This is a genomic window from Lysinibacillus phoenicis, from assembly GCF_047238325.1.
In the GTDB taxonomy this organism is placed as follows: Bacteria; Bacillota; Bacilli; order Bacillales_A; family Planococcaceae; genus Lysinibacillus; species Lysinibacillus irui.
This window is the reverse complement of the sequence record NZ_JBDFMP010000002.1, coordinates 346,029-461,371: the sequence shown is the minus strand read 5'-3', so window position 1 is coordinate 461,371 and position 115,343 is coordinate 346,029. Positions and strand designations below refer to the sequence as shown.

At 37.3% G+C, this 115,343-nt stretch carries 110 protein-coding genes, 2 pseudogenes, 2 riboswitches and 1 other annotated feature (2 of these 115 cut by a window edge); of the genes and pseudogenes, 41 read left to right on the top strand and 71 right to left on the bottom strand.

Features of this window, described 5'->3' with window-relative positions; genetic code table 11:
- From ABC382_RS03515 to ABC382_RS03500, 4 genes are all read left to right on the top strand, one after another.
- A protein-coding gene (locus tag ABC382_RS03515; protein ID WP_407134603.1) for a glycosyltransferase crosses the window boundary here: on the top strand, positions 1-637 show its 3' portion. It extends 104 nt beyond the left edge of the window; the window shows 637 of its 741 coding nt (coding positions 105-741); its start codon lies off the left edge, out of view; the stop codon is at positions 635-637.
- A gap of 188 nt (positions 638-825) precedes the next feature.
- Complete coding sequence (locus tag ABC382_RS03510; protein ID WP_412926562.1) at positions 826-1,788, top strand: serine hydrolase domain-containing protein; 963 nt, start codon at positions 826-828, stop codon at positions 1,786-1,788.
- Positions 1,789-2,045: 257 nt separating this feature from the next.
- Positions 2,046-3,557, top strand: coding sequence for an MFS transporter (locus ABC382_RS03505; RefSeq protein WP_312506657.1), 1,512 nt, complete (start codon positions 2,046-2,048; stop codon positions 3,555-3,557).
- 157 nt (positions 3,558-3,714) lie between these two features.
- On the top strand, positions 3,715-4,212 hold the full coding sequence (locus tag ABC382_RS03500; RefSeq protein ID WP_312506719.1) for a DinB family protein: 498 nt from the start codon (positions 3,715-3,717) through the stop codon (positions 4,210-4,212).
- A 165-nt stretch (positions 4,213-4,377) separates the two neighbouring features.
- Here ABC382_RS03500 and ABC382_RS03495 read toward each other — a convergent pair whose 3' ends face one another.
- Entirely contained in the window at positions 4,378-5,145 is a 768-nt protein-coding gene (locus ABC382_RS03495; protein WP_322610826.1) for a sulfite exporter TauE/SafE family protein, read from the bottom strand.
- A 105-nt stretch (positions 5,146-5,250) separates the two neighbouring features.
- Between ABC382_RS03495 and ABC382_RS03490 the strand changes: the two genes are divergently transcribed.
- Complete coding sequence (locus tag ABC382_RS03490; RefSeq protein WP_412926561.1) at positions 5,251-6,135, top strand: LysR family transcriptional regulator; 885 nt, start codon at positions 5,251-5,253, stop codon at positions 6,133-6,135.
- A 152-nt stretch (positions 6,136-6,287) separates the two neighbouring features.
- On the opposite strand, the gene ABC382_RS03485 is transcribed toward ABC382_RS03490, so the two are convergent.
- Complete coding sequence (locus tag ABC382_RS03485) at positions 6,288-6,794, bottom strand: helix-turn-helix domain-containing protein (protein WP_341386263.1); 507 nt, start codon at positions 6,792-6,794, stop codon at positions 6,288-6,290.
- Positions 6,795-6,961: 167 nt separating this feature from the next.
- On the opposite strand from ABC382_RS03485, the gene ABC382_RS03480 reads away from it, so the two are divergent.
- The 7 genes from ABC382_RS03480 (at position 6,962) to ABC382_RS03450 (ending at position 12,348) form a co-directional block, all read left to right on the top strand.
- A complete protein-coding gene (locus tag ABC382_RS03480; RefSeq protein ID WP_274793141.1) occupies positions 6,962-8,302 on the top strand; it encodes an MFS transporter in 1,341 nt (446 codons plus the stop codon).
- 30 nt (positions 8,303-8,332) lie between these two features.
- On the top strand, positions 8,333-9,316 hold the full coding sequence (locus tag ABC382_RS03475) for an ornithine cyclodeaminase family protein (RefSeq protein ID WP_322611024.1): 984 nt from the start codon (positions 8,333-8,335) through the stop codon (positions 9,314-9,316).
- Positions 9,317-9,403: 87 nt separating this feature from the next.
- Positions 9,404-9,895 carry a DinB family protein gene (locus tag ABC382_RS03470; protein WP_322610823.1) on the top strand — a complete coding sequence of 164 codons (492 nt, stop codon included), beginning with the start codon at positions 9,404-9,406 and terminating at the stop codon, positions 9,893-9,895.
- A 157-nt stretch (positions 9,896-10,052) separates the two neighbouring features.
- Complete coding sequence (locus ABC382_RS03465; RefSeq protein WP_322610822.1) at positions 10,053-10,526, top strand: DUF3291 domain-containing protein; 474 nt, start codon at positions 10,053-10,055, stop codon at positions 10,524-10,526.
- Between the two features lie 124 nt (positions 10,527-10,650).
- Positions 10,651-10,941, top strand: coding sequence for a hypothetical protein (locus tag ABC382_RS03460; protein ID WP_322610821.1), 291 nt, complete (start codon positions 10,651-10,653; stop codon positions 10,939-10,941).
- A gap of 4 nt (positions 10,942-10,945) precedes the next feature.
- Entirely contained in the window at positions 10,946-11,464 is a 519-nt protein-coding gene (locus ABC382_RS03455) for a hypothetical protein (protein WP_322610820.1), read from the top strand.
- Between the two features lie 128 nt (positions 11,465-11,592).
- On the top strand, positions 11,593-12,348 hold the full coding sequence (locus ABC382_RS03450; RefSeq protein WP_322610819.1) for a class I SAM-dependent methyltransferase: 756 nt from the start codon (positions 11,593-11,595) through the stop codon (positions 12,346-12,348).
- Positions 12,349-12,418: 70 nt separating this feature from the next.
- Here ABC382_RS03450 and ABC382_RS03445 read toward each other — a convergent pair whose 3' ends face one another.
- On the bottom strand, positions 12,419-12,568 hold the full coding sequence (locus tag ABC382_RS03445) for a hypothetical protein (RefSeq protein WP_197278953.1): 150 nt from the start codon (positions 12,566-12,568) through the stop codon (positions 12,419-12,421).
- Positions 12,569-12,707: 139 nt separating this feature from the next.
- Between ABC382_RS03445 and ABC382_RS03440 the strand changes: the two genes are divergently transcribed.
- The 6 genes from ABC382_RS03440 to ABC382_RS03415 all read left to right on the top strand — a co-directional run bounded on the left by ABC382_RS03440 (position 12,708) and on the right by ABC382_RS03415 (position 18,162).
- Entirely contained in the window at positions 12,708-13,337 is a 630-nt protein-coding gene (locus tag ABC382_RS03440; RefSeq protein WP_322610818.1) for a DUF3885 domain-containing protein, read from the top strand.
- A gap of 164 nt (positions 13,338-13,501) precedes the next feature.
- Positions 13,502-14,017 (top strand): hypothetical protein, encoded by a 516-nt coding sequence (locus ABC382_RS03435; RefSeq protein ID WP_322610817.1) that lies wholly within the window; start codon positions 13,502-13,504, stop codon positions 14,015-14,017.
- Positions 14,018-14,444: 427 nt separating this feature from the next.
- On the top strand, positions 14,445-14,945 hold the full coding sequence (locus ABC382_RS03430; RefSeq protein WP_274793152.1) for a sigma-70 family RNA polymerase sigma factor: 501 nt from the start codon (positions 14,445-14,447) through the stop codon (positions 14,943-14,945).
- On the top strand, positions 14,942-16,198 hold the full coding sequence (locus ABC382_RS03425; protein ID WP_322605152.1) for a DUF4179 domain-containing protein: 1,257 nt from the start codon (positions 14,942-14,944) through the stop codon (positions 16,196-16,198). The genes ABC382_RS03430 and ABC382_RS03425 overlap by 4 nt, the downstream gene beginning before the upstream one ends.
- A gap of 268 nt (positions 16,199-16,466) precedes the next feature.
- Complete coding sequence (locus tag ABC382_RS03420; RefSeq protein WP_312506667.1) at positions 16,467-17,009, top strand: RNA polymerase sigma factor; 543 nt, start codon at positions 16,467-16,469, stop codon at positions 17,007-17,009.
- Positions 16,999-18,162 carry a zf-HC2 domain-containing protein gene (locus tag ABC382_RS03415; RefSeq protein WP_322610816.1) on the top strand — a complete coding sequence of 388 codons (1,164 nt, stop codon included), beginning with the start codon at positions 16,999-17,001 and terminating at the stop codon, positions 18,160-18,162. The genes ABC382_RS03420 and ABC382_RS03415 overlap by 11 nt, the downstream gene beginning before the upstream one ends.
- A gap of 68 nt (positions 18,163-18,230) precedes the next feature.
- On the opposite strand, the gene ABC382_RS03410 is transcribed toward ABC382_RS03415, so the two are convergent.
- The 8 genes and pseudogenes from ABC382_RS03410 to ABC382_RS03375 all read right to left on the bottom strand — a co-directional run bounded on the left by ABC382_RS03410 (position 18,231) and on the right by ABC382_RS03375 (position 25,772).
- Positions 18,231-18,722 (bottom strand): PaaI family thioesterase, encoded by a 492-nt coding sequence (locus ABC382_RS03410; RefSeq protein WP_322610815.1) that lies wholly within the window; start codon positions 18,720-18,722, stop codon positions 18,231-18,233.
- A gap of 1,377 nt (positions 18,723-20,099) precedes the next feature.
- Complete coding sequence (locus ABC382_RS03405) at positions 20,100-21,956, bottom strand: alpha/beta fold hydrolase (protein WP_322610814.1); 1,857 nt, start codon at positions 21,954-21,956, stop codon at positions 20,100-20,102.
- A gap of 57 nt (positions 21,957-22,013) precedes the next feature.
- Positions 22,014-22,580 carry a TetR/AcrR family transcriptional regulator gene (locus tag ABC382_RS03400; RefSeq protein WP_322605160.1) on the bottom strand — a complete coding sequence of 189 codons (567 nt, stop codon included), beginning with the start codon at positions 22,578-22,580 and terminating at the stop codon, positions 22,014-22,016.
- 89 nt (positions 22,581-22,669) lie between these two features.
- A pseudogene (locus ABC382_RS03395) lies at positions 22,670-22,893 on the bottom strand (flavoprotein); the annotation flags it as partial.
- Between the two features lie 83 nt (positions 22,894-22,976).
- Positions 22,977-23,366, bottom strand: a complete 390-nt coding sequence (locus tag ABC382_RS03390) for a YxeA family protein (protein WP_312506680.1) — start codon at positions 23,364-23,366, stop codon at positions 22,977-22,979.
- Entirely contained in the window at positions 23,359-24,093 is a 735-nt protein-coding gene (locus ABC382_RS03385) for an ABC transporter permease (protein ID WP_322610813.1), read from the bottom strand. The genes ABC382_RS03390 and ABC382_RS03385 overlap by 8 nt, the downstream gene beginning before the upstream one ends.
- Before the next feature lie 12 nt (positions 24,094-24,105).
- Positions 24,106-24,861 carry an ABC transporter permease gene (locus ABC382_RS03380; RefSeq protein WP_312506678.1) on the bottom strand — a complete coding sequence of 252 codons (756 nt, stop codon included), beginning with the start codon at positions 24,859-24,861 and terminating at the stop codon, positions 24,106-24,108.
- A complete protein-coding gene (locus ABC382_RS03375; RefSeq protein ID WP_312506677.1) occupies positions 24,861-25,772 on the bottom strand; it encodes an ABC transporter ATP-binding protein in 912 nt (303 codons plus the stop codon). The genes ABC382_RS03380 and ABC382_RS03375 overlap by 1 nt, the downstream gene beginning before the upstream one ends.
- Positions 25,773-25,936: 164 nt before the next feature.
- Here ABC382_RS03375 and ABC382_RS03370 point away from each other — a divergent pair, with 164 nt between their 5' ends.
- The 3 genes from ABC382_RS03370 (at position 25,937) to ABC382_RS03360 (ending at position 28,996) form a co-directional block, all read left to right on the top strand.
- The gene (locus tag ABC382_RS03370) at positions 25,937-26,650 is read left to right on the top strand and encodes a response regulator transcription factor (RefSeq protein WP_312506676.1); all 714 of its coding nucleotides are present in this window, start codon (positions 25,937-25,939) and stop codon (positions 26,648-26,650) included.
- Entirely contained in the window at positions 26,650-28,041 is a 1,392-nt protein-coding gene (locus ABC382_RS03365) for a sensor histidine kinase (RefSeq protein WP_312506675.1), read from the top strand. The genes ABC382_RS03370 and ABC382_RS03365 overlap by 1 nt, the downstream gene beginning before the upstream one ends.
- Before the next feature lie 679 nt (positions 28,042-28,720).
- Positions 28,721-28,996, top strand: coding sequence for a YqhV family protein (locus ABC382_RS03360; RefSeq protein ID WP_274793165.1), 276 nt, complete (start codon positions 28,721-28,723; stop codon positions 28,994-28,996).
- 650 nt (positions 28,997-29,646) lie between these two features.
- Here the strand turns inward: ABC382_RS03360 and ABC382_RS03355 are convergent.
- From ABC382_RS03355 to ABC382_RS03330, 6 genes are all read right to left on the bottom strand, one after another.
- Entirely contained in the window at positions 29,647-29,952 is a 306-nt protein-coding gene (locus tag ABC382_RS03355) for a monooxygenase (protein ID WP_274793164.1), read from the bottom strand.
- A gap of 298 nt (positions 29,953-30,250) precedes the next feature.
- Entirely contained in the window at positions 30,251-30,574 is a 324-nt protein-coding gene (locus ABC382_RS03350) for a hypothetical protein (RefSeq protein ID WP_322610811.1), read from the bottom strand.
- A 426-nt stretch (positions 30,575-31,000) separates the two neighbouring features.
- Positions 31,001-31,819 carry an SPL family radical SAM protein gene (locus ABC382_RS03345; RefSeq protein WP_322610810.1) on the bottom strand — a complete coding sequence of 273 codons (819 nt, stop codon included), beginning with the start codon at positions 31,817-31,819 and terminating at the stop codon, positions 31,001-31,003.
- Positions 31,820-31,841: 22 nt separating this feature from the next.
- Complete coding sequence (adaB, locus tag ABC382_RS03340; RefSeq protein ID WP_322610809.1) at positions 31,842-32,375, bottom strand: methylated-DNA--[protein]-cysteine S-methyltransferase; 534 nt, start codon at positions 32,373-32,375, stop codon at positions 31,842-31,844.
- A complete protein-coding gene (locus tag ABC382_RS03335) occupies positions 32,359-32,982 on the bottom strand; it encodes a bifunctional transcriptional activator/DNA repair enzyme AdaA (RefSeq protein ID WP_322610808.1) in 624 nt (207 codons plus the stop codon). Before ABC382_RS03335 ends, adaB begins: the two co-directional genes overlap by 17 nt.
- Before the next feature lie 85 nt (positions 32,983-33,067).
- A complete protein-coding gene (locus tag ABC382_RS03330; protein ID WP_412926560.1) occupies positions 33,068-33,781 on the bottom strand; it encodes a 2OG-Fe(II) oxygenase in 714 nt (237 codons plus the stop codon).
- A 159-nt stretch (positions 33,782-33,940) separates the two neighbouring features.
- Here ABC382_RS03330 and ABC382_RS03325 point away from each other — a divergent pair, with 159 nt between their 5' ends.
- Positions 33,941-34,852, top strand: a complete 912-nt coding sequence (locus ABC382_RS03325; protein WP_322610806.1) for a DNA-3-methyladenine glycosylase family protein — start codon at positions 33,941-33,943, stop codon at positions 34,850-34,852.
- 80 nt (positions 34,853-34,932) lie between these two features.
- Here ABC382_RS03325 and ABC382_RS03320 read toward each other — a convergent pair whose 3' ends face one another.
- The 15 genes from ABC382_RS03320 to ABC382_RS03250 all read right to left on the bottom strand — a co-directional run bounded on the left by ABC382_RS03320 (position 34,933) and on the right by ABC382_RS03250 (position 50,608).
- Positions 34,933-35,418 (bottom strand): GyrI-like domain-containing protein, encoded by a 486-nt coding sequence (locus tag ABC382_RS03320; RefSeq protein WP_322610805.1) that lies wholly within the window; start codon positions 35,416-35,418, stop codon positions 34,933-34,935.
- A gap of 369 nt (positions 35,419-35,787) precedes the next feature.
- A complete protein-coding gene (locus ABC382_RS03315; RefSeq protein WP_322610804.1) occupies positions 35,788-38,040 on the bottom strand; it encodes a poly(ethylene terephthalate) hydrolase family protein in 2,253 nt (750 codons plus the stop codon).
- A gap of 122 nt (positions 38,041-38,162) precedes the next feature.
- On the bottom strand, positions 38,163-39,320 hold the full coding sequence (locus tag ABC382_RS03310; RefSeq protein ID WP_322610803.1) for a sensor histidine kinase: 1,158 nt from the start codon (positions 39,318-39,320) through the stop codon (positions 38,163-38,165).
- Entirely contained in the window at positions 39,317-40,030 is a 714-nt protein-coding gene (locus ABC382_RS03305; protein WP_322610802.1) for a response regulator transcription factor, read from the bottom strand. The genes ABC382_RS03310 and ABC382_RS03305 overlap by 4 nt, the downstream gene beginning before the upstream one ends.
- Before the next feature lie 583 nt (positions 40,031-40,613).
- Positions 40,614-41,087, bottom strand: coding sequence for a flavin reductase family protein (locus ABC382_RS03300; RefSeq protein WP_412927250.1), 474 nt, complete (start codon positions 41,085-41,087; stop codon positions 40,614-40,616).
- Positions 41,088-41,168: 81 nt separating this feature from the next.
- The gene (locus ABC382_RS03295; RefSeq protein WP_322610801.1) at positions 41,169-42,497 is read right to left on the bottom strand and encodes an MFS transporter; all 1,329 of its coding nucleotides are present in this window, start codon (positions 42,495-42,497) and stop codon (positions 41,169-41,171) included.
- Between the two features lie 52 nt (positions 42,498-42,549).
- The gene (locus ABC382_RS03290; protein ID WP_322610800.1) at positions 42,550-43,416 is read right to left on the bottom strand and encodes an FAD synthetase family protein; all 867 of its coding nucleotides are present in this window, start codon (positions 43,414-43,416) and stop codon (positions 42,550-42,552) included.
- 139 nt (positions 43,417-43,555) lie between these two features.
- Positions 43,556-44,272 carry a cupin domain-containing protein gene (locus tag ABC382_RS03285; RefSeq protein WP_322605167.1) on the bottom strand — a complete coding sequence of 239 codons (717 nt, stop codon included), beginning with the start codon at positions 44,270-44,272 and terminating at the stop codon, positions 43,556-43,558.
- 1 nt (position 44,273) lies between these two features.
- Positions 44,274-44,948 (bottom strand): DUF2848 family protein, encoded by a 675-nt coding sequence (locus ABC382_RS03280; RefSeq protein ID WP_274797329.1) that lies wholly within the window; start codon positions 44,946-44,948, stop codon positions 44,274-44,276.
- Entirely contained in the window at positions 44,948-45,739 is a 792-nt protein-coding gene (locus tag ABC382_RS03275) for a carbon-nitrogen family hydrolase (protein WP_322610799.1), read from the bottom strand. The genes ABC382_RS03280 and ABC382_RS03275 overlap by 1 nt, the downstream gene beginning before the upstream one ends.
- A gap of 28 nt (positions 45,740-45,767) precedes the next feature.
- Positions 45,768-47,234 carry a 4-hydroxyphenylacetate 3-hydroxylase family protein gene (locus tag ABC382_RS03270; RefSeq protein ID WP_274793179.1) on the bottom strand — a complete coding sequence of 489 codons (1,467 nt, stop codon included), beginning with the start codon at positions 47,232-47,234 and terminating at the stop codon, positions 45,768-45,770.
- Between the two features lie 272 nt (positions 47,235-47,506).
- Positions 47,507-48,178, bottom strand: a complete 672-nt coding sequence (locus ABC382_RS03265) for a GntR family transcriptional regulator (protein ID WP_274793180.1) — start codon at positions 48,176-48,178, stop codon at positions 47,507-47,509.
- Positions 48,179-48,453: 275 nt separating this feature from the next.
- On the bottom strand, positions 48,454-49,452 hold the full coding sequence (locus ABC382_RS03260) for an NADP-dependent oxidoreductase (RefSeq protein WP_322610796.1): 999 nt from the start codon (positions 49,450-49,452) through the stop codon (positions 48,454-48,456).
- Positions 49,453-49,478: 26 nt separating this feature from the next.
- Complete coding sequence (locus tag ABC382_RS03255) at positions 49,479-49,814, bottom strand: ArsR/SmtB family transcription factor (RefSeq protein WP_312506689.1); 336 nt, start codon at positions 49,812-49,814, stop codon at positions 49,479-49,481.
- A gap of 197 nt (positions 49,815-50,011) precedes the next feature.
- Positions 50,012-50,608 carry an SCO family protein gene (locus ABC382_RS03250; RefSeq protein ID WP_274793183.1) on the bottom strand — a complete coding sequence of 199 codons (597 nt, stop codon included), beginning with the start codon at positions 50,606-50,608 and terminating at the stop codon, positions 50,012-50,014.
- Between the two features lie 585 nt (positions 50,609-51,193).
- Here ABC382_RS03250 and ABC382_RS03245 point away from each other — a divergent pair.
- The 5 genes from ABC382_RS03245 to ABC382_RS03225 all read left to right on the top strand — a co-directional run bounded on the left by ABC382_RS03245 (position 51,194) and on the right by ABC382_RS03225 (position 55,728).
- Positions 51,194-51,532: a DUF485 domain-containing protein gene (locus tag ABC382_RS03245; RefSeq protein ID WP_322610795.1), complete on the top strand. Its 339-nt coding sequence runs from the start codon at positions 51,194-51,196 to the stop codon at positions 51,530-51,532.
- Positions 51,529-53,082: a solute symporter family protein gene (locus ABC382_RS03240; protein ID WP_274793185.1), complete on the top strand. Its 1,554-nt coding sequence runs from the start codon at positions 51,529-51,531 to the stop codon at positions 53,080-53,082. The genes ABC382_RS03245 and ABC382_RS03240 overlap by 4 nt, the downstream gene beginning before the upstream one ends.
- Before the next feature lie 482 nt (positions 53,083-53,564).
- Positions 53,565-53,903 (top strand): DUF485 domain-containing protein, encoded by a 339-nt coding sequence (locus tag ABC382_RS03235; RefSeq protein WP_274793186.1) that lies wholly within the window; start codon positions 53,565-53,567, stop codon positions 53,901-53,903.
- 8 nt (positions 53,904-53,911) lie between these two features.
- Positions 53,912-55,456, top strand: a complete 1,545-nt coding sequence (locus tag ABC382_RS03230) for a solute symporter family protein (protein WP_274797330.1) — start codon at positions 53,912-53,914, stop codon at positions 55,454-55,456.
- Between the two features lie 95 nt (positions 55,457-55,551).
- Positions 55,552-55,728: a hypothetical protein gene (locus ABC382_RS03225; protein WP_274793187.1), complete on the top strand. Its 177-nt coding sequence runs from the start codon at positions 55,552-55,554 to the stop codon at positions 55,726-55,728.
- Between the two features lie 47 nt (positions 55,729-55,775).
- On the opposite strand, the gene ABC382_RS03220 is transcribed toward ABC382_RS03225, so the two are convergent.
- From ABC382_RS03220 to parE, 7 genes are all read right to left on the bottom strand, one after another.
- On the bottom strand, positions 55,776-56,525 hold the full coding sequence (locus ABC382_RS03220) for a TatD family hydrolase (protein ID WP_341386287.1): 750 nt from the start codon (positions 56,523-56,525) through the stop codon (positions 55,776-55,778).
- Complete coding sequence (locus ABC382_RS03215) at positions 56,515-57,264, bottom strand: ABC transporter ATP-binding protein (RefSeq protein ID WP_407134684.1); 750 nt, start codon at positions 57,262-57,264, stop codon at positions 56,515-56,517. Before ABC382_RS03215 ends, ABC382_RS03220 begins: the two co-directional genes overlap by 11 nt.
- A complete protein-coding gene (locus ABC382_RS03210) occupies positions 57,239-58,012 on the bottom strand; it encodes an ABC transporter permease (RefSeq protein WP_274793190.1) in 774 nt (257 codons plus the stop codon). The genes ABC382_RS03215 and ABC382_RS03210 overlap by 26 nt, the downstream gene beginning before the upstream one ends.
- Entirely contained in the window at positions 58,012-58,302 is a 291-nt protein-coding gene (locus ABC382_RS03205; protein ID WP_274793191.1) for a thiamine-binding protein, read from the bottom strand. The genes ABC382_RS03210 and ABC382_RS03205 overlap by 1 nt, the downstream gene beginning before the upstream one ends.
- The gene (locus tag ABC382_RS03200; RefSeq protein WP_274793192.1) at positions 58,303-59,298 is read right to left on the bottom strand and encodes an ABC transporter substrate-binding protein; all 996 of its coding nucleotides are present in this window, start codon (positions 59,296-59,298) and stop codon (positions 58,303-58,305) included.
- 157 nt (positions 59,299-59,455) lie between these two features.
- A riboswitch (TPP riboswitch) is annotated at positions 59,456-59,566 on the bottom strand.
- Between the two features lie 128 nt (positions 59,567-59,694).
- Positions 59,695-62,124, bottom strand: a complete 2,430-nt coding sequence (gene parC / locus ABC382_RS03195) for a DNA topoisomerase IV subunit A (protein WP_322605173.1) — start codon at positions 62,122-62,124, stop codon at positions 59,695-59,697.
- Entirely contained in the window at positions 62,121-64,097 is a 1,977-nt protein-coding gene (gene parE, locus ABC382_RS03190) for a DNA topoisomerase IV subunit B (protein ID WP_274793194.1), read from the bottom strand. The genes parC and parE overlap by 4 nt, the downstream gene beginning before the upstream one ends.
- 548 nt (positions 64,098-64,645) lie before the next feature.
- Here parE and plsY point away from each other — a divergent pair.
- The 6 genes from plsY to ABC382_RS03160 all read left to right on the top strand — a co-directional run bounded on the left by plsY (position 64,646) and on the right by ABC382_RS03160 (position 69,958).
- A complete protein-coding gene (plsY, locus tag ABC382_RS03185; protein WP_274793195.1) occupies positions 64,646-65,248 on the top strand; it encodes a glycerol-3-phosphate 1-O-acyltransferase PlsY in 603 nt (200 codons plus the stop codon).
- 19 nt (positions 65,249-65,267) lie between these two features.
- Positions 65,268-65,558 (top strand): HesB/YadR/YfhF family protein, encoded by a 291-nt coding sequence (locus ABC382_RS03180; RefSeq protein WP_322610788.1) that lies wholly within the window; start codon positions 65,268-65,270, stop codon positions 65,556-65,558.
- 213 nt (positions 65,559-65,771) lie between these two features.
- Positions 65,772-67,313 (top strand): spore germination protein, encoded by a 1,542-nt coding sequence (locus tag ABC382_RS03175; protein WP_274793197.1) that lies wholly within the window; start codon positions 65,772-65,774, stop codon positions 67,311-67,313.
- A gap of 29 nt (positions 67,314-67,342) precedes the next feature.
- A complete protein-coding gene (locus ABC382_RS03170; RefSeq protein WP_322605175.1) occupies positions 67,343-68,542 on the top strand; it encodes a Ger(x)C family spore germination protein in 1,200 nt (399 codons plus the stop codon).
- A gap of 4 nt (positions 68,543-68,546) precedes the next feature.
- Positions 68,547-68,780, top strand: coding sequence for a hypothetical protein (locus tag ABC382_RS03165; RefSeq protein ID WP_274793199.1), 234 nt, complete (start codon positions 68,547-68,549; stop codon positions 68,778-68,780).
- Between the two features lie 29 nt (positions 68,781-68,809).
- Positions 68,810-69,958, top strand: a complete 1,149-nt coding sequence (locus ABC382_RS03160) for a GerAB/ArcD/ProY family transporter (protein ID WP_322610787.1) — start codon at positions 68,810-68,812, stop codon at positions 69,956-69,958.
- Between the two features lie 40 nt (positions 69,959-69,998).
- Here ABC382_RS03160 and metA read toward each other — a convergent pair whose 3' ends face one another.
- Complete coding sequence (gene metA, locus ABC382_RS03155; protein WP_322610786.1) at positions 69,999-70,934, bottom strand: homoserine O-acetyltransferase MetA; 936 nt, start codon at positions 70,932-70,934, stop codon at positions 69,999-70,001.
- Positions 70,935-71,032: 98 nt separating this feature from the next.
- A riboswitch (SAM riboswitch) is annotated at positions 71,033-71,142 on the bottom strand.
- A gap of 204 nt (positions 71,143-71,346) precedes the next feature.
- Here metA and ABC382_RS03150 point away from each other — a divergent pair.
- Entirely contained in the window at positions 71,347-71,718 is a 372-nt protein-coding gene (locus ABC382_RS03150; RefSeq protein WP_274797331.1) for a nucleotide excision repair endonuclease, read from the top strand.
- Positions 71,719-71,771: 53 nt separating this feature from the next.
- Here the strand turns inward: ABC382_RS03150 and ABC382_RS03145 are convergent, their stop codons facing one another.
- On the bottom strand, positions 71,772-72,116 hold the full coding sequence (locus ABC382_RS03145; RefSeq protein WP_322605179.1) for a hypothetical protein: 345 nt from the start codon (positions 72,114-72,116) through the stop codon (positions 71,772-71,774).
- Positions 72,117-72,176: 60 nt separating this feature from the next.
- Complete coding sequence (locus tag ABC382_RS03140; RefSeq protein ID WP_322610785.1) at positions 72,177-72,959, bottom strand: TrmB family transcriptional regulator; 783 nt, start codon at positions 72,957-72,959, stop codon at positions 72,177-72,179.
- A 127-nt stretch (positions 72,960-73,086) separates the two neighbouring features.
- Between ABC382_RS03140 and ABC382_RS03135 the strand changes: the two genes are divergently transcribed.
- Entirely contained in the window at positions 73,087-73,857 is a 771-nt protein-coding gene (locus ABC382_RS03135; protein ID WP_274793204.1) for a TSUP family transporter, read from the top strand.
- A 42-nt stretch (positions 73,858-73,899) separates the two neighbouring features.
- Here ABC382_RS03135 and panF read toward each other — a convergent pair whose 3' ends face one another.
- From panF to ABC382_RS03075, 12 genes and pseudogenes are all read right to left on the bottom strand, one after another.
- Positions 73,900-75,345: a sodium/pantothenate symporter gene (gene panF / locus ABC382_RS03130; RefSeq protein WP_274793205.1), complete on the bottom strand. Its 1,446-nt coding sequence runs from the start codon at positions 75,343-75,345 to the stop codon at positions 73,900-73,902.
- Complete coding sequence (locus ABC382_RS03125) at positions 75,345-75,608, bottom strand: YhdT family protein (protein ID WP_274793206.1); 264 nt, start codon at positions 75,606-75,608, stop codon at positions 75,345-75,347. The genes panF and ABC382_RS03125 overlap by 1 nt, the downstream gene beginning before the upstream one ends.
- Before the next feature lie 168 nt (positions 75,609-75,776).
- Positions 75,777-76,331 (bottom strand): short-chain dehydrogenase, encoded by a 555-nt coding sequence (locus tag ABC382_RS03120; protein WP_322610784.1) that lies wholly within the window; start codon positions 76,329-76,331, stop codon positions 75,777-75,779.
- Positions 76,332-76,394: 63 nt separating this feature from the next.
- Positions 76,395-77,870 (bottom strand): class I adenylate-forming enzyme family protein, encoded by a 1,476-nt coding sequence (locus tag ABC382_RS03115; RefSeq protein ID WP_322610783.1) that lies wholly within the window; start codon positions 77,868-77,870, stop codon positions 76,395-76,397.
- A 15-nt stretch (positions 77,871-77,885) separates the two neighbouring features.
- The gene (gene fabG, locus ABC382_RS03110; protein WP_322610782.1) at positions 77,886-78,617 is read right to left on the bottom strand and encodes a 3-oxoacyl-ACP reductase FabG; all 732 of its coding nucleotides are present in this window, start codon (positions 78,615-78,617) and stop codon (positions 77,886-77,888) included.
- 6 nt (positions 78,618-78,623) lie between these two features.
- Positions 78,624-79,511: pseudogene (phaZ, locus tag ABC382_RS03105) on the bottom strand (intracellular short-chain-length polyhydroxyalkanoate depolymerase); the annotation flags it as partial.
- Between the two features lie 12 nt (positions 79,512-79,523).
- A complete protein-coding gene (locus ABC382_RS03100) occupies positions 79,524-80,528 on the bottom strand; it encodes a 3-oxoacyl-ACP synthase (RefSeq protein ID WP_322610780.1) in 1,005 nt (334 codons plus the stop codon).
- Positions 80,525-81,541, bottom strand: coding sequence for a branched-chain amino acid ABC transporter permease (locus ABC382_RS03095; protein ID WP_322610779.1), 1,017 nt, complete (start codon positions 81,539-81,541; stop codon positions 80,525-80,527). Before ABC382_RS03095 ends, ABC382_RS03100 begins: the two co-directional genes overlap by 4 nt.
- Complete coding sequence (locus ABC382_RS03090) at positions 81,538-82,410, bottom strand: branched-chain amino acid ABC transporter permease (protein WP_412926558.1); 873 nt, start codon at positions 82,408-82,410, stop codon at positions 81,538-81,540. Before ABC382_RS03090 ends, ABC382_RS03095 begins: the two co-directional genes overlap by 4 nt.
- A gap of 15 nt (positions 82,411-82,425) precedes the next feature.
- Positions 82,426-83,133, bottom strand: coding sequence for an ABC transporter ATP-binding protein (locus tag ABC382_RS03085; RefSeq protein ID WP_322610778.1), 708 nt, complete (start codon positions 83,131-83,133; stop codon positions 82,426-82,428).
- Positions 83,108-83,884 carry an ABC transporter ATP-binding protein gene (locus ABC382_RS03080; RefSeq protein WP_322610777.1) on the bottom strand — a complete coding sequence of 259 codons (777 nt, stop codon included), beginning with the start codon at positions 83,882-83,884 and terminating at the stop codon, positions 83,108-83,110. Before ABC382_RS03080 ends, ABC382_RS03085 begins: the two co-directional genes overlap by 26 nt.
- A 63-nt stretch (positions 83,885-83,947) precedes the next feature.
- Positions 83,948-85,186 carry a substrate-binding domain-containing protein gene (locus ABC382_RS03075; RefSeq protein ID WP_322605192.1) on the bottom strand — a complete coding sequence of 413 codons (1,239 nt, stop codon included), beginning with the start codon at positions 85,184-85,186 and terminating at the stop codon, positions 83,948-83,950.
- Positions 85,187-85,527: 341 nt separating this feature from the next.
- Between ABC382_RS03075 and ABC382_RS03070 the strand changes: the two genes are divergently transcribed.
- Complete coding sequence (locus ABC382_RS03070; RefSeq protein ID WP_322610776.1) at positions 85,528-86,448, top strand: MBL fold metallo-hydrolase; 921 nt, start codon at positions 85,528-85,530, stop codon at positions 86,446-86,448.
- A 62-nt stretch (positions 86,449-86,510) separates the two neighbouring features.
- On the opposite strand, the gene ABC382_RS03065 is transcribed toward ABC382_RS03070, so the two are convergent.
- The 4 genes from ABC382_RS03065 to ABC382_RS03050 form a co-directional block, all read right to left on the bottom strand.
- Positions 86,511-86,924, bottom strand: a complete 414-nt coding sequence (locus ABC382_RS03065) for a GNAT family N-acetyltransferase (protein WP_322610775.1) — start codon at positions 86,922-86,924, stop codon at positions 86,511-86,513.
- A gap of 75 nt (positions 86,925-86,999) precedes the next feature.
- A complete protein-coding gene (locus ABC382_RS03060) occupies positions 87,000-87,818 on the bottom strand; it encodes an alpha/beta fold hydrolase (protein WP_322610774.1) in 819 nt (272 codons plus the stop codon).
- A gap of 820 nt (positions 87,819-88,638) precedes the next feature.
- On the bottom strand, positions 88,639-91,827 hold the full coding sequence (locus ABC382_RS03055) for a winged helix-turn-helix domain-containing protein (RefSeq protein ID WP_322610773.1): 3,189 nt from the start codon (positions 91,825-91,827) through the stop codon (positions 88,639-88,641).
- A 157-nt stretch (positions 91,828-91,984) separates the two neighbouring features.
- Positions 91,985-92,965 carry a diaminopimelate dehydrogenase gene (locus ABC382_RS03050; protein ID WP_322610772.1) on the bottom strand — a complete coding sequence of 327 codons (981 nt, stop codon included), beginning with the start codon at positions 92,963-92,965 and terminating at the stop codon, positions 91,985-91,987.
- A 283-nt stretch (positions 92,966-93,248) separates the two neighbouring features.
- Between ABC382_RS03050 and ABC382_RS03045 the strand changes: the two genes are divergently transcribed.
- Positions 93,249-93,554: a hypothetical protein gene (locus ABC382_RS03045; protein WP_322610771.1), complete on the top strand. Its 306-nt coding sequence runs from the start codon at positions 93,249-93,251 to the stop codon at positions 93,552-93,554.
- 182 nt (positions 93,555-93,736) lie between these two features.
- On the opposite strand, the gene yeiL is transcribed toward ABC382_RS03045, so the two are convergent.
- Entirely contained in the window at positions 93,737-94,399 is a 663-nt protein-coding gene (gene yeiL, locus ABC382_RS03040) for a transcriptional regulator YeiL (protein ID WP_322606490.1), read from the bottom strand.
- A 97-nt stretch (positions 94,400-94,496) separates the two neighbouring features.
- Here yeiL and ABC382_RS03035 point away from each other — a divergent pair, with 97 nt between their 5' ends.
- Complete coding sequence (locus tag ABC382_RS03035; protein ID WP_274793224.1) at positions 94,497-95,648, top strand: MFS transporter; 1,152 nt, start codon at positions 94,497-94,499, stop codon at positions 95,646-95,648.
- A gap of 35 nt (positions 95,649-95,683) precedes the next feature.
- Here ABC382_RS03035 and ABC382_RS03030 read toward each other — a convergent pair whose 3' ends face one another.
- A complete protein-coding gene (locus ABC382_RS03030) occupies positions 95,684-96,868 on the bottom strand; it encodes an oxalate decarboxylase family bicupin (protein WP_322610770.1) in 1,185 nt (394 codons plus the stop codon).
- Between the two features lie 561 nt (positions 96,869-97,429).
- Positions 97,430-98,863 (bottom strand): aminotransferase-like domain-containing protein, encoded by a 1,434-nt coding sequence (locus ABC382_RS03025; RefSeq protein WP_322610768.1) that lies wholly within the window; start codon positions 98,861-98,863, stop codon positions 97,430-97,432.
- Between the two features lie 110 nt (positions 98,864-98,973).
- Between ABC382_RS03025 and ABC382_RS03020 the strand changes: the two genes are divergently transcribed.
- Positions 98,974-99,576: a LysE/ArgO family amino acid transporter gene (locus tag ABC382_RS03020; protein WP_322610767.1), complete on the top strand. Its 603-nt coding sequence runs from the start codon at positions 98,974-98,976 to the stop codon at positions 99,574-99,576.
- A 41-nt stretch (positions 99,577-99,617) separates the two neighbouring features.
- On the opposite strand, the gene ileS is transcribed toward ABC382_RS03020, so the two are convergent.
- The 6 genes from ileS to ABC382_RS02990 all read right to left on the bottom strand — a co-directional run bounded on the left by ileS (position 99,618) and on the right by ABC382_RS02990 (position 106,095).
- On the bottom strand, positions 99,618-102,710 hold the full coding sequence (gene ileS / locus ABC382_RS03015) for an isoleucine--tRNA ligase (RefSeq protein WP_322610766.1): 3,093 nt from the start codon (positions 102,708-102,710) through the stop codon (positions 99,618-99,620).
- Between the two features lie 60 nt (positions 102,711-102,770).
- Positions 102,771-103,009, bottom strand: a binding site (T-box leader).
- Positions 103,010-103,067: 58 nt separating this feature from the next.
- Entirely contained in the window at positions 103,068-103,289 is a 222-nt protein-coding gene (locus ABC382_RS03010; RefSeq protein WP_322610765.1) for a hypothetical protein, read from the bottom strand.
- Between the two features lie 78 nt (positions 103,290-103,367).
- Positions 103,368-104,015 carry a hypothetical protein gene (locus ABC382_RS03005; RefSeq protein ID WP_322610764.1) on the bottom strand — a complete coding sequence of 216 codons (648 nt, stop codon included), beginning with the start codon at positions 104,013-104,015 and terminating at the stop codon, positions 103,368-103,370.
- A 104-nt stretch (positions 104,016-104,119) separates the two neighbouring features.
- Positions 104,120-105,079, bottom strand: coding sequence for a DUF3221 domain-containing protein (locus tag ABC382_RS03000; protein WP_322610763.1), 960 nt, complete (start codon positions 105,077-105,079; stop codon positions 104,120-104,122).
- Positions 105,072-105,590 (bottom strand): sigma-70 family RNA polymerase sigma factor, encoded by a 519-nt coding sequence (locus ABC382_RS02995; RefSeq protein ID WP_274793232.1) that lies wholly within the window; start codon positions 105,588-105,590, stop codon positions 105,072-105,074. The genes ABC382_RS03000 and ABC382_RS02995 overlap by 8 nt, the downstream gene beginning before the upstream one ends.
- 61 nt (positions 105,591-105,651) lie before the next feature.
- A complete protein-coding gene (locus ABC382_RS02990) occupies positions 105,652-106,095 on the bottom strand; it encodes an Lrp/AsnC family transcriptional regulator (RefSeq protein ID WP_274793233.1) in 444 nt (147 codons plus the stop codon).
- Between the two features lie 141 nt (positions 106,096-106,236).
- Between ABC382_RS02990 and ABC382_RS02985 the strand changes: the two genes are divergently transcribed.
- Positions 106,237-106,821: a DJ-1/PfpI family protein gene (locus ABC382_RS02985; protein WP_274793234.1), complete on the top strand. Its 585-nt coding sequence runs from the start codon at positions 106,237-106,239 to the stop codon at positions 106,819-106,821.
- Positions 106,822-106,870: 49 nt separating this feature from the next.
- Here the strand turns inward: ABC382_RS02985 and ABC382_RS02980 are convergent, their stop codons facing one another.
- The 4 genes from ABC382_RS02980 to ABC382_RS02965 all read right to left on the bottom strand — a co-directional run bounded on the left by ABC382_RS02980 (position 106,871) and on the right by ABC382_RS02965 (position 113,984).
- Complete coding sequence (locus ABC382_RS02980; RefSeq protein WP_322610762.1) at positions 106,871-108,361, bottom strand: S-layer homology domain-containing protein; 1,491 nt, start codon at positions 108,359-108,361, stop codon at positions 106,871-106,873.
- Between the two features lie 173 nt (positions 108,362-108,534).
- Positions 108,535-111,240 carry an aconitate hydratase AcnA gene (gene acnA / locus ABC382_RS02975; protein WP_274793236.1) on the bottom strand — a complete coding sequence of 902 codons (2,706 nt, stop codon included), beginning with the start codon at positions 111,238-111,240 and terminating at the stop codon, positions 108,535-108,537.
- A 523-nt stretch (positions 111,241-111,763) separates the two neighbouring features.
- Positions 111,764-112,585: a DUF2785 domain-containing protein gene (locus ABC382_RS02970; protein ID WP_322610702.1), complete on the bottom strand. Its 822-nt coding sequence runs from the start codon at positions 112,583-112,585 to the stop codon at positions 111,764-111,766.
- Between the two features lie 859 nt (positions 112,586-113,444).
- Positions 113,445-113,984 carry a hypothetical protein gene (locus ABC382_RS02965; protein ID WP_322610701.1) on the bottom strand — a complete coding sequence of 180 codons (540 nt, stop codon included), beginning with the start codon at positions 113,982-113,984 and terminating at the stop codon, positions 113,445-113,447.
- An 844-nt stretch (positions 113,985-114,828) separates the two neighbouring features.
- On the opposite strand from ABC382_RS02965, the gene ABC382_RS02960 reads away from it, so the two are divergent.
- Positions 114,829-115,343, top strand: the 5' end (the start) of a protein-coding gene (locus tag ABC382_RS02960; RefSeq protein WP_322606502.1) for a hypothetical protein. It continues 610 nt past the right edge of the window; the window shows 515 of its 1,125 coding nt (coding positions 1-515); the start codon lies at positions 114,829-114,831; its stop codon lies off the right edge, out of view.

The following is a 115,343-nucleotide window of genomic DNA, read 5'->3' as shown; positions in this document are numbered from 1 at the left end:
TAAATTATATAAAAATCAAGTTGAAATCATTGTTGTGTTAAATCGATGTACAGACCGAACGGAAGAAATTGCAAAATCGTATGATTGTATCATTGTAAAGAATAATGATAAAAACCTTTCGAAAATTAGAAACGCAGGTGTTGAAATAGCTAGCGGTGAAATAATCGTAACAATTGATGCAGATACCCAGATGAATGAACATGTGTTGTCTAAGGCACAGGAGAACTTAATTTCAGGGAAATACATTGGCGGCGGGGTTACAGGGAAATTTGAAAGAATGTCTTTAGGAATTTTTGTTTCCACTTTGTTATTAATTGGACCACTATTGTTTAAATATGGAGCCATTTCTGTGGGAATCTTTTGGTGCTATAAAAAGGATTTTCAATCAATCAACGGATTTAATGAAAATATGCTAATGGCAGAAGATGCAGATTTCGCTAAACGATTAAAAGTGTGGGGAAAAAAGAACGGGAAGAAATATGGGACAATTCAAAACGGGATGCTCACTTCTACAAGAAAGTTTGATAAACATGGAGACTGGGTTTTACTGAAACGGCCGAAAATGATCCTAGCCTATCTTAAAGGAACAGACCAGAAATATGCGGATGAAGCCTATTATGAAAATCAAGATAGATAAAAATAAAAGCGGTAATGACTTCATTAAGAAAAGAATTCATTTTGTCTTTCCAAAATTAAATCGAATAAAGAAAAGCATTGAAAAACATTTTATAGTAAATTATTCTAATTACATCAATATTGATCAATCATTTTGAAAGGAATGAATTGATATCTTTGACGTCAATGTATCAATACCAAAAGATAAAAATGAATAATAATCCTATTTCTAACTTTGAGGCTACCATAAAAAAGGAATATGCCAATATAGCAGGTATTGCGATTAGAAAAGATGGTCATCTGATTTATGAGACATATTTTGATGGATACACTAAAGATGATGTATTGCATATAGCCTCTGTAACAAAAAGTATTATATCTATTCTTATTGGAGTGGCGATAGACAAAGGATATATTAACAATGTAGAGCAAAAGGTTTTAGAATTTTTTCCAGATTATACAGTAAAGCGTGGCGAAAAAACAATTCAAAAAGTCACGATAAAAGACTTGCTGACTATGACTGCACCGTATAAATACAAGTCAGAGCCCTATACAAAAGTTTACTCAAGTGATGACTGGGTAAAAGCTACATTAGATTTACTTGGAGGCAGAGGACATATTGGGGAGTTTAAATACTCAACCGTTGGCGCACATATTTTATCGGGTGTTCTTACAAATGCTACTGGTCAATCTGTCAAGGACTTCGCTATAGAGAGCTTATTTAAACCTCTCGACATTACAGCTCCTCAACATACGTTTTTACGAAATAAAGAAGAACATTTCGCTTTTCTTAAAGATCAATATGTAACGGGTTGGGTAGTGGATCCTTCAGGTGTAAACACTGCTGGTTGGGGGCTTACTTTAACGCCACGCGATATGGCGAAAATAGGTCAGTTGTATTTAAATAGTGGTGTATGGGGCAACTCGCAAATCCTTTCTTCCAAATGGATAGAGGACAGCACAAAGGAAAAAAGTCGATTCGGAGAGTTGTCATATGGATACATGTGGTGGATAGTTGATGATGATTGCTATGCAGCACTTGGTGACGGAGGAAATGTCATTTTCAACAACCCCAATAAAAAAATGGTCGTTACGATTGCGTCTCGCTTTATACCACGTGCCAAAGATCGAATTGAATTGATTAGAAAGCATATTTTGCCATTGTTTGGTTAGAGTCAAGGGATGGCGAAGGATATAAGAAAAATAAGATATAGAGATCCATTTTTTATTAGCCATCTGAATTTGATCAGATGGCTTTATTTATTTCCCTATTGGTCGCAATAATTCTTAAAACTTGAATCATTGAAGAGACTCAAGTTGATCATTGACTAAGCTTAACTTCCGGTAATTATTGAAAAGACAGATAAATAATAAATTATATTTTGGTTAGTTTAAGATTAGATCAATTAATCAACAAGGAGGGTTTTCGATTGGCTTCTAACAAAAATGATAATAGCCCAAAATTACAAAGAAAATCGAAACCAAAGTTGAAAAAAGAAGAAATTACCGTTGTTGACTCAAAATCTGCACGTAAAGCTGTTGTCGCGACGGCTGTTGGTAATGGAATGGAATGGTTTGATTTTGGGATATACTCTTATCTTGCAGCTACAATTGGACAAGTATTTTTCCCTGAAGTAAGTGGCCCTATGCAATTAGTTTATTCTTTTGCGACATTTGCTGTTGCCTTTATTGCTCGACCTATTGGTGGCATTTTCTTTGGTATGCTTGGGGACCGCCTAGGCCGTAAAAAAGTTTTAGCTATAACCTTAATCATGATGGCTCTAGCCACATTAAGTATTGGCTTGATCCCTAGCTATGCGTCTATTGGCTCTACTGCCACGATTATTTTACTCATTGCTCGCTTAATTCAAGGATTTTCGTCTGGTGGAGAATATTCAGGTGCTATGACGTTTATTGCTGAGTCTACTCCAGATAAGAAAAGAGGATTTATGTCAAGTGGTCTTGAGGTCGGCACCTTAGTTGGCTATATCGCAGGCGCAAGTCTTGTTACGTTACTTACGTTTATGTTAGGGGAGGAAACGATGCTAGCATGGGGTTGGCGAATTCCGTTTCTTTTATCTGCCCCTATTGGTTTAATCGGCTTTTATTTACGGAATAATTTAGAAGAAACGCCTGTTTTTGAAGCAATGCAGGAAAAAAAATCTGACGATGAAGATCATATATCTGTTAAGCACATTTTACAGTTCCACTGGAGAGCAATCCTTATAGGTATGTTTGTTGTATTCTTTTATATCGTTGTAAACTATACGATTTTATCTTATATGCCTTCACACTTAACCGTTGTACTTGGTTATGGAGAAGCAGAAGGACTTTTATTAATTGTTATTGCCATGATTATTATGATTCCGATTGTTTTGTTAATGGGGTATTTTAGTGACCGGATTGGAGCAAAAAAGATCATTCAAGGCGGTTTAATTGGTTTGATTATTTTAAGTATCCCTTCGTTTAACTTAATTGGTAGTAATAACACATTACTTGTCTTTCTAGGATTAATGATTCTTGCGGTATTTTCCTCCTCTTTCCAAGGAACCATGCCTGCATTATTGCCCTCACTATTTTTTACCAAAGTTCGGAATGGGGCATTAGCCATTACATTTAATATTTCTGCCTCCTTATTTGGAGGTACGACACCTTTACTTGTATCATGGTTAATTAGTAAAACACAGAATGAAATGGTACCAGCCTACTATCTAATATTTGCATCTGTTATCGGTATTATTGTTGTAACCATCTTCGTAAAAGAAACTTCAGGAAAAGCTCTTCGAGGTTCACCGCCAGCAGTTGCAGAGAAAGCTGAAATCAAAGAGATTTTAGAAGAACCTGAGGAAGCATTATGGTGGCATGACGAGAGGAAAGAGATTGAAGAACGTATTGAAGATCGTTTGGACATAAAAATAAATGAAGAAGAAAAAAATAATTGACTTTAAAGATAAAAACCATCATAACCAACATTCTAAAAGATTCCGTGTAGTGTTAAAGCATGGAATCTTTTTATTTTATATATCCTCCAAGTAAAATGCGCAATTGCCTCTTGAATGGAATTTATAGTATGCTTAACCAAAAAGGAGGAGATACATGATGGTTAGACAATTGATCATTGGTGACGCTATGTATGAACTAGCTACAACGCGTCGAATTTTAGAGCGTTTGCCCGATGAGCATATGGCATGGAGGCCTCATGATAAATCGATGACGCTCGGCGGACTGGCCACCCACTTAATCAACCTGCTGAACTGGCAAGTGGCAATTTTTCAGCACACCGAGTTTGATCTCTCAACGGTGCCGCTTCGTCGAGAGGCATTAGAAAGTCGCTCTGACATTCTAGATGAGTTTGATGCAAACGTCGGCAAAATAGACAAGCTACTAGCTGATAGTGACGAGAAAACGCTCGGTGAAGAATGGACTCTACGCCATGGCGAGCAAATCATCCGCCGTGAACCACGAGCGCTTGCCTTCCGTACCTTCGGCTTAAGCCATATGATCCATCACCGTGCGCAGCTGGGGGTATACTTACGACTTCTCAATATTCCAGTGCCAGGTATGTACGGCCCTTCTGCAGATGAGGAAGCTCAATAATCTAAAAACCTAAAGTGTGAGGACGTATATAAGGTAACTTGGACAAGTATCACGAGTAAACAAAAAATGTTCTAAAAATAAAGCTGTTTTAACTATCTTATTTTCTAGATCAGGTGCTCATTATAAGTGAGCATCTGTTTTTATACTGAATTGCTTACATGTTAGTTATTTTATTAAATCCGTTACAATCTGAACAATTAGCAAAAAAAAGATAATTGGTAATATAAGGTGAACCCACTTTATTTTAATATAAGGAATAATCTTTAAACCTAAGAAAGAGCCAACAATTGAGCCCATTGAAACAGGAATCGCTATGCCCCAATTAACAATGCCAGTAAAGTAATAAAAGAGAAAGGCACCTGTACAGCTTGAAAACGAGATAATTCTTGTTAATTCAACTGCTTTTACATAGTTATATTGTTTTTTCAAGAAATAGGTTATATTCATAAGAGCTGAGCCTGGTCCAAAACCACCGTCATAGATTGAAATCGCAAACGGAATGAGTTTATTAGTCACTTGTTCCTGTGTTTCTTTAATTTCTTTAACAATGAATGTACTACTGCGAATAACAATAATAAATCCCAAAATTAAGCTTATACAAGCTATCACATTCATAATTTGCTCCGATAATAGAACGGCTAAAAACGCACCAAACACTCCTCCTAAACTCGAAAAAAATAATAAAGACCTGTATTGTTTTAAAGATACCTGTCCTTTTATGACAAACGTAACGACATTGGATAGAGCTGAAATTCCTGTCGCAAATTTATTAACAGCAATCGTGGTATGAATTGGAATGCCAATAAGTAACATCGAAGGCATTAAAATAAAGCCAGCAGCACCAAAAAGAACGCCAATTATTGCCGCAAGTAACCCAATTGTAAATAAAATAAAACCCTTTGCTGATACCCATTCTTGTAATAAAATTTCCACTTATATCACCTCTATCCTTAAATTACTGTTAAACTATATATAAAACAAATATATAATAATTGTTTATTCATAAATTTTATTTATGAATAAGGAAGGGTGATTAAAATGAATTTGCATGCATTAAGAATATTTACGAATGTGGCAAAGCTTGGTGGAATTACTGCAGCAGCGAATAGTATGCTACTTAGTCAACCTGCTGTTACGATTCAAATTCGGAAATTAGAGAATGAAATTGGAACAAAATTAATTGAAGGCAAAGGACGGGGGATTCAGTTAACTCCAGAGGGGAGGTTTTTATACGAACAGGGAATGCGTTTATTTTATTTAGAAGGACAAATCGATGAAAAACTCGCTAAATTTTTAGCAAAGGAAGACAAAATACATATAGCTTCTTCTTACATTCCAACTAATTATATACTGCCGCCTTTTATAGCACAGTATAAGCTTGCGAATCCTCACATTGAATGTATTGTATCGTTAGGTAATGTAAAATCTGTTGAGGAACAGGTTCTGAATTATGAGGTAGATATTGGTTTTGTCGTTCAAAGCAATATTGGTCATAATGATCTTCAATTTGAAAAGATTTTAGATATCCCGTTCTGGTTTATTGTCCACCCATCACATTCTTTAGCAAATCAAACCGTTGCCATTTCCGAACTATCGATCGAAGACTTTATTTATCGGGAGCGTGGTAGCTCGACATTAGATTTACTGGAGTCAGTATTTTACAAGTTTAATGCGCCATTACCTAAGTTTGGACTTCAAATGCAGGGCTTGCATGAATCGATTAAAGTTGTGGAAGCAGGATACGGTATGACTTTAGCACCCTCCTATAGTGTGATAGACAATATAACAAATGGAAAACTGGCTCGAGTATTTGTTGAGCAGATAAATATCCAACAAAGTTTATTTATCTGTACACGCAAATCAGAAATAGCAGAGCATCCATTTATTAAATATTTAAAAGCTCATTTAGACAGGTTAAAGTAATCAACAATATAGAACTAGCATTTAGGGCATGCTAACTTCTCGATTATTGATTACTTCAGTTTAACAGTTCATAGGTGAGAGGAACTAGCTATTATTAATGGTTTAGAGCCATGCTACACATTACATGTAGCATGGCTCTTTATAAGTCATTTTTATTGTGAAGAAACAAGTAGGAACTTGACAGGTTTCTCTTGATAGTTGTACCAGTAATGCGTTTTTCTAGCATCAAACATTTTAGACTCGTTTTCTTGCAAAACAAATTTTTGCTCCTCAATAATAATGGTCAGTTCTCCTTCTACAACATAGATAAATTCATAACCGTCATGGGAAAGAGCGTTTCCTTCATTTTCTCCAGCCTTTAATGTCACAAGCATGGGGAGATAGGAAGCATCTATATTCCCATCTGATAAGTCTAAATAATGGAATTGGGAACGTATTTCATGTAATTCTTCATTGTTAGTAGGGAAAAAAATACTTGGATTTACACCTAAAGCATCTGCAATTTTCTTCAATGAGTCTAATGTTACATTAGATTTTCCTCTTTCCACCTGTGATAAGAAGCTAATAGAAACTCCTGTTTGAGTGGCAAGCATTTTTAATGTATATTGTCTTTCTTTGCGTATTCTTTTCAATGTCTCTCCTAGAAAATCTGATGTCATCATATCAAACCCCTTTATTGATTATACTATTTTATTCTATATACGTTTTAATAGAAAGCATAATAAAAAAGTAATTTCTATTATTGACAGAGAATTCGGGTAATTGTAAAGTAATAACAAGAATAAATTGAAGTACCACTTCAATTTCAAACAAAGGGGGAAAATAGATGGATGGAAAACAAATGAGAAAGATTTGGATTGCTAGTTTGGTAGGGAGTTCCATTGAATGGTTCGATTATTTTTTGTATGGCACAGTTGCGGCACTCGTTTTTAATCAAGTTTTTTTTGTTAATGATGATCCTACAGTTGGTTTGTTACTTGCTTACGCATCCTTTGCTTTATCGTTCTTTATTAGACCGTTTGGTGGAGTTATTTTCAGTCATATTGGAGATAAGATTGGCCGTAAAAAAACACTCGTATTAACGCTGAGTTTGATGGGGATTGCTACCTTTGGGATGGGATTACTTCCTACATATCAAGCTATTGGCATTTGGGCTCCCATATTATTGATTACTTTACGATTAGTACAAGGATTAGGTATTGGTGGAGAATGGGGAGGAGCTCTTTTACTTGCTGTCGAATATGCTCCAAAGGAAAAGAGAGGATTATATGGAGCTATACCACAAATGGGTGTAACGATTGGTATGGTGTTAGGAACTGTTGCATTGTCTATAATGACTTTACTTCCTGAAGGATCCTTTATGTCATGGGGATGGCGTATACCATTTTTAATAAGTGCATTTTTAGTTTTATTTGGTTTATGGATTCGTAAAGGGATTGATGAGACACCATCATTTAAAAAGGTGCAAGAATCAGGTGACATTCCTAAACTACCTATTATAGAAACATTGAAAAACTATTGGCGTGAAGTCTTAATTGCAATTGGAGCGAAGGTTGTTGAAACAGCACCTTTCTATATTTTTGGAACATTTGTTGTATCCTATGCAACATCAAATTTAGGTTTCTCAAGAACTGTCACTCTAAATGCCGTCATGATTGCCACAATCATTACGACCATTTTAATTCCTATAATGGGAAGCTTGTCTGATAAATATGGACGCAAGAAGTTATACATTATTGGAACGGTTGGCATGATACTCTTTGCATTCCCTTATTTTTGGATGTTACAGCAACAATCCGCGATATTACTTGTAGTAGCCACAATCATCGGTCTAGGCATTATTTGGTCGCCAATTACGGCCGTGCTAGGGACAATGTTTTCAGAAATTTTCGACGCAAAAATTCGTTACACAGGGATTACACTTGGTTACCAAATTGGTGCAGCTGTAGCAGGGGGAACGGCTCCTTTAGTAGCAACAGCTCTATTAGTTCAATTTGATAATTCCTATATACCAATTGCTTTATATATTATTTTTACAGCAATCGTATCACTAATTGCCATTTGGGCTGTTAAAGATCGTAGTCAAGAGAATTTAGACAACGACATTCAAAAAGAATCGAAATTAAGTGATACGAAAAAAATCCCAGTTGGGACTATGAAGTCGTGATGACAGACGATTTAATGGAGGATATGGATGATGTTGATACTAAACGAAGAACAGATTATGAAGAGCTACAATATGAAAAATGCGATAGAGGATGTTAGGAAAGTATTAAAAGCAAAAGAAGAAAATAAAATTGCCGACGTGCATCGAACTGTCATAGATTTTCCAGATCATGATGCATCGGCACTCTATATGCCAAGTGCAGACTTAGTGAGTGAAGTTGCCGCTGTAAAAGTAGTGACCATTTTTCCTAAAAATTCTCCAAAGGGGACGCCCACAACGCAAGGAGTTTTATTACTTACAGATGCAGAGAATGGTTCCCATGTGGCTATGATGAATGCCTCTTATCTAACTCGACTAAGAACTGGAGCTTTAAGTGGGATTGCTACAGATTATTTATCAAAAAAGGATGCGACAATTCTAACAGTAATTGGAACAGGTGGGATGGCTTTTGAGCAAGTATTAGGCGTACTAGCTGTAAGATCTATCACTAAAATTCTACTTGTTAATAAAACAACCTCTAAAGCACATCGTTTTGGTGAGAAATTAAAAGAATATGGAGTGAAAATCCCTTTTGAGGTCATAGATGAAGTATCAGTGGCAGTCAAGCAAGCAGATATTATTTGCTGTGCTACAAGATCAACAAGTGCCGTTTTAGATGGAGAATATTTAAAGCCAGGAACTCATATTAATGGTATAGGATCCTATTTACCAACTATGCGTGAAATAGATGAGACCACTATTTTGAAAGCAAATAAAATTGTAGTAGATGATCATAATGGCGTAAAAAATGAAGCTGGTGAATTTATTCATGCAGCAGAAAAAGGTATTTGGTCTTTCGACAAGATATATTGTGACCTTGGTAAACTTGTCACAGAGACTAAGAATGGTAGAGAGAACGAAGAGGAGATTACCATTTTTAAATCGGTAGGTGCAGCTTACTATGATTTAGCAGTCGCGAAAGGCGTATATCAAAAAGCAAAGGAACTAGGAATTGGCATAGAAATTGATATGTAATACTAATGACAATATGAACATTAGCAGAAGAAATAAAAGGGCTGTTTTATTTACAAAGGAGACAGGATCAAATAGGAGGAATTGAAAATGGTTGCCAAAACATTGCTGTTACGACAATGGACAAGCTGTTTAGATGAAGAAGACTGGTTTCCACCACTTGAAAAAGTGCTAGAGGATATTACTTTAGAACAGGCCATTTGGAAGCCTGCTGAAGGGGCAACGAATTCCATTTGGGAAATAGTTTGTCATCTACTTTTCTATAAAAAGAGATTTCTCGCGAGGATTCTTGGTGATAAAGCAAATGAACCACAGGCAGAAAATAATGACGCTACCTTTCAATTACCAACTGTGACGTGGCAAAATTGGGAGGAAACCAAACAGGAATATTTGTATTTCCATCGGGAACTAGAAAAAATACTGGCAAAACCAGAATATGAAGCATTGTACAGAGAAATCCCTGAAGATCAATCATTAGTAATTGAACTAAAGAGTTTAGTAATGCACGACGCCTATCATATTGGGCAAATTGTATTTTTAAGTAAAATGCAAGGAGTTTGGCCAGAGAAGCGTAGCTTTTAAAAAATCTTATATAAAAAATGGGAACATCCAAATCGGTTGTTCCCATTTTTTATAGTTGAAACAGCAATAATATGAGACTTATGAGTTAGTAAAAAAAGGGATTTACAGACCTTTACTTGAATATATCTATAGAAAGACGATAGATGGAGGGCTATTTATGGCATTCGTTGCGATCTATACTATTGGAAGGCTAAATCATCCTTATGACCACCCTTGCTCTCGAGAATTTTTTCAAGTAGGCAATGAAGTATACCGACAGGCAACAAAATCAGGCCTGATAGAGTCATTTTCACCTGAAGGAGTCGCTATCCCTGAAGAAACCGTGGAGGGAAAAGGTTCTCCCATACTTACGCTAACCGTATGGAGAAATCCTCAATCCTTATATCACTTCACCTATTCAGGACAGCATAAACAAGCGTTACAAGACAAAAGTAAATGGATCGAGCCTTATCCAGAAAAACACCTTTCCTATGTAGTTTGGTGGACAGAAAAGGTGGATGATGTCTCTTGGATTGAGGCATTTAAGAGATACAACTATTACATCCAGCATGGTTCTACTGCGTTTGCCTTTGATTTTAAGCAACCCTTTGATGAAAAGGGAGATAGGTTCTCTTTAATGGAGGAATTTTAGGCTGGGTAAACATTTTAAAAACCTGTTTTTAATCATTCTTTGGCTAAGCATGATTTCGGATGTATTAATTTTCTAAATACGTTCATAATGGAAGGACGATATATAGTGAAAAGAGGACAGATGATTGAAAAAAATAATACTTTTTACCTTACTGTCACTTCCATTCGTTAACTTTTGTTTGATATCTGTGTACGCGAATGAAAACGAGAACAATGACCTAATTAAAATTGTTCAGGCATTTAAGCCTTTAAACTCTGTACTAATAAGTCCCGAAAAACCTTTCTCTACTTACCCAATCCAACTTTATGATTTTAATAAAGATGGGCAAAAAGAGATCATTTTTACTTTTGAAATAAAAGCAATTGAACAACAAGGACAACGGAATTTGGAGAAAAGTATGGGAAACCAAAGTTAAGGGAGTGGCTTTAAATTTTTCGGGATTGGTAGATATTACTGGTGATGGAACAAAAGAATATTTATTTGGTGTTACAAATGGTGCGGCCATAGGAAGTGAACTCGGAATTTTCAAATGGGCTGGAGAATCATTTGAGAAGATTACTAATATTCCTTATCATAAAATGGACATCATACATGTAGATCAAAAGGTTGGTATAGCAATTTGGCAAATGTATATAGGAGATAGTTATTTAGTGAATGTCCTAAATTGGAATGGTGAAAAGCTAGTTAATGATGAAGCTTTATTCAACCATTATTACCCGAAAATTGAAACGTTTTATCAAAATAAAATCACAAAAATGGACGCCTGGTTTTACTGGTATTGTCTTGCAGATGCCCAAATTAAAGCAAATAAATTAGAAGATGCCTCTACATCTATTCAAAAGGGGATATCACTTGCTAAAAAACTATCCATGTCAGAAGCAGTTCAAGATTTTATTAATTTAACTGAATGCTTAAAAGCAAAAGAAAATAAACAATAGCAACTTCTCAATCAAATCCTTGCTACATGCAAGAAGTGTAGGAGTGGAGGCTTTATTATCAATAAGTGGTATTTGGAATTAACTATTTTTCTCCTATTCCAAAATATCGACAGGAAGAAGGTAGTACGATGAAAACAACAGAAAATTTTACAGATAAGGCTGATATATATGCGAAATATCGCCCTAGTTACCCAAAAGAATATATAGATTATTTGATTGCAGTAAATGAACTAAATGAGGATCGAATTGTTGCCGATATTGGCTCAGGTACAGGTATATTTAGCAGTCTACTACTTGAAAGAGGTCTACATGTTATTGGAGTTGAGCCGAATGATGATATGAGAATGAAGGCAGAGCAATCATTAAAAAAATATCCTCGTTTCAAATCCATAAAAGCAACTGCTGAACATACTACTTTAACAGGAAATAGTGTGGATTTAGTAACTGTTGCGCAGGCTTTTCATTGGTTTGATAAAAAAGCATTTAAAATAGAATGTCAACGAATAGGAAAACAAAAGTCAAAAGTTGCTCTTGTGTGGAATAGCAGGGATTTAACTAATCCAATTATTAAAGAGAATGCCGCAATTTGCCAAAAGACTTGTTCAAATTTCAACGGATTTAGTGGTGGAATGGAAGAAACACCAGAGGTATTTACTAGCTTTTTTAAGGATGGACAATATGAGTTTAAAAAATATGAAAATGAATTGCTTTTTGATTATGAAGGTTTCTTAGGAAGGAATTTATCAGCGTCCTATGCTCCGAAAAAAAACGACGGGGAATATCAAACTTTTGTTTTTCTTCTAACAGAGTTATTTGAAAAATACAGTAAGAATGGTAAAATTGTTCTCCCAAACATTACACGAAGCTATCTAGGCAATGTCTAGACATCAAAAGAGTTGATCCAAAAGGAAACCCCCAATACTCATTTTAAGTGAATATTGGGGGAAAGTATCACTAACGTTTATTTTCATTTTGAATGCGGCTAAAGTCTACTTCCTCAGCGAACTCTTCTCTGTTCGCACGCTCTCTGTTAGCATTTTGATTTTGATTCTGCTGTTTTTTGTTATCTTGAGTCTTATTATTTTTATGTTTGTTATTACCCATTATCATCTCACCTCCACTATTAGTGTGAGTGGAAGATGATTTTTTATCCGCAAAACTTACAATTTAAATTATAGCTGAAGAATACTTTCCGCTATTTCCATCTAACTTGTAAAATTAAAGAAATAGGTGAGGACCAACTATGCTATTAAATGATTATATGAATGAACATTTTCCTCAATTAATACTTAGACCACCTTTGTTTTATAACGGGGAAATCGGCATACGGTTCGATCTAGGATCAGACAACTATTATGAAGAAAATAATTATATGCAGGAGGTTTATCAAAGGGCCATCACGCTGTTTGAATCACTTCATTTCCAAGATGAGGAAATTTTCATTGTCGTAGATGTGAATGATTTTGGAGATAGCAAAACCTATAAGCACAAAGCGAGGATTTATTCTCCATATATCCGTAGTCGATCACTCATATATACATTGAAGCATACAGAAATGCCTTATATTTTCCCTGAAGATAATGAGGAGGGAAAATGCAAAACAAATAGGTTTACTCTACAATGTAAAGTATCTGATGTGAAGTACATTCCTTTGTTAAAAGCACTATGTAATCAGGATTTAGGAATCCAACCAAATATTATTCATATGATTTATTTTATTAATATCAAAAGGAAAACCATCTTTCACATTTACGATGATCGAGGATGTGATTTGCTTGCTACGTCGTCTGAATCAATACGTGACATTTATTTTACATACAATGATTGGATATTGGATTACGACAGAGACGAAATAGATAAAGTGTTTAAATAATTCCTTATTGAAATATTCAAAGCAACACATAAAATTGGCGTAATATCTCTTTAGAGGCAAAAAATGTATACCGATAATGTAATAAGGATATAAGATGTAGGAAGTTGCAGAAAGATGATGTTATTAATAAAGTGAAATTTACAATATATTTTTTGAGGTGAAAAATGGACTCTTTCGAATTAAACAAATCCAAATACATTGTCGCTGATATCAAAGACATTTTATATCATAAGCTTAATTTTGTTAAACCGTTATCTCACGATGAGATCAAACAATTAAACCTCGTTAATCCACCTGTATATGATAGTGAGAAATATTTCTTAAAGGAACAATGGTTATATCGTATGGATATTGGAGAATGGGAAGATGTGGAGATTATTATTCAAGGGAGCAATGAAAACCCTGATAGGGCTTTAATCGAACTAGCAGAAAAGATTTTCGAGGAACTCCATCTACATATAAGCCGTTCATTAAACTATCTACAGAAATTTTTTCCTACTCAAGAAATGAAGCATTACTATCTATCCACAATAAGTTTTGGAAAGATGGTGAATGTTGACGATTATCTATTTACAGGGTTTAGTTTAGCTTTTATTTATGATGGTCCTTTTGAGTTTCAGTATAAAGTGAAATGTAAAGAGGATGGATGGCCTATTGGTTTTGAAGGTGGGCCACTCTAATCATCAAAAACCATTTAACTTATTATTTTAATGATTTATAAGTTGTATTAAAAAGAGAAGTTATACTTAAAGAAAAGAGTTGCCTAGGCAGCTCTTTTTAATCTTTTATTAGGTATGTATGTTATTTACTTTAATGTCCTTTGATAGTCTCATATATACCAAAATTAGTAGCATTATGTTTCAAACTATTTTCTCTATTATTATTAGGACAACTATTATCGATACTTAGAAAACCCTTCACTGATTGGCCGAACATATCCATGAAAGACAGGATTATTAGAAATAAGTTCATTCCTGGGTCAATTCCGAACCAAGTAATCTGTGAAAATATCAGTTGCCACACAATGAAGTTCTCTAAAAAATAAATTCAAAATTTTTGAACGAATTGAAGAATTGCTCAGTCTAATGAAGGAAGGAGGCGAGAAGGATGAAATTTGAAATAGAACAACGTGCTATACAAGGTGATCATGAAGCGATACTTACGCTTATTGAAATGGATGAAGATATTTTATATCGCATGGCCATTACATATATGAAAAATGAGCAAGATGCTTTAGATGTGATGCAGGAGCTTGTATATAAGGCACTGAAAAAAATGCATACCGTTAAGCAGCACGAATATGCCAGAACATGGCTTGTTCGAGTCTTAATTAATTGTTGTAAAGACCATTTACGAAAACGCCAACCCACTGTTCCTATTGAGGAATACCATCTTTCTGAATGGGTCATCTATTCAGATATGGAGAGATTATTAGAACATCTATCTTTGTCGGAGCAGCAACTCGTCTATATGAAATATTTCCAGCAACTAAAAAATAAAGAAATTGCGGAGCTAAATCAAATACCTGAGGGTACTGTAAAGTCGAAGCTTCATCACATCTTAAAAAAGCTTAGACACTTTGCTAGAGAAAAGGAGGACTGGCTGTGAGTAAACCATTAATTGACGTTCCTAAGGAGAAGCTTCAACAAGTTCGAATAGACATGTTTCGTAAAGTTCAACGAGAAAAAAGAATAAAGAATCGCATTGTTTCGGTTACATTTATCTCCATGCTTTGCCTAAGCCTTATCTTTTCAATTCGCATTTCTCCAACGATTGCCAGCCAAGTTGCAAAAATACCTGGCTTTCAGGCAATTGTTTCAGCGATTGCAATAGATAAAGGAATAAGAGATATAGTGGATCATGAATATTTTGAAGAAATCAATGTGACGCAATCTAGAAAAGGTCTATCACTTACATTACAGGGCGTGATTGCCGATAAATCAGGATTGGTACTATTTTATGACGCCGATGCCTCGTTTGATATGTCAAAATTAAACTTAGAGAAAGTTCAATTGTTTCAAGGGAATGAGGAGATTGAATGCGGCTGTACGTTTATTAGAAATGCAAGCAACCAAACATATATTTCGTCATCAGTGGAATATAATTTTTTAGAGCCTATTGCCTATACTTCAAAGGATTTTAAAGCAGTGTTTTACTTTAGTGATGAAGAGAAGGGAAACATTAAAATTACTTTACCATTTTCGCTGAAAAACGAGGTCGCAGAGGAGAAAATTTTTACTGCGAATCGTACGATAGATGTCAATGGACAGAAATTTACGATTACACAAATTCGCCGTTCTCCTTTAAAAGTGGCACTCGATATTGAGCTTGCCAAAGATAATACAATGCAAATATTAGCGCTGGATGATGTTGCCGTCATGACAGAAAGCGGTGAGCGCAGAGATAGTATTATAAATGGCATTTCAAAAGGCGGAAATATTCGCGATGGCAAATTTACGCTCTATTTGCAAAGTAACTATTTCGATGATCCTGCATCACTGAAGGTTATGATTGGAGCGGTTCATGCAGTGCCAAAGGGTGAGGATTTTGTTGAAGTTGATTTTAGCACAAAAGAAATACTCACAAAGCCTACGTATTTTAATGAAGACCTTTCCGCAGCGCAGCAAAGTGTATCAGTTAAGATTAATAAGGATAATAAAGGCAAATTTTTAATGTTCTCTGATGCCATAAAAGAAGATGGTACGCCGTTAGAAATTAAAGGTGTGACAATTTCAAGAGACGAACAGTACGTAATGGAGACGACCCAATTTGAAGACTATACTGGGAAGGCAAAAATATATTTAAACTATTACACCAATCCTATCGGGAACAATATTGAAGTAAACATTCCATTACAATAAAGTGCGGCTATTTAATAAGAAGAACATTTTAAACTTATGTCTTACTATAATCAGAGAAGTTTTTTCTGACCAATTACTCTCAATTATAATAATTTGTCTAAAGGTTCTTGTCCAAAAATAAAGACAAGAATCCTTTAGACATTTTTTATTTCTTCTTTTGTTTTGTTTATAGAATAATCAATAGCTAAACTCAAAATCTGCAAAAATAAAGGGAAATTTTGAGAGGAAATGAAAATTTTTTCGTTATAGTAGTAGGGAGGTGATACAAATGGAGATGGATGAAGTCATTACACGAGTTAAAAATGGTGAAAGTCATCATTTTGCACATATTGTAAAACATTATGAGCAGAAAATTTTTACTACAGTCATCAGAATAGTAAAAAATCGTGCTGCAGCTGAAGATATCGTTCAAGATATTTTTATAAAAGTTTTTTATAGCCTACATAAATATAAAAAAATAGGCTCCTTTAATGCCTGGCTATACCGAATTGTAGTCAATAATTGTTTCGATTATTTACGGATTCAAAAGATACAAACGATGCAAATCGACAGTAATGTAATGGATAATCGTTATCCGGAAAAAGTATTGTTGCTACACGAAAGAAATGAGCAGTTAGAAAAGCTTTTACAACAATTGGATGAAACAGAGTACATGGTATTGTTACTGAAATATGTAAATGAGCTAAGCTATGATGAAATAAGTGAAGTGCTTCAGATTTCTTTAAATGATGTTCGTAACAAGCTACACAGAAGTAAGAGAAAACTTAGGTCCATCACAATGACAAAAGGAGGTTATTTTTATGAAATGTGAACCAATTTTGTTAGAAGATTATGTAGAAGGTTTTTTAGATGAGGATGAACAAAAGAAAATAGAAGATCATTTACAATTCTGTAAAAATTGTCAATGTGAATATGAGCAACTATTAAATGAGCAAAACATCTTATTTGCACAGCTTAATATACCTAAAATAACAAGTAGCAAAGAGGATGCTATTATGCACCATATTTACACTGATACAAAGCGGAAAAAATCCTGGTATACTTTAAAAATTTCTGTAATCAGTGTTGCCGTTATTATACTTAGTTTTATGTTTTATTATTGGCATCGTCCACCGATTGAAGTCACACAACAAGTGGATGAGCCAACACAATTAGTAGAAACGAATAGTAGTGAGCAAGAAGAACATTTAGATAGTAAGCAAGTCTTAAATTACAATGAGCCATTCCTAGATGTTTCTATTGATAAAGTTGTCGAGAATGGGGAAAACATCGATATTCATTATCGAGTTAAATTTAAAGAACAGTATCAGAGAGATCAAGATAATGTATATAAGCAACTTTTAAATAAATATCAAGATATAGAAGTGGCCAACTCACATAAAGTGGATGAAGCACAAGACGACTTTTTCGGAAGTGTAAAATCAAATGTTCGATTTTCCATACGAGATAAAGAAGGGCAATTAATTATCACTACTAAACGAATAGATGGAGAACAACCAATGATTTCAAACTTTTCAGCTAGTGGTGGCGGCACAGCTATATTGGGTGAAATGATTTATACGACATCTGTCCCGAAGTATACTAACCCTGCTACGTTTGAAGTACTTCAAATGGAAGCATTTGTGTTCGATTTATTTGAGACAGAAGTAGATACTGCACATATACAGCCATTTCAATTTAATAATGCTACTTACACCATTGATTCATTAGAAATCAAACAACGTACACTTTATATAGCGATCTCTACAGAGGGAGAGCCTGAGATGCTGGCATCTGATTGGCATCTGGCGATTGATAATCGTTTAATTGGTTATAATTCTGCCTCTTCAGATTACATTAACAATCGTACGGTTTATAAATTACAGTTTGAGAATTTCGAACAAATCCCAGCTAATTTAAAGCTAGTGCCATCAACTGTAATAATCAAAAAACAAATTGATCCAATCGTATTTGATTTACACTAAAAAAGCTCACATAAAAACAAGTTAACCTTCCATAGGTTAACTTGTTTAGCTAATCATAATCATAACTGTTAATCATTCTTTTTTTGGAATGTACTAGGCATGACGACAAGAACTACTGTACCGCGAGCACAGAGCGTATCTTCAGCGTACACTTCGGTTTCAACCTTCCATCGTTTCGGATGAATTTCTTCAACAGTACCAATTGCTTTTAATGGGACGTGTTGCGGAGTCGGTTTTAGGAAATCTACATTCAGGTTAGCCGTTACAAATCTTGGTGGCTCTGCTCCATCACCAATTTCATGTCCATTTTTACGATGCAACGCAAGCGCAGCAGACCCTGATCCATGGCAATCAATTAAAGATGCAAGTAAACCACCATATAAAAAACCAGGAATACCCATGTATTTTGATTGAGGTGTAAAGATGGTAACTGTCTTATCTCCTTGCCAACCAGTTCGAAGGTGATGACCATCCTTATTCAGGCGACCACACCCATAACACCAAGCGAAATCGTCTGGATAAATATCTTGTATTGCTTTTTCTACTATGAATTCTTCCATTCTACTTCCTCCTCAATACTAGTAGTATTTATCATAAGTTTTCTAAGGAGCGTTATTATAAAAGTAGTTTAAGTATAACGATAATATTTCAACTATTCAATTAATAAAAAAATAGGCATTCACACGTTCCATTGCGTGTAGCAACAAGGACATACCTAGTGAAACAAGTAGAAGATGAGAAAAGCGATATAGAATACCTATTATATTTGATTGAAGAAATAAAATAACATTGGGCTATGGTTAAAAACGGAAAGACCATCAGACCCTCTAATACAGAAGATGAAAAGTAAAGTTTAAGTAAGACGTTTCTTCTTACTTAGCTTTCAGAATAAAAAGGTATGTACCTTATGTTTGTAACTTAACTCCAATGTTGCAAAATTATTCGTAAGCGATAAAGCGTAAAGCAGTTAGATGCGAGGACTGTGCTGACATAAAAAATCACGCGGATGCTAGAAGCGGAATTAAGTACGGATGAAAGGGCTTATAGACAGGGAGTTATGGTGTTTATTAGACATATTACTTTTCTGGACAATGATGTACGTTATCTTAAATGAGAAGTGCATTGTTGATAAGGTAGTTAATATCTATCTAAGCTCCCCTCCACACAAAATAATTTTAGTTTACATAATATAAATTATAGGAAGTTATATTTCAGTGAAAAGTATACTAATAATATTGAGACAGAATCTAAATTTTTAAGTGTAAAAGGTCCAGATAGTTTTGGACACCAAAAATTCACATGACAAATAATAAAGAATTCAGCTTTTAGTACATTCTCTTTTTAACATAGATCCTACAAGTGCTTTACTTACACCTAAGTGTTCAGCTATGCCCAATAAAAATCTTATCATTAAAGTTTTTTCATTTATTTTAATTAACAGGATAATTTTGATTACATTTGAGTTTACCTATAACTTTCAGCTACAATTTGGACTAAATAACCAGTCATCAAAAATTTCGACAACTGGTTAGGTGTATACTTTTTAGATTGTAATATATCAGCGATTTTCACTTCTACCTGTAAAAAGGATACTAAACATTAGTTTTTACAGAAGCAAGATCTCATCTCCTTTTGCAAATTCATTTTCTATAAAAAAACTTTTTTACTTTTTGCTGGTCGGCTGTATAAATAAACAGCACTAAGGATTTAGTGGCTCGACTACGCAACATAATTACGTTCTATCATGGAAGTTTAAGTATATTTCTCCACAAGGTGATTACCTGCAATTCTTAAGGAGCAATACTTTGTAAATGATTAGCTGTTAGATTCTTAAGTAAATATATCAAATGTTCATATAGACAACCTTTTTTCAAACAGTACGACTTTATTTCAAAGACACAACATCCTACTACACGCTTTTTATTTATCCCACACTCTCATCTGCTATTACTACTATTTTGTATTACCAAATTAGCCGTTTCACTCGGATGGTTAAGAGGAAAATGATGACCATATGGAACAAAATCAACCTTACCAAGATGCGAAGGAGCAGAATAGCCTCTGTCATAATCCCCCCAAATAATGTGAAGATTATACTTTGTTACTTCATTGAAATCACCTTGAATGGTTTTCGATAGTAAACTGTTAAGCTGAACCGTTGTATTTAAAATTCTAGGAGAAGTAAAACTTTTACTTATTTTTTCAATATAATGTTCAGGGATACTCTCCGTACTTTCAAATAAACCATTACTTAATAAATAACGCTCTATCAAATTAGTAGTTGCTAACTTCAATGTCCATTTGTTTATAAATTGAGGAACATTTATCGATTTAGCATTTTTTTTAGCAACAGGTGGCTGAAGTAAAGTTATTGTATACTTCTTATCTATGTACTTTTGTACTATTGCTTCCAAAAGAATATACGCACCAAATGAATGGCCAATTAGATGGGCACCATTAGTAGCTTTCTCCAATAACTTTTTTAATACATTCAAATAGATATTTAAAAGATTTTTTTGTCGTTTAAAAGGAGAACGTCCCAAACCTGGAAGGTCCATGATCCATACAGGTCGACCCGTTTTTTCATGAAGCTCTTTCCCTAAAGGAAATAAATCCTCTCCATCACTTAATAAACCATGTAATAAAATAAACGGTTTACCCTCTCCTTCTGATTGGTAAATGGTAGTATTATTACATAATGTTCGTTTAAATAAATGACTGTGCTGGCCATTTTGATACATCATGCGATAATCCAGATCAGCTATAACGGCTGGGAAAAATTTCATTACATTTGTCTCCTTAAACCAATCTTCTCCCATAATCTTTTTCACTGAACCATTTGAAAATGTTCGATTTGTGATAAAATTCAGTCCATCAGAAGGAATGTTTGTTATTTTACTTACTCCACTTTTCATTATTGTTTTCATAAGTGGCATTGGAACAGAGATTTTTGGTGCCCTCATATTCATACTTTCCGACATAACACTTAATAATTCAGCAATGTTCGGATCGTTCTCTTTGTCATCAACAAGTGTATATGTTTGAATAGCCGGCTGCTCCAATTTGAAAACCTGCACAATAAACTTCGCAAACTCATCGTTTGAAATCAGTGGCAACCTATATCCCTTACCTCCAGGAATCACTGGCATGAGCCCTCTTCGCATACTTGTCACAAGCAAACCTAATCCTGCTATCTGCTCTGTACTCCCTGTTTTACTACTTCCAACCACAGTTGGCGGATTAATGACAGACAGCGGATAACCTACTGTTGATGCCTGCTGACGGATATAAAGATCTGCTAAAAACTTTGTTCTTTCATATGGATTTTTTATTTTCAAAAAATCGTTTCCTTCTTTAAACACATCTATCGCAATCTTGCTATTTTTATCATCAAAGGGACTCATATAACCTACAACATGAATAAATTGTTGCAATCCCTTCAATTGATGAATAGTTTTAGCGAGTTCACTAATATGTTGGGCACCATTCAAAAATACGGAAGCTGCCTCATTGGTTGTCGCTTGAATATCCATGGGGCCGCCTGCGTGAATAATCACATCCGTTTTCAATACCCTCTCCTTATCTTCAGCACTTAGACCTAAGTCTATTTTCGTCAAATCACCTTCAATAAAGTGCATAACTGCCTCTTTTAAGATGCCTCTCTCTTGAAAAGTTCGTGTTGCTTTACTTTTCGATCTCACTAATAGAAGAATTGTAACATGCTCTTTGGCTAATTCCTCCACTAATTGCTTTCCAATAAAACCTGTTCCACCCGTTAAAAATACTGTTCTCATATAAATCCCCCTTTTAGTACTATTCAGTACTAATTTGATGTAAAAAAAATGCTTCTATTATCGAAGCAAGTTAAAAAAATGATCTGCTGTTTTCATGATTACAGTTGTATCTTTCAGTGTTTCTGAAATAAATAACGCTCCTTCAAGATTTGTAATAAAAAGAGATGCAACCTCGTCAATATTAATGGTCTTTCTAAATTCACCATTCTCTATCCCTTGTTTAAGTAAAAGAGAAACTTTCGTTTGTAATCCTATAAAGAAAAGACCTATTTTTTCTTTTACTTTTGTGGCATTTGTAGGGCTTTGAATATAAAGCGTAATAAAAGGACAGCTCCCTTTATATTCTCTCGTCTGTACTCCTTGTGATAATTGCTTTAAAAACCGTTGGATACGATCTTCAACTAATAATTGGTTTTGAGATAGTAAGTCATCAATTGCAGATTGATACATTTCAATCCAATAATCAACAACCCCTTCCAACAATTCTTCCTTATTAGAGAAGTGATAATACACATTAGACTTTGAAACTTTGCTTACACGAACTAATTCATCCATGCTTGTATAAGCAAACCCTTTTTCTAAAAATAATGATGCAGCTACTTCAATCACACGTTTTTGATTCATTAATTTTATCCTTGTCATAATTAGTACTGTACAGTACTATTATAGGCGTTGTCAATTATTTTTGTTAGTTTAATAAAAAATCGATCAAAAAGCTGTTCTGTATCCACTAATTCGCAAATGCGAACACCGAGTGCGCCACGTGCTACTAATGCATCTTTTTCTTCGCCACCATAGGCTTCTTCTATAGCTTTTTTACGCATATCCACACTAGCTTTATTGCTGGATTTTCTGTTTGTAATTCTGCAAGTGCCAATAAGGTATTAATATCCGAATGGCCACTACCGATAACTACAATTTTCTTATTAGCATATCTTTAAGTATTCGTATTAATGTCTGGGATACCACACTTATATTGCCTAGCCTCCAGAATTCCTCCTAAGTGTCTTTTTCAGTTTTTTACTTAGAATATTTACTTTTGATTGGTTCAGGTAATTCATTTAACTGTATCTCCTGCCAATAGGTCACACCCCGAAATGATGCAACATACAATTCTAAATATGCACCTTTTCGTAATTGCTTGCTACTGTTAAAGGTAAGAATCTTCTTTTTGCCACTTTCATCAAAGGCTTCTAACGTGTATTTATATCTTTGATTATCGCCTAACTTTTCACCGTTATCGTCATTGCCTATCATAGTATAAAAACGAGATTTCCCTTCAGGATTATCAGGAATAAGCTTATGTGGATTATAGAAGAAGATAGAAAATGCAACAATAACTATTAGACCAATGCTAATACCTAATATAGACTTTTTCATGTTTCCACTTCCTTTTAATTGTTTAAGCAACGACATCCTTCTTTCGCATCCATTGGATTGCTAATAAACTAATGACAATAATGTATAGTAAATTAGTAATTAAAAATAAAACATAATCACTCTGGGAAGAAAAACCTGATTGACTTAGTACTCCCAACCCCATAGTTAGTAAAGAATAGGGAAAGAACATTCCTAAATCCAATACATACAAGCCCAAGCCCAAAAAAGTGAAGCATAAGCCAATACCAATAGGAACTGCGAAACTACGAAAGCGCATCGAAAGAGACAATTGCAAAGCACTAATTGTAAGACTAGCTATCAAGCCTTGAGTGAACCATTCAAATAATTCACTAGGAAGTGCAGAGGTTAGCCCTAACAGTTTTCCTCCAATAAGGTACAAAAGAAAAAACAAAACTTGAATAAAAATTAGCTGTACACCGACAACTAGCATCTTAGATAAAAAAATACTAGCTGCCGATACTGGAGCGGTCATAATCATATTCCAGTTTTTATTTAAATGCTCTAATCTCCACATATACGCACAGCTAATAGAAATAAGTACGGGAAAGAAAAATTCTCCGTAAAATAAACCCACCTGTGACCACAAACTATACCATTCTTTCGCCAATACACCTTGATTCATATAAAAGTTGGCACTCCCAATCAATACGCTTATTATTGGAAGAGTCATTAGTATTATCCATATACGGGAATGGCGTAATTTCAACCACTCAGCAGAAATGCAACGTTTTAACATAGTCAATCCTCCTTATACCTCTTGTCTCGATATGTGGATACTACCAGCTAGAAAGATAAAAATTCCTGCCGTGATTAGAAGTGACATCAATGGCAATGAATTACTTATATCCTGTGTACTAAATTGCATTTGTTCATTAACATAGTTCTGCTTAATGGGGCTTAGACCTGAGTAATAGGACCAAACAAAAAGTCTGCGGATTCCAAATGGGAATAAATCAGCTGCCAGGCCGATGAAGCCTCCGATCATACCAAGAGTTAACGCAAAAGCTTGATTTTTTACCGCCATTGATACCCATTGTTGGAGTGCTATGATAACCATGTTGGTCAAAACTGTTCCTGAAAGGAATTGAGCCAGTAGTAAAAATGGTACTGGGTCATTAAAACCTTTAATAATACCAAATGCACTGATAGAGAATACTTGCAAAATACACATCCACAACATGACAAGACATGCACACATATATTTTGCAGCATAGAGGTGCCCTCGCTTCACAGAAATTGTTAGTAACAATTTCCATGTTTTTCCTTTATGTTCCATATCACAGATGCGGGAGACGCATATTGCTGATAAAATAGGTAAAAAGAGGCCATTCATAGTGGACAGCATCAACATAAGTGTTTCCCATTTGGCTATCTCTGGATTACGGGAAATCGACATGCTTGTTGCCATAAACGCCCACGTTATTTCTACAAGTAAAATTAATGTCATCATCAAAAAAAGATGCTTATGGCGCAATTTATAGAATTCGAGACGAATCGCGTTCATTATAGGCTCCTCCCCTTTCCTGTAATTTCTAGGAAAATGCTCTCTAAATTCTTCTTATTTTCCTCAATACGCAGTACGTCGATATTAGCTGAAGTTAAACTTCTATTTATTTGTATTACCTGCTCATCTGTTAAGTTTCCAAACACTAACGAATCTTCACGATAAAAAGGAGAGAAACCTTTATCAGAAAGTAATTCTTTTGCTAACAAATTGTTACGTGTTTTTATCATGATATTTGGATGGCTTTTGTTTTTTAATTCATCCATGTTACCTTGAAACATCATGTTTCCATCGTTGATAATCCCTACTGATGTTGCAATCTGCTCAATTTCTGAAAGTAGGTGACTAGAGATAAGTACCGTCATTCCATAGCGTTTGGGTAAAGATTTAATCAATTCTCGAATTTCACCAATACCAGCAGGATCAAGACCATTTGTTGGCTCATCCAAAATCAATAGCTTTGGAATAGATAACAATGCCATTGCAATTCCTAAACGTTGCTTCATTCCGAGAGAATACTGTCCTACCTTTTTATCCTTTTGATTCTCCAATCGAACAATTTTCAATGCTTCCGATACATTCTTTTCTGGAATATTCCTAAGTCTCTGTACAATGCGCATATTTTCAAGTCCTGATAGATGTGCATAATAAGATGGGGATTCAATAAGAGAACCAGTTTGACTCAAAATAAGCTGGCGATTTCCTTCAAAATCCTTTCCAAAAACTTTTACATTGCCATCGGTAGGTCGCATTAACCCTAATATCATTTTCAGTGTGGTAGACTTCCCTGCACCATTTGGCCCCAGAAATCCAAATATATCCCCTTCACTTACGGATAAGTTTATATCCTTCACACAGTATTTACTGCCATACCGTTTAGAAAGATTTTGAGTAGTAACTATTTGGTTCATTTTATCTTCCTCCAATTTGTTTAACCATGTTCTTTTCACAAAGATAAAAACTTAACCTTTCGTTAACCTGAAATGAAGGTTACGCTAACCTTAAATATCATACTTACTGGAAAATAAAAGGAATTTAGAAAAGAGTATTGTATAATTATTGTGGGTGATTTTATATGGATGATATCAAAAACAAGAAGTTGCTTATTGTAGATGATGAATACGAGTTAAGGAATATGGTAGATGGATTCTTGCGCAAAGAAGGATTCGGACGGATTTATCAAGCCTCTAGTTGTGCTGAAGCATTAGAAATTTGTCATACTGTGAAACCTGATCTAGCTATTTTAGATGTAATGCTCCCTGATGGCGATGGGTTTTCCCTTCTATCGAACTTACGTCAAACATCAAATATGCCTGTCCTCTTTTTAACGGCAAGAGGTGAAGATGAAGATCGTTTGCTAGGACTTGGACTAGGTGCAGATGATTACATTGTTAAACCTTTCTTACCAAGGGAACTAGTTCTCCGTCTATCGTCAGTTTTGAGACGTGTTTATTCACCTCCAAAACAGGAACAGCGTCCAGTATTCCAATTAGGAAACTATCATATTGATTTTGAAAGTGGGATTGTTCAGAATGAAGGCAACCAATATCATTTGACAGCAAAAGAACATGCATTGCTGTTTAAGCTATATGACAATCGAAACCGCATCGTCACAAGCGATGCACTTTGTCAGGCTGCATGGGGAGATGATTATTATGGCTATGAAAACACATTAATGGTACATATTCGCCGTATTCGTGAAAAAATAGAAGCTAATCCTTCTAAACCTGAATACTTACTGACTATTCGAGGGCTCGGATATAAGCTGATGGTAAAGGGAGAGGAGTGATGGAAGGCACACTACGTATTTTAAAGCGTTTTATCGGTTCAACTATGATGATTTCTGCTTTTTTACTAGTTTTTAACTTTATCCTATTAGGTGTTTGGATATTCAATGGTATGAACAAAGGGGATTCTCCTGCCGCCATTGTTCAAAATGTGGCAGAGGGCTTGCATCGCTCGTCCAATACTTATTCTGCAGATAACACAACAGTAAAATTACTAAGGGAAAGTCACGCATGGGCAATGTTAATTAATGATTCAGGACAAGTAGCATGGAATTATATGCTCCCAGACGAAATTCCGAAAACCTATTCGTTAACCGAAGTAGCCAAGTTCACCCAAAGCTATTTAAAGGATTATCCTGTTTTTGTATGGGAACATGCTGAAGGGTTGGTAGTTGTCGGGTTTCCGAAAGACAGCTTTGCAAAATATCAGTATATACTTCCAACAAGCTGGGTCTCTTCATTACCATTAAGGATGGTTGCTCTACTTATTATAAATATTGGTTTGGCATTATTATTGTCTCTTCTTATTGGCTATAGACTGATTCGCTCTATCCGTCCACTAGCACAAGGGATACAAGCTCTAGGTGAGGATAAAGAGGCATTTATAGAGCCAAAAGGTATATTAGCCGACCTCGCACAAAACGTAAATAGCGCTTCGGCTTTACTTCGCGAAAAAAATGATAGTTTAAAAGAAAGGGATGAAGCACGTGCCAACTGGATTGCGGGCATTTCTCACGACATCCGAACTCCACTTTCAATGGTACTTGGCTATGCAAGTGATTTGGAAGAAAATATAGATATTCCTTCAGAACAAAGAAGGCAAGCTAGCGTTATCCGTAAACAGGCAGAGTATCTACGATCGCTTGTAAGTGATTTAAACCTTGTTTCAATGCTAGAATATGAGATGCAGCCATTGAACAAAAGGCAAATTCGCCTTTCCGTTTTGGCAAGACAAATTGCATCCGAATTTCTAAATAACGAATTGGATGAACGATTCAAAATAGAAGTGAAAATTTCAGATGAAAGAATTCAAGTCAATGGTGATGAACGGCTACTAAAGCGTGCCATTTTTAATCTGATACAAAATAGTATTAACCATAATCCCGACGGCTGTGTGATAATTTTACAAACATCCTTTAATGAAAGTAATAGGACCTGTAGTTTTATCGTGGAGGATAATGGTAATGGTATACCTCAAAATGAAATACCTAATCTATTGGAACTCCCCTTTTCTTCTAAAAGAAAACGTCCTAACTACAATGGACATGGCTTAGGGCTACCAATGGTTGCAAGAATCACAAAGGCACATCAGGGATACTTAATTCTATCAAGTGAGATTGGCAAGGGGTTAAAAGCAGAGCTTGTTTTGCCCTTCGATTATGTCAATTGCTAGAGGTTATGTTTTATATGAAGCGCAAATACTGATCGGGAAGGTCAATATGTAAATGCAAAAGGGATTGTATGCAATCAAATGACATCACAATCCCTCTTGAGTATATACATCAATGAATGAAAAGACACACATTTTTACATGTGTGTCCTAATTCTATTCAAATTAAATTAAAGTATCTACTGTAATCCTTCTCTCGGCTTTCAGCTTAGCTGAACGTATATATCTTTGTAGTCTCACTCTTTTTCTGACCCAGTAAACATTGAATGACATCAATTGGCACACAGTTATTAAATTGCATAGCTTTCGTAATTGATGCGGATGTAAAATCTTTTTATACCCGCTCGATTTAATATAAGCTTGATCATTTATCTTAAATTATCAATGCTCTTCCACCTAAATTCTAAAGAGGTTTTTTACTATTATTTATTATCTTGTGTATTTGATATGAAGAAGCAGATGTATGTATATGAATCTCAAATTTATATAGTCTACCATATCTTTTTCTAGCGTTTTCTAGTTTGCTACAAACATCTAAATTAATACTATAAAGGATAATATAACAAGAATATTCGATACGAATCATACATATATTGATTTTAGTATTTCATTCAAACAGAAGTTTATAATTATCCTAATATGGATTTATAATATATATTCAAAAATTATCTATAAAGATAGGATGATGACAATTATTGATAAATCGGTTTTGGCAATGGTTATTTTACGTGTATTGTCTGGAAGTATTGAAGTAAGTGCTGGATTGTTGATGCTAAAGTTGAATAATTTAGAAAAAGCACTCTATATTAATACAATGCTTGCTTTGGTTGGCCCAACAGTTTTAATCGTAACGACGGCAATTGCATTATTTGGACTAGCTGATAAAATTCCTGTGGCGAGAATCATTTGCTTATTTACGGGAATAACACTTATTATTGTTAGCTCACATATTAAGTAATATGGATATACATCCTAATAATGTTCATTAGTTTGGTGTAGCGTGTGACGACGCTGCTTTTTTTTTGTAAAATTACCCCCTAATTCCTAAATAGCGCTTCTCTTCTTGCTGCATCAATTTTGCTTAAGTTAGATTTTTGTCAGTTATATTATGTAAACTAAATTCACTTGGTGTGGAGGATATATTGGTTACGTCTACTTACGTCTTCCTAGCAATTAGAACTTCCCAATGGTATTACAACAGAAATTGTTCATACCTATGTCAGTTAACTTTTTTATGATTTTGGAGCTAAATTTCCTATTAGATATGTATTTGACCGTCTTGATATTTTAATGAATAATTCTCTGCTTTATTCAAGAGCACAGGCATTAAGCAATTAAACTAATGGACTTATTGTAAAACAGATGATGGTGGATGGATCCTACTTCATGCTAGTCAAAACTATAAAATGATAAACGAGTAGAAATACCTGCTTTCTAAACAACTCTAATAGATCTGCTCAATTCGTTTTATAAATTCATTAAAAAAGACCATCAAAAAAGATAGTCCTACTTCCCTAACTATTCAACCCTGTTTAATCTTTTCTAGTTTCCTTTTAGCTCGGACGGTTGTTTACACAGGTAAAGTAGTATGCTTTACCCTTTCCATCATTACTTAACATAACCGTGATTCATTGTTGTTAGCTTTTCATTTATGTCAAAAATTCTTACTCGAATATCTTTAATACCAAACGATTGAAGTCTTGCTTTATGCATGTCAGCATATTTTTCGGCATCTTGTTTTTCCTCAAATACATAGATACCTCCAGCTTCTTTTGTATCTTGACTTTCTGTCCATATTTTCCAATGGAACCCTTCTTCTTCGTTAATACTTTTTGCTACATCCCAAAACCCTTTGGCCATTTCTTCACCAAAAGGTCCTTCAAACGGAAAATCAACTTGTAATAAATATGCCATTTCAAACACTCCTGTTTTAGTTGTCATTTAAGATAACGTACATCAAAGATTTTACCCCATTCTTTTGTATATTATTATTTTTTTGAAGCGAATGAGTATAATGTATTATTCCTGCACTGAAAAGTAATATGTCTACCAAACACAAAAACTCCTTATTTATATGTCTCTTCACCAGCGCTTAATTCCGCTTCTAGCATCCTCTGAAGCTTATTTATCAATAGAACTCGTTTTCCTAAGTAAAAACCGTAATGCATTAGATTCGCGTTTTTTATGTCCATTTAAAAATGATCTAACTTCTTCAGTTAGAGGGTTTGATGGTCTTTCCGTTTTTAACCATAGCCCAATGTTCGATCTTATCTTCTTCATTCAAATATAATAAGTATTCTATATCGCTTTTCTTATCATCTACTTGTTTCACTAGGTATGTTCTTGTTGCCGCACGCAATGGACCGTGTGATTGTCTATCCATTACTTGAACTTTAAAACCTAATTCTAACTCGATTTGTTGAACTTCCTTGGACTTTTCTGCCGAGTCCCATATACTAAATCCTACAATCGCTAGAAGTGCCACACCTAGGCCAATAAAAGTTATCCACTTTAAATTACCCCTTTTCATCTTCATCATTTCCCTTCCTTCGTTCTAATAAGCATCTCAACTTATATAATTCACCCGTTATGCTGCTATGGAACATCTCTTTTCAACATTCTTTTCATATGGTGAGGATGCCAATTCGAGGTTACTAGGGTATTATTCGAAAGCCCTGCTTATTTAGCATTTAGACGTTTTTGCTAGACAAATAGTTCTGAATATTTCCAAATGAATCATTACTTTTCATTGCTTTCAATTTCAATGTTCGTGTTTAACTCAATTTGGGGTGTATCCAGACGATGGACAAATCGCATTTTAGTGGATTAAATACGAATATTTTTGTATCAATAAATAAAAATTTTCGTAAAAAGGAAGTGTGACATAATATACTCTAAGAATAAATTTTTCAATCATTATCAAGAATGGTTATGAAGGCTGCCCGAAAGAATTTCGTATTTTTTATGGCTCAAACCCAGCCTGGCTCACGTAAACTTGATTTTCTGGAAAGACTTCAATAAAGCGGTTGTATACTTTTTTTATTACATGTGGTCCATACCATTCTTCTAGTCCAAGTTGGGTATATTTGTTCTCTATACCAAGTCTCTTTGTACGTTTTCCTCCACTGCCGTCGCCCATGAAGTAGTCATCGATACAGATACGATCGACAAATGGCTTTAATTTCACAGGGAAATAGTCTCCACTTGGTAAGATGGGAGCGATAGCCACTTGGGTTGGTATGCCCGAAGCCGCTAATTTTTCCAATGTCTTAAAGCGTGCCTGGATTGGGGGCGCTTTTGGTGTAAAATGCTTACGTATCGTTTCTGAATCGGTCTCAATCGTCATACTTACTCGAACTTTATCTTTAAATTGTTGCAGCAAATCGATGTCTCGACTGACAAGCGGGCTTCTCGTCTGTACTAATAGAAAATCAGGGGGATCTTCTAGCATCACTTCTAGTAAAGAGCGCGTCACTTTTTCCTTATGCTCAATTGGTTGGTATGGGTCTGTACTGGATGACATAAAAATGGTTACTTTCCCTTTCGTTTTGGCGCGATGGAGCTCTTTTTTCAATACATTCGCTGCTCCGTTTTTCACATCGACCCAATTCCCCCATTCTCCTTCTCGAAAAAGAGAGACAGGCATTTCGCGTACATAACAATAGGAGCATCCAAAAGAACAGCCTGTATAAGGATTTAGTGAATGTGTATATCCAGAAAGAAAGCCAGTCCCTTTATTCAGAATGGTTTTCGGATTTTTATAAAATAATTCATGTTTCATGTGGGTACCTCCATTCATAGCGTTACACCTTACTAGAAGAAGCTCGCTTTTCCAAATCCAGGAGCTGTGTCTTCATTTCTAATCCACCACGATAGCCAGTTAACGTGCCATTCTTCCCAATTACGCGATGGCACGGTACAGTAATTAATACCGGATTAGCCCCAATTGCCGCTCCTACAGCACGAACAGCAGCAGGCTTATTTATAGTATCGGCAATGTCGGAATAGGATTTCGTCTGTCCATAAGGAATGTCGCAAAGTGCCTGCCAGACTGCTAGCTGGAATGGCGTACCGATGTAGTCAAATGGAACAGAAAAGGTTTTCCGCTTTCCTTCTAAATACTGAATGATTTCAACCGCATAGGGTTCAAGCTTTTCATCATCTTTGACAAGAGGACTTCCTGGTAAGCGTTTCTTAGCCCATTCGAACAATTCCTCATTTGGCTTGTTCTGTGAACCGACAAAGACTAGACCCTTTGAAGTTGCAGCAATATAAAGATTCCAATTCCGAAACTGTAGTAAAGACATATATAGGGTTGGTTTAATTTTTGTTTTCATTGTACTTTTCCTCCGTTTTACTCATTTGACGAAATTGTGCGGGAGTCAGTCCAGTTTTCTTTTTAAATAAAGTAATAAAATAAGGCGTATTAGTCATACCCACACTTATGGCGATATCTCCAATTGCTTTATTTGTCTGAATTAAAATCTTTTTAGCCGTGTGCACTCTAACTTGTTGTATATATTCAACAGGCGTAATGCCTTTAATCTTCTTAAATGTCCGATGCATATGATAAGGACTTCCATGACAAATACTTGCTAACGAATCAAGGGTTAATTTTTCTGTGAAATGTTGATCAATGTATGCAGTAATTAAATCAACCCACTCGCTATCAGGCAGATTTTCATTAGTGGGCTTGCAGCGTTTACAAGGGCGAAAATTTGCACGGAGAGCTTGTTCTGCGTTTTGAAAAATATATACATTTTCTTTTTTCGGAACACGGGATTTACAGGATGGTTTGCAAAATATACCTGTCGACTTTACTGCATAAAAAAATTGATTATTGTATGCTGTATCATTATTAATAATGGCTTGCCACTTCTCATCCGTCATTATTTCTCCATCTATTAAAATCTGTTTATGTCCGTTGTTTATATAATCCGTCATTAATCTCACCTCTCCTTCCAATTTTACTCTCTATCCATCCAGAATGTATAATTCCGAGGATTAAATAGTAAGATATTGAAGTTTTTTATTTAGAATCATGAAAAATGATTCCAAGACCGTATCGTTCTCCAGAAGTAACTGTGCTTACTCCGTGCCGAACTGTATTTTTGTAATATCCTTTTTTACCTAGAACGGGTCTATGGTTAGTAGGGAAAATTAGCGCACTCCCTTGTTCTAGTGTAATGACATGTCCCCTGCTCTGAGCACGAGGAATTTGTTCCACTAATAGAGATTCTCCACCGCAGAAGTCATGATCGCGTTGATTTAACACAAATACGACTTGAAACGGGAAAAATACGTCACCATATAAATCTTGATGCAAACAATTAAACCCACCTGTTTCATACTTTAATAGTAAAGGTGTCGGTCTAGTTTGGTCATATTTTTCACAGATGTTTAAAAAATCTTGAAGATGATCTGGAAACTGTTTTGATTTCTTGAAATAACCTAACCATCGATTGGCTGTTTTGGCCATTTCAAAATAAAAAGACTCTCTTAAACTTTGGATGATTTCAGGTAATGGATAGGAAAAATATTTGTACTCTCCACTCCCGAAGCGGTATCTCTTCATATTGATGGTTGTTCGGAATGGATCTTCCTGACAATACAATTCTATGAAGTGCTCACATTCCTCTTTTGTTAAAATCACTGGAAGCTTTGCAAATCCTTGCTCATCTAATTCATTTTGAATTAATTTCCAATTTAAGTTTGCAACGCGTGTTCTAATATCTTGGACCACCTTTATCCACTCCTAGTTAGCATTCTTGATAAATAACACTATAACCCCATCATTCTAAAAAAATAAGGTGTTTAGAATGTAATAGCAAGATAACAAAATAAAGAAAGATTATGATGTGGTAAAGTAAAATTACTCTTAATAAGATGAGGAGAATGAAATGTGACATGGGATGAAGTCAATGGTGTGATAGTTATTACATTACCCGATGATTTTGATAAGGATGCAAACCTAGGCTATCTAACAAGGGAAAAAAATGAATGCATGTATGCTATAGAGAACGATGTCATAACAAAAGTTATAGCTATCGGGGAAATTCGGTCCTTAGTTCAGATAAATGTAATGAATAATAAACAAATGAATGTTCATTTTTTAAATGATTCTAGACCTATTGAAAAGTGGAAAAGAGAAGAGGTTGTGAACTATATTTATGAGTGGTTTGATCTAAATAACGATTTAACCTCATTTTTTGAAATGGCAAAAACAGACCCATTACTTAAAATGCCTGCTCAAAAATTTTATGGATTGCGAGTGATCGGTATTCCTGATTTATTTGAAGCTTTATGCTGGGGAGTTTTAGGGCAACAAATTAATTTATCCTTTGCGTACTCCTTAAAGAGGCAATTCGTAGAAAAATATGGGGATTCAGTCGAATGGAATGGTAAAAAGTATTGGGTTTTCCCTTCGTACGAACAAATTGCACAATTAACACCTACCGACTTAGCGGATATTAAAATGACTGTAAAAAAAAGTGAATATATCATTGGTATTGCTAATTTAATGGCAGATGGAGCATTATCGAGGGAACAACTAATGAACATGAGCTTTAAGGATGCTGAAAAAAGCTTACTTAAAATACGAGGCATCGGTCCTTGGACAGCCAATTATGTTCTAATGCGCTGCCTTAGGTTCCAGACAGCTTTTCCAATCGATGATGTGGGTCTTATTAATTCGATAAAACTAATACGGAATATGGACCGTAAACCTACGAAAGATGAAATAGTAGAATTATCGTGTCCATGGAAAAACTGGGAATCATACGCTACCTTTTATTTATGGCGTGTTCTTTATTAAATAATAAAAGGAATCCGTTCTGATAGAAAATTAATCAAAACGGATTCTTTTTTATGAGCCTGATTGTATTTAAGAAAACACTATTTTTTTACAATCGGTATATAAATATCAAAATGTGGATCGTTCGGATCTTGATCAACTGGATAATGTTCATGCTTAATCGGCATGTAAGGATCAGAGTAATCTACACCAGCTTCTCTATATGCGGTATAGTCGCTATCAACTAACCAGTGATGTAAGTCCGTATAGGTTTTTTGAATATCTTCTCCTTTGTTATGTGTTGTCTTCACATACGTCCATTCAGGAACCGATATTTCAATCATTCCCTCAGGAATTTCCTGCTCCTCACTCACTTCATACACCGCGTAATGTGTGAATCCATTGTCAATTACATGATAAGACAAACCTAATTGAATAGTAGGATTCACCCTATTCTCTAGCTCATCGGCACGGTCTTGAACTTGTTGAATGATATTTTTTAAATGAGGTACAATTTCAGAGAACGTTCCCTCCCATTTTAATCCTACTGCCCGATAGGCTGGTAATGTTATAATTTGATAACTCAAGTTATCTACCTCCCTTTCCCTTAAGTAATAATAATTACTTCAAATATATAGAAATTTCACAACTATGTTTTTCATCATATGACTAGATTGATTATTTCATTTTTATTAGTGAAACCACGTATTTAATAGTAGGTATGTTATCATGCCTAGCCTTCGGTTTTTACATACAAAATCAATATTGGATTAAGTACGATATTGTTTGTATATGGCTTAACAATATGACTATCCGTATAATCATTTCTACTCCTAATGTATTCTTGCATACTTTCCATATCCCTGTCCTTGAAAACACTCATCAATCATAAATCTATATATCTAAATATTAGAAATCAATATTTTATCTAACTTAATCTAAATTTCAAATTCACATCATTTTTCATTTCTAAAACCAATATTATTTATTAAAACCGTCCCCTGCTTCGTTAAATTAAATTGAAAATGTATTTTTTTCAATTTCAAAGAATCAAACTGAGGATTCATGTCTTTAAAATCATTTAATAAAAAATCGTAATGCTGAAATACCGGCTCTGAAATATTGCCTAAATTAGAAAAAGGTTTTTTAAGCACTCTTCCCTTTACTGCTGGTGTTAATTTGGAAATATGATGAAGAGGCAGACTTGCTTTATTACCGTCGCTATCTTCTACAGTGATTGTAAAATCAATCAGCGTCTCTTTTTTTATTTCCTTTCCATCCTTTGCATCATTTGCGACTGAAAATACTATAGAATCATTTTTCTGTATCTCAATCCCTCTATTAGGTAGTGTCACTGTATAAGAAGCTGGAGGAGAGTCATTAGATTCCCAACCTAAATGAACAGCGCTGTAATCGGCCTCTTTTAATTTCATTTTGACTTTTTCTTCTTTCCACTCCTTTAAATTTTCACCTGACAGTTTTCCGTCTGGGACAGTGGTTGTGTTTAGATCAATATCCTCATTATACGTAGCAATTAAAGATGTTTGCGAATCGTAGTAATTATTAATATATAGCGTGTCAGGAAGCCACTCTTTAGCATAACCTAAATCTTTAAATATCTCTTTGTATTGTTTCTTTTCTTTCAACGTACTATCTAGAAAAGCAGATATCAATACTTTAGCGATAGTTTCTTGATGATCGCGCGGTATAATTTGTTTTAGATTATATAGTAGGTTAGCCGTACCAGGTAAATCGCCTCGTCCCCATTCTTCATTAAATTGACCATGATTAGCGCCGTAAATATAGACAGAAGCACTCATATAATCTTGTTTATCGGTATAAGAAATACGATATTGCTGGTTAGAACTATCAAAGCCATTAACATCCATATCATGAGCCCCTTGCAGCGCTAAATAATTTAAATTCTCTAGCGGAAGTAGTTTCCCTGATGGTAAGAATTGTCCATCAGTACCAGCAAGGGAAATAAGCGATCGTATATTGAAGTTATAATCAAATTGAATATTTCCGTTATTAGGAGGGTGTTGCATTTTATTAAAAGCAGCGGCAATTGCGATTGCTTCTCCGCCTCTGGAATGCCCTATCAAGGCAATTTGTTCCATATCCACCTTTTGATAAAATAGATTATTTTTAGTGCTGTTCCATTCTTTCCACGTCTGTAAATGTTCCAATAATAATAAACCTCTTGCTGGATTCTCATTCACTAGTGGACTGACCAAAAACATATCATTGTAGGGAGAAACATTAAGAAAATTCTCATCTATAGATACAACAATATACCCTCTACTCGCAAGAAGGTTAGCTAAATATTCGTAACCTGTATCAGAGTAATCAGTCATTAAATGGTTTCCATGAACAATCAATACTAAAGGAAAGTCTCCTTTCCCCTCTGGGTACCATACATGACCATTTAACGGCATTGTATCAGGTCCAAAACCAAGTGTTCTCGTACGAATAGAAGACCACTTTTCTACAAAATCGCTAGCATCTACAGTTTTAGTTAATAAAGAATTTTTTTGGTTAAATTCTTCCCGATAAGTGTTCGGACTACCGTAAGTGAGCTTCTTAACTGGATAGCTGCCTGGTTTCGCTGGGTTATGAAGCAAGACATTGTCATACCGATCCGATGTTTTCAGCTGCTTTAAAATAACCTCTGGAGCGTTGGCTTCTCCAGGATGAATGAGCCAATAGCCCCATACACCTATCCCAATAGTCAGCACAAGTAACCAAGTGAGTACGCTAATTTTTTTATTTCTTTTTACATTTCTGTAACTGCCCTTCAACCATTTGTATAGTAGTCCACCCCATAAGGAAACGGCAACTGCTACAAATAGAATAAATGGGATTGCTACATTCAAAGGGCCGATAAAGCAGAACAAGAGAAATATAAGTGAACTAAACAGTACCCATATATAACGACTAGGAATTATTTTGACTCCATGTAATAAGAGAGTAATAACCCCACTTAAAAGTGCTACGAATAAAATAAATATAAGGATTCCAATAGTGTTGTCTAATAAGCTACGCTGATCTAATAAAAATTTACCTTGAATCAAAATTAAAAGAATTGCCAAAGTACTTAAAGCAATAGCTGCACCATTCCAACCAAATGACAATGGCTCTATACGCTTTCGTTTTTCATTTAACTTTCTAACAAAATATGTGAGTTTCCTTTTTTTAAATTCTACCAATTTTTCATCCTCCTACCTACAATCTAAAAACTCTATTGTAGGTTATAGGAATACTCTTTCCACCTGCTTTCATCTTTCTTTCAATAACCTTACATTTATGCATGTATATTTAGAAAAATAAATTAGTTGGGAGTTAGAACATTTTGAGGTAAGAAGATTGTGAAACTCGTCCCACCATTCGATGTCAGCGTAATATTTCCACTATGTTTTTCGATAACTTGTTTGGCAATCGCTAGCCCTAACCCTGTACCACCATCGCTCTTGCGCGATGGATCTCCACGAACAAACGCTTCAAATATGTTTTCTATAATTGCTTTTGGAATGCCGACCCCGTCATCTTGAATATGAATTTCAATACCTTTTACCGTTGTTAAAAGCTTCAATTGTACGGTTGTACCTGGCGGGTTATATTTTAATGCATTCGTGAGAATATTAGATATAGCTCGGTATAACCATGTGTAGTTAAATGGAAAATTGATTTCACCTTTAGGGATATCAAATTGAAAAATAAAATTTTTTTCTGAAAATACTTCATAATATTCTGCAGCGATTTGTCTCGTAAATTCAGCTATATCAGCTATTTGAACATTAAAAGGATACTGAGGGCTATCTAGTTTAGATAAAGTAAAAATGTCGTCAATAAGTATTGATAAGAGCTCTGCTTTGTCAGAGATTAAGCGTAAAATTCGTTGCCGTCGCTCGTCTTCATTAATTAGCCCCAATTCTATTGCTTCTATATAACCTCTAATTGTGGTAATCGGTGTCTTTAGATCATGAGAGAGGTCAACAAGCATACGATGCTTGCTCTCCTCTAGGCGTTGCTTTTCCTTCTCCAATCGTTCTAGTTGTTCTGCCATGATGTTAAAATCGCCTTGAATTTGTGCAAGTTCATAACTTGCTTTAAAGTTTAGTCGCTTATTGTATTGACCACGAGCAATATCCTGGATACCATCTGCAATTGAACGAAGAGGTGTGGTAAGCCTTGATGCCGTCCATTTCCCAAAAATATACACAGTAATCGTTAGTAAAGTGATAAAGAGAAGAAGCGTTTGCAAGAGCATGTTGTAAAAGACCTGTTCGTGGTTTTGATTATCCTGTCGATCCATAGTGTTAACCGCTTTAGATAGGACAATATCGTTTTCATGAGCGGTGTCCGTAAAATAATTAAGAATCTGCTCATTTAATATAAACAATGAAAAGGCAGCAATAAGTGCGATTATTATAAAAAAATAACTATATGTAACAATTAACATACGCTGAAGTCTATTCTTTGATTTCATGGAGTCAGCTCATCTTTCTTGGCAAAACGATAACCAAGGCCGCGAATGGTTTTTATATATACTGGTTTCCTTGGACACTCTTCAATCTTTTCGCGAATTCTGCTGATTTGAACCATAATTGCATTGTCATCTGCAATATAATACTCATTCCATGCACGTTCAAAAATTTGTTTTTTTGTAAAGACACGTCCTGGTTCACTCATCAAAAGTTTTAACAGTTCGTATTCTCGAGCACTGAGTGGAATCGGTTTGTCTTTGATATATAACACACATTCGCGATGGGACAAAAGTAAATGTCCTAACTTTAGTTGAGAGGATTGTTGAGTAGAAAATGAATCATTAAATTCATAAAACCTCCGCAACTGTGCTTGTATTCTAGCAACCACTTCTAAAGGGCTAAATGGTTTAGAAATATAATCATCTGCTCCTAATTTCAGCCCTGTTATTTTATCGTAGTCTTGGTTTTTGGCCGATAGTAAAATAACCGGGATTTTATATTCTTGACGAATCATTTTTAGTAGTTCGTAACCATCGATGATTGGCATCATTATATCAATAATGGCAAGATCAATTGCTTGATTTTTCAACTGATCGAAAGCAGTTTTGCCATCTAACGCTTCTAATGTAATATACCCTTCAGCATTTAAGTAAAGTTTCAACAAGTCTACAATATTAGGATCATCATCAACTATCATTATCGTTTTGACCATAGTCCATCCTCCTTCACATATCCTCTAATGTATTCTATTGCCCAATCTTCAATTCCTTTTAGATCTGTAAATTATAAGGTAAATTTAAGATCTAAATTTCCTTTCTGTATAGATATTGAGTTACTTATCTGAAATTAAGAGGAAACTAGAAAATGTACTTTTTTATGGTGCATATGGAAAAAGTGGAGATATTTTTACCAACACCTTAAAATATACCAACATCACGTTTTGTTATAGCCGGAAGTGCTTGAACATATTTTAAAAATTACCTAAAAATAAGGGTTTGAAATGTTTTTTCACCATCAATCAACCACACCTCAGAACAGTTTTTATAATAGAGGGGTACCTTCTCGACTTCTCTTACTTTGTAACGTACCTTAACCATTGTTATCACTCCTACTCGTATTGTGATGTGATTTTATCAACCTTAGGATTGAATAAAAACATCCATAACTATAGCAATTAAGCAGTCCATTTTCCAACTTGAAAAAGGAAAAGTTTAAAACAAGATAAAACCATCGTTCGAACAAATAATGCTCAAACGATGGTTTCGATTTTTTATTGGAAGATGTTTAACAGATGGTTATAAGCTTATTGGCTGACTAACTTTGCTGTATTTGCCTTCAAAGAACGCAAGAGGTGCGCCATCATTAGTCACAATATCCGTTACTTCCCCAATAAAGAGTGTATGATCTCCAGCTATTTGTTTGCTATGGACATTACATACGATGCTAGCTAATGCATTTTTAATAATAGGTAGTTCATTTACCCAATCAAAATCAATCGCACGCTCTTCTTTTATTTGTCCTGCAAAATGCATCGATAGATCTTTTTGTTCCTCTGATAAAATGTTAACTGTAAATTTTCCTGTAGTATTAATTTTATCTAGCATTTTTGCTTTTTCACCAATGGATATTAAGACCAGTTTAGGGTCAAGCGAAACGGACATAAATGCATTAGCCGTCATACCGTGTGCTTCCCCATCCATAACTGTTGTAATAACTGTCACCCCAGTAGCAAATTTCCCCATTGCATTTCTAAATGTTCTATCGTCCATCATATGATTTCCTCCTCAAAATTTTTCGTATTTTAACCTTCTTAAATAATTAAATATTCAGACTATTGATCGTGGATTCTGTTATTTAACAACTAGTTCTTTCTGTGGTAGTGATTGATCTACTAGGCTCTCCTCCATCACTTGCGTTTTACGTAAAAATGTTACAGAGATAAAAGAAGCTACAGAAAGGATCGCAATAAATAAAGCGAGTGGCATCCAAGAGTTATGATAAGTACTTAGTAAAACTGTAGCAATCATAGGTGCAGTTCCGCCAAACAATGCGGACCCTGCTTGATAACCAAGTGTAATGCCTGTATACCCAACATTTGTACTGAACATCTCTGTAAACATGGTGCCAATGATACTGGCAATGGAAGACCAGAGAATTCCTAAACCTATAATGGAAGCGGCATAAGCCCAAAATGTTGATTGTGTTGATAATAAATAATAGTAAGGGAAAGAAAAGACTGCGATTCCAGCTGCTCCCATCATGAAAAGGCGCTTACGCCCCAATACATCTGATATTTTCCCCATGATTGGAATACAAAGTGTCGTCACAATGGTTGCAACAGTTATAATGTTTAATGCGGTAGTCCTCGAAAAGCCTATGTGCTCTGTTGCATAGGAGATAAAAAAGGTTGTGAAAAGATAGAATGGACCTACTTCCACACATTTTGCCCCCAATGAAATGAAGACGGCTTTCCAATGGTAACGTATTGTTTCAAAAAGCGGAACCTTTACCACATTACCTTTTTGCTTTTCTTCACTGAATGCTGATGTTTCTTCTATGCCACGGCGTATCCAAAAACCAGTAATTACCAGAACTGCACTTAGTAGAAAAGGCAGTCTCCAGCCCCACGAAAGGAATTGAGCCTCTGGTAGTAAACTGACGATTGAAATAGCCGTTGTACCAAGTAACATACCAAGAGGAATTCCCATCGCGGGGAAACTGCCATAGAAACCTCTCTTTTGTTTTGGTGCATTTTCTACTGCTAAGAGAACAGCTCCTCCCCATTCTCCACCCACTGCAATACCTTGAAGAAGTCTTAAAAACACAAGCAGAATAGGTGCAAAAATTCCAATTGTACTATAGGTTGGGAGCAAGCCTATACATACTGTGGATATGCCCATTAATAGTAATGAAACGACAAGGGTATTTTTCCTTCCGAACTTATCACCCATATGACTAAAAATCAGGCCGCCAAGAGGTCGAATAAAAAATGTGACACCAAAGGATGCATAAGCGAGTAACAAACTTACATACGGATCATGGCTTGGGAAAAACAATTTATTGAAAACAAGTGCTGCCACAGTACCATAAAGAAAGAAATCGTAAAATTCAATGGTACTGCCTACTAAACTAGCAAATAATACTTTTCGGGAACTTGCAGTTGATTTTTCATTTCCCATTCATCACATTCCCCCAACTATTTGATTTTTAATACCATTTTGTAGTTAAACTTTAATTCCAAATAGGGATACTATCCATATAAGCGACCTTGTTAAAAAATTTTACAGTCATTTCTTGATGATTTCCCTCTTTTAGCCTATCTAGTTTATTACTATTCAGTTCTACCCTGGAATCATTGGAGCCACTATGTTTTAAAAAGCCTTGAATGGTTCTATCTCCATAAGCTATTTCAACTTTATACAAGCCTGGTTTTGGCATCACATATTTCTCTTGAATATGAAACTCCATACTATTCAACTGCTGACAGATAAACAGATCTTTTGGGTAATGGGAGCTTCCCTTTATTTCATAATGCTTTCCTAAGTAATAGGGAACTAAGTGAACATCACCTTCACTTATTAATTCTCTAATCAACGTTGAGCTTATCTTGTTATCATTCGTAATTCTTTTGGGGATGACCGTTACATCAAAGGGATTGGATAAACTAGCCTTTCGAAAAAAATCTACATTTCCTTGCGCTTTACAACCAAAGGTAAAGTCAAAACCCGCGACAACATGTGTAGCATGGAGATTGATTATATATTGATTAATAAATTCACTTGCAGGAAGTGAAGCGAAAAGCAATGTGAATTCCATTACCAAAACTCTATCAACACCGAATTGAGACATTTCTTCAAGTTTAGAAGATAACGGGGTAATATATTTTCTATCTGTTTCACATTTAATAATTTCACTAGGATGAGGATGAAAAGTCATTACTGACAATTTTAACTTTTTTTTATTAGCTACTTTCTTTGCTTGCTGTAATAAATATTGGTGACCTAAATGAACGCCATCGAAAAAACCTAAAGCCATCACATGTGGTTCTTGAATGGCAACATGCCCGTTCAATGGATGTGTTAAATACAAAACTTCCACTTTGCTTCACCTTCCTTACAAGTTATATAAATGTATACTGTACTGTGTATACATTAAAGGACAATAAAAAGTGTAGGTGTTGACCAGAGGCATTTTAGATGAGATTCTTCACCCCATCTAATTAGCTTCTCTTCTATGCTTACTCTTTATTTGAGTAGTAGCGAACTTCAAAAATTTTGCAGCCATTTGGTGATTTCCAAGGTCCATGCTCCATGCCAGGAGGTCGACATGCTACCATACCAGCTGAAAATTCCTCATTCAGGCGTAAGTCGATTAAGGATCCTTCGATAATGTATAATTCTTCCCAGAAATCATGAACTTGTACACCATCTGGGGAAGTGTCTGCCCCTGCACCTAGTTCAAGAATACGTGTTGCTACTTCAGTACCTGGAATTTGTGCGATAATTCGTTGTGAGGAGCCTTCTACCGTTTTTGAAGGAATAGCCTCAAACGTTTTATAGTCAACAAATTCATGCTCTTCTTTCTCCTGATTCGCATAATAACGAACCTCGAAAATTTTACAGCCGTTTGGTGATTTCCACGGACCATGCTCCATTCCAGGTGGACGACATGCTACCATACCAGCTGAAAATTCCTTATTCAGGCGTAAATCAATTAACGACCCTTCCATAATATATAACTCTTCCCAGAAATCATGAACTTGTACGCCATCTGGGGACGTATCTACCCCTGCGCCTAATTCCAGAATACGTGTTGCCACTTCAGTACCCGGAATCTTTGCGATAATTCGTTGTGAGGAGCCTTCTACCGTTTTTGAAGCAACTGTCTCAAACGTTTTATAATTAACAAATTCATGCTCTGGTTTAATAAGCACATCAATATCTGGTTTTCCCATGTCAAACGACCTCCGCATCTGCTAAAATATGAACCTTGTAATCTAATTCGATTTTTCGGTCAGTTAAACGATCATATAATTCTGCTGAAAAACCGTCACCGTATATAAATTCTCCAGTAACAATTGGTAAGGTGCCACAAAATATCATCATATCCTCACAATAATATCCACGGTCTTCAATAATAGTTAGTAAATCTTTTGGATGTAGGAACTCACCAAGTGTTCCCGTTTGATATTCCTGTTTCACGCCATTCACCAGCATCCAACTTCTCATTTCAATGTCATCCCAGCGACTTGCAATGTCATCCAGTAACCAAAATTGTGATGAAATAGGCTTGCTGCAAACCTGTTTGGATTTTTGGATGGAGACTTTTTCAAGCTCACGATCCGTGTGATCACTGCCTAGTCCTACATACCATTGTCCTTTCACATTCATAATAACGACTTCAGCCTCACCACTACTCGTTTCTTTGACTACTGAAATAGCTGAGCTTGTCGTAATAAGATCTGTTGAAACATCGTAAATCATCGGCACTTGAGGTGGTGCTGGAACGCCAATCGCTTTTAATTCATCAATATGTTTTTTTACAGATGCCTGATCTTTTCCTGTATAGCCAGCAATAAGCAGGCGTTTAGGTGTAACCTCCATGCTCTTTCCTGAAACGATAATATTCATCAAATGTACTCCTCCTGTCTGTCTAAAACTCGATGCTTTAAATTAGGGAAAACATCACGAATGTGCGCAATTTGAGAAGGATCAATTTCTGTTTTTACAATCGTTTCTTCATCTCCTCCACTTGCCATTACAATTCCCCAAGGATCGACCACTTGACTATGTCCGCCTAAATGAACGCCATGCGTATTGCCTACACAATTACTCGAAATTAAGAAACATTGATTTTCTAATGCTCGAGCTGTATTAAATATTTTCCAATGCTCTAATCTAGCATGTGGCCAAGCGGATGTAACAAGAAGTAGCTCTGCTCCTAAATCTACCTGTTCACGATATAATTCAGGGAATCGTAAATCATAGCAAGTTGATAATCCAACCTTCCCAAAATCTGTATCAACTACAGTGATTTCATTACCTCTAGTAAGGATTTTCCCTTCATGGGAACCGTAGCGGAATAGGTGAATTTTTCTATACGTGCCTATTAGGTCCCCATCAGGAGAAAATAGAACACTTGTGTTATAAAATTTTCCATTATTTCTTTCTATGAAACTGCCTGCAAAAAGATAGGATTGAACTTCTTTTGCCTTTGAAGAGAATCGTTGGACAAAATCTCCATTTATTTCCTCTGATTCATCAACATATCGATCAAATGCAAAGTATCCCGTAGCCCATGTTTCAGGTAGCACAATTAAATCTTGACCTTTTAACTTATCAATCATGGATTCCACACGATCTATACGGGCGATTTTAGATTCATTCTCTTTAATCTCCATTTGGATGGAAGCAATCTTCATATTTTCAACCTCCTTTTCTCAATATTTCCTAAACTAGTTCCTCGACTTGAGTAGGAAGAGAATAACTTTCTAAAAATGTTTCCACCATTTTTACTGGCTCTTCATAGCCGTAATTTCTAAATGCGTAGCCTTTCGTTACAAATGGTGCTCCATTATAGAACAATTCGTATTGTTGATGTCTACCACCAAATTCTGAACCAATAATGTCCCATACTAACTTAAATAATTTGATTCTCTCTTCCGCACCAACCCCTGTTGAACGGATATATTGGTATATATCATCTTTCGTATCAGGATTGATCATTTCTTTATATGAGGAAGGCAATTGTAAAACACCTCCACCACAAAGCTCTCTTAAAATTCGAATAGTAGATGCATAAATAATATCCTGCTGACCAACTACACCATAAAGGAAACGTGGATCTGGTCGAGCTACCCCATTTTTATCAATCGTACAATTATATTCTGAAGCTAATAAATTACCTTCTACAGATGCTGCAATAGATGCTAATTCACCTAGCTTTTCTTGAACAGAAGGGATTTTATCAATACCATTCATTGCTGTCACTTTACGTGCTGCACCAATTAAAAACTTTAATTTGTTACTAAATCTAATTTGTGCTTGATTATTGCCTAAAACGTGAGCTGGTGTTTCATGGAACTGGGCCCTTACAATATCAATATTTTTGTAGACAAAAATATGTGACCATGGAATAAATACATCATCAAAAACAACTAACGAATCGCTTTCATCAAAGCGAGAAGACAAAGGATAATCAAATGTGCTTGGTGATTTTTCAGCGTAACTAGGTCTCGCATAAAATTTCAACCCTTTTGCATTAATCGGTAAGACAAAGGATAAAGCATAGTCTTCATCACCAGGACGTAGTGGCGTAAGACAGCTTACAAATAAGTAATCTGATACGGCTGAAGCTGTACCAAGCATTTGAGAGCCTCTTACTACAATTCCATCCTCTTTTTCTTCATAAACGCCTACAGGGAGGTATTTATCTTCTAGCTCATGAGCTGCTTTACTTCGGTCAATTTGTGGTGGAATGATAACATAGGTTACATATAAATCATGATCTCGAACATGTTTATAGAAATTTAACACATTTTCTCCAAAACCTTTTCCCCCACGTTCAAATACTTCTGGTGAACTGGCAAATGAAGCTAAAAAACTAGCGACATGGTCTGGACTTCTGCCAACAAATCCACAAGTTGCTTCAGACCATTTAGAAATGGCCAATCTACGTTCCTTTAATTCCTCACGACTTTTGGGAATCATATAGATTTTATTTGCTAGCGTTCCATCCTCAGTTTTATAAAGCATATTTTGTGATTCATCTAATGCTAAATCGTATAAACCAGCAATTGTATTTGTAATTCCTTTAAAAGCAGGATGAGTCGCTACATCTCTCACTCTTTCTCCATTTATGTAGATCGCTCTATCATCTTTCAATGCTTGTAAATACTCTTGACTTGTTCTAACCATCTTTCATTCCTCCCAATGTGTTAACTATATAGATGTTAAAGAGACAATCTTTCAGACAATCAATACCCCCATCAAGTATTTTGTATACTGTATTGTGTATACATTGATTCCTGAAATAATTCTAAAAATTACAATAATTTAATATAGACTTCACCGCAAGCGCTTTCAATAAAATAAAAAATAGGATTAGATATTCCCTAATTGAATAATTTGAAGTGACTCTAGTCAGTAGTAACTTCCTTTAACACCTCCCTTCAAAGCATTAATGGCTATTAGGAATTATCCATAACCATTAACGTTTCTTTCGTCTTTTCTAAATGATGTAAAATCATTTCAGAAGCTGCGTCAGGATTTTTTTCCTCTATAGCTTGAATAATTTGTTGGTGTTCCTCTAGCACACTTTTCATTCGTCCTGGCTGCCTAACAGCTCTTAAACCCATAAGCTGTGTTAGATTATGAAGATTCGTCAGCATTTGTTCCATAATAGTAAATTTAGCTAACTTTGTAAGTGATAGATGGAATTCATGGTCGAGTCCAATAAAACGAATCGCATCATCATTTTGCAGCGCCTCTTCCTGTTGCTCCACAATGAGCTTTAGTGATTTTAATTGATCAGGAGATGTAATAATCTGTATTAGTTTTTTTACTGCCTCTACCTCAATTGCACTTCTTAATAAAAAGACTTCCTTTTGTTCATCCTCGGTTAGTTTTTTCACAGTCATTCCTTTTCTTGGAACAGAAACAAGTAAGCCTTCCTTTATCAAGTCTTGAAGAGCAGCTCTTACCGGCGTTCTTGACGTATTTAATTTTTCAGCTAATTGAACTTCTGTAAAAATTTCATCACTAGTTATACCACCGTATAAAATAGCTTTTTTAATTTCTTTATACACTTTGTCCTGTGTTGTTTTTTCTTTTTCAATCGGCTTTAATTGTGCCCCTTCCATAATAATCCATCCTTTTTATTAAGTCTTTACCATACGAAATTAAAAAATTGAATTTATATGAATGGTTTAAACTCTTTATGTTTTATGTATACATAATACAAAATACGATTATCATAAGTCAACATCATTTTTTGTTTTTTCAGAAATTTCTGGGCAAGTGAAGCCATATCATAAAGAAAGCCCTTCTCTAGCCTACATATGTTCTAATAAACAATTAACAACGTAAACCGTGAAGGGCATGTTTGTACAAACGAAACATTTGCTAGAACATGATATTATTTAATTTTTACTATGATCTTCCCTTTAGCTCTACCAGATTCCGCATATTTCATAGCCTTTTCTGCTTCTTCAAATGAAAAAGTTCTATCAATAACTGGTTTGATGCTACCAGACTCAATCAAATCAGCAATAATACGCAATTGATCGCCACTTGGCTTCATAAATAAAAATGAGTATTGAGCATGATGTTTCTTTTCCAGTGCAGTCAGCTTACGACTTGCTGCTGAAAATAACAAGGTTTTCCACCATCCTGAACCATATTCCTTGGCGAAGCGGGCATTTGGCCTGCCTGATACGGTTACAATATTTCCACCATTCTTAATAATTTTGAAAGACTTTTCTAGTGTCTTTCCTCCAAGCGTATCAAAGACAGCATCGTAATTTTTTAAAATAGCTTCAAAGTTTTCTTTCTTATAATTTATCACTTTATCTGCACCTAACGAGGTCACTAAATTGGCACCAGCTTCACTTGCCGTTGTAGCAACTGTGGCACCCATTGCTTTTGCCAGTTGAATTGCAAATGTTCCAACACCACCAGAGCCAGCATGAATTAATATCTTTTGACCTTTTTGTAATTGCATGATGTCATGTAAGGCTTGGTATGAGGTTAATCCTACTAGTGGAATCGAAGCAGCTTCTTCAAAGCTCAAATTTTTAGGCTTTAGGGCGATATCACCTTCATGAATGGAGATATATTCTGCAAAGGTACCAATTTTACTTTTCCTTGGGCGCGCATATATTTCATCCCCAACTTTAAAACGAGTTACTTTTTTGCCTACTTTTACAATAACACCGGAAAAATCATTGCCAAGGATAAGAGGCATTTTATATTGTATTAACAGCCTCACCTTTCCATCACGTATTTTGAAATCAATTGGATTAATACTAGCTGCATGAATTTCAGCGAGTACCTCATATTCATTAATTTCAGGTGTAGGCATTTCTGCCAACCTCATTGGGGCTTTACCATATCGATCAATCACCATTGCTTTCATTGTTTATTCCTCCAAATCATCTATCGTCAATAATATTCCGTTAACAATGTCTCGATATCTAAGACAAGATTTTTTAATAACCCTAATTTTGTACGTATATCTATATAATAAAAATTTTTTGTACCTTCTTTTCGCATTAAAATAACACCAGCATCTCGTAAAATCTTTAAATGATGTGACACAGCGGGTCGAGAAAGATGTGTTTGTTCCGTGATTTCTCCTACACGCAATCCAGTTTGACAATCTGTTCCCATTAAAACCAATAAAATTGATTGTCGGGTTTCATCACCAATCGCCAATAGAACCTTTTGACAATTCATAAAGTCGTCCTTAATCATGGAAAGCTGGTCCTGTTTATTCATGTATTTCGAAGCCTCCTTTATTTCATTAGTTCAATAGTTTAAGTTAATGAACGATAACTGAAAACAACACTATCGTAATGGTGTACTCTTTGCAATATTGAGAAAGAAAATCGAGACGAATCAAAGTGAGAAGGTCAATAACTTATACTCTTCCCTTATGACAATAAAAAAACACAGAAGTCACATGGACCTCTGCGTTATTTGCTTTCCTTAATAAGAGCTTTCATATCTCCAACAATAGTTTCTACTGGTACGTTTGTCGCGCCATCATAGTCTTTGACAACTGTGCCGTCTGCGTTTACTAAATAATAGTTTGACATATGTATGACTTGGTCTGAGTTAGGATCATTTTTAACTAATGAATTGAATGATTTACGTGCGAATTGTTCAATAAATTTTTGTTGATAGCCTGTTAACAACTGCCATTTGCTGTCATCCACAACATTATACGTATTTAAGTAATTCGTTAATACTTCTGGCTTATCCACTTCTGGATCTACACTAAAGGCGACAATTTGATAATCCTCTAAACCCTCATCCTGAAGTGCCTGTTGGACCTCTGTCATATTAAATGTCATTGGCGGACAAATGGTCGTACAGTTTGTAAAAATAAACATGGCTAACCACGGTTTTCCCTTCAGATCATCGAGGCGTACTTGTTCATTTTTTTGATTGGTTACTGTAAAATCTTGAACCTCAAGATTTAATGTTGGCTCAAACTTGTAACCTCCGCAAGCAGCTAAAATACTACTTAAGGCTAAAACTAAAACTAGCAGTATACTTTTCTTTTTCATTTGAGTTGCCCCACTTCCCTTCATTTCATCACCTTATTTTATTCATAATACAAGCTAAATACAAGATAATGAACTTACTTACAGATCGCTTTTTGTGTAACCTGTGAACATTAACTTTTTTTGGTATATTATCATGTGAAATTTTTAAAACAAAACTTATTTTTAAAAAAATTTTTTAGAAGTTTTTTTATTATTTTTTGTTATTTCCCAAGGCATCAGATAATTGTTATATAACACAATTATCCACCTTTAGATCCTATGCAAAATTTAATCTTAAAATAATATAAAACACAATATTCTCTTTTAGGTTATTATTTTCTTCTACATTCACCTTTATTAACAACAAACTATTTTAATAATATTATTTCAATAAAAATTCATTCTCTCTTTTATACATTTATTTTCTAACAATTCCTTATTATTTCTACATTATTTCCTATGATTCAAAGTGACTAAAAATTATAAAAACTCAAAATTTAGTATTGCATTATAAGATTCTCCCTCATAAAATAAGTGAATATAACGACGAACGAAAAAGAAATATGTCGTTTGAAACAGAAATATATAACTTTAGGGGGAATAATAATGGTGAACGTTTCAACAAAAAAACAGGCTCAGTCTATTGATTATCATGCAATAGAGGCAATGGAATCGTTTAATAGCTTTGTGAAAAAGAAAAATACGTTTCTTTTCTCGATTACTGCAGTGTTTCTAATCCTTTATATCTTGCTACCGATCCTTGCCTTCCAGCCTGTACTACAACAAAAATTCTTCGGAAATATCACGGGTGTATGGGTATATTCCGCAGGCTTATTTATCATGACCATTGTGCTTTGTACAGTATATGTAAAAAAAGCGGCTTCATTCGATAAAGCTGTAGCTGCTGTGCTCGAAGAATATCATGCGAAGGGAGAAAATAAATGAACATTGTATCTATTGGCTTCTTTCTAGCTATTGTCGGCTTAACACTTGTTGTTACTTATATTGCAGCAAAGCGTACGTCCTCTGCAGCTGATTTCTATACAGCTGGTGGTGGTTTAAAGGGGTGGCAAAATGGCTTTGCGATTGCTGGTGACTATTTATCTGCCGCAGCTTTCCTTGGGGTGTCTGGTGCGATTGCCTTAACAGGTTTTGATGGTTTCTTCTTCTCTGTAGGCTATGTAGTGGCAAATTTAGTGCTACTTTATGTCATTGCTGAGCCTATGCGTAATTTAGGACGCTATACATTAGCAGATATGTTAACGGCTCGTTTTAATGAAAAACGTATCCGTGGTGTAGCTGCGTCAGGCACTATTATTATTGTCATTCTTTATATGATTGCACAGCTAGTAGGTGCCGGTGCATTAATTAAACTATTGTTTGGAATTGAGTACTGGATTGCTGTGTTAATTGTCGGCGTTATGATGACAACTTATGTTTTGTTTGGTGGAATGACTGCGACTTCTTGGGTACAAATCATTAAAGCAAGCTTATTATTATTTGGGACAGGTCTTTTAGCCGTATTAGTATTAGTGAAATTTGACTTCTCTCTTATGAAAATGTTTGACACAATTGCCGTAGATCATGGTGAGGAATTCCTTGTACCCGGAATAAAATACACAAGTACTATTGATTCTGTTTCTATGATGATGGCTTTAGTTTTAGGAACATCTGGCTTACCTCATATTTTAATGCGTTTCTTTACAGTCAAGGATGCCAAGACAGCACGTGCATCAATTTCTTGGACAACTTGGATTACAGCTATTTTCTTCTCATTAACGATTTTCCTAGGGTTTGGTGCATTAAACTTTGTTGGGCTTGATCAAATTCTTGCTGAAAGTAAGGCTGGTAACACGGCTGCCCCACTACTTGCCCATTATTTAGGTGGCGATGTATTGATGGCATTTATCGGTGCCGTAGCGTTTGCGACTATTTTAGCCGTTGTTTCAGGTTTAGTGTTAACTGGGGCGTCTGCGATATCTCATGATATTTATGGAGAAATCATGAAAGGAGGTAAATTAACAGAAAAGCAACAAGTGGTAGCTGCCCGTACTGGCTCCATTTCGATTGCCATTGTATCTATAATTCTTGCATTATTCGCTCAAAGCTTAAATGTTTCATTCTTAGTGTCCTTTGCCTTTTGTATCGGTGCTTCAGCCAATCTACCTGTTATCCTTTATACAATCTATTGGAAGAAATTTAATTCTACAGGCGCTGTAACGGCAATGGTAACAGGATTAGTATCTTGTTTAATTTTAGGAGCGATGGGACCAAATGTGTGGAGCCCAGTTGAAGGTGCTGCAATCTTTGTAGGACAACCACTTGTCCCACTTGCGGTTCCAGCTATCATTACCATTCCTCTAGGCTTTGTTGCTGGATATCTAGGTACAGTTCTTTCTTCAAGTAAAGTACCACAGGAAGAGGCAGAACGTATTTATAAAGAAATTCGCGTGAAAGCGAATACGGGTGTGTCCGTATCGGACATTTCTCATTAATATTTATACACCTCTCTTATAATGAATCTCAATTCAAAAAATGCAAAAAAATAGGCAAAAAATTCGATTTTTGGTCGAGTTTTTCGCCTTTTTTTGTTATTCGATATCTACCAATTTATTTATTGAACAATACTATTCCTCTTCCAAAAAACAGAAAAAATCCAATTTCCACTAGGTGAATAGTGTTTATTTTTAGTTAAAAAAACGAGATTTTTTTGTAAATTTACCCTCCTTTTTTTATCAAGAATCTAGATTTCTCTTTACTTCATTTATTTATCTGAATTTTCTAAAACCCTTTATACCCTTGACTTTGTGCCATTTTTTCTCTCCTAGGACTATTTTCAGAAAAATTTTTTTTACATAATTTTTCTGAAATGTATTGCAATTTTGTGAACTGTTTCATAAAATGAAAATGTGAATTCACTAAACTAGCAAATTTTAGTCTTGAGGCAGAAAAAATATACACAAAATGGGGAATGTTAATGGCGAACAATCAAGCGAAAAAAGGTGTCGTGATTGACTATGATGCAATTGCTAACCAAGAATCATTTAAGGCTCTTGTACGAAGAAAGAACTCTTTTCTTTGGTCTATAACTGCCATATTTTTATTGGCCTACATGATGTTACCAATTCTGACATCATACACGGAAATTCTACACCAAAAGGCATTTGGGGAAATTACTTGGGTGTGGATCTATTCTGCAGGGCTATTCATCATGACATGGGGGTTATGTCATTTATATGTAGCGAAAGCAAACAGTTTTGATAAAGAAGCAAAAGCGATCATCGCTGAATATGAAAACGGAGGTGGCCGCCTATGAGTAATGGAATGAGCTTTACAGCCATATTCTTCTTCGTAGCCATTGTTGGTTTAACTTTAGTTATTACATGGTGGGCTTCTAAACGTACATCTTCAGCAAGTGATTTCTACACTGCTGGTGGTGGCTTAACAGGCTGGCAAAATGGACTAGCTATCGCTGGTGACTATCTATCAGCAGCCTCTTTCCTAGGTATCGCTGGTGCAGTAGCATTATTTGGATTTGACGGATTCTTCTTCTCTATTGGTTATTTAGTAGCTTACTTAGTGGTGTTATACATCGTAGCTGAGCCATTACGTAACTTAGGGAAATTTACATTAGCTGACATGATTACAGCGCGTTTCAATAACGCAAAAGTACGTGGAACAGCTGCTTTAAGCACTATTACAATTGTTTTATTCTACATGATTGCACAACTAGTTGGTGCAGGAGCACTTATTCAATTACTTTTAGGAATCGACTATTGGATCGCCGTATTAATCGTTGGTTTCATGATGACAACTTACGTACTATTCGGTGGTATGACTGCAACATCTTGGGTACAAATCATTAAAGCTTGTCTTTTAATGTTAGGTACAGTAATTATCTCGTTTTTAGTATTAAAAGAGTTCGGCTTCAGTATATCTACAATGTTCAAAGAAATGACAACAGCTACTGATAGTGGTGCTGCTTATTTAAACCCAGGTCTAAAATATACGGATGGACTTGATACTATCTCAATGCTTATTGCGTTAGTATTAGGGACTGCGGGGCTACCACATATCTTAATGCGTTTCTTCACAGTAAAAGACGCACAAACAGCTCGTTCTTCGGTTATTTGGGCAACTTGGATTGTAGGTATCTTCTATGTTCTAACTATTTTCTTAGGTTTCGGTGCAGCAGCATTCGTTGGGAAAGAAGACATTATCGCGGCAAACGCTGCTGGTAACATGGCTGCCCCACTTCTTGCAGAAGCACTTGGTGGCGACATTCTATTCTCATTTGTTTGTGCGGTAGCATTCGCAACAATTCTTGCAGTAGTAGCAGGTCTTGTACTGTCAGGTGCATCTGCCCTATCACATGATATTTATGGACAAATTATTAAAAAGGGTAAAATTACAGAAAAAGAGCAAGTTCTTGCAGCTCGTATTGGTTCGATTACAATTGCTGTTATTTCTATCCTATTAGCGCTTGGTGCACAAACATTAAACGTTGCATTCTTAGTATCTCTAGCATTCTGTATTGCAGGATCTGCTAACCTTCCAGTTATCATTTACACAATTTATTGGAAACGCTTTAATACAGCTGGTGCTGTAACAGCGATGTTAACAGGTTTAATTTCAGCATTAGTATTAGTAGCTATTTCACCAAACGTGTGGAATCCAGTTGAAGGTAAGGCCATTTTCGTTGGTGAACCATTAATCATGTTAACGAATCCTGCTTTAATTTCTGTACCACTTGGTTTCCTTGGTGGCTTTATTGGCACATTACTATCTAAAGAAAGTGATGAGTCGAAATATCGTGAAGTAGACGTGAAAGCTAACACAGGTATTTCTGTACAGGACGTATCTCACTAATACCATGAGAACCTCGTAAGTATCTTGCTTACGAGGTTTTACTTTTTCTCCCCTATTCGCTACTATAATGTTAGAAAGGATTGGAGGGTAAATGTATGTCACAATCTAAAGCTAAAAAGCAACGAATGCATGTTAAACGGACAGTAGGCAAGGATGTTGAAAAAAATCGACAATCGATCTCCTTTAGTACACATGAACGTGTAACAAAAACAAAGAATGAAAAATTAGAGCATGATTACTCAAAACATAAAAAGCAGTATAAGGACGACTAATTCGTACCCTATACTGCTTTTTTCTTAACTTTAATGCAGAAGAACTATTAAAGCTGATAGAAGTTCTTAGTATTTTCACTAATGATTTTAGCCGCTTCCTGTGTTGACAGCCCCTTAATATGCGCGATCACCTCAATCGTCGAATGCATCATCCACGGAGATGTTCGCTTATTCGTAAATGGACCTTCAAACGGCCAAGGACCGTCTGTTTCTACCATCATGAGTTCAATAGGGTACGTTTCAATCAACTGTTGAATTTCTTTTTCATACAAACAATCAGGGGTGATGGAAATAAAATAACCATGCTGAATCATGCGTTTCACTACAGTTTCATCCCCTTTAAACCAATGAAAATGAGCTTGATGAAACTGATGCTTTTCAAGCAAATCACATACGATGGCAGCGTCCTCATAGACAGCATGTAAGATAATCGGCTTGCTAAGTTCCTTTGCCAAAACAATAAAACGCTCTAATAGCACCACGTAAGGACGGTCATCAATAGCATGTTCTTGCCTTAAATAATAAGGAAGGCCAACCTCTCCAACAGCGACCATTTCATCTGCATGACAACGAATCCAATCAAATAGTGCATCCTCTTCACATTGACTTGGTAAAGACTGTTCAGGATGAAAGCCAAAAGCTACCTTAACTTGAGGATAGCTGTTTGATAAATGCAATGTCCTTTGGCATGATGTCAAATGCATGCTAACCGCAATGACAAAATCGGCATCTTCTAGCAAAGTTGGAATCTCCTCATCTTTATACTGATCTAAATGAATATGAGCATCAATCAGCATGCATATCACCCTTTTCTTCTTGTAAATACATAAATAATTGTTGCTTTAAGGCTGTAAATGCAGCAGAATGACGAATTTCCTCTCGGCGAGGTCTAGCAAACGGTACGATCATTTCCTTTTTAACCGTTGCAGGCCTTTTTGTTAAGACTAATATTCGATCTGCCAAAAAGAGAGCCTCTTCTATACTATGCGTAACAAATATAATAGATTTCCGGTACTCTTCCCAGATAGATAAAAGCCATGCCTGCATTTCCAATCTCGTAAATTCGTCTAGCGCCGAAAAGGGTTCATCTAAGCATAAAATGGGCTTATCACTAACTAAGGCACGTATGAAGGAGACTCGCTGCTGCATGCCGCCTGACAGTTCATTTGGATAGGCATCGATAAAGGACCCAAGACCAACCTTTTCTAGCCATTCCTTGGCACGTTCGACGTTTGGTTTACGCTGTAATTCCTCCACGATGGTAACGTTCTCTAAGATGGTACGCCAAGGCAATAGACAAGGCTGCTGGGGCATATAGCCAATCGTCCCTCTCTTTTGCTGTAAATCCTCTCCATTTAATAAAATGGCCCCATGATCGATTGAAGAGACACCACCTATTAATTGAAACAACGTACTTTTACCACTTCCTGAAGGACCCACAATAGCTACAAACTCGCCATCCTTAACCTCAAAGGACAGATCTTCAAGGACTTGCAGGGCATCAAAGGATTTACTGATGTTTTGAATGCTGAGCATGGTTGCCTCTCCCCTTCACCATGATTTTTTCTATAAATCGTATACTGCTAAACAACAGTAAGCTTAACAAAACAATGGCAAAAATCGCGACAAATACACGATCCGTGCGAAAGGAGGATTGAGCTAAGGTCATATATACGCCAATACCCTTTTTCGCACCAAGCCACTCTGCAATGACAGCACCCATGACACTGTATGTAGCAGCGATTTTAACGCCTGAAAATATAGCAGGATATGCATGCGGCCATTCCAATTTCCAAAAAGTTTGCGAAGTTGTCGCACCAATCATCGCAAAATAGTGCTTTAATTCAGGTGAAGTTTGACGAAATCCGTCCATGGCCGCAATGACTATCGGGAAAAAGCACACAAGGCAAATAATAATGAGCTTTGGTAATAAGCCAAAGCCAAACCATATTATGAGCAGCGGTGCTAAGACAAGTATTGGGATATTTTGCGACATGATCAAAATCGGATAAAACAACTCCCGAATAAACAAAAATCGATGCAACACAATAGCTACCGTTAATCCACAACCAATACCAATAGCAAGACCTAATATGGCCAATTGCACCGTAGCCAAAGCATGTGGTAAAAAGGTTGGATACGACTGAAAGCCTTCCATCAGAATACGACTTGGTGCAGGTAGAAGCCAATGGGGAACTTCAGCCACATGCACGACTAGTTCCCAGATGAATAAGAGGAAGGCGATAAAGATGATCGTCCTTCCCTTTTGAAACGCTTGTTTCATTACTGATATTTCTCCGTTAATGTATCCATGGTAATACCAGTTGGCTGATAGAGTATTTTCACTTGTGTAATCACATTAATAGCACCAAGCTCTATCATCTTGTCATTCATTTTCTCAATAAGTTGAAGCAATGTTGACAGCTCACCTTCCATCGTCGTTTCTAGCGGATGTACTTCATATTTCACACCAGATGCATCAATCACAGCAATGGCTGCATCCACATAAGGAATGACATCCTCATATTTCTCTGTTTTCGGGATAATTTGGACACTGATTAATGAATTTGCCATTTATTTGGCCTCCTTTTTAGGTAAGAAATCATTCGTAAAGGCTTGCTTTGCATCAAACTCGCCCTCTAATACCTTGTTGCTAGACATCCAATTAGCATAGTTTTCCCATACAGAAAGCTTTTGCTCTCCCCATTGCTTCGCATCGTCCTGATATTTATCAGCTAACCATTCTTGACTTTTATGCACTAATTCTTTATCTAAGTCAGGTGCCGCTTCTAGTAAAATATCTGCAGCCTCACTTGGATGCTCGATTGCGTATTCATAACCTTTAGAAGCAGCTGCAACAAAGGCTTTTACAACATCAGGATTGTCCTTTATCATTTTTTCATTAGTAGCCAATACAGGCGTATAATAATCCAACTGATCACTATAATCCGTTAAATACAACATATTAATCTTTTCCCCACGAAGCTCTGCCTCAATACCTGTCCATGCATAATAAATCCACGCAAAATCAATATCTTTTTCCATCATCGTGAAGAAATCTAAATCACCTGCATTGACAATATCTAATTGATTAATATCGGCATTTTCTGTTTGCATTAACGATTGGAGTACCGCTTGCTCTAGTGGGGCTCCCCAACCGCCATAAGTTTTACCTTCGAAATCCTTTGGTGAGGTAATCCCTTTAGAAGCAATCGAAGCAAAGCCCGATGTATTATGCTGAATGATGGCGGCAATCGAAACAAGTGGTACATCCTGGACACGTGCCTGTGTGATGCCTTCCTGATAGCTTACCCCAAATTCTGCCTTACCAGAAGCTACAAGCTGATCTGCTCCCGCTTCCCCTGGCATCATAATATCAACATCTAAGCCTTGTTCCTCAAAATAACCAAGCTTTTTCGCGACATAAAGCCCTGTATGATTTGTATTCGGAGTCCAATCCAGTACTACTGACACCTTTTTTAGCTTATCAGTTGCCTGCTTGTCCTCCTTGTCACTACAGCCCACTAATGTTACAAGTGCAGCCAATAGAATAAATAACCATTTTTTCATGCTAGGTCCTCCCAGTTTGTAATATGAAAGTGTTCATAAAGGAATGCGTGTCACCAGAAAGAAAGCGTAAATACGATGGGCAAGAGGTGTTTGAAAATATAAAAAAACGCCTAGGATTCCTCCCAGACGTAAATTGCAATCAATCTTCAAAACTTTGCTTTTTTGAATAGATGTTCCCTACGCTGGTACGAGCCAAATCAGGTTCAAAGGGTCAGCGTCTATCGGACACAATCTCAGCTAGCAACTACTAGCCCCCCTACATTCTTTCGCTATGAACTTTTCGTTGATTATTATACCCATAGTTACTCTTAAAAGACAAGGTACTAATTTGGTTTAACCGTTTTACACCAAAAAAAGCCCAGCTCACAAAAGAGACTGGGCGTTAAAAAAGCTTGGTTATTGTTCCTTTTTGGTCGTTAGAACATGGGAAATAGCCCCATCTGTTGCGATATCCACTTTGAACGATCCATTGGAATGGCGATCAGCACGAGTCAATGCTTGGACATCTAACACCTCTTGCACGCCTTTTTCTGTTTCAATAACAATCTGCTCCTCATCTGTTGCTTGAATAACGGCCACAATGCGGTGCGGATTTGCTTTTAATTCTGTTAATACTTTTAGACCACGTTTTGCACGACTGGCTACTTCAACCTCTGCGACATTCATTTTCTTAACAGCCCCACGCTGTGTCACAATGACAACATATTGCGTTTGATCTGGTTGTAGCACATTCACACCGACTAAGGCTTCTCCATCTTTTAGCGTAATGCCCTTTACTCCGCCTGTTTTTACACCTGTTACTGGTAATTCCTCCATTGGGAAACGAATTGAATAAGCCGTATCTGTTGTTAACATCAATTCCACGTCATCCGTCACAAACGCTGCATAGATCATGGCATCGCCAGCCTTCACATTCATCGTTTTAATTGGTTTTGAATAACGTGTCACCGCGTAATCGGCAAGTGGAGAGCGTTTAATTTGACCATCCTTTGTCGCAGTGAAAATGTACGTATTTGGTTGATCAAATGTTTCAAAGCCATATACAGCGATAATTGACTCATCTTCACCCGTTGGCACGATACTTGAAATATGCTGACCAAGATCCTTCCAGCGAATATCTGGCAGCTCATGAACAGGCTGATAAATATAATTGCCTCGATTTGTAAATAGGAGTAAATGGTGCTGTGTATTTAAGGTTGCTTCATACAATAAGTAATCCGAATCCTTCATCGCAAAATCCTGACCATTTGAGGCGGCATGTGAACGTGTCGAAGTACGTTTAATATAGCCATCCTTCGTTACGGTTACGACAACCTCTTCACTTGGTACAAGAACATCTAAGGTAATTTTAATCTCTTCAATTTCTTGCTCAATTCTTGAGCGACGAGGCTCTGTAAAGCGTTTCTTAATATCAAGCAATTCTTGTTTAATGACACGTACAAGCTTTGCCTCACTTTGTAAAATCCCCTCTAGCTTAGCAATCAACCTATTTAGCTCGTCCTGTTCTTGTCGAAGCTCTGTAATGTCTGTATTGGTTAAACGGTATAATTGCAAGCTGACAATCGCCTCTGCCTGTACCTCTGTAAAATCAAACTTCGCCTGTAAATTAAGCTTGGCATCCTTTTTATCATTAGAAGAACGGATTGTTGCAATCACTTCATCTAAAATGGAAAGGGCTTTAATTAACCCATCCACGATATGGGAACGATCCTTCGCCTTTTGTAAATCGTAAATGGAACGGTTCGTGACTACTTCTTTTTGATGGGCAATATAGGCATCCAATAATAATGGTAAGGTCATCATTGTTGGACGACGATTATGAATGGCAATCATATTAAAATTATAAGCTACCTGTAAATCCGTTGTTTTAAATAAGTATTGGAGAATTCCTTGTCCTGGTACATCCTTTTTCAGTTCAATGACAACACGTAAGCCAGTTCTATCAGATTCATCACGAATTTCCGCAATCCCCTCAAGACGTTTATCTACGCGTTGCTCATCAATTTTTTTCACAAGATTCGCCTTATTGACATCGTAAGGTAATTCTGTGATAACAATTTGCTCTTTACCACCCTTAATAGGCTCCACAACCGCTTGTGCACGGACAATAATTTTACCGCGACCCGTTTCATATGCTTTTTTAATGCCATCAACGCCTTGGATAATACCACCTGTTGGGAAATCTGGCCCTTTAATGACCGTCATTAATTCATCCACTGTCGCAGTAGGCTTATCTAAGCGCATTAATACGGCATCTAGCACTTCATCTAAAGCATGTGGCGGAATATCTGTCGCATACCCCGCCGAAATCCCTGTAGACCCATTCACTAGTAAGTTAGGGAAACGTGCTGGTAAAACAGTTGGCTCCATATCCTGGTCATCAAAGTTCGGTACAAACTCAACCGTTTTCTTGCCGATATCTCGTAGCATTTCACCAGCAATCGCAGATAATCGTGCCTCCGTATAACGCATGGCAGCTGGTGGATCTCCATCGACCGAACCATTGTTCCCATGCATCTCAATAAGCATATGACGTGCTTTCCAGTCCTGACTCATACGCACCATCGCTTCATAGACAGAGCTATCTCCGTGTGGATGGTAATTACCGATTACATTACCGACTGTTTTCGCAGATTTTCGGAACGGCTTATCATGGGTATTTCCTTCTGTAAACATCGCATATAAAATACGGCGCTGTACTGGTTTAAGACCGTCACGTGCATCAGGCAACGCGCGGTCTTGAATAATATATTTACTATAGCGACCAAAGCGGTCACCCATTACTTCTTCTAAAGGTAAATCTTGAAACTTTTCCGTACTACTCATGCTTGGTCCTCCTCTTGTTGGATGAATTCATTCTCTAAAATATTGGCATCATCCTCCATACCGAAGTCTACATTGGCTTCGATCCATTTACGACGGGGTTCTACCTTATCACCCATTAACGTCGTGACACGTCTCTCTGCACGTGCACCATCCTCGATTGTGACACGAATTAATGTCCGTGTCTCAGGGTTCATCGTTGTATCCCAAAGCTGGTCTGCATTCATCTCTCCAAGACCTTTATAACGCTGTAATATGTAACCCTTTCCAACTTTTTTGATGGCCTTTTGTAGATCGCTTTCTGTCCAAGCATATTCAATGACTTCTTTTTTTCCAGTACCCTTAGAAACTTTATAAAGTGGAGGTAGCGCGATATAGACTTTTCCTGCTTCAATAAGTGGGCGCATATATCGATAGAAGAACGTTAATAGCAATACTTGAATATGAGCTCCGTCCGTATCAGCATCGGTCATGATTACTACTTTATTATAAGCGGAATCTTCTACAGCAAAGTCTGTACCAACACCTGCGCCAATCGCATGGATAATCGTTGAGATTTCTTCATTTTTCATAATATCCTGTAGCTTGGCTTTTTCCGTGTTAATGACTTTCCCGCGCAGTGGCAGAATCGCTTGGAATGTACGGTCGCGCCCTTGTTTCGCAGAGCCCCCAGCAGAATCACCTTCGACTAAGTATAATTCATTTTTTGCGGCATTCCGAGACTGTGCAGGCGTTAGTTTACCAGACAGAATGGTACTACCTTTTTTGTTTTTCTTGCCGTTTCGTGCATCTTCACGCGCTTTACGAGCAGCTTCACGTACTTGCTGCGCACGAATGGCTTTACGCACAAGAGAAGCTGATAACTCCGCATTTTCCTCTAGTACATACAAAATTTGCTCAGACACTACACTATCTACTGCAGAACGTGCCTCACTTGTCCCAAGCTTGCCCTTTGTTTGTCCTTCAAATTGCAATAAATGCTCTGGAATACGAACAGAGACGATGGCCGCTAAGCCTTCACGAATATCAGTCCCCTCAAGGTTTTTATCCTTATCCTTTAACAAGCCAATTTTTCGTGCATATTCATTAAATACACGCGTTAATGCTGCTTTCGCACCTGTTTCATGTGTTCCACCGTCACGTGTACGAACATTATTAACAAAGGATAAAATCGTTTCCGAATAACCATCATTATATTGGAAGGCGAACTCTACCTCGATTTCATCCTGGATACCTTCTACATACTTCACCGGATGAAGGACGTCTTTTTCCTCATTCAAATACGCAACGAAAGCTTCAATGCCATTCTCATAAAAGAACACATCACTTTTGCCTTCCTCGCGCTCATCAATTAATTCAATTTTTAACCCTTTTAGTAAAAAGGCTGACTCACGTAAACGCTCTGCTAACGTATCATAATTGAATTTTGTGACAGAGAAAATACTGTCATCCGGTAGGAAATGAACAAGAGTACCTGTTTGCTTTGTTTGTCCTATTTCTTCTAGCGTTGTAACAGGATGTCCACCGTTCTCAAAACGCTGACGATATTTTTTACCGTCACGATGAATGGTAACCTCTAAAAACGTTGAGAGTGCATTGACTACAGAAGAACCTACACCATGTAAGCCACCACTTGTTTTATAGCCCCCTTGTCCAAATTTACCGCCTGCATGCAGCACAGTAAAAATAATTTCAGGGGTTGGTTTGCCCATTTTATGCATACCTGTTGGCATACCACGGCCAAAGTCTCGCACGCTGATACTCTGATCCTGATGAATCTTGACAATAATATGAGATCCAAAGCCAGCCAGTGCTTCATCTACCGCATTATCTACGATTTCATACACAAGGTGATGAAGTCCACGGCCATCCGTCGAACCGATATACATGCCGGGTCGTTTGCGTACCGCTTCTAATCCTTCTAATACTTGTATAGCGTCATCATTATAGACGCTAGGTGACTGTTTATTCGTCAAAAAAATTCCCCTCCAAAAAACAAACACATGTTCTATTTATGTTCTCATCCTAATAATAATAGCATTTCCTGTCAATAGCTAGCGACAGGTCCAATAAAATTTTAAAAATTGCTCACAGTTTTGATTCTTTTTATAGTAAACATCTTCAACAGTTGCTTAAATTTGGAATTTAAGCAAGACAGACTGCTACTACTATCCATTATCGTTTGACGCATAGTAGCCTATTTAGTTTCACTTCCATTTGTTTGGCTTCTCATCACGAGCGATGAAAGTGCTACGATGTATCTCGCGATTAACTGGATAAAGTTAGACTTCTATTCTACCAAAGGAATGAACGATTGACAAAATTGCCTTTATGCCTATATTTTTAAAAAGGCTTTTTTCCACAACTGATCCTCTCATGTCTAAAAGACTACCCTATGGTAATTGAATTCAAGACCCATAATGAAATCTCCTTCATAACATTGTAGATTAGCAAGAAAAAGTGTAAAATACTTGTTACAAACTATTAGTACCAAGTATTGACTATGAATGAAAGGAGTCCAGCTATGATCAATGGACTTATTATTTTATGTGCTTATCTAATTGGCTCTATACCTTCTGGATTATGGATAGGCAAAATTTTTTATAACACAGATATTCGTGAACACGGGAGCGGTAATCTAGGTGCAACCAATACCTTCCGCACGTTAGGAAAAAAAGCGGGTATCGTGGTGACCGTGATGGATGTTTTAAAAGGAACTGCCGCAGTGTTACTCGTGACACTTCCTATTTTCTCTGACAGTATGCTCCATCCGTTACTACTCGGCCTAGTTGCCGTAATCGGCCATATGTTTCCAATCTTCGCCAACTTCCGTGGTGGGAAGGCAGTGGCAACCTCTGCGGGTGTTTTATTAGGCTATTCATGGCCACTGTTTGTCCTATTATTTATTGCCTTTATTGTGACATTAAAAATTACTAAAATCGTTAGTTTAACATCTATGATAGCCGCTTTAGTAGCACTTATTTATGCAATCGTTTATTATTTTGTTACAGGTGACTTTGCATTAGGCATTTTGGTAGCCTTTTTATTCACTTTTATTATTTATCGTCACCGTGCCAATATTTCACGGATTAAAAACGGCACCGAGCCAAAGGTAAAATGGCTGTAGGAAGAGAGGAGCATTCGAAATGAACATTGCATTAACAGATGAAGCCCTACAATGGTTCAAGCAGGAAATGGAAGTAGAATCAGGTGATACCATTCGCTTTTATGCACGCTATGGTGGTTCTAGTCCTTTTCACGAAGGCTTTTCACTTGGCATGACTCGTGAAGAACCGATCGCTATAGGTGTTCAAACAGAAATTGATGGTGTAACCTATTACATTGAAGAGAAAGACCTCTGGTTCTTTAACGATTACAATCTACATGTTGACGTTGATGCAAGTAAAGATGAATTACAATATGATTATCGTACATAAAACAGTGTTTCCTTTCGGCATATGAAAGGAAACACTGTTTTTTATTTCGCTTCATGGTCCAAGGTTGTTACGTTGAAGTAATCTTTAGCGGTACCCGAAGCTGAGAAGACATCCAGTAGAAATCCATGGCAGATTTTCATGCCTTCTTCGTTTATCTGGTAAAAAATTTGTCCACTCTAATGGTAATGAACGTCCATTTGAGGAGGAAAACACATGTCCACGTCTAACAATATTGATACCTCCCCATCCCATACTATGAACGATTTGTTATACACGTCCCTTGCTAAAAATTTAAAAATCATTCAGAACTCACTCGGTCATAGCAATGACATCATTATACGAAAAATTACTATTGGTGAAACTGAACCTCATCACCTAGCCATTATATCGATTGATGGTTTATCAGATAAAACAACCATTTCCGATTCTGTTATTGATAAACTGATGGCTAACATTGAGGAAGAACAAGATATTGAAATTACAACCATTAATGAATATGTCCGAAATTCCTATTTAACAGTTGGTGATGTAAAAAATATTGAGCACTTTAAAACGCTCTACCAAGCTATTCTCAATGGTGAAACGGTTATATTATTAGATGGCTTTGCTGAAGGGATAGTGACCAGCACAAGAAGTGCGAAAGATCGAGCAGTAACAGAACCATCGACGGAATCGGTTATACGAGGACCTAGGGAATCCTTTACGGAAACACTTCGTACCAATACAGCCCTAATCCGTCGTAAAATAAAAAGTCCAAACCTCTGGATTAAATCACGTATTATCGGTGATGTCACACAAACAGATGTAGCAGTCATGTATATTAATGGCATCGCGAACGACAAAATTGTCGCAGAGGTATTAGCTCGTTTAGACCGCATCAATATTGATGGCATATTGGAAAGTGGTTATATTGAGGATTTCATTCAGGATTCTAAAAATACCATGTTTCCAACTATCTACAACTCCGAACGTCCCGATGTCATTGCTGGTGAATTATTAGATGGGAAAGTAGCGATTTTAGTAGATGGAACACCCTTTGTCTTAGTGGTGCCAGCGTTATTTACATCTTTTTTACAGTCAGCAGAAGATTATTATCAGCATTGGATGATAAGCTCCCTGATCCGCATATTGCGCTTTTTTGGTATTAGTCTAGCATTAGTAGCACCATCACTGTATGTAGCCATTACAACCTTTCACCAAGAAATGCTGCCAACACCGATGTTAATCAGTATTGCATCGCAAAGGGAGGGCGTCCCCTTCCCAGCTGTAGTAGAGGCACTCATAATGGAGATTGCCTTTGAGGTTTTGAGGGAAGCTGGACTTCGTATGCCAAGAACAATCGGTCCTGCTGTGTCGATTGTAGGTACCTTAGTTATTGGTCAAGCAGCGGTTGAAGCAGGCATTGTTTCAGCTGTAATGGTCATCATTGTCGCCTTAACGGCCATTTGTAGTTTCCTCTTCCCTGCTTATGGCCTATCGAATACTATTCGTGTGCTACGGTTTCCATTAATGATTTGTGCTGCGATGTTTGGTTTATTTGGTGTAATGTTTGGCATTATGTTGATTATTCTACATTTATGTAGTATTCGATCATTTGGTGTACCTTATTTAAGCCCATTTGCACCGTTAGTCCTGAAGGATCAAAAAGATGCCTTTCTATTATTCCCACGTAGAAAGTTACTAACACGACCTCGTTTAGTTAACCAGAAAAACATTGTCAGAGGCCATCAATATAAAGATGTAAAAAAGAGGTAATCACTATTGAATAAATGAGGAAATTAAATATGGCGAAAATAAAAGTGATCGGCTTACTTTGCATCCTCACTTTATTATTAAGTGGTTGCTGGAGTAAGCGTGAATTAAATGAATTAGCCATTGTCGTTGCACTTGGAATAGATAAAATAGACGATGCATATGAGGTCACCGTGCAGATTGTCGATCCTAGTGAAGTGTCGATGAAACAAGCCTCCACACAACGCTCCCCTGTTATTAGCTATCATGCGAGGGGTGAGACTATCTTTGAGGCTATTCGCAAAATGACAACACTTGCAGCACGGAAACCCTATTTTGCTCATCTGCAAGTAGTCGTCTTAGGAGAAGAGCTCGCAAAAGAAGGAATCAGTGAATCACTCGATTTAATTTCGAGGGATCATGAATTTCGAAAAGATTTCGATGTCATTATGTCTTATGAGGCTGCAGCAAAGGATGTGTTAAATGTACTAACACCCATCGAAAAGGTGCCTGCTAATAAAATGTTAAATTCACTTGAGGTTTCTGAAAAGGCTTGGGGCTCCACAATCGCTATTAATATAGATGAATTAGTTAACACATTAAGTAGTAAGGATAAAGGAGCATTAATTTCTGCGATTGAAATTCACGGCGATAAAAAATTAGGCGTCGATCAAGCCAATGTTCAGCGCGTCAAAACACCCGTTTTATTACAATACGCAGGTCTAGCTGTCTTTAAAAAGGATAAATTCATCGGATTACTGACAGAGGAAGAAAGTAAAAGTGTTAGTTTTCTCAGTGACAAAATTAAAAGTACCATTGAAATCATCGCTTGTCCGAAGAAAGGTACTTTATCTACAGAAATCACACATTCCAAAACAAAAGTAAAAGGCTCCTTTCAACATGGAGAGCCAGCAATCGATGTTCAAATTGAAGTGGAGCAGAACGTGGGAGAAGTAGAATGTGATATCGACCTTTCAAAACCTAAATCTATTGATTATGTGAATCAAAAAACAGCTCAAGGTATCAAAGGGCGAATTGAAGAAGCATTAGAGAAAATACAACAACAATATGAAGTTGATGTTCTAGGATTTGGTGATACACTCCATCGGGCAGATGCAAAACAGTGGAAAAAAATCAAAAATGATTGGCCAACTATCTTTCCAGAATTGCCGATTCATGTTCATGTGAAGGTGAAAACGCAAGGCTTAGGTACAATGCAAAACTCATTACTAAACAAACCAAAGGAGGAGTAACGAAGTGGTTCTAGCCGTTGCGATCTTGATCATCTCGGTCATCGTAGGCATTATTTTTATTCCAAAACTAAAAAAACAACAGGATACAAAGGGCATTGTTGTGTTCTCCATTTTGTTACTTATTGGTACGGCTTTAAATATGGCAATTGCCCTTAAAATCCATATTCCGAGCCCATTAGATTTAATAACATTTATATTTACACCGATTAGAGATTATATTTTGTCATTAAGCAAATAGAGAGAATGACTAAAAAAGGAAGGGATTCGATGGAAAAGGAAATCATTAGCTCAAGACAATTTACAATTATTACCCTCCTTTATTCAATCGGTACAGCTATTTTAATTATTCCCGCTAGCATCACAAGTGCCGCTAAGCAAGATTCGTGGATTGCTGCCAGTATTGGGGTCATCCTCAGTTTACTGGTTATTAAATTATTTATGACGCTAGCCAACCAAACACCTTCTCTTAATTTTATTGAGGCAAACGAAAAAATACTCGGTCCCTTTTTGGGGAAATTCACAGCCATTTGTTTCCTGATTCTGACCTTTCTTTCCGCTGGAGAATTACTCTATTTTATCGGGATATTCATGAAAACAGAAGTGATGCCGGAAACACCGACCATGGCGATTGCCTTGCTGTTTATTATTATCATTATGTATGCTGCCTATTTAGGCATTGAAACTTTTGCGCGGTCTGCAGAAATCCTCTTTCCGTTATTTGTCTTTATTTTTATTTTTTTTGTTGTCTGTATTACCCCTCAGATTACGTTTGAAAATATTCAACCTGTACTCGAGGCAACAAAATCATCAATGTTTTATAGTATTATTCGTTTTATGAGTATTTTTTCCTTTCCATTAATTGTGTTATTAATGCTCTACCCTGCTGCGGTTAATGTACAGCAATCCGCGCAGAAAGGGTTTTATATTGGAATCATCTTAGGTGGATTTGTTTTAGTGACATTGATTGTGCTATCAATTCTTGTACTAGGTCCTGAAAATACGGCTTCTAGAACCTTTCCAAGCTATGCCTTAGCACAAAGAATATCGATAGGGAATTTTTTGCAGCGGATTGAGATTATAATGGCCTTTATGTGGATCTCATCCATTTATATTCGAACTTTTATGTATTTCTATACGACCGTTGTCGGCCTTGCCCAGATTTTAAAAATCAAGGATCATCGGCCTCTCATTATACCGATGGGACTAATTGTTATTGGGCTTTCTCAAATAGTTCACCCAAACATTGTCCATTCGAACAAATATAATAATGAAATTTGGCCAATCTTTTCTTTTTTCATCACCATTCTATTACCGATCCTTTTACTGATTGTGGCGATTATTCGCAATCGCAAAGCGAAAGCTGAAACGAGCGAAATGCCCAAAGCAGAAACAAGCAATGACAATCAAAAAGTCTAATTTCTTTTAAATTAGCAAGAAATTAGACTTTTTATTTGAATCAAATATGATACTCAATTTCGTCAACAAAATCCCATTCATATGGTGTTTCTTGGTATACATAATAGTTCAACCAGTTCGAGAATAATAAATGGGTGTGGGCACGCCATGTATTAATAGGCTCTTTAGTTGGATCATCGTTTGGAAAGTAGTTTACGGGAACGGCGATATCAAGGCCCTTAGCCACATCACGACTGTATTCATCGGCTAGTGTTGTTGCATCATATTCCAGGTGACCTGTAATCATAATGTTTTTATTATCTTTTGATTGTACGATAAATACCCCTGCATCCTCCGAATAAGATAATAAGCGTAAGTCTGGATGATTGCGTACATCGTCAATTGACACAGACGTATGGCGAGAATGAGGAGCGGTAAATAAATCACTAAATCCCCGCACTAAATCTACCGTTAAATCGGTAATGACATGGGAATAGACACCAGAACATTTAGCTGAAAGCTCTATCTTTCCAATTCCATAGTGGTGATACAAAGCAGCCTGTGCTCCCCAACAAATATGTAATACGGATGTCACATTCTCTTTGGACCAATCCATAATTTCTGAAATTTCTTGCCAATAGTTGACCTCTTCAAAAGCCAATTTTTCTACTGGCGCCCCTGTAATAATCATGCCATCATAGCGTCGATGACGAATTTGGTTGAATGTCGTATAAAATAGCTGTAAATGAGATTTACTAACATTTTTTGATTCATGTGTGGCAGTGTTTAAAAACGTAATATTGACCTGTAACGGTGTATTCCCTAATAACCGTAATAATTGGAGTTCTGTTTTTTCTTTTTCCGGCATTAAATTTAAAATTAATATATTTAACGGACGAATTTGCTGTGTTTTCGCACGATCCTCTTCCATCACGAAGATTTTTTCCTCACGTAAATGTTCTCCAGCTGGTAAATTTTTCGGAATATTAATTGGCATCTTGCGTTCCCCTCTCTGTTTTCGCTCTCTTTTTCTAAAAATTAAAAAATCCCCCTCATTCCATACGAGATAGAATGAGAAGGATTTTTTCACGTCCACTCTTATCTCTCAAAGGAATATCCTTTGTTGGAATTAGCACCTTTCTAACACATGTTAGAGGTTGCTGAAGCGTCATAGGGCCATATCCCTCAGCTTCTCTTGATAAGATTATTTAATTACCTTGAATTGTAACATGAACTAGTTAGAATATCAATAATTCATAGAATATTTTGTGATTCGCTATGCATGTTCTTTGTCCATTTGAAGTACACTAAGCTTGCTGTTAGTGGCTTTTCGATATTTAAAATTTATGGTAAACATGCCGTATTTATGTTACCATATAGCTTTAGTAAGAGAGAGGAACGTGAATAGTTTGATTAAAATTGAATTTCCAAAACCAGATGTAGTTATCCGTCAACGTGAACAAGAAGTAAAACCAGGTGATGTGCCAATCACACCTTATTTTGGCTTTATTGATTTCCATAAAATCACACGTGATAAAGGCGGCATTTTCTTATTCTATAATGACAAGAATGAGCTATTATTCGTTGGGAAAGCTCGTAAAATCCGTCAACGTATTAAAAAGCACTTTGAGGATAATGTATCACCGATGAAAAACCACCGTGATGAAGTGTTCAAAATTGAAGTCTATGAAGTAGAAGATCCAATGGAACGTGAAATTTACGAAACATATGCCATTAATACTTTCCGCTCCAAATACAATGTTGATAAAGTCTTTTATTAAGACAAATTACAAAAAGCCGAAATCTCATCAAAGTGAGATTTCGGTTTCTTTTTTCACAGGATGGTCATACGATCGATGGGTGTGTTTTGCTTGTTGATGAAGACCTCAATAAGGTTCTGTTCAGGGCTTTTCGATATTTTAAAAACATATGGTTGGGCCTCTTTTCGTTGCTCGCTGCCTTCATTAAGATGAATGATGAGTCTATTTTCCTCTACTTCCATACTTGCTAGTACATTTCCCTTTGAATAATAGACGAGATAATACGTCGCGTCATCTTCATACAATAATTGAATATTGTCCTGAGAAACGATGTTTTTCTGAACATGTTCTGGTACGATAGGTAGTTCACGAATGCTGAGTGGAGTGGTAGGTGGCGTAGCATTACACGCTGCTAACATTAGTAGACACCCTAAACCTAGCAACACTAATTTATTCAGAATGCTCCCCTTTTCTCATCTTTATTCTAAGAAAAAACCTTTTCGCTCTTTCGCAATCCAATCCTCAAGCTCCTGATCATCGCGTTTTACTAGTCTATTGATAAGGACATCATGCCAAATATAATCCTCTAACAAATAGATATGGACAGGGTCATTAGTGATGAAGGCCGTTTCTTGCGCGGATGGCGAGTGACCATAAATCATTTCCTGACCATCTACCGATAAAATAAACCAATGTGGAGTAGACGTTTTTTTCGTATAGTGTGTGGCCCTATGGCGGTCAATAGTCGCTAAGTGTTCGTCTACATACAGTGTAATGCCATGCACAGGAATACGCTGTGACACTTCTTGAAGGTCTTGCCGTAGCGCATCGTACATATCTTCCCACATCGACAGAATCACTTTTTTCTTTGCTTTTCTTAAAAGTGACTGACAGTAATTGAGGATGGACTCCTTGCCCTTTAGCATCACGACTTTATGCTCCACTTCCTGAACATTTTCCTCTAGCTTTTCTAATTTCATACTTATCGACGAAAAATTTGATTGCCAGCGCTGCTCCATTTGCTGTAAAAATACGGACACGGGCATGGCTGAATAGGTCGTTTGTTCTGCAGTCTCTTCTTTCAACACGATCCCTTTTTCTACAAGGATATTTAAAATATCATATACTCTTGCACGCGGTATGCCAGAATTTTTGCTGACCTGATAGGCACTAACATGACTTTGTTGAACGAGTGCCGTATAGGCTTTTGCTTCATATTCTGTAAAACCCATATCTTTCAACTGGGTGATTAATTCCTCCATGTAATCCCTCCATTAGCTTTATTATAGGCTACTGTTGTGAAGATTTGCCAATAAAAAAGTTAGGGTTTACAGCAGTAAGTAAATTAGTTACTATTTCAGTAGTAACTAATTTAGAAGAGGTGTAATCATGGTTTTTGATGTCGATGTACATATTATCATTCTATTAATATCATTTGGATTTCTGGCAGCTTTTGTCGACTCGGTAGTTGGAGGAGGCGGATTAATTTCATTACCGGCTCTACTGTTTGTTGGTCTTAACCCAGCGGCTGCTGTTGCCACTAATAAACTAGCAGGGGCAATGGGCTCACTAACATCCTCTATTTCCTTCTACCGTTCTGGTCAGCTGGAAATTCGCTCTGTCCTTAAATATTTTCCTCTAGCATTTATCGGATCATTATGTGGTGCATGGACTGTCCATCTCATCAACCCAGCATTACTAAAGCCACTAATGTTAGTCATGCTGGCAGCAGTGGGGATTTATACAATCTTTAAAAAGGATTGGGGTGCTGTCTCTACTGTAAAAAATTTATCTAAAACTCATTTATTTTTATTTATGCTGCTGTTATTTGCTATTGGTTTTTATGATGGCTTTCTTGGTCCTGGAACAGGCTCCTTTTTAATCTTTAGCTTCCTGCTGATAGGCTTTGATTTTTTAAAGGCAGCAGGCAATGCGAAATTTTTAAATTTAGCGAGTAATGTAGCTGGTGTGTGTATGTTTGCTTACTTAGGGCAAATTCATTATGTATATGGTTTAGTCATGGGGATCGCTCAAATTGGTGGAGCAATGCTCGGCTCAAAAATGGCGATTCAAAAAGGAAGCGGCTTTGTTCGTACGCTTTTTATCGTGGTGACGATGACATTATTAGCGAAAAACGCCTATGATTTTATGATGCATTAAATTAAAACACGCCACAGAATTGTAATCTGTGGCGTGTTTACTTTAAATCATTAATTGTTCATTTTTAAATTTATGACTAGTGGCAAGACTCACCATAACAAAAATAATGAAGGATGCCACAATTGGCAGCGTGACTGTATGCATACCAAAGATGGAAGGATAGAAGCGATCAATGACAATGTACAGGGACATGCCTGTAATCATCGAAGCAATTGCACCATATTTGTTCGCCTTCTTCCAATACAATCCTAGGACCACGGTCCAAATAAAGACTGCCTCCAGCCCACCAAAGGCAAATAAATTCAACCATACTAATAAGTCTGGTGGATTTAGGGCAAAGATAATGACTGCTAATCCAATGACCGTTGTGACAATAAAGCTTGCACGCTTAATTTCTGCATCACTTGCTTTTGGCTTCATGTAATTTAAATAGATATCTTTCACAACTGTGGAGCTAACAAGCATGAGCAGTGCATTAACAGTAGACATCGTAGCGGCCATTGGTGCAGCTAATACAATCCCTGCTAAAAATGGCGGTAATACCTTCAACGTTAGAAGTGGCATCACTTTATCTCCAATATCAATACCAGGTAGGACAGGTCGAGCTAATACACCAATTAAATGCATACCAAACATGATTGTCCCAATCGCAATCGTACCGATAATGATGGCTAAATGCATACTTTTTGAATCTTTATAGCTCATCGCACGAACTGCAATTTGTGGGAGTCCTACGACACCCACACCGATTAAAATCCAAAATGTCGAGACATAAAGTGGTGTTAAATCTCCCTGTGCGCCAAAGGGTGATACAAAATCCGGATTTTCAGCGACTAGTGAGGTCATAATATTATCGATACCACCACCTGCAATAATTGTGCCAATTAATAAAATAACTGTACCAATAACCATAATTGTGCCCTGGACTGTATCCGTTAAAGCTACTGCTCGGAAGCCTCCAATAATAACATACACTAACACCGAAATAGCAAAAATAAACAGTGCCGTTGTGTAGCTTAAGCCTGTCAAAGATTCAATTAAACGTGCGCCCCCGACCCATTGTGCCATCATCGCAGAAAATAAAAAGACAATAATACTGATGGCGGATAAAATCACTATGACATGGCTTTTGTAACGCTCTCGTAAAAAGTCAATTAATGTGATGGCCTGGTAACGACGAGCTATGATAGCAAATTTTTTACCTAAAATCATGAGGACAAAATAACCCGCCGGAAGCTGTGCCATCGCGAGTAATACCCAGCCAAGGCCTTTTGTATAGGCTACACCTGGCCCACCGATAAAACTACTTGCACTACCATATGTAGCAATCATCGTCATCGCTAGAATGAAGCCACCCATTTCACGACCACCAAGGAAATACTCCTGAAGGAACGAATTAGAGGAACGGATATGCTTATTAGCCCAAATACCAATCCCAAAAATAATAATTAGAAATAATAGCAAAGGAAATACAACTTGCCAATGCATTAATGATCCCCCTCCTCATCATCAAATGGTACCTCTTTGAAAAAGAGTTTCATGACAATCCAGATGAGCAGGATCATAAAGCCTGTCCCTGCGATACAGCTATAGAAAAACCAGGCAGGAAAACCGAATACATACGAATAATTAGCTGGATCTCCTCCGCCTAATCCATAGGCAAAGCCAAACCAAATCGCAAAGTTGACAATGACTAGTCCAATCCCAATAAGCGCCTCTCGATGCGCTATTTTAAAGCGTTGATCTTTCACATGACAATCCCCCTAACCTACTCTATTTTACTGATATGTTGGTCTGATGGGAAGTGTAAGAAACGTTTTTTATCCTATGTAGTCTCGAACTGCTATCAATTAACCGCTCCAAAAAATAAAAACCCTCGTCTATCGAATAAGACGAAGGTTATTTGGCATGGAATTTGCTTATAACGGACGTTTTTCCCAAGGTTCCATCGTTCCCACTGTATGGAGTAACCGATCATGCTGAATGGAATCAATGACACCTTGTGATATTTCCTCATTTGTAAGCCACCGTGAATGACTATCTTCAATTTTAAAGCCAAGTTGAACTTGATGGTATTGTAGGGCATCAAGTTTATCGATTTGCCCTTTAACTTCAGTAAGATTTGCACGACTCCCCAAGACATGAAACAGTTTCCATGATCCGCCTTGCCATTGTGAAATTTCACTTGCTATGCGCTCTAATGTACTATCAGCATATGAATGAATCCAAGCAATTACTAATTCAATAGGTCCATTTTGCTGCATCGTTTCTCGTATTTTCTTTAATAACAAGGATTCATCACGATAATCTACTAACAAAGGGGTTATCATGGATGAGTTATTTGCCTTGTTTAGCAAACGTTCCATCCGATCGGCATTCCGTCCAATGACTGAAACATGGTAACCATTATTTACTAACCATAGGGATGTGTTAGCTAACATCCCTGTTCCACCAATAACTAATGCGTGTGTCATCCATTTATCCCTCACTTCATTTAGATTTAAAGAAATGTGAGAGTCGCTAAGCTACTTATTTACTTAACAGTTCGGCGTATCGACAAGTAGTTGCAATACCTTTTTATCAATTTTACCAACACTTGTTTTTGGTAATTCATCTAGGAAAATGATATGTTTTGGAATTTTATAGCGTCCTAATTGCTGGTGACATAGCTCATTGAGTTCATCTAAAACAGCAGTAGTTTGGTGTTGACAGACAATAAAAGCTGTTACAATCTCACCCCAATAGTCATCCTCTACTCCAATCACGGCAACCTCCTGTACATGCGGATGCTGTAATAGGCATTGCTCCACTTCCTGCGGATAAATATTTTCGCCGCCCGAAATGATCATTTCCTTTCTACGTCCCACGATATAGAAGTCACCGTCTTCATCCATCATGGCTAAATCGCCTGTTTTTAACCAGCCATCTTGCAGGATATTGGCAGTTTCCTGCTTGTTATTCCAGTAAAATCGAAACATATGCTTTCCTTTTACGAAGAGCTCTCCGACTTCACGAGGTGCACAGCTTTGCCCTGCGGGGTTGATGATTTTAGCCTCGTTAAATTGCATGCTCTTTCCGACAGCCCCTTTTTTCGCGTAAGCATGCTCTCTAGCTATATAAAAATTATTAGGTCCTGCTTCGGTTAAACCGTAGCCTTCTTTAAAAAATAGCCCCTTCTTGTAAAAGGCATCATAAATAGGATGAGGACATGGTGCACCGCCTGATAAAAATACTTTCATCGAAGGAAATTGATTTTCCTGAAAGTACTTCGTAGCAATCATCGCTTGATACATCGTTGGCACAAAAAGGGAAATGGTCGTTTTGTATTGATTCGTTGCTTGCAGCGCTGTTTCTGCTTCAAATTTATCGCCAATGATGACCGTCCCACCAGCCATGAGTAATGGTATACATAATGCATTTAAACCACCTGTATGAAACATCGGCATATAATTTAATGTACGGTCTTGAGCATGTAAACCCCAGCTAATAATTGTATTCATGGCGTTCCAATTCACCGATTGAAAGGAAAGCACAACCCCTTTTGGTCGCCCTGTAGTACCTCCCGTATAAATCATTAACCATGGATCGTCCATGTCCACTGCTTGCCTACTTGGTACCGTATCCTTCTCTTGCTCGATGCTCTGAAGAGGAAACATCTTTTCTAGTGTCAAGGGACAAGAACCTTCCTCATCATACAACAGAATAGAAGGGGTAGCATCCTGCAAAATTTGTGTTAATTCCTCTTTACTCAAACGCCAATTTAACGGCACATAGATAAGTCCACGTAGCCCACAAGCAAATAAAACAGCAAACAATTGAATGTGATTTTTTGCAAAAACAGCGACTCTACTTCCTTTTTGTAGCTGCTGACGCTCAAAAAAATGACTCCATTTACCAATTTCCTCAGATAATTGCTGATAGGTCCACTGCTCTTCTGTTGCTAAATTAATTAACGCGATGTAATGAGGCGTTAAGGCGGCACGTTTTAAAATCCAAGCTTGCTCGACAAACATCTTAACACCCCCCGATCACATCATGATGGCTCCATCCACATGTAGCGTATGACCGTGGACGTAGGAAGCCTCATCAGATGCTAAAAACAAGTAGGCATTGGCAATATCCCGTGGTGTCCCTAATCGTTGTAAGGGAACGATTGAGCGCATTTGAGCCACAATATTTTCAGGCATCTTTTTGACCATATCCGTTTCTGTAAACCCAGGTGCCACTGCATTGACGTTGATTCCCTTACGTCCTAATTCCTTTGCCCACGATTTCGTCATTCCTACAATGGCTGCTTTTGTAGCTGCGTAATTCGTTTGACCAACATTACCGTAAACCCCACTTACCGATGATGTATTAATTATTTTGCCACCACCAGCTGCCACCATATGGGGGATAACCTCCTGAGTACAATGAAAAACCCCAGTCAGATTAACATCGATAACCTGCTGAAATTGGTCCTCTGTCATCTTCGTCAGCATTGCATCTCTTGTAATCCCTGCATTATTCACTAGGATATCAATGCGACCTTTCTGTTCGATTACCGCTGCTACTAGTTGTTGAACGCTCTCTCTACTTGCTACATCTACTTGTATAAAGGCCACGTTGTCCCCTAGTTGTTCGGCAGCGTGAATCCCTGCCTGTTCATCAAAATCGGCGATAAACACAAATGCTCCTTCTTCAATAAAACGTTCGGTAGCCGCATAACCAATCCCATTTGCAGCGCCAGTGATAATCGCAACCTTATTGTTTAATCGCATGATTTCTCCCCCAATTTCTAAAAAAGCCTCGATTTCGGCTGTTAGCTGTGCTAAATCATCGATCAGTGGGGAATGCCCACAATTTTTTAAACTAACGAACTGTGTCTCCTTGCCTAGATCATGTAGCAATTCTGCATTCATTTCCTCTGTAATGACCAAATCCCGATCCCCTCGCAATACTAAAATCGGAATATGGAGTAGGAGGGCTTCTTGAGAGCCTTTTGCAATCTCATTGTCAAAAGCACTCATATTAAACGTATTAAGTGCGTGGTACACTTCTGCTAAATTCCTTTGTGTCAGCATATCCTCTATATATTCTTGATATTTTTCTGCGTTCGGCTGTTGATGGGTATAAATTAATGCATTCCATATAGACTGTAAGCCTTCACCATTTTTTGTGTCATAGAAGCCTTGCACAAGCTTTGTTTTGGATGTATCAATCAACACTTCTTCATAGCTATAGGCTCTTTTAAAGGATGCTGGATTGCCTGTTCCTAAATCCGTGTAGAATGGATATCCACGTGTTGAAGCGGAAGCTAGTAAAATCAGTCGTTGACAATGCCCTGGATAATTAGCGGCAAACTGCATACAGACGGCTCCTCCTGTTGACCAGCCAATCATATCGAAGGTTTGCAACTGCATAGCATCGATAAATAGCTTGACATCATCGCTAAAATCTTTAATGGCAGAGATAGGCTTATGATACGATGATCCACCAAAACCTCGTAAATCGATAGCATAAATTGTATATTTGTCATCTAAAGCATCCATCAGAATATCCCAATGCTTAGAAGATGTCATATTACCATGAACCAATAGTAAAAGTTGAGCTCCCCCTGAGCGCTTACGATAAGCCATCGTTTCACCATTTGCGAGCTGAATTGTTTTTAACATTCCATTTCCCCCTTATCCCCAACGTATTGTGATAGCCCCCCATACATAGCCAATACCTGCACTAACCAATGTAACAATATTACCTTCTTGAATACGCTTTTGCTCCAATGCTAGCTGTAACGACAATAGTTGATCAATCTGCCCGATATGCCCATATTCTTGCAAATAAATCGATTGCTCCTGCTGTAAACCAAGGTCTGCTAAAATATAATCATGGGCAGACCTCTTCATATGCAGCATCGCTAAATAGTCAAGCTGTGCTTCACTGTATCCACTTTTCGCTAAAGAGCTACGAATGACCTTCAAAAAATTCCTTAAAGATTTCTGTTCTAAGCGCTCTTTCATACCAATTGGGTCTAATACGTCAAGCTTATATAAGTTTTCAGTTAAATGGGATGGGGTTAACGGTGTTTTCGTTCCCCCAACTGGAACAACAACATCCTCCGAGAAAGAGCCATCCGTCATAATATCAGCCTCTAAAAGCTGGTTTTTATCCTCATTTTTCCGTAATACTATGGCCCCTCCACCAGCAGCCAAATTGTACATAAAACGTGTCCTAGGGTTGCTATAATCGATAAAATCCACATTCCGATATCCGCCCGCTAGAAGAATGGTTTGAATACTTTCATCTGAGGCCATTAAGCTTTTTGCTACCTTCAATGCCATAATCGTTGTGCCACAGCGCAATTGCACATCAAAGGCCCAAGCATTGACCGCACCAAGCTCCTCCTGCATTTTGATGGAGGCTGTCCAGAGTGGATATTCCTTATGCTCCTCCCCTATATAAATAACAACATCAATATCTTTTGGATCTATATTTGCCTTTTGAATCGCTTCCTGTGCAGCCCATATCCCCATTTGCACCGTATGATCATATGCGCCAGGAATTGGCTTTTCATGAATGCCCATTTTTTGACGAATAATATCCTCAGGAATATTCGAAAGAGCAGCTATTTCTTGCGCTGTCATTTTATTTTGAGGTAGATAAATACCTGTACTAACAATACCGATTGTCATTCAAATCGCTCCTTTTCCTGTGGCAGGGCAACCGTCGCTTTCTTTTGTTTTAGCTTTCTTCGCCATTTCCAAAACAGTAGTTTTAGTGAGCCAATAATGCCCTTTGGGAAAAAGATGACAGCTAAAATATAAAGAATGCCAAAGAAGATAATCCAGCGTTCAAAAATTGGATAATCTCGTGCCAAGCCGGATAGAGCGTGCTGAGCATATTCAATGACTGTCGCTCCTAATAATGGCCCGACTAACGTGCCGACCCCACCAATTATCGTCATTAAGAGGGCATCGAGTGTAATATCCATTGCCATCACACTTGTATTGACGAAACGCAATGACACTGCATATAAGGAGCCTGCAAAGCTTGCCACTATGCCCGCAACAACGGAGGCTATAACTTTATAGTGCAACGTATTAAAGCCTAATGATTTCGTCCGTTGTTCATTTTCTCGTACAGCAATTAAAATGCGACCTGTCGGCGAGTTCACAAAACGATAAAGTGCTAAGAAGATGAGCACTAGGCTTGCTAGCACAAAGAAATAAAATGTCATCCGATCTCTAAACATATCGGGAGCTCGAAAAGTAAAGCCATCATTGCCATACGTGACAGAGCGCCACTTTTCAGCTAATACTAAAAATAATCCTGAAAAAGCAAGCGTAAGCATCGCAAAGAAATGACTTTTCAGACGCAAGGTCAATAACCCTACTAAAAAACTAATGAACCCTGCCAGAACCATGCCCGTCACTATGGACAGCACAAAGATTAACAGTGTATTATCGATTTGCTTGAGCATGACTGCGGTCGTATAGGCACCGATGCCAAAAAACATAGCGTGCCCAAATGAGACAATTCCTGTATAGCCTAGTAAAATATCATAGCTCATTGCTAATATCCCAAAAATAAAGATTTGCGTTAGTAAAATGAGCAAAGTTCTCGAATCATTGATTAAAGGAAGAACAATAAAAATTGCTAGTAAAAGGAAAAAGGCTATATAACGCAAGGATATTTTATTGTTCATGATGTTCGCTCCCTTCGCATCGCAAACAGCCCCTGTGGACGGAAAATTAACACGATGGCCATGAGAATCATATTGACTGCTAGTGACAAGACAGGCACATAATAAGCCATAAAGCTACCCGCAAGCCCTACTAAAATAGCTGCAACCAAAGAGCCCGAAAAACTACCCATACCGCCAATGACCACTACAATAAAGCCTAAAATGGCATACTCCATGCCCATCTCTGCGTAAATAACTCCAGAATAGGGTGCCATCAACATCCCACTAAGTGCCGCCAACGCTGCGCCCACCATAAAAACATATAAAAATACACGCTTAATATGAATACCAAGGGCCTGTGCCATTTCCTTATCCTGTACACCTGCACGAACGATTAATCCAATCTTTGTACGCTTCAGCATGTATTGGAAAATACCAAAAATAACGAAACCTATCACAATGATAAATAAACGATATTTAATAATAATAACGTCGCCAATTTCCCAGCTACCCGCTAAATAACTAGGTGTTTTTACCGCAACACCATTTGGGCCAAAGACCACTTTAATGAGTTCCTGTAGCACAAGCATTAGCCCCAGGGTAATTAAAATTTGCTGTATATGGTTGCCATAAACGGGCGTAATAATAATTTTCTCTGTGATTAATCCAAGTAACGCACCCGTCACAATCGCCCCAAGAATTCCAATAAGGAAACTTTCCGTAAACATATAAATAAAAATTCCCGCATAGGCGCCCCAAACAAATAACCCACCATGCGCAAAGTTCAACACATCCATTAAGCCAAAAATTAACGTCAAGCCTGCTGCTAGTAAAAAAATCAGCATCCCCGTTGCCAAGCCATTAATGATTAAATTGACGAAAAGCTCCAAAGATGGTCACCCCCTTCATCCAATTCCAAGATATTTCCGCTTTAGTTCTTCATTATGAATGAGATCCTTCATATGGCCCGAATGCACGGTCCTGCCATCATCTATTAAGGTGTAGGTATCACCAATCCGACTAGCCATGATAAAGTTTTGCTCCACGAGGACAATGGACGTTTTCTTTTTCATTTCCACAATGGCTTCCATTACCTTCTCCACTACAATGGGAGCAAGTCCCTTAGACGGCTCATCAATCAAAATTAATTGACTATCATTGATAAAGGCTCTTGCCATGGACAGCATTTGCTTTTGACCACCAGACAAATGCCCTCCTGCCTTTTTCCAAAACTTCTTTAAGTCCGGAAATAGCTCAAGCACATACTGCTGCCGCTCTAATGTCGCAGAATCCTCCTTACGCATTGCTACTTTCATATTTTCCTCAACTGTTAAATCCGCAAAGATTCCTTGATTTTCTGGCACATAGCCAATCCCTAATTTGGCTACTTTATAGGTTGGGCTTTTTTTAATTGAATGAGAGCGAAAAGCAATGTCTCCCTTTGTCGCCGGCGTTAATCCCATTATCGTTTTCAGCGTGGTCGTTTTACCTGCCCCATTGCGTCCCAACAGTACGGTAACCTGCCCCTCCTTCGCTTCAAAATTAACGCCCTGCAAAATATGATATTGACCGATATGTGTATGAACCTCATTTAATGTCAGTAAGGTGGTCATCGTACAGCCCTCCTAAATATGCATGTTGCACGGTATCATTATTCATGATTTCCTCTGGTGAACCGTCTGCTAGTAGCTGGCCATTAAACAACACCATAATGGAATCGGATACATCTAAAATCATATCCATTTTGTGTTCAATGAGCAGAATCGTTTTATCTCCTAGTTGTTTTATCGTCCGAATGACTTCTAAAATCGTAGGTACTTCCTCTAATGACATACCTGCTGTAGGTTCATCTAGCAGTAAAATTTCCGTATCTAACGCCAATAGCATGGCAATTTCGAGCTTTCTTTTTTCCCCGTGCGATAACATCGTTGTGAGGGCATCACGTTTATTGTCGAGTAAAACGAGAGACAATAATTCCTCTGCTTTAGCAGTAATCGCCTTATAGCTTTTGTAATGTCGGAATAGCTGATAACGAATTTTCTCCTTGGATTGGACGGCTAATCGTACATTTTCGAGGACCGATAAGTTTGGAAATACATTCGTAATTTGAAAGGAACGACCCAACCCCATACGAGTTCTTTCAATGGCTGACTTATTGGCCAGCGATTGTCCTTTAAAATAAACATCGCCTGTTGTTGGCTTTAGCTCTCCGCTTATCAAATTAAAAAAGGTTGTTTTACCAGCTCCATTCGGCCCAATGATCGATTTCAAATGCTTTTCTGGCATTTGAAAATTGACGCGGTCTACAGCGGTATGTCCGCCAAAACGAATCGTTAAATTTTCGGTGTAAAGTATCGGCTCCATCTTCTACTCCCTTCATCTCTAGTGATTATGTAGAGAGACAGCGTGACGCCGCCTCTCAAATGTCTAATTCATAACGGGAGGTGCTGTTTCCTCAGGACTTAATTCACGAATAAGTACTGGTACAGGATAATCCACACCATCTTGCTGCTCTAAGCGAATTGAATACATTGACTGAAGTGCCTGATGGTCCTCTTCGCGGAACGTCATCGTGCCTTTTGGTGTCTCAAATGACATCCCTTCCATAATGTCAATCAGCTTGTTAGCATCCGCATCCCCATCCGATTGTTTCAATGCCTCCACAATGGCAATCGCTGCAGACATACCACCAGGTGTAAATAAATCTGGTACTTCATTGAAGCGTTTTTGATGCTCATCAACTAACCATTTATTGACATCATTTTGTGGAAGCGTATGGTAATACACCGAGAAGCCTTCCATGCCAATCAACGGATTCATAAATTGCAGTGCAATAATATCAGGCGCCCCAGTTGAAATTTTTATGCCCTTTTCTTGAATTTTAAGATCTGCAATTTGATTCCAAGGTGAATTAGCCCCCGCCCAAACCACAAATAAATAATCAGGCTTCGCATCAATTACCTTTTGTAAATTAGACGTAAAATCAGTTGCTGCTGGATCGGCATATTCTTCTAAGACAATCTCAGCCCCCAATTTCTCCGCTGCTGTTTTAAAGGCATTTACACCATCCCAGCCAAACGAATAATCCGGTGCAAACGTAGCAATCTTCACACCCTCTCCAGCAATGGCCGCTGCTGCTGCATAGGCATCCTGTGAGGAATTCCGACCCGTACGGAAAATATACTCATTAAATTCTGAACCCGTAATACTATCAGCCACAGCAGGCTCTACCACCATAATTTTTTCATACTCCTCAGCAAGTGGTAGGACAGCCAGCGTATCACCAGAGCTAGAAGAACCTACTAAAAAATCAACCTGATCATCTTCTAATAGCTTTGTAGCCTTCTGCACAGCCACCTCAGGCTTCGTTTCGGTATCTTCATAAACAACCTCTATTTTCTTCCCATTGACCTCCATCGTACCGCCGGTTGCATACTCAATCCCTAAATCAAATCCCCGCTGTGTTTGCTTCCCATAAGACTCAAGCGCCCCAGTTAACGAAGCAAGCACCCCAATCTTGATCGTGCCCCCTTCTGCCGTCACCGCCTTCGTCTCACCATCAGAAGTATCCGCACCCGCTCCTTCATCCTTTGCCTCTTCCCCATTACATGCCACCAACAATACAGCTACTATCACAAAAAGAAACCAATACCAATGCCTCTTCATCCCAAATCCCCCTTTAAGATAAGCTCAATAGAAAGCGCTTTCTTGCTATGACAACAATATATAAAAGTCCAGTTACAAATTAGTTACAAAAACAAATCTGCCGAAATGGCAGATTTGTTTTCTGTCCCGAAAGTGCAGTGCAACGCAACGGCAGGGACAATGGCTCTTTTACCATGTGCCAACTAAGACAATCACTTGCCTGTGACAACCATTCGCAAATGGATATTTATGGTATTATAATTTTGCGAATTAATAAAAGAAGAATGAATAGTGCAGGTTTTTTTATTTAGTAACACGAATTATCTATACTAAACACCATATAAAAAAGAGAGGGAAATTTAATGAGTAATTACTATTCCAGTCATTTTAATCTTGAAAAAGTAAGTGAAGGCATTTATGCTGCTATTGCGAAAGATGGTGGTGGCGCGTTTGGCAATGCTGGTTTCATTGATTTAGGTGATAAAACGATTATTTTTGATACATTTAACACTCAGCAAGCCGCTGAAGATCTAAGGAATCTAGCTGAAAGTATTACGAGCAAACCCGTCTCTTGGGTAATTAATAGTCATTTCCATAGCGATCATACGAGAGGAAACCAAGTATTTAAAGATTGTCATATATTATCTAGTCAAACAACACTTCAACAAATGAAGGAAAACCATCCAGCAAAAATAGCCGAACAGAAGGCCGATTTGAAAGGGTTAAAAAAGTACATTGCCTCACTTGAACAAAATGTTCATCCAACTGATACACAGAAATTGAATGAAATAAGTTTTTTAAAGGAGATGGAAATCTCAATCCCTCGCTTGGAATTAGTTTTGCCGCAATATACTTTTACGCACGAGTTTACTATTTTCGGAACCAAACGTACTGCAAGAATAATGACACTGGGAGGTGGTCATTCTCCCTGTGATTCGTTTCTTTATATTCCTGAAGATGAAATCATTTTTATGGCTGATCTTCTATTTGTCGGTATGCATCCATCATTCTTCCCATATTCCAATCCAACACAATGGGAAAATATTTTAGAAAAAGTAAATAACTTAGCCATTCAAAAGGCCATCCCTGGTCACGGATCCATAGGGACTAAAAAAGATATCATCAAGCTAAAAAACTATATTAATGAAATGAAATTGTTATCGAAAAAGGTAAGTAACATGGAAGACGTTTCAATTCCTCCCGCATATCAAGATTGGACAACAATCAATATTGATGTGATGGAGTTGTTTATTAAAAATTTAAACATACTAAAAGAATTGTAAACAGCTAAAAAGAAAGACAAAAACGTTGAATGAGCAACATTTTTGTCTTTTATAGTATTAAACTATTCATTCGGTATTCCTGATTGCATTTTGTAATTTCTCATGAGCATCCCATTGGATCTGATCATCCCAAATTTTTCATATAGAGGAATTAAATCATCGTCACAACATAAATCAATCATATAAATATTACTCAGCTCATCCAGCATTCGCTTGATTAATTCCTTGCCAATGCCTCTATTTTTATATGCTGGAAGTACTTCAAGGAATGGAATATAAGCCGATAAAACTCCATCACTAATTGCTGTTATAAATCCTACTACCTGCTTAGACTGTTCATCAACCGCAATGACGACGTTACTACTATTTTCCAATAGTTTTAAATGTGTTTGCGAGCTAGGTGGATTGGGCCAATCTACAAAAAAGCCTCTCAACATATCCGATGAAATGTCATCTAGATTGTATTTATACTGCACTAACAATCAACTCCTTTCAATGAAATAGTAATCTACGTAATATCTCGCCAAACTGTTTCATTGGCAATTATCATTTTAACCCATCTCTCCCTCTACTCGGTCCAACCACTCACTCATTAGATTTTTAAATAAATCAGCTTGTTCAATTTGTAAATTATGACCAGCAATATCTAAAATTGCAAAGGTTGCTCTTGGATACATCTCTAGAATCGAAAACGCGTCCTTATAGCCAACTACTGAATCTTGTTTTCCCAGTAAGAAGAGGCTAGGCATGCCAAAGGACTGTTGATCAACGGCAAAGGAAAAATGATAGCTTTGCTGAATTTTTTCTAAAAAATCTTGATCTGCTCTATTACATCCTGCTAGCACCTCTGTCGTGTAGCGTTGCCAGTTATAGGAATCCAGTACAACTTGATGAGCCTTAAAATCCTCTTTCTCCTGCTGGCTTAATGTTGATAAAAATATAGGATCTTCTCTAATCACAAGATGCTCTGGCACTGTTCGATGTTGTTTCTCAGGAATAATTAGAGGACAGATAAAGGCTGCCCCCAATAGTTGTTCCATAGAGTTTCTCATAATGCCACGCGCTAAATAGCCACCATACGATTCCCCCACCAACAAGTAGGGTTCATTAGGGATAATTTCGTTTATAAATTCAATGACCGCATCTAGCATTTCATCTGAATTCTCAATAGTTAAATAATCTGTCGTTCTGCCCATACCAGGAAGATCTAAATAAATACGTTTCCACCCCTCACGCCCATCAAAAATAGGCTCCATGCATCCTTTCATCAATCGATGATCAGGAGAAAATCCATGTAGCATGATAATCGGTGTTCCTGTTCCAATTACTTCATAATAAATATTCGCTTTCTTAATCTGACAAAATGGCATTGTTGTTCCCCCGGATACATTACTTTTTATATTAATTTTAGAAATGGATTATGTTTGGCTACCTTGTTTGAGCGGTTTGACTCACGTTACGAGCGGCTCACACTATTTACGAGCGGTTCTTGCCTTGTTATGAGCGCTTTTTCACTTTTTTGGAGCGGCTTCCCACTATTTATGAGCGACTTCTACCTACTTTGGAGCGGTTTCACCCTATTTATGAGAACTACTACCCACTTTGGAGCGGTTTCACCCTATTTACGAGCGACTTCTTCTTATTTTCGAGCGGTTCCACCCTATTTAGGAGCAACTTCTACCTACTTTCGAGCGGTTCCACCCTATTTAGGAGCAACTTCTACCTACTTTCGAGCGGTTCCACCCTATTTATGAGCGACTTCTACCTACTTTGGAGCAGTTTCACCCTACTTATGAGCGACTTCTACCTACTTTCGAGCGGTTTCACCCTATTTACGAGCGTCTTCTCCTTACTTTGGAGCGGTTTCATCCTATTTACGAGCGTCTTCTCCTTACTTTGGAGCGGTTTCACCTATTTATGAGCGGCTTCTACCTACTTTGGAGCAGTTTCACCCTATTTATGAGCGACTTCTCCTTACTTTCGAGCGGCTTCACACTATTTATGAGCGACTTCTCCTTATTTTCGAGCGGTTCCACCCTATTTGGGAGCAACTTCTACCTACTTTCGAGCGGTTCCACCCTATTTAGGAGCGACTTCTCCTTACCTTCGAGCAGTTTTGCTTATTTTTGGCTCAGTTTGCTCCTACCATTTAGAGATAGTGTAGGATTGCTCCCGCCTTCGACCATCTGGCTACCCCATAATCAAATCATAGACAGCCATGGTGGATTCCATCGGCGTTGTGTTTAATTCTTGCTGCAATTGATGGACACATTTTTCATACCATTTTAATGCAAGGGAACGATTTTGCAGTTGATAGTGACTGTACATGAGCAAGCGATACCCTTCCTCCCAAAGGGCATCCTCTCGTAGAATCTTCTCTGCGTAGTTGATAGCTTTTTTAAATTGCTGTTGTCGCGTTGCATTTTGTGCTAACCGTTCAAGCACTTCAATATATAAAAATTGTAGCTTTTCGCGATCCTGGACAAGCCAGTCAATTTGCTTTTTTTCAGCGTACAAGGTATCCGTATAACTCGCTTCTGCTAATTGTAGCCATTCATTGGACAGCTCTGGATCAAATTCCTCCATACCTAACTGGTAATAATAGAGGAACCGCTCCACATCAATGTGGAGAAAAGAGATATGCTGTAGCTGATACATACTATTTTTTCGCTGAATAAAAAAACTATCCTGTCTTGCATTCCGCTGTGGTTCCAACACTTTTAATAATGTATTTAACACTACCTTAAAATCTCGGTCTAAGGACTCGATACTACGTTCAGGCCATAATGCCTGGGCAATTTCCTCCTTTGGTGTAAAGCGATGACGGTGACAATACAGATAGACAAATAATTCCTTTGATTTATCGCGTTGCCATTCTTTATCTTCCAGCTTTCGTTGCCCTCTAATTAAACTTAAACTACCAAAAAGTTTGATTTGAACTTCATCATGCGGATAACTGATGCTACCCTCCACTTGAAAATAATGTCGTAATGCTTGAATGGCTGGATGTTCCTCCTCACCATTTTGACTAAATTGCAATAGTTCGTAGAAAATCATGCGATTACTTGGACCAAGAATCATCTTCTTTTGCAAAAAATATTCATAGCTATTTGCCAAACATAATTGCGCAAATTGTTGAAAATATGGTTGAAATTGCTCAACATTCTGTTCTTGAAAAGCAATGACTGCTTGATAAAACAAAACATGCATCAAGCCATTACGATCACCGCATTCGTGAAATAAATGCTGAGCTTTTTTTAATAATTGCTTTGCTCGTTCTGTTTCTTGCTCAGAAAGAATGATTTTCACTTCTGCTATAAGAATAAGGGCCGTCATCCATGCATCTTGTACCTGCTCTGTTTCCTGTAAACCAAGCGCTAAGTATTTTTTCGCTGCGACCATATCCCCTAACGTATGTTTGACAATGGCTAACCCCATATAAGGCTCAGCTTTAACCCGTGAGATATTGATCGTATTCATTAAAGATAAGGCTTTTTCATAGGCCTTACATGCACCTTGATGATCAGGATAATCCATTAACAGCAATGCATGCGCCTTTCTGATATAGCCAACAGCCTCAATGAATATGGACTTTTCTCTTAACCCCCGCCGAATGCCGTGCTGTGCAGCATACCAAGCATCCTTCCCTTGGCCTAACAATGCATAGACAAAAGATGCAAGTAGTTCACTTTCACGATGTGTCGCCACAAGCTGGGGTGGTAATTCAAGCCGTTGCGTTAATAATTCCTTCGCCTCTTGTAATTGTCCTGTACGTAATAAAACACGTACATCGACATTGGCTCGTTGAACGACATCCTCAGGCAATGCCACATCCTCGATAAAAAGTTGAGCACCTTTCGCCTTTCCTAAATTCACTAGATTTTCTGCGTATTGTCGTTGTAGTTCTAATAATTCCTCTTTTAATAATGGTGTATGTTGAGCTAGCTCTAATGCCCGTTCTAAATAGGGCTCCGCTAAGGCAGGTTGAATGGTGTCTAAATATATATGCGCTAAGCCTGCTTGGGACTTGGTCATAAATAAATGATCCTGCTGTTGCTCGGCAATTTCTGCGCATTTCTCATATGATTGCTTTGCTTTTTCATAAAAAGCACGATAGCGATGACATTCACCTTCAAAATAATATAGCTTATAAAAATTGTTTTTTTCCTGTGCTGTAAACCGATTGATTTTTTCCAACAACCATTCAAACTGACCAGCACGTACTAATGGTTCTGCATGTTGCTGTAATAGCTCCCCACAAAAATCATGGTCATTTGTTTTAAAGGCATGATAGAGGACAGCCTGAATACTATGATGCTCCACATAATACAAAGCAGCTTGTTTATGTAGCGCTTTATACTGGCTTGGAAATTGTCTCCACTTCATTTCTAAAAATCGGCTAAACAATGCATGGAACCGATATAAACCATCAGTTGTTACTGGTTGAATAAATAAATGGCGCTGTGTTAATGGATGCAGCATTTGTGCGGTGTCAAGTCCATAAAATTGCTCCAATAGCTCCACTGAAAAGGTAGGAAAAATCGCCAACTTCAAAATCATCTCCTGCTCAGTCGAAGTCATCGTACTATACACTTCCTCGGACAAATATGTGAAAAGGTCGTTTGTTGAAATTGTTAACCAATGTTCTAAAGACGCATGGTGCCATTGCTCAGCTAATAAAGAAATACTAATAGCCCAGCCTTCGGTAATCTCTAGCACCTTCTCCATTTCAGTAGCTGTTAAATGCACATCCACATATTCTTCAAAAAAAACGGCAATTTCCTCGGTTGAAAATGCAAGTTCTTCCTCTTTGATGATGAGCAATTTTTTTTGCAGCTTTAATTTCCTTGTAATATCCCAATTAGGTAATGTTCTAGAAGCAATAATAAAACGAACCGTGGGCGGCGCAAATTCAATCATTTTTTCCATTATATAATTAATGTGAAAAACATGATCTACATGATGAAAATCATCAATAACAATTAGTAGAGGCTCATCCATATCACATAAGCAGTTCACAAAAAGTTTGTACCAGCGATTAATTTCCTCCATTTTTGGAAAGCGAGATAATTGGTTCCACGCAGCAAATGAATGCCCAAAATTCGGTACTACTCGCTGTATACTAAAAAAAAGGTGCCTTAAGAAAGGTAATAGATTATCATCTTCATCGGAGACACTATACCAAGAAAATTTACTAGTTTCGTTATGAAGGAATTGAGTAAGGGTGGTCGTTTTACCATACCCTGCACCACTATGAAGAATTGTGCAAGTATGCTGATGACTTTGTTTTAGTGTTTTCATCAGTGCTGCTCTATTAATGCAATGATTAGATGGGCTTGGAGCTATACATTTGGATTGAATAATAATATCTGTTGTCACGTTAAATAACCTCCATACTTTGTAAGGTTACTAAAATCTTCTCGAAAATTCAGATTTTTAAATTATTGACAGTTTACCATATTTTTAGAGAAATAATGGCTTAAAATAAAAAATCCCGATTATCATATCAATGATAACCGGGAAACTGCCGTTATGATTATAGTAATTCTTTACGTAAATCTGCAGCTGATTTTGGTGAAAGTAGACCGAATGGGATATCAAATACTGTTTTCGCGCCTTTTTCACCTGCTTGGCTAAGACGATGTGCAGCACGCGCATAAGCTACTAATACACTTGACGTGAAGTTTGGATTACTTTCAAGTTTTAATGAGAATTCAAGAATTTGTTTGTCGTTTGCACCACTGTTACCACTGCGAATGACAAAACCACCATGTGGCATACCTGTATGGTTTGCTTTAAATTCTTCTTCAGAAATAAAGTTAACTGTTGTGTTATATTCATCGAAATAGTTAGGCATTGTGACAATTTCTTGTTCCACTTTTGCTGCATCTGCCCCATCTTCTAACACAACCCAACATTTGCGTGCGTGCTTTTCACGCGTTGTAAGTTCAGGGTTTTCCCCATTACGTACACGTTCTACAGCTTCTTTAATTGGTAATGTGTATTGAACCGCATTTTTAACACCTTCGATACGACGAACAGCATCTGAGTGACCTTGACTTAGACCATCTCCCCAGAATGTGTATGTTGTACCAACCGGTAAAACGGATTCCCCTAATAGGCGATTTAATGAGAATATACCTGGGTCCCAGCCAACTGAGATAACCGATACTTTACCAGATTTTTGCGCAGCAGCGTCTACAGCATCAAAAAATTCAGGAATTTTCGCATGTGTATCAAAGCTATCGATTGTATTAAACCATTGTGCAAAGTGAGGACCTTGCTCTGGTAAATCCGTTGCAGAACCACCACATAAAATCATGACATCAATGTCGTTTTGGAATTTTTCAGCGTCATCTACTAAGTATACGCTAGCATTGCTTGCTACGTTTACCGTTGAAGGATCACGGCGTGTGAACACCGCTACTAATTCCATATCTGGATTTTGTGAAATGGCATACTCCACACCACGTCCTAAATTTCCATATCCTACAATACCTACTCGAATTGCACTCATCAAAATTCCTCCTAACGATTACGTGACTTTGTGAAAACTTTCACGTTAAATCTAACTTCAATAATACTTTGTGTTAGAAAAATTCACAATAGTTTGAGTATGAGTTTTTTTAAAAGAATTTATATCAGTTTTCTATGGTTTTTATCCCATAATGGTATGAATACGGTTACAAATTACTAATTATTCCATGAACCTTAAAGTTATTGTAAAAGCCTTGTAAATGACGGCTATTTTCCCAATGAGTCTTGTACAATAAATGTAACGACAAAAGGGGGCATGTTGAATGAAAAGTATTGGTTACTCATCAAGCACAACATTGGCACAAGGAGAACTACTTGCATTCCATATGACACAACATTTAATGAACGATGAAGCATTGCAAACCGGTAGTAAGGATAAAAAGTTTGTACCTAATCAACATTTATGTATCGGCGTTTTACCTTTTGACGTTATGGTAGATACATTAGACATTTCCATCCAAAAAAACAAGGTGCATGAGGTTGACTTTTACCATAGTGGCAAGGAAATCGCACGCTGGCTCATTAAAAAAAGTGAATACAACAAGCCATGTCCAGACTTCTATGTGTGAATCTAAATAATCATTGTGTCGGACTGTTTAGGTTGAGCACATTAATGAAAATTATGTGCGAGCGTTTTCTCCGGCTAAAGATTATCTTACTCCTCATTTTAAGTGTTTCCCTTCAATTATAGATCGCTTTCTCCTCTTTCTAAGCACGACTATTTAAAGAATGATCAACAATTTTCATCATACTATTGAATTTCCTGTGCTAGCTGTGCAAGGCGCTCCTCATCAATTATATGGTAACCTGTCTTGCGCTTTTCTAGAATTTTCTCTTCGCAAAACTGTGCCAATACATATAATAAATGGCGATAGGAAACCCCTAAATACTCACAGATTTCCGTATGTTTCTCCTTATAGACACCTTGGTCGGCAGATAATTGGATAAAGGCTGCTAAACGATTTTCAAAGGGATATGCCTGATTTTGTGTATATTTAGACGTCATTTTTGTGGCTTTTTCCCCTAAAAATACACAAAGTCTGCGTAAAAATAAAGCATCCGCGAGTAACTTTTCCTTACACGACTGTGTAATCGAATAACAAATGGTTTTTGTTACAGTTTGGATCCCCTTCGTATACCTTGCCTCATTTAGTAATTCAATTTCCCCCATAAAACGTGGTGCTTCCAAATATTCAATAAGTGAAACCTTGCCGTTTTTATGCGTCATATAGAGCTTCGCCTTTCCTTCGATCATGTAATACAATGTATCTGGAAAGGAGCCCTCCTGAAAAATCCATTCTCCTTTGTCAAATTGACAAACTTCCAGATAGGGATCAATTTCAAAGGAGAAAAAATCATTGATCGGATAGTTTTCAAGATAATGGTTCCGCGCTTCAGCTGTTAGTATATGCATTTTTTTACTCTCTCCTATGAAAATATGAGATATCTCACATTATTGTAGCGGTGAACGTGCTATTATTCAACATAGTTAATGGAGGTACGGTAAATATATGAACAATCAACGATGGCTTTCTCAAAATTTCTTTACATTTTTCATTACTTGGGGCATTTTCTTACCCTATTGGACAGGATGGCTTGTTGATGCAAAACATCTGACAGTATCACAGGCGAGTGTTGTCATGGGCTGTGGTCTACTTGCTCGTGCAACATCCAATCTTTTCTTCTTCCCAACACTTGCAAAATATGTAAACAACAAACGACTCATTACGATATTAGCAGTAGGAGCTCTTCTGACGGCATTACTCTACATACCAAGTACAGGATTTATCGCATTATTAATCGTGACGATTTTATTTAGTATTTTTTATCCGGCACTGTTACCTGCTGTCGAAAGTAGTGCAGCAACACTTGTCCAGCACGGCAATATTCACTATGGCAAGAGCCGCTCCTACGGTTCCTTTGGTTTTGTCATTGCTGTATTGATCATTAGTATGCTGACTGGGGTTTTCGGTAAAAACGTGATCTTTTGGAGCATGATTATTGGTCTTATTGGCATGTTGCTCATGCAGCAATTAGCAACACCAAAGGAATTACTCGTTGTGCCAACAAAAGATCAACGCGCAAAATCTTTATCAATGAAAATGTTATGGAGTATCAAAGGCTTCCCTGTAGTGTTATTCATCGTTATTTTGCTACAGGGCGCCCATGCCTCCTATTATAGCTATGGCTATATTTATTTAGAGGATTTACATGTAGACCCATTTTATATGGGGATGATTATTAACATTGCTGTTATTTGCGAAATCCTCTATTTTATGAAAGCTGATACGTTTTTGACAAAGTGGCGCTCTTCGTCTTTATTACTTTTAGCAGCAAGCGGTTCTTCCCTACGTTGGTTACTCATCTTTATGTTCCCAAATGTATGGGTATTTATTGCCTCACAAACCTTGCATGCATTATCTTTTGCTTTAGCGCATTATGCATTTATTCGTTATCTAACACAAACCTTACCAAAGGAACAAATTCCAAATGCACAGGGTCTATACTCTGCATTAGCCATGGGCTTAAGTACGGCCATCCTGACGTTTTTAGGAGGCTATTTATATGAACTATCGCCTGGACTATCCTTCGCAGCCATGCTCATATGTACAGTGCCCGCTATCGCCATTTTGCTGTTAACACGCACAAAATATCAATATTAATCAAAAAGCAGGTGAGAATTTTTTCACCTGCTTTGCTATTTCGGATAATAGGAAAAACCAGGATATTTAACCACCGGCCATTTTTCCTTTCTTAAGGCATGTAACAACTCAGGGCCGACCCGTAAATTACTTTGCACCAATTCAGTTGGCGTGAGAGCCATCCATTGATTTAAGGATACATCCTGGAACCGGTCACTTTTAAACATTTCTAAAAACCATAATGGTTCTGTGCCTGTATTTTCAATATAATGACCCGTAGCAAATGGAACATACCCAACATCTCCCGCTCGATAATCGAATGTTCGAGCTGTACCATTCCCTGTAAAAACAGTCATCCGTCCTTTTCCTTGTAAGTAATATTGCCATTCATCGTTATTAGGATGCCAATGTAATTCCCTCATCGCACCAGGCTCAATTTCTACCAGTGCAGCCGCAATATTTTTTGAAATGGGAAAATTAGTCGAATCAACTATGCGCACACTGCCTCCCGGTGTTTTCAATGGAGGCTGAGCTAACAAACGATGTTTAAAAGATTGTGGAACCTTGCCATAGGGAGATTGTACTTTTTGTGATTCTATGGGTCCTGGAACCTTATCTTGATATATATACACTTGTTCGTTCGGAATATGTTGGAAGGCACTCAGAGGAGCACCAAAATTAGCCGACAATACTTCTTTTGGCGTATGGGCAAACCAATCCGAAATCGAGAGTGTATTGAGATCAGAGAAATTCCCATCATCAAACACTAATAAAAATTCACAACCGCCCTCTAGTCCCTGAATAGAATGAGGGATTCCTGGCGGGAAATACCATAAATCACCTGGTCCCACATCAGCAATAAAGTTACAGCCATTTTGATCGACTGCGGTAATGCGTGCATAACCAAGGAGCATATAAGACCATTCTGCCTGCTGATGCCAATGCAGCTCACGCACGCCTCCAGGTGTCAAACTCATATTAACACCCGCTAATGTCGTAGCAATCGGCAATTCACGAACCGTAATTTCCCGAGACCATCCCCCCTGATTTAAGGTCATATGTGTATCCGAAAACGAAAAGCGCAAATTAGGAATCAACCCCGCATCAGTCGTTGGCGGTACCAGCATATCAGGATTTTCTAAATCCCGCATAATATCTCGTGGCCCCTTATCCACCCCTCCTGCTCCATCACTCCTAACAGGCTGTGGCACCTGAAAATAACCTGGTGGCAAATTCTCCAAACGTTCACCTCTTTCCGCTATGATTCTTCTAAAATGTATGGGTCCAATGCTTTAATTATTCACTTTTCTTTATGTTGGTGAAGTGACTCAGGTTGGAATTATTAAAAGGATTTGTAGATTAATTCGTTGTTCAGAAGCTAGTTACTTCGTGCTACTCAATTTGGAGCGGTTCTCCCGCGGTTTGGATCACCTTTCACTCTAGTTGGAGCGCTTTCCCCTCTTTATGGAGCGCTTTCCATCTATTTTGGAGCGCTTCTCTTCCATTTTGGAGCGGTTCTCTCGCTTTTTGGATCACCTTGCATCCTATTTGGAGCGGTTTCCCCGTTTTTTGGAGCGCTTTCTATCGATTTTGGAGCGGTTCTCTCGCTTTTTGGATCACCTTGCGCTCTATTTGGAGCGGTTCTCTCGCTTTTTGGATCACCTTGCATCCTAGTTGGAGCGGTTTCCCCGTTTTTTGGAGCGCTTTCTATCGATTTTGGAGCGGTTCTCCTGCTTTTTGGATCACCTTGCACCCTAATTGGAGCAAATCCCCCTAAAATAATATCGATTTCACTCAATATCTCACTTTTCCATAGCGTCGACGACACAGTCATGCAAGATTTGTAGGCCATCCTGTAATTCCTCATAGGATGCATAGGCGTAGGATAATCGAATATGGTGATGGTCTTGAGGATCATAAATATAGCCTGGGTTAATTAATACTTGTTGTTGCAATAACTTTAGAAAAAACTCTTTATCTACAAGAGGCTCATGAAACTTGAGCCAAATATAGAAGCCTCCCTTTGGTTTATCCCAACTTGCGATATTCTTAAATTTTTCATGCAAAATACGTTCTGTAAAATCGGCTCGATCTTGTAATTGCTGGCGTAAACCTACGATATGCTTATCATATTTTCCTGATTGCAGCCAATGCAGAACAATTTCTTGTGAGATGGCACTTGAGCCATAGTCTGTTTGCATTTTAATGTCTGCTAATCGTTCGATAACGGTTGTTGGGCCGATTAGCCAGCCGATGCGGAGCCCAGGACTTAAGGTTTTAGAGACGCTCCCCATATAAAGGACTTGCCCGCTTCGATCCATTGCTTTAATTGGTGAAGATGTAGCTTCAAAAAGTAAATCATGGTAGACATCGTCCTCGATTATCGGAATTCGCGATGCTTGACAGGCTTCATACAGTAGCTTTTTTTCCTGTGCTGTCCAAACATGTCCAGTTGGATTATGTAAAGTAGGAATAGCGTAAAAGACGGCTTGTTTTTTTCGTTTCTTTTGAGCTAATGTTTGGGCAAGTTGATTATCACGGTGAACGCCAATCATCTGCATGCCGACCGATTGAAATGGATGGATAGAGTTTAGATAGGAAGTTTGTTCCTGAAATACGATCGACCCTTGTTCTAATAAACCAACAGCAATTAATTGCAATGCCTGCAGCGCACCCGAAACAATACAGACATTTTGGGGCTCAGCCTCGATTCCTCTTTTTTTAACATAGTGACAGATTGCTGCACGAAGTTGATCATTGCCCTGTGGCGAAGAATAACCTAAGCTTTTCGGCTGAAAAGATAGTTCCCTAAGTGAAGATTCCATTTCCTCAGTTGGTAACAAGTCAGGAGCAAGCTCTCCTGTTCCTAATCGAATGACATCATCACGCTGCTCGTATTCATTTATTAATTGGATGGTGTGGTAATTTGGCTTATGAATACTTGTTTCGATATAGGTTTGCCAATTCGGCTGTGTTTGCTGAAGTAATGCATGCCAGGAATTGTCAGTAACATAAACACCAGAGCCTATCTTTGCCTCAAGAATGCCCATAGCTTTTAATTCCTCCAAAGCCTGTTGAACTGTACTTCGATTTACTTCAAACTGCATAGCCAATTGTCGTTGGGTAGGAAGTTTTGTCCCTGCCACCCAGTCCCCTCGTTCCACTTGAGCGATTACCCAGTGAACAATTTGTTGCTGTAACGTGGAGTCACTTTGTCTATTTGGCTGCCAGCTCATGATTCATCCCCTTCCATTCTAGAAAATTGGGTGGCTAAAAAACCATCCAATTGGTCGTTTTCTTTTAGTTATACCATAACTAAAATGAAGAGTGAAAGGAGGGATTGTCGTTGGAAGCTTTTCTTCATGGTATCATTTTAGCATTTGGTCTTATATTGCCATTAGGTGTACAAAATGTTTTTGTTTTTTCGCAAGGTGCTACACAACCAAATGTATTCAAAGCATTGCCTGCAAGTGTGACAGCAGCTATCTGTGATACAATGTTGATTTTACTAGCGGTATTCGGTTTATCATTAATTGTGCTACAATTTGAGTGGTTACGAATTACGTTAATGACGGTTGGTATCGTGTTCTTACTTTATATGGGCTATAGTATTTGGCGTTCAAATCCGTCATCTACCACTAATAGCGAAGCACTGCCTGTAAAAAAACAAATATTCTTTGCACTCTCTGTGTCGCTCCTCAATCCACATGCGATATTAGATACAATCGGTGTTATTGGGACGAGCGCATTAAAATATAGTGGTACAGAGCAAATCATTTTTACCCTCGCCTGTGTCTTAATTTCCTGGCTGTGGTTTTTCGGACTTACTTTGACGGGAGCCTCGTTCAAAAAACTGGATCGCTCTGGAAAACTAATGCGATTATTTAATAAATGCTCTGCCATCTTTATATGGGCAACAGCCTGTTATCTTGCAAGTGGCTTCCTGTAGCATACATAGAAAATGCTCAGGCGGTAACCTGAGCATTTTTCTTATAACGCAACAAAAATTGTAAGCTTTTCATTAAACAGTGCTGTATCTATCGATGTTTCTTCGTGCCATTCCACACCATAATGCAGAGCTTTGACCAACACATTTGCTTGTAATAAAGTTTCGTGCTGCTGGATGATAGATAAGACTTCCGAACTCCCATTAAAGGCAATCGACACATATTGCTCCACTGGTAGCTGCCATTTTTTACGTGCGTCTTGAATTGTACGGATTAATTCTCGCATTTGCCCCTCTTGTAATAAGCTCTCCGTTAGTTGTACATTGAGCAAGACTCGGCAAGTGCTATCCTCTGCTTTTATATAATGCTCCTTCACGACGGATTCTGCGACCACATGCGTTGACAGCAATGTAAGCTGTTGATCTTCAATTACGATATCTAATGCCCCTTGTTGCTGTAACTTATTTTTCTCTTCATTTGTTAATGTCGTTAGATAGTCTTTTACCTGATTCACCTTTGAACCAAATGCAGCTCCTGCTGTTTTAAAGTTCAGCTTATAATAGACACGTTCATAGGCTGAAAAGTCATGCGTCCATCTACAGAACTTGATATTTAACTCATCTTGAATGAGCTCATTATAGACTTGGTAATCTGCCAACTCACCATTTACTGCAACAATGAGTTCACTTAAAGGTTGCTTAACCTTCATCCCCTGGCTATTGCGTATACTGCGTCCTAGTTCCACTATTGTTAACACCATTGCCATTTCTTGTTCTAGCCTCACATCCATTAGCTGCTCGTTACATATTGGATAGTTTTCAAGATGGACACTTTTCCCACATAATTGTCGGTAAATATCTTCTGCTATAAATGGAGTAAACGGAGCTAGTAATTGACAAATAGATGTTAGAAGCTCGTAAAGTGTACTAAATGCTCCTCGTTTATCTACAGTCAGCCCATTTGCCCAAAATCTGGCGCGAGAACGGCGAATATACCAATTGCTTAACTCCTCCACCAATTGGGCAATTTCCCTAGTCGCCTGCGTAAATTGGTAATCATCCATGGCAGCTGTCACAACTTGGATAGTGTGATGTAAGCGAGACAAAATCCAATGATCTAAATGTGACCGTGTACCAGTATTTGAGGCATCATACGTAAACCCATCGATTGTGGCATACATTTCATAAAATTTAAACGTATGATCAAGTGTATCTACTAGCTTTGATTTCGCATCCATTACAATTTTCTTGGAAAAACGCTTCGGATTCCAAGGGGAGCTGTCTACTAGAAAGGCCCAGCGTAAAGCATCCGCTCCATACTGCTCGATTAATTCAACTGGTTCTAAAGCATTGCCTTTACTTTTAGACATCTTCTGCCCATGCTCATCTAACACATGCCCTAACGATAGGACATTTTTATAAGGTGGCTTCCCTGTAAACAAGGTCGATACGGCTAATAAACTATAGAAAAAACCTCGTGTTTGGTCGATCCCTTCAATGACGACATCTGCTGGAAATTGATTGTGAAAAGTCGCCACATCTTCAAAAGGATAGTGCTGCTGCGCAAATGGCATCGAGCCACTATCAAACCAAACATCAATTACTTCAGGTGTACGCTTCATGTCTCCCTGACAATGAGGACAAGTGCAGACAATGTCATCGATAAATGGTTTATGAAGCTCTATTTGCTCATCAACAGCCCCTTTGGCTAATTTTATTAATGCTGCGATACTGTTTGGAGCCTCCTCATGACCGCAACCCTGACAAACCCATACATTGAGCGGTGTCCCCCAGTAGCGGTTTCGGCTGATGTTCCAATCCACTAAATTTTCTAGGAAGTTGCCAAATCGACCATCCTTAATATGACCTGGATACCATGTCACTTGTTGATTATTTTGTAAAAGCTGCTCCTTTAAGGATGACATCTTGATAAACCAGCTATCTGTTGCGTAATACAACAATGGTGAATCACAGCGCCAGCAATGTGGATAGCTATGCTCATATTTTTCTTTTGCAAATAACAGCTCTTTTTTTGCAAGCATTTTTATAATATCGACATCACAATCTTTCACGAATCGCCCGACAAGCTCTGGTACTTCATCTGTATAGCACCCTTTCAAGTCCACTACATTAATAAAGGATAAACCATGGTGCTGAACTGTTTTATAATCGTCCTCGCCATAGGCAGGTGCGATATGCACAATCCCTGTACCACTGTGCTCTGTCACATAATCTGCCATGACAACAACATGCCCTTTATCGACCTTTACATAAGAAAATGGTGGGTGATAGGAAACACCCGCAAACTCATGCCCATCATGCTCACTTACTATTTCTACAGGCTCTGAAAATACCTTTGTTACAAGTGATTTAGCCAGGATGTATATGTTATTTGCATGCTTTACACGTACATATTTAAGTGCAGGATTCATTGCCAAAGCAACATTGGCAGGTAAAGTCCACGGTGTCGTCGTCCAGCCTAAAAAATATTCGTCGTGATCCTGTCGCTTAAACATGGCTGTCACAGATAAATCTTTGATATCCTTGTAGCCCTGTGCCACTTCATGAGAGCTTAAGGACGTTTGACAGCTAGGGCAATATGGTGACACCCGATGCCCTTTATATAAACGATTTTCCTTGTGAACATGACTTAAAATATGCCAGACGGACTCGATGTAATCATTACTTAGTGTAAGATAAGGATCATCCATATCGAGCCAGTAACCTAGCTGTTCTGTAAAGGATCGCCACTTCTGTTCGTAAGTAAAAACGCTATTTTTACATGCTTGGATAAAACGCTCTACCCCGTAATTTTCAATCTCTTGTTTTCCAGAGATGCCTAATGTCTTTTCTACCCCTAACTCCACAGGCAATCCATGTGTATCCCAGCCTGCTTTTCGTTCAACGAAAAAACCTTGCATTGTTTTATAGCGAGCTACAACATCTTTAATTGTTCTGCCAAATGCATGGCCGACGTGTGGTAAACCATTTGCTGTCGGTGGTCCTTCGTAAAATACAAATGGCTGCTGTCCAGCGCGATTGGTTACGGATTTTTCAAAGGTATCCTCTTGTTCCCACAAAGCTCGAATCCGTGTTTCTCGTTCAACCGTTGTTTCTTTCTTTTGTTCTACCTGCATATTAGTTCCTCCTATACAATCAAATTTGTATAAAAGGCATACAAAAAACCCCGTCCCAAGAAAAGGGACGGGGTTAACCGCGAATACCACCCTAATTCTATTAACACAATGGTCAATAGCACTCAGCAACGTACAATCATACGTGTTCTTTTTAACGGTAGACACCCGGGTTAGCTTACTTTCTTCAGCTAACCTTCTCAGAGAGGATTTTCATGTAACATCTGCACACCGACTTCCACCAACTGCCGGCTCTCTGTAGAACTAAATGAAACACTACTCTTTCTCATCAACGAATTTGTATGCTTTTATTGCATGTCATCGTATCAAATTAGCCAATGTTTGTCAATCATGTTTCGCCTATGATAACTCGTTAAGACAAGTGGCGATTTGTTGATGAAGGGTCGCATATTTTGATTGATTATATGTTTGGATAAAAAAGCTTCTTAGTAATGTTTTGTAATTGAATACTGCGTTTCTGTAATGCTCTTCAGCTAATTCACTCTTTAATGTAGATAATGTTGATGGCATTTTCTGCACTAATTGAATTACCTCATCTTGCTCTAATCCTTGCTCCAGCATCGCAAAAAAAAGCCATTAATTTATTCTTTAACTCATCTTCCTTCAAACGTATTGTAGCAACTGATTGACTCCCCTTACTTAATCTTTTTGATTCTCCCAATTACTTTCTTGGTATAGCCCATCTAGCCTCCAACCATTATAAAAACGAACATATGTAAATTCCTTTTGCCAATTATCCTGATGCACAACAACCTTGCTTCGCCAAGGCAAAGTAGATGCATAAACCTGTCCCTTTCGAACCTCAGCTATATGATCAGCTACATCGAGCAGTGTGGAAGGTGCAATCGTATTGTTTATCAAATAAAGCTGACGATCCGGGCTGGCCTCGAGCTCTTGCATTAACTGCTGGTGAAAAGCAACTACCTGTTGATTTGCCAGAAAAAGTGAATACACGAGAGAGCTCGCAAATAGCGCCATTAATACTGCCACAAAAACAACATGCTTTTTCTTCAAACCTATGTAAAACGACCAATTCTTTTCCTTTTTGTATAAATGAAGATATATTACTAGACTAATTGGCCATAAAAATAATATCTGCCAGCAAAGGACAACCCAAAATAGCTCTCCATCTGAAACAAAATATCGAATACTCAGGTAATTGAATAACCATAGAGGAAACGACCAACGCCAAGGAGTCTCTTGCTGCGACCTACTCTTAAAATAAATTAGTAGAAGAGGTAAGCTTAGGAAAAAGGCTGTTGTAAAATCTACTATAGCAAATAACAACCCAACACCTCCATTTAAGGAAAATATTACAACCATTGTAACGGAATCCAAATCGAAAGAAAAGGCTAGACATTCTAAAGTTTTTGATTGTCTAGCCTTTTTTATTAATATTCCTCCACTATTCTCAGCCCCACGATATCTTTAAAATCGATGATTGGTTGAGAGCCATCATTCCCAATCGCCTGACTATATTGTACTTGAACTCGATCGCCAACTGATAATGTTTTTGGGACATTCGCTAGAGGGAACCATGTACCATTGCTATGCTTTTTCACTAATTCATCTGCAGATAATTGACCAATCTCGCTATCCATGACACCTGAGACAACTAAAAATTCATGTTCCTTGATCGCTAAGACTGTTCCACTTCTTTTCCACATCATTTGACTTTCCTTCTCTGGGATTCTATATTTTCCTTGTAAAGAAGCAACGTCTTTATGATAGTGCTGCTTTAAATAGTTCATAGCTTTTTGTTCAACGAACCACATCCGGATTGGATCACTTGTATTTTCATATTCGACTCTGCTTGCCTCCATTAATAAGTTAACTGTAGCCATTTTATAAGCGATTGGCTTTGCATATTTGGAAGAAAAATCTTCTTTTGTAATTTGCAGCATTTGTAATCGTTCATTCATCGTTGGCTGAGTTTCATTGCTAAATCCCTCCATAAGCAGTTCTAACTCTTTATCTACTTGCTCCTGTGAGGGGATTAACTTCTTTGATTGCGCATATGCAAAAGTCGATTCAAGATATAAAAAACTATCAAAGCTTGCCCTATAGAGTCGATTTTTTCTATTCATATAAGCATCCTTCTGTAAGTGAAGTTCTAAAATTCGTTCATCCAATACTGGTGGGATCATAGAGGTTTGTTTTTGATGATCATTGTATTGCAAATATACAAACAATCCTATACAGACGCTCAAAATCATGGCCAAAAGCCCATATTGCCAGCGTCTAGAATATTTTTTAACAGGACGTTGTTCTAAATGCTGAATGACATTTGCCATCACACGCTTTTTGCTTTCTGATAAATCCCGTACGACACGAATATCCACTTTACTCATGCAGAAGCACCTCCCATTCAACATGCTGTAGTTGTAGCTTTAGTAACTCTCGCCCTCGACGTAGCCTTGTTTTTACTGTACTTTCAGGAATATTTATCAGCTGCGCAATGTCGACTACAGACAATTCTTCAAAATAAAAATGAATAATGACCTCACGCTGCTTGAATGGGAGAGCTAGGATTGCATTTTCAATCAAAGTTTGTTCATCTTGCCGGACAAGCATATCCCTTCTTGTGATCGTCTGCTTGGCAGCAATTTTTTGTTGTACTTGGATTCTCCGATAAGTCCAACTTCGTAAATAATCTTTACTTCGGTTACTAACTAATTTCGATAAATAAGCCTTAAGCTCACCACGTTCCTCATAGTTCTGCTGATTATCGTAGAACTTTATAAAGACATCCTGAACGATATCTTCTGCACTTTGTAAATCTCTTACATAGTAAAAGGCAAGACGGATAAGTCTCTCTGTATGCTGTTCCATTATTTTTTCCAGTTCATGAATTAGCAACATGTTTCCCCCTCTCTACCCTTTAAACGGTGCTCATGTCTTTAAGGTTTGCTTTTTTTGTCATTTATTCAAAATTGTTGTCAGTAAATGGTGTAATCACCTTTTTTTCCATTGAAGATAATACGATATTGGTAGAGGGAGTACCATAAGGCATAGCCGCATCTATGAATTCCTCTAATGTTTCTACTGAATAGGTTGCTAGCTTGACGATATAGCTAATTTCTCCTGCCACTCGATAACATTCAAGAACATCGGGATGGGCATTACAAAATGCAGAGAGACTTTTACAATCAATAGATTTAAATAAAATAATCGCCTGAATAGTGCGCTCCATTTTTTTGATGTTTACTTTTGCATGATACCCTTCGATTACCCCTTGTTCCTCCAGCTTTTTGACACGTTCAATAACAGCTGGTGAAGATAAATGGACAGTGGTCGCTAACTCCTTCATCGAAATTTTTGCATTGTGCTGTAACTGCTTTAAAATTTGTGTATCAATTTGATCCATCAGACTTCACCTTTCATAATCAACTTTTTTTCACATAATACCTTTTCAAATAAAGCCATATGGCTAAAATACATTATACAACTTCTGTTATCAGTCCGTCCTATTGATTACAATAGAAGCTATAAAAGGAGGATTAATAACATGAAAAAAATCTTATTACTATTAGCAAATGGCTTTGAAGCGGTAGAAGCAAGTGTTTTTACAGATGTCCTTGGCTGGAATAAATGGGAAGGTGATGGCACAACTGAGGTTGTGACTGTCGGTTTGCATGAACAGCTGCAATGCACATGGAATTTTAAAGTGACTCCTGAAAAATTGCTCCACGAAATTACATTAGAGGATTTTGATGCATTAGCAATCCCTGGTGGCTTTGAGGAAGCGGGCTTTTATGAGGATGCCTTTAGTGAGGAATTTCAAACGGTTGTACGGCATTTTGACGAACGTAAAAAACCGATTGCAACGATCTGTGTTGCGTCTCTTATATTAGGAAATTGTGGTATACTCCAACATCGTCAAGCAACGACCTATAATCACCCAACGAGTAAACGTTTAGCACAACTGGAAAACTTCGGTGCAACCATTGTTAATGAGCGCATTGTACAAACAGATCATTTAATCACCTCATCAAATCCAGGAACGGCCTTTGATGTTGCCTTCCGCTTACTAGAAACCCTAACGTCTAGCGAAAATACAATGAAAGTAAAAGACTTAATGGGCTTTCGCTAAACATAGAAAAAGTAGGCTTGCACTAAGCCTACTTTTTTAAGCGTTTTTATTATTTGCCTATAGGTGCTGTTTCTGTTGTGCTAAGATCTATTTCTTTTGCACTTTCTAGCACTTCTTTTGGAATGGTAATCGTTGTTACAGCATTGAAATCATGGTATTTGATCGTTGTTTGCTGTGTTGTTTTTATCGAATTACCTTCTACTTTCATACTTAACGTCATATCCATCGCAATTTCTTCTACATCAAATGTTTCTTTATTAATCAATAATTTGTATGTGAGATTGTCAAAAGACATATTGCCTAATTGTCCCTCTAAATCAGCGTCCATGCCTAAATCCATTACACCAAGCTGTTGCTTTACTTGCTCTGTGAATTTTTCACCTGAACCTTTTAGTGTTAATTCGTAGCGGCTTGCTGTTTCATTTAAAGTGAAGTCTTCAGCAAATGATTGCAGCATCTCTAATTGCTCCGCTGCATCTGGCTGCATGCCTGTTTGACTAAGTACATCATCAAATAGTTGTTTCGGGAATTTTACCCAAGCTTGTTGGTCTGCCTCATACATATACATACCATCTTTAGCTGTCATGTACATTTTAATTGGTAAATTAATTGCTTCACCACTTGTTGGATCTGTTAGGGACATTGTTCCATCCGCAAAGAACTGCATTGGCTCTGTAACAATTTCCATGTTCATATTGCCTTTAGAATCCATTTTCATGGTTTCCTTACCATCGTTAGCTTCTACTGACTGTGAAATGGTCATAGTAGCCTTCATGCTTTTTAGCTCTTTTTGCTTAGCTAATGTTTTGGTAAATAATTCCTCAAGTGCAGCACTATCCTTTGTTGTAGTAGGCTGTTCTTCAGTCACCTGTTCCTCTTGAGGCTGCTCATCTTTTTCATCTGGTATAGGCATTGTATCTACCGGTAAGTCTAATGCGTTCACAATAAATGTCGCTAACTGACCACGAGTCACATTTTTATCTACACCAAATTCCGTTGCAGTAACGCCTTTTGCAATACCTGCCTCATATAATGCCGTTACGGCTTCTGCAAATGGGCTATCTTGTGGTACATCTGTAAATGGACTTTCTCCTTTAGCTGTTAAGCCTGTTGCCTGTGCCACCATTACTGCCATTTGACCACGTGTAATCGTTTCATCTGGGCGGAATGTATCATCCTCATAACCTTGTACTACGCCAAGATTAACTAATGTGACAATTGCGTTGTAATATGGGCTAGTTGCGTCTACATCCTTAAATTTCGGATTTTCAGCACTCTCTAAATTTGTTGCAAGATCAAAAGCACCTGCAATCATCTTAGCCGCTTGTCCACGTGTTACGTCTAGTGATGGCTTAAATGTGCCATCTGGAAAACCATTAATAATGCCTGCTTCATGTAGTGTTAAAATACTGTTAAAATGTGCATAATCTTTGCTTACATCTGAAAATGCACTAGCAGCCGAAACTGGTACTACTGCTAAAGCTGTAATGGCTATTGCTGTTGTGGCCGCTGTGTAAAGTTTATGTTTTCTCTTTGTCATAATCATCATCCCCCATTTATGTAATTGTAAAAAGGTTTACATTCTAATTCTATATAAATAGTTAGGAAAATGCTAGGATACTTGGAAAATAAATTAGGAATATTTACATTTATCCAATTCATTATCATATAAAAAAACCGACCTCCTAAGAGATCGGTTTTTTAAGTTGATGATTACTCAGCAGCTTTTGCGCGAAGAACCATTTGTAGGATACCACCGTGACGGTAGTAGTCTACTTCTACTTCTGAATCGAAACGAGCTAAAGCTTGGAAAGTTTTAACTGTGCCGTCTTCAGATTTAGCAGTTACTGTTAAGATTTCACGTGGTTTTACGTTGTCAGTAATGTTAACAGAGATTTCTTCTTTACCAGTTAAGCCTAGTGTATCAGCAGATTCACCTGGCATGAATTGAAGTGGAAGAACACCCATCATTACTAAGTTAGAACGGTGGATACGCTCGTAAGATTGTGCGATAACAGTTTTCACGCCAAGTAGGAATGTACCTTTCGCAGCCCAGTCACGAGAAGAACCCATACCATAGTCGTTACCAGCAAGTACTACTAAGCCAGTACCTTGCTCTTGGTATTTCATACATGCGTCATAGATGTACTCTACTTCGCCTGTTGGCCAGTAAGTAGTGAATCCACCCTCTGTACCAGGAGCAACTTGGTTACGGATACGGATGTTTGCAAATGTACCACGCATCATTACTTCGTGGTTACCACGACGAGAACCGTAAGAGTTGAAGTCACGGATTGCAACACCGTTTTCAATTAAATATTTACCTGCAGGTGTATCTTTACCGATTGCACCAGCTGGAGAAATATGGTCAGTTGTGATTGAGTCACCGAACTTCGCCATAATGCGTAAGCCGTCTAAGCCTTTAATAGCTTCTGGCTCTTTTGCAAGACCTTGGAAGAATGGTGGGTTTTGGATGTAAGTTGATTTTTCATCAAATGTGTATAGAGACTCAGTTGATGTTTCAATTGCATTCCATTTTTCGTTCGCTGTGAATACAGTTTCGTATTCTTTTTGGAATAATTCACGGTTAACAACAGTACCTAATACTGCGTTAACTTCTTCAGTTGATGGCCAGATATCAGCGAAGAATACTTCGTTACCATCTTTGTCTTTACCGAATGAATCTTTTTGTAGATCGATATCCACTGTACCAGCAAGTGCATAAGCAACAACAAGTGGTGGAGAAGCTAAGTAGTTAGCTTTTACAAGTGGGTGTACACGACCTTCAAAGTTACGGTTACCAGAAAGAACTGAAGTTACGAATAAGTCATTTGCTTTAATTGCATCTTCGATTTCAGGTAATAATGGACCTGAGTTACCGATACATGTTGTACAACCGTAACCTACAGTGTTGAAACCGATTTGGTCAAGGTATGTTTGTAAACCTGAATCTTCAAGGTAACCAGTTACAACTTTAGAACCTGGTGCTAAAGAAGTTTTTACCCATTTAGGCACTGTTAGACCTTTTTCTACAGCTTTTTTCGCTACTAAGCCCGCAGCAATTAATACGTATGGGTTAGATGTATTTGTACAAGAAGTGATAGCAGCAATTGCAACAGCACCTGTTGGAATTTCTACATCGCCTTCAGCGAATTTCGCTACAGAAGTTTTTGCGAATTCATCTTCTGTTAAACCGAAACCTTGTGTACCTTGTGGTGCCACTACTGCTTCTTTGTAACGAGAACGCATTTGAGATAGTGGAATTAAGTCTTGTGGACGTTTTGGACCAGAAAGGTTTGGTTCGATTTCAGCTAAGTTTACTTCTAATACGTCAGTGTAAACTGGCTCTAATGTTGGATCGAAGAACATGTGGTTTGCTTTTAAGTAAGCTTCAACAACCGCGATGTGCTCTTCGTCACGACCAGTTAAACGCATGTAGTTTAATGATTCTTCGTCAATTGCGAAGTAACCACATGTAGCACCATATTCAGGAGCCATGTTAGAGATTGTCGCACGGTCAGCTAGTGGTAATTTAGATACGCCAGGTCCGAAGAACTCAACGAATTTACCAACTACGCCACGTTGACGTAATACTTGTGTTACTTTTAATGCTAAGTCAGTAGCAGTTGTTCCGTTTGGAAGATCGCCAACTAATTTAACACCGATAACTTCTGGAATTGGGAAGTATGAAGGTTGACCAAGCATACCTGCTTCAGCTTCAATACCACCTACACCCCATCCAAGAACGCCGATACCGTTGATCATTGTTGTATGAGAGTCAGTACCAACTACTGAATCTGGGAATGTTTCGAATGTGCCATCAGCATTTTCGTTAACGTGTACAACTGGAGCTAAGTACTCTAAGTTTACTTGGTGAACGATACCTGTTGCTGGTGGTACAGCACGGAAGTTATTGTAAGCAGTTTGAGCCCATTTTAAGAAGTTATAACGCTCAGCGTTACGTTCGAATTCAAGGTCCATGTTTGCTTGTAATGCAGATGCATTACCATATTTGTCAACTTGTACAGAGTGGTCAATTACAAGGTCAACTGGAATAGCAGGGTTGATTTTGCTTGGGTCTCCACCCATTTCTTTCATTGCAGAACGAAGAGATGCAAGGTCAACAACTACTGGTACACCAGTAAAGTCTTGTAATACAACGCGAGAAGGTTTGAATGGTACTTCAGCTTCTGGATCAGCACCATTGCCCCATTTTGCTAATTCGTTTACGTGCTCTTCTTTAATTACATACGCATCATATTGACGTAAAACAGATTCTAATAATACTTTGATTGAGTAAGGAAGGTTTGAAACTTTTGCAACGCCAGCTTTTTCAATCGCAGCTAAGTCATAGTAATTGTAAGTTTTACCATTCACTTCGAATGATGCACGGCTATTGTGTAAATTACCTTGTGCCATTTGCGGATCCCCCTAATTTATCTTTTTGAAAAGGCTTTAAAAATGTGTAGCATCTTTTCTCCAATACCCATGATAGCGCATTTATATTCATAAGTAAATTACATTAATATTATCTTTTTTGATAAGCATAACTTATGACCTTGGTTTCTATCCTGATGTTTTTAATTTTTTGATGTGCATAATATCAAGGGTTTGAATTAATGAGGGTTTTTATACCTATCTAACGAAGCTATCTAAATGTTTTTAACTGGGGTACTTTTTGGGGCACTTGCTAGGGCACCTGTAACTTTTTTTAATGGTGCCCCAGTTCGTAAAATGTTGATAAAGAAGGTTTGGACAGTACTATTTTATAAGGAAAGAACAATAATTCCTTTAAAATTAATAGTATTTCTTTGGCACAATCTGAGGCATTTTTATTTTTTAATATACAAACAACATTCTACTATATTTTATTATTACAAATAACTACCAAGAGAGTAAATACATTATGAAGATATTCTTTTTTAATTCGACACTTTTTAAATTAGGAATAGTATACTTTTTCTACTTTATATAATGTATCCTCGATAGTCGAGCAGAGAACGGCATCCACTTTGTAAAATTTAACTCGAAAGTATAAACTTTTCAAAAAGTTCTTTATATTATTTTTTTGCTTAAAGGCAGGGAGGAATTCTGAATTTTTCTCCACATCACCAAAACTTTGAATCCATTGCTCTAAATAAGTCTGACTAAGTATTTTTCTATTTAAAACACTAATTATGGATTTTACCATTCTCTCATCTTCCCCATCGGAGTAAATTCGATCTGTTATGGTCATCTTTTCGTAAACCAAATCGAGGATAGTTAAGAGGTCATTTTTATCCAGTTCGGAACATTGTGCCAAATCTTCTAAAGCATCTGCTGCATGGGCTATGGCATGAGCCCAGCCTTTTTCTTCGTCATACCCACGGTAATCTCGCTCTTCTTGTACGTTGTAAAATACTTTCTCTTTTATCTGATGAATTTGCTCTCTTGAGAGAAATGGTGATTCTCTATGCCTCATGAAGAGGAGCGGTATGACTAGCATGGAGAAAGATCGAGTGAAGACAGAGTCTGTATTTGTTTCACCAAGCTTAAAAAGCAAATGGTTTTTATCCAAAACAATCGGTAGAATTTGTTCTAGTTCGTTTGCTGTTAGAGAATTATCAGGAATCCAATGTGATAAGGTTGTATAAATTAACTCATCACGTAATTGGGCATCCAAAGAACCGATGTTATTTATCATTTCAAGTATCAACTGGAATCTATCGGGAGGTGCTTGGTACCCATTCTCTTTTATTAATATCAACTTTTCTTTTAAATCCATTTTACACGCTCCTACTAGAAATTTTCTGAACTAACTTTTTCAAGGCTTTCTACTGAATTCCGTACCACTTCTTCCCTGACTATAAGGTATAGATAGAATCAGAGACATACACTTTATTGATCTTTAATAAAGTCTTTTCTCCTTTATAATAAAACATCCGTTTTACTTATTTAATTATAAGCGAACAGATAATGAAATTCCCATATTTAAACAGCTTCGATATTTTTAACTACTTTTTGGCTCATTTTGTTTCATTCTACTTTGTAACAACTGGTATGATATTTTTATCCATCGCGGAATCTGCATATCCAACTTGAATTGCGCCTCGGTAATCTCTATGCTTGCTAAATAATCATAAGGATCTCTATGTGTAGTACCCTTTAAATTATCAGTAATCCAGCGATGTGACTTGATGCGGTTACCTGCCCCATCCAACACAACAGGTATTCAAGCATCTTTAGCAAGCTCTCTCAACAACCAAATATACGTAGCATAGTCCTCTTTAAATTGTTCCTTTCAGCAGTCCGTGCCAATTCCACCTGGGCATAGCTATACTGATTTCCCTACAAAATTCTTGTAATGACTACATCTACCCTCTTGAAAACATATGCGCATTCCTTCGCTGATGAAAAGTTTTAGAGAGTATAAATTATTATAGGAGAAACTACAAAAATCAATGCTAAAATAATTTCCTTGCCACAGTTTACCTAAGGACTTGGCTAATCTACTTTATAATTGGAAAGTCAAAAGCAACTTTTCTTATTTGAATTCTATCTATATCATCATTAAATTCTTTAATACTATAAATGATAATCTGCTTTAACATTTGTCTCTTCTGTTCCATCTGTTTCACCTACTCTTATCCAACTAAATCGACCTTCACTGATAAAGCAATATCTGCTGGTGGATTTTCTTCTACAACCACATAAGATATTATGTAAGAGCCCTCTGGTAAATCATTTATTACAACTTCATAAGTCTCATTCGTATTTAATACTCCGGTCACTATTTTCTTTGTATCATTTACATTTCTAATACTAAATTGAAAGCTTTCCGTACCAGTATTTAGAATGTAAATTTTTACCTTTGAATCCCCTTTGTTATCAAAGTATGATTTACTTTCACCAATAGAGGATGCTATCTGTTCATCAATTAGACGGGCATGAGTAATTCCAATTTGTTCATCAATCAAATGACCACGAATTACTTCAATTTTATTCTCGTTTTGATTTACCTTTTCCTCTTTAAAGTTTTGAATGGTACCAGATTCAGCTGGCTCACTTTTAATTACTTTCGACTCTTCTTGAGAAGAGGTTTCATCTGTTTGAGTTAAGGTCGTTGTGCATCCAGATAAAATTATGCAACAGGACCATATCAGTGCAAATTTATTAATTTTCATCATTTTCTCCCGTGGAACATTATTGTATTTATTGGTAATTATACCAAATTTACAAAATAAAAAGAAGCAACCTTTTGGATACTCCACCATTAGAGCCAATGATATGTATTTTTCGAGGAAATTTATTGTTCAAATGAACCCTCCTATTCATTTTTTGTAGAATGATTATTTGTGGCTCACTACTAAAAATCAGGGATGACATTTTTTAAACATATGAAATGTATATAAGCTAAGCAATCCACAAAAATGTAGAAGAAAAAAGACTGAACAAAATTTAGTCCCACCGTCGTCGAATATAATAAACATCTGCACCCAATACCATGATCCTGATTAGGAAGAATCATTAAATCAAATTATATAGTGTTTACGGTTAACAGCTTCAGGTGTTAATCATTACTAAACAAAGGTTTGTAAACTCAGAATTACACAGATTCTTTAATATTAGGAAAAATCATGATCTGATTTTCAATTAATGTATTGAAGTTAATTCAACGCTTCCCTTTATACCCACGCGAAATTTTTAAATATTATAGAAGAAAGTCACTCATTTTTTTCAAAAATGAGTGTCTTTTTATTGTTCTAGAATGATTTCTTTTCAACCTGCTTACTTATCTAAATATCCCCAATTGCTTAGATAATCTTGACGCTCAAGTCATTTCGTCTTTTTGTGAAAGTTCCACATTATATAATTTTTATTCATTTTGGCATATACACGTTCCAAGTCATACCACTCCTTTCTATTAATACTATTTTGTAATTTTTTGGGTATTCAAAACATATAATATTAATTAATATATCCGGTATACATTCATCGAATAAAGAATATAATTCTGGAGGGTGTTAAATGAATACAATAAAATCTTTAATTTTCCCCCAAGACTTGAATAAATTGACCAAAACTCTACTTAAAGAGGTTTGTAGTGATATGACTTTAGAAGCGACAGGTAATGTAAATGAATTAGCAAGTAGAGTATGGGACGCTTTTGAACTTATTGAAGGAGATGTTCTTACAACGATTAGTAATAATATTTTTACTGGGCCCGTTTCTTTAGTTTGGTATCGAACTACAAATCCAACTGGTTTAACTGGACTTAAACAAAGTATTATTAATAAAATGCCATTCAACCCTTTCGAAACAGTAATTACACCAAATAGCGAAAATGTTCCCATTGAACCTACTATTATAGCTGCTTCTGAAATCGAAGGTTCACAAGCATATTATTTAAGGTTTATTCATAGAACAGGGGTTAATGTAGATTACTTTTTAACCAACCGTAGAGAATACATTAAACATGAAATTACTACAGTTTATATTGATGAAGTTAAGGGAATAATAGAAGTACGAGCAAGTTCAGCTGT

Bases quoted from the DNA above. Each gene is read 5' to 3' on its own strand.
- ABC382_RS03510 (WP_412926562.1), top strand. From the start codon at position 826: ATGAATAATAATCCTATTTCTAACTTTGAGGCTACCATAAAAAAGGAA.
- ABC382_RS03500 (WP_312506719.1), top strand. From the start codon at position 3,715: ATGGTTAGACAATTGATCATTGGTGACGCTATGTATGAACTAGCTACA.
- ABC382_RS03490 (WP_412926561.1), top strand. From the start codon at position 5,251: ATGAATTTGCATGCATTAAGAATATTTACGAATGTGGCAAAGCTTGGT.
- ABC382_RS03485 (WP_341386263.1), bottom strand. From the start codon at position 6,794: ATGACATCAGATTTTCTAGGAGAGACATTGAAAAGAATACGCAAAGAA.
- ABC382_RS03480 (WP_274793141.1), top strand. From the start codon at position 6,962: ATGGATGGAAAACAAATGAGAAAGATTTGGATTGCTAGTTTGGTAGGG.
- ABC382_RS03475 (WP_322611024.1), top strand. From the start codon at position 8,333: ATGTTGATACTAAACGAAGAACAGATTATGAAGAGCTACAATATGAAA.
- ABC382_RS03470 (WP_322610823.1), top strand. From the start codon at position 9,404: ATGGTTGCCAAAACATTGCTGTTACGACAATGGACAAGCTGTTTAGAT.
- ABC382_RS03465 (WP_322610822.1), top strand. From the start codon at position 10,053: ATGGCATTCGTTGCGATCTATACTATTGGAAGGCTAAATCATCCTTAT.
- ABC382_RS03450 (WP_322610819.1), top strand. From the start codon at position 11,593: ATGAAAACAACAGAAAATTTTACAGATAAGGCTGATATATATGCGAAA.
- ABC382_RS03445 (WP_197278953.1), bottom strand. From the start codon at position 12,568: ATGGGTAATAACAAACATAAAAATAATAAGACTCAAGATAACAAAAAA.
- ABC382_RS03440 (WP_322610818.1), top strand. From the start codon at position 12,708: ATGCTATTAAATGATTATATGAATGAACATTTTCCTCAATTAATACTT.
- ABC382_RS03435 (WP_322610817.1), top strand. From the start codon at position 13,502: ATGGACTCTTTCGAATTAAACAAATCCAAATACATTGTCGCTGATATC.
- ABC382_RS03430 (WP_274793152.1), top strand. From the start codon at position 14,445: ATGAAATTTGAAATAGAACAACGTGCTATACAAGGTGATCATGAAGCG.
- ABC382_RS03420 (WP_312506667.1), top strand. From the start codon at position 16,467: ATGGAGATGGATGAAGTCATTACACGAGTTAAAAATGGTGAAAGTCAT.
- ABC382_RS03415 (WP_322610816.1), top strand. From the start codon at position 16,999: ATGAAATGTGAACCAATTTTGTTAGAAGATTATGTAGAAGGTTTTTTA.
- ABC382_RS03410 (WP_322610815.1), bottom strand. From the start codon at position 18,722: ATGGAAGAATTCATAGTAGAAAAAGCAATACAAGATATTTATCCAGAC.
- ABC382_RS03405 (WP_322610814.1), bottom strand. From the start codon at position 21,956: ATGAGAACAGTATTTTTAACGGGTGGAACAGGTTTTATTGGAAAGCAA.
- ABC382_RS03400 (WP_322605160.1), bottom strand. From the start codon at position 22,580: ATGAATCAAAAACGTGTGATTGAAGTAGCTGCATCATTATTTTTAGAA.
- ABC382_RS03385 (WP_322610813.1), bottom strand. From the start codon at position 24,093: ATGTTAAAACGTTGCATTTCTGCTGAGTGGTTGAAATTACGCCATTCC.
- ABC382_RS03380 (WP_312506678.1), bottom strand. From the start codon at position 24,861: ATGAACGCGATTCGTCTCGAATTCTATAAATTGCGCCATAAGCATCTT.
- ABC382_RS03375 (WP_312506677.1), bottom strand. From the start codon at position 25,772: ATGAACCAAATAGTTACTACTCAAAATCTTTCTAAACGGTATGGCAGT.
- ABC382_RS03370 (WP_312506676.1), top strand. From the start codon at position 25,937: ATGGATGATATCAAAAACAAGAAGTTGCTTATTGTAGATGATGAATAC.
- ABC382_RS03365 (WP_312506675.1), top strand. From the start codon at position 26,650: ATGGAAGGCACACTACGTATTTTAAAGCGTTTTATCGGTTCAACTATG.
- ABC382_RS03360 (WP_274793165.1), top strand. From the start codon at position 28,721: ATGATGACAATTATTGATAAATCGGTTTTGGCAATGGTTATTTTACGT.
- ABC382_RS03355 (WP_274793164.1), bottom strand. From the start codon at position 29,952: ATGGCATATTTATTACAAGTTGATTTTCCGTTTGAAGGACCTTTTGGT.
- ABC382_RS03350 (WP_322610811.1), bottom strand. From the start codon at position 30,574: ATGAAGATGAAAAGGGGTAATTTAAAGTGGATAACTTTTATTGGCCTA.
- ABC382_RS03345 (WP_322610810.1), bottom strand. From the start codon at position 31,819: ATGAAACATGAATTATTTTATAAAAATCCGAAAACCATTCTGAATAAA.
- adaB (WP_322610809.1), bottom strand. From the start codon at position 32,375: ATGAAAACAAAAATTAAACCAACCCTATATATGTCTTTACTACAGTTT.
- ABC382_RS03335 (WP_322610808.1), bottom strand. From the start codon at position 32,982: ATGACGGATTATATAAACAACGGACATAAACAGATTTTAATAGATGGA.
- ABC382_RS03310 (WP_322610803.1), bottom strand. From the start codon at position 39,320: ATGAAATCAAAGAATAGACTTCAGCGTATGTTAATTGTTACATATAGT.
- ABC382_RS03305 (WP_322610802.1), bottom strand. From the start codon at position 40,030: ATGGTCAAAACGATAATGATAGTTGATGATGATCCTAATATTGTAGAC.
- ABC382_RS03300 (WP_412927250.1), bottom strand. From the start codon at position 41,087: ATGGACGATAGAACATTTAGAAATGCAATGGGGAAATTTGCTACTGGG.
- ABC382_RS03295 (WP_322610801.1), bottom strand. From the start codon at position 42,497: ATGGGAAATGAAAAATCAACTGCAAGTTCCCGAAAAGTATTATTTGCT.
- ABC382_RS03285 (WP_322605167.1), bottom strand. From the start codon at position 44,272: ATGGGAAAACCAGATATTGATGTGCTTATTAAACCAGAGCATGAATTT.
- ABC382_RS03280 (WP_274797329.1), bottom strand. From the start codon at position 44,948: ATGAATATTATCGTTTCAGGAAAGAGCATGGAGGTTACACCTAAACGC.
- ABC382_RS03275 (WP_322610799.1), bottom strand. From the start codon at position 45,739: ATGAAGATTGCTTCCATCCAAATGGAGATTAAAGAGAATGAATCTAAA.
- ABC382_RS03270 (WP_274793179.1), bottom strand. From the start codon at position 47,234: ATGGTTAGAACAAGTCAAGAGTATTTACAAGCATTGAAAGATGATAGA.
- ABC382_RS03265 (WP_274793180.1), bottom strand. From the start codon at position 48,178: ATGGAAGGGGCACAATTAAAGCCGATTGAAAAAGAAAAAACAACACAG.
- ABC382_RS03260 (WP_322610796.1), bottom strand. From the start codon at position 49,452: ATGAAAGCAATGGTGATTGATCGATATGGTAAAGCCCCAATGAGGTTG.
- ABC382_RS03255 (WP_312506689.1), bottom strand. From the start codon at position 49,814: ATGAATAAACAGGACCAGCTTTCCATGATTAAGGACGACTTTATGAAT.
- ABC382_RS03250 (WP_274793183.1), bottom strand. From the start codon at position 50,608: ATGAAAAAGAAAAGTATACTGCTAGTTTTAGTTTTAGCCTTAAGTAGT.
- ABC382_RS03245 (WP_322610795.1), top strand. From the start codon at position 51,194: ATGGTGAACGTTTCAACAAAAAAACAGGCTCAGTCTATTGATTATCAT.
- ABC382_RS03240 (WP_274793185.1), top strand. From the start codon at position 51,529: ATGAACATTGTATCTATTGGCTTCTTTCTAGCTATTGTCGGCTTAACA.
- ABC382_RS03235 (WP_274793186.1), top strand. From the start codon at position 53,565: ATGGCGAACAATCAAGCGAAAAAAGGTGTCGTGATTGACTATGATGCA.
- ABC382_RS03230 (WP_274797330.1), top strand. From the start codon at position 53,912: ATGAGCTTTACAGCCATATTCTTCTTCGTAGCCATTGTTGGTTTAACT.
- ABC382_RS03225 (WP_274793187.1), top strand. From the start codon at position 55,552: ATGTCACAATCTAAAGCTAAAAAGCAACGAATGCATGTTAAACGGACA.
- ABC382_RS03220 (WP_341386287.1), bottom strand. From the start codon at position 56,525: ATGCTGATTGATGCTCATATTCATTTAGATCAGTATAAAGATGAGGAG.
- ABC382_RS03215 (WP_407134684.1), bottom strand. From the start codon at position 57,264: ATGCTCAGCATTCAAAACATCAGTAAATCCTTTGATGCCCTGCAAGTC.
- ABC382_RS03210 (WP_274793190.1), bottom strand. From the start codon at position 58,012: ATGAAACAAGCGTTTCAAAAGGGAAGGACGATCATCTTTATCGCCTTC.
- ABC382_RS03205 (WP_274793191.1), bottom strand. From the start codon at position 58,302: ATGGCAAATTCATTAATCAGTGTCCAAATTATCCCGAAAACAGAGAAA.
- ABC382_RS03200 (WP_274793192.1), bottom strand. From the start codon at position 59,298: ATGAAAAAATGGTTATTTATTCTATTGGCTGCACTTGTAACATTAGTG.
- parC (WP_322605173.1), bottom strand. From the start codon at position 62,124: ATGAGTAGTACGGAAAAGTTTCAAGATTTACCTTTAGAAGAAGTAATG.
- plsY (WP_274793195.1), top strand. From the start codon at position 64,646: ATGATCAATGGACTTATTATTTTATGTGCTTATCTAATTGGCTCTATA.
- ABC382_RS03180 (WP_322610788.1), top strand. From the start codon at position 65,268: ATGAACATTGCATTAACAGATGAAGCCCTACAATGGTTCAAGCAGGAA.
- ABC382_RS03175 (WP_274793197.1), top strand. From the start codon at position 65,772: ATGTCCACGTCTAACAATATTGATACCTCCCCATCCCATACTATGAAC.
- ABC382_RS03170 (WP_322605175.1), top strand. From the start codon at position 67,343: ATGGCGAAAATAAAAGTGATCGGCTTACTTTGCATCCTCACTTTATTA.
- ABC382_RS03160 (WP_322610787.1), top strand. From the start codon at position 68,810: ATGGAAAAGGAAATCATTAGCTCAAGACAATTTACAATTATTACCCTC.
- metA (WP_322610786.1), bottom strand. From the start codon at position 70,934: ATGCCAATTAATATTCCGAAAAATTTACCAGCTGGAGAACATTTACGT.
- ABC382_RS03145 (WP_322605179.1), bottom strand. From the start codon at position 72,116: ATGTTAGCAGCGTGTAATGCTACGCCACCTACCACTCCACTCAGCATT.
- ABC382_RS03140 (WP_322610785.1), bottom strand. From the start codon at position 72,959: ATGGAGGAATTAATCACCCAGTTGAAAGATATGGGTTTTACAGAATAT.
- ABC382_RS03135 (WP_274793204.1), top strand. From the start codon at position 73,087: ATGGTTTTTGATGTCGATGTACATATTATCATTCTATTAATATCATTT.
- panF (WP_274793205.1), bottom strand. From the start codon at position 75,345: ATGCATTGGCAAGTTGTATTTCCTTTGCTATTATTTCTAATTATTATT.
- ABC382_RS03120 (WP_322610784.1), bottom strand. From the start codon at position 76,331: ATGACACACGCATTAGTTATTGGTGGAACAGGGATGTTAGCTAACACA.
- ABC382_RS03115 (WP_322610783.1), bottom strand. From the start codon at position 77,870: ATGTTTGTCGAGCAAGCTTGGATTTTAAAACGTGCCGCCTTAACGCCT.
- fabG (WP_322610782.1), bottom strand. From the start codon at position 78,617: ATGCGATTAAACAATAAGGTTGCGATTATCACTGGCGCTGCAAATGGG.
- ABC382_RS03100 (WP_322610780.1), bottom strand. From the start codon at position 80,528: ATGACAATCGGTATTGTTAGTACAGGTATTTATCTACCTCAAAATAAA.
- ABC382_RS03095 (WP_322610779.1), bottom strand. From the start codon at position 81,541: ATGAACAATAAAATATCCTTGCGTTATATAGCCTTTTTCCTTTTACTA.
- ABC382_RS03085 (WP_322610778.1), bottom strand. From the start codon at position 83,133: ATGACCACCTTACTGACATTAAATGAGGTTCATACACATATCGGTCAA.
- ABC382_RS03080 (WP_322610777.1), bottom strand. From the start codon at position 83,884: ATGGAGCCGATACTTTACACCGAAAATTTAACGATTCGTTTTGGCGGA.
- ABC382_RS03075 (WP_322605192.1), bottom strand. From the start codon at position 85,186: ATGAAGAGGCATTGGTATTGGTTTCTTTTTGTGATAGTAGCTGTATTG.
- ABC382_RS03070 (WP_322610776.1), top strand. From the start codon at position 85,528: ATGAGTAATTACTATTCCAGTCATTTTAATCTTGAAAAAGTAAGTGAA.
- ABC382_RS03060 (WP_322610774.1), bottom strand. From the start codon at position 87,818: ATGCCATTTTGTCAGATTAAGAAAGCGAATATTTATTATGAAGTAATT.
- ABC382_RS03050 (WP_322610772.1), bottom strand. From the start codon at position 92,965: ATGAGTGCAATTCGAGTAGGTATTGTAGGATATGGAAATTTAGGACGT.
- ABC382_RS03045 (WP_322610771.1), top strand. From the start codon at position 93,249: ATGAAAAGTATTGGTTACTCATCAAGCACAACATTGGCACAAGGAGAA.
- yeiL (WP_322606490.1), bottom strand. From the start codon at position 94,399: ATGCATATACTAACAGCTGAAGCGCGGAACCATTATCTTGAAAACTAT.
- ABC382_RS03035 (WP_274793224.1), top strand. From the start codon at position 94,497: ATGAACAATCAACGATGGCTTTCTCAAAATTTCTTTACATTTTTCATT.
- ABC382_RS03025 (WP_322610768.1), bottom strand. From the start codon at position 98,863: ATGAGCTGGCAGCCAAATAGACAAAGTGACTCCACGTTACAGCAACAA.
- ileS (WP_322610766.1), bottom strand. From the start codon at position 102,710: ATGCAGGTAGAACAAAAGAAAGAAACAACGGTTGAACGAGAAACACGG.
- ABC382_RS03010 (WP_322610765.1), bottom strand. From the start codon at position 103,289: ATGCTGGAGCAAGGATTAGAGCAAGATGAGGTAATTCAATTAGTGCAG.
- ABC382_RS03000 (WP_322610763.1), bottom strand. From the start codon at position 105,079: ATGAGTAAAGTGGATATTCGTGTCGTACGGGATTTATCAGAAAGCAAA.
- ABC382_RS02995 (WP_274793232.1), bottom strand. From the start codon at position 105,590: ATGTTGCTAATTCATGAACTGGAAAAAATAATGGAACAGCATACAGAG.
- ABC382_RS02990 (WP_274793233.1), bottom strand. From the start codon at position 106,095: ATGGATCAAATTGATACACAAATTTTAAAGCAGTTACAGCACAATGCA.
- ABC382_RS02985 (WP_274793234.1), top strand. From the start codon at position 106,237: ATGAAAAAAATCTTATTACTATTAGCAAATGGCTTTGAAGCGGTAGAA.
- ABC382_RS02980 (WP_322610762.1), bottom strand. From the start codon at position 108,361: ATGACAAAGAGAAAACATAAACTTTACACAGCGGCCACAACAGCAATA.
- acnA (WP_274793236.1), bottom strand. From the start codon at position 111,240: ATGGCACAAGGTAATTTACACAATAGCCGTGCATCATTCGAAGTGAAT.
- ABC382_RS02970 (WP_322610702.1), bottom strand. From the start codon at position 112,585: ATGGATTTAAAAGAAAAGTTGATATTAATAAAAGAGAATGGGTACCAA.
- ABC382_RS02965 (WP_322610701.1), bottom strand. From the start codon at position 113,984: ATGAAAATTAATAAATTTGCACTGATATGGTCCTGTTGCATAATTTTA.